At 66.4% G+C, this 115343-nt stretch carries 104 protein-coding genes and 1 tRNA gene (1 of these 105 running past the window's edge); 53 read left to right on the top strand and 52 right to left on the bottom strand.

What is annotated here, in order from left to right; all coding sequences use genetic code 11:
• The 4 genes from ACFWU5_RS15370 to ACFWU5_RS15355 all read left to right on the top strand — a co-directional run.
• A protein-coding gene (locus ACFWU5_RS15370; protein WP_379267604.1) for a type II toxin-antitoxin system VapB family antitoxin crosses the window boundary here: on the top strand, positions 1-65 show its 3' portion. The gene continues 163 nt to the left of window position 1, outside the view; only the last 65 of its 228 coding nucleotides appear in the window; the start codon falls outside the window, past its left edge; its stop codon occupies positions 63-65.
• Entirely contained in the window at positions 62-493 is a 432-nt protein-coding gene (locus ACFWU5_RS15365; RefSeq protein ID WP_379267603.1) for a PIN domain-containing protein, read from the top strand. The genes ACFWU5_RS15370 and ACFWU5_RS15365 overlap by 4 nt, the downstream gene beginning before the upstream one ends.
• 220 nt (positions 494-713) lie before the next feature.
• Positions 714-2621, top strand: a complete 1908-nt coding sequence (locus ACFWU5_RS15360) for a galactan 5-O-arabinofuranosyltransferase (protein ID WP_379267602.1) — start codon at positions 714-716, stop codon at positions 2619-2621.
• A complete protein-coding gene (locus ACFWU5_RS15355; RefSeq protein WP_379267601.1) occupies positions 2621-3184 on the top strand; it encodes a ferredoxin in 564 nt (187 codons plus the stop codon). Before ACFWU5_RS15360 ends, ACFWU5_RS15355 begins: the two co-directional genes overlap by 1 nt.
• 6 nt (positions 3185-3190) lie before the next feature.
• On the opposite strand, the gene ACFWU5_RS15350 is transcribed toward ACFWU5_RS15355, so the two are convergent.
• Positions 3191-3388: an AbrB/MazE/SpoVT family DNA-binding domain-containing protein gene (locus ACFWU5_RS15350; protein ID WP_379267600.1), complete on the bottom strand. Its 198-nt coding sequence runs from the start codon at positions 3386-3388 to the stop codon at positions 3191-3193.
• 98 nt (positions 3389-3486) lie between these two features.
• On the opposite strand from ACFWU5_RS15350, the gene ACFWU5_RS15345 reads away from it, so the two are divergent.
• The 4 genes from ACFWU5_RS15345 (at position 3487) to ACFWU5_RS15330 (ending at position 9662) form a co-directional block, all read left to right on the top strand.
• Positions 3487-4761: an ATP-binding protein gene (locus tag ACFWU5_RS15345; protein ID WP_379267599.1), complete on the top strand. Its 1275-nt coding sequence runs from the start codon at positions 3487-3489 to the stop codon at positions 4759-4761.
• 294 nt (positions 4762-5055) lie between these two features.
• Positions 5056-5511 (top strand): hypothetical protein, encoded by a 456-nt coding sequence (locus ACFWU5_RS15340; protein WP_379267598.1) that lies wholly within the window; start codon positions 5056-5058, stop codon positions 5509-5511.
• Positions 5512-5726: 215 nt separating this feature from the next.
• A complete protein-coding gene (locus ACFWU5_RS15335) occupies positions 5727-6239 on the top strand; it encodes a hypothetical protein (protein WP_379267597.1) in 513 nt (170 codons plus the stop codon).
• Positions 6240-6290: 51 nt separating this feature from the next.
• The gene (locus tag ACFWU5_RS15330) at positions 6291-9662 is read left to right on the top strand and encodes an arabinosyltransferase domain-containing protein (RefSeq protein WP_379267596.1); all 3372 of its coding nucleotides are present in this window, start codon (positions 6291-6293) and stop codon (positions 9660-9662) included.
• Positions 9663-10061: 399 nt separating this feature from the next.
• Here ACFWU5_RS15330 and ACFWU5_RS15325 read toward each other — a convergent pair whose 3' ends face one another.
• Complete coding sequence (locus ACFWU5_RS15325; RefSeq protein WP_379267595.1) at positions 10062-13394, bottom strand: arabinosyltransferase domain-containing protein; 3333 nt, start codon at positions 13392-13394, stop codon at positions 10062-10064.
• Positions 13395-13472: 78 nt separating this feature from the next.
• Here ACFWU5_RS15325 and ACFWU5_RS15320 point away from each other — a divergent pair, with 78 nt between their 5' ends.
• The gene (locus ACFWU5_RS15320) at positions 13473-13970 is read left to right on the top strand and encodes a peptidylprolyl isomerase (protein ID WP_379246212.1); all 498 of its coding nucleotides are present in this window, start codon (positions 13473-13475) and stop codon (positions 13968-13970) included.
• 117 nt (positions 13971-14087) lie between these two features.
• Here the strand turns inward: ACFWU5_RS15320 and ACFWU5_RS15315 are convergent, their stop codons facing one another.
• The 21 genes from ACFWU5_RS15315 to ACFWU5_RS15215 all read right to left on the bottom strand — a co-directional run bounded on the left by ACFWU5_RS15315 (position 14088) and on the right by ACFWU5_RS15215 (position 42642).
• Positions 14088-14669 (bottom strand): Uma2 family endonuclease, encoded by a 582-nt coding sequence (locus ACFWU5_RS15315; RefSeq protein ID WP_379246210.1) that lies wholly within the window; start codon positions 14667-14669, stop codon positions 14088-14090.
• A gap of 94 nt (positions 14670-14763) precedes the next feature.
• Complete coding sequence (locus tag ACFWU5_RS15310) at positions 14764-16308, bottom strand: acyl-CoA carboxylase subunit beta (RefSeq protein ID WP_379267594.1); 1545 nt, start codon at positions 16306-16308, stop codon at positions 14764-14766.
• Between the two features lie 4 nt (positions 16309-16312).
• Positions 16313-21514: a polyketide synthase Pks13 gene (gene pks13, locus ACFWU5_RS15305; RefSeq protein WP_379267593.1), complete on the bottom strand. Its 5202-nt coding sequence runs from the start codon at positions 21512-21514 to the stop codon at positions 16313-16315.
• 97 nt (positions 21515-21611) lie between these two features.
• On the bottom strand, positions 21612-23522 hold the full coding sequence (gene fadD32 / locus ACFWU5_RS15300) for a long-chain-fatty-acid--AMP ligase FadD32 (RefSeq protein WP_379267592.1): 1911 nt from the start codon (positions 23520-23522) through the stop codon (positions 21612-21614).
• A gap of 186 nt (positions 23523-23708) precedes the next feature.
• A complete protein-coding gene (locus ACFWU5_RS15295) occupies positions 23709-24728 on the bottom strand; it encodes an LLM class F420-dependent oxidoreductase (protein ID WP_379246202.1) in 1020 nt (339 codons plus the stop codon).
• A gap of 140 nt (positions 24729-24868) precedes the next feature.
• Positions 24869-25855 (bottom strand): cutinase family protein, encoded by a 987-nt coding sequence (locus ACFWU5_RS15290; RefSeq protein WP_379246360.1) that lies wholly within the window; start codon positions 25853-25855, stop codon positions 24869-24871.
• Positions 25849-26352 carry a DUF732 domain-containing protein gene (locus tag ACFWU5_RS15285; protein WP_379267591.1) on the bottom strand — a complete coding sequence of 168 codons (504 nt, stop codon included), beginning with the start codon at positions 26350-26352 and terminating at the stop codon, positions 25849-25851. Before ACFWU5_RS15285 ends, ACFWU5_RS15290 begins: the two co-directional genes overlap by 7 nt.
• Positions 26353-26466: 114 nt before the next feature.
• On the bottom strand, positions 26467-28269 hold the full coding sequence (locus tag ACFWU5_RS15280; RefSeq protein ID WP_379246198.1) for an alpha/beta hydrolase-fold protein: 1803 nt from the start codon (positions 28267-28269) through the stop codon (positions 26467-26469).
• 175 nt (positions 28270-28444) lie between these two features.
• Positions 28445-29449: an alpha/beta hydrolase gene (locus tag ACFWU5_RS15275; RefSeq protein ID WP_379246196.1), complete on the bottom strand. Its 1005-nt coding sequence runs from the start codon at positions 29447-29449 to the stop codon at positions 28445-28447.
• Between the two features lie 192 nt (positions 29450-29641).
• The gene (locus ACFWU5_RS15270; RefSeq protein WP_379267590.1) at positions 29642-30703 is read right to left on the bottom strand and encodes an alpha/beta hydrolase; all 1062 of its coding nucleotides are present in this window, start codon (positions 30701-30703) and stop codon (positions 29642-29644) included.
• A 304-nt stretch (positions 30704-31007) separates the two neighbouring features.
• Positions 31008-32078: an alpha/beta hydrolase gene (locus ACFWU5_RS15265; RefSeq protein ID WP_379246192.1), complete on the bottom strand. Its 1071-nt coding sequence runs from the start codon at positions 32076-32078 to the stop codon at positions 31008-31010.
• 189 nt (positions 32079-32267) lie between these two features.
• Positions 32268-34163, bottom strand: a complete 1896-nt coding sequence (zomB, locus tag ACFWU5_RS15260) for a flagellar motor control protein ZomB (RefSeq protein WP_379267622.1) — start codon at positions 34161-34163, stop codon at positions 32268-32270.
• Positions 34164-34167: 4 nt separating this feature from the next.
• Positions 34168-35100, bottom strand: coding sequence for a decaprenyl-phosphate phosphoribosyltransferase (locus ACFWU5_RS15255; protein WP_379267589.1), 933 nt, complete (start codon positions 35098-35100; stop codon positions 34168-34170).
• A gap of 26 nt (positions 35101-35126) precedes the next feature.
• Positions 35127-35684 (bottom strand): phosphatase PAP2 family protein, encoded by a 558-nt coding sequence (locus ACFWU5_RS15250; RefSeq protein WP_379246356.1) that lies wholly within the window; start codon positions 35682-35684, stop codon positions 35127-35129.
• A gap of 26 nt (positions 35685-35710) precedes the next feature.
• Positions 35711-37636 carry a glycosyltransferase gene (locus ACFWU5_RS15245; RefSeq protein WP_379267588.1) on the bottom strand — a complete coding sequence of 642 codons (1926 nt, stop codon included), beginning with the start codon at positions 37634-37636 and terminating at the stop codon, positions 35711-35713.
• Positions 37633-38871 carry a UDP-galactopyranose mutase gene (gene glf, locus ACFWU5_RS15240; RefSeq protein WP_379267587.1) on the bottom strand — a complete coding sequence of 413 codons (1239 nt, stop codon included), beginning with the start codon at positions 38869-38871 and terminating at the stop codon, positions 37633-37635. Before glf ends, ACFWU5_RS15245 begins: the two co-directional genes overlap by 4 nt.
• A gap of 146 nt (positions 38872-39017) precedes the next feature.
• Positions 39018-39650, bottom strand: a complete 633-nt coding sequence (locus ACFWU5_RS15235; protein WP_379267586.1) for a hypothetical protein — start codon at positions 39648-39650, stop codon at positions 39018-39020.
• 78 nt (positions 39651-39728) lie between these two features.
• On the bottom strand, positions 39729-40274 hold the full coding sequence (locus tag ACFWU5_RS15230; RefSeq protein ID WP_379246179.1) for a hypothetical protein: 546 nt from the start codon (positions 40272-40274) through the stop codon (positions 39729-39731).
• A gap of 45 nt (positions 40275-40319) precedes the next feature.
• On the bottom strand, positions 40320-40715 hold the full coding sequence (locus ACFWU5_RS15225; protein ID WP_379246177.1) for a hypothetical protein: 396 nt from the start codon (positions 40713-40715) through the stop codon (positions 40320-40322).
• A gap of 171 nt (positions 40716-40886) precedes the next feature.
• Positions 40887-41645, bottom strand: coding sequence for a MerR family transcriptional regulator (locus ACFWU5_RS15220; protein ID WP_379267585.1), 759 nt, complete (start codon positions 41643-41645; stop codon positions 40887-40889).
• A gap of 55 nt (positions 41646-41700) precedes the next feature.
• A complete protein-coding gene (locus ACFWU5_RS15215) occupies positions 41701-42642 on the bottom strand; it encodes an EamA family transporter (protein ID WP_379267584.1) in 942 nt (313 codons plus the stop codon).
• A 101-nt stretch (positions 42643-42743) separates the two neighbouring features.
• Here ACFWU5_RS15215 and ACFWU5_RS15210 point away from each other — a divergent pair, with 101 nt between their 5' ends.
• Positions 42744-43244: a MarR family winged helix-turn-helix transcriptional regulator gene (locus ACFWU5_RS15210; RefSeq protein WP_379267583.1), complete on the top strand. Its 501-nt coding sequence runs from the start codon at positions 42744-42746 to the stop codon at positions 43242-43244.
• Positions 43245-43329: 85 nt separating this feature from the next.
• Here ACFWU5_RS15210 and ACFWU5_RS15205 read toward each other — a convergent pair whose 3' ends face one another.
• Positions 43330-44730 (bottom strand): SpoIID/LytB domain-containing protein, encoded by a 1401-nt coding sequence (locus ACFWU5_RS15205; RefSeq protein ID WP_379267582.1) that lies wholly within the window; start codon positions 44728-44730, stop codon positions 43330-43332.
• 344 nt (positions 44731-45074) lie between these two features.
• Between ACFWU5_RS15205 and ACFWU5_RS15200 the strand changes: the two genes are divergently transcribed.
• Positions 45075-47456, top strand: coding sequence for an N-acetylmuramoyl-L-alanine amidase (locus tag ACFWU5_RS15200; protein WP_379267581.1), 2382 nt, complete (start codon positions 45075-45077; stop codon positions 47454-47456).
• A gap of 61 nt (positions 47457-47517) precedes the next feature.
• Here the strand turns inward: ACFWU5_RS15200 and ACFWU5_RS15195 are convergent, their stop codons facing one another.
• Positions 47518-48339, bottom strand: a complete 822-nt coding sequence (locus tag ACFWU5_RS15195; protein WP_379267580.1) for an HAD family hydrolase — start codon at positions 48337-48339, stop codon at positions 47518-47520.
• Between the two features lie 85 nt (positions 48340-48424).
• Between ACFWU5_RS15195 and ACFWU5_RS15190 the strand changes: the two genes are divergently transcribed.
• The 8 genes from ACFWU5_RS15190 (at position 48425) to ACFWU5_RS15155 (ending at position 59777) form a co-directional block, all read left to right on the top strand.
• Positions 48425-49402, top strand: a complete 978-nt coding sequence (locus tag ACFWU5_RS15190) for an ABC transporter permease (protein WP_379267579.1) — start codon at positions 48425-48427, stop codon at positions 49400-49402.
• Positions 49399-50367 (top strand): ABC transporter permease, encoded by a 969-nt coding sequence (locus ACFWU5_RS15185; protein ID WP_379267578.1) that lies wholly within the window; start codon positions 49399-49401, stop codon positions 50365-50367. The genes ACFWU5_RS15190 and ACFWU5_RS15185 overlap by 4 nt, the downstream gene beginning before the upstream one ends.
• Positions 50364-52208, top strand: a complete 1845-nt coding sequence (locus ACFWU5_RS15180; RefSeq protein WP_379267577.1) for an ABC transporter ATP-binding protein — start codon at positions 50364-50366, stop codon at positions 52206-52208. The genes ACFWU5_RS15185 and ACFWU5_RS15180 overlap by 4 nt, the downstream gene beginning before the upstream one ends.
• A gap of 30 nt (positions 52209-52238) precedes the next feature.
• On the top strand, positions 52239-53927 hold the full coding sequence (locus ACFWU5_RS15175) for an ABC transporter family substrate-binding protein (protein ID WP_379267576.1): 1689 nt from the start codon (positions 52239-52241) through the stop codon (positions 53925-53927).
• Positions 53928-53959: 32 nt separating this feature from the next.
• Positions 53960-55636 (top strand): ABC transporter family substrate-binding protein, encoded by a 1677-nt coding sequence (locus ACFWU5_RS15170; RefSeq protein WP_379246155.1) that lies wholly within the window; start codon positions 53960-53962, stop codon positions 55634-55636.
• 19 nt (positions 55637-55655) lie between these two features.
• Positions 55656-56297 (top strand): hypothetical protein, encoded by a 642-nt coding sequence (locus tag ACFWU5_RS15165; RefSeq protein WP_379267575.1) that lies wholly within the window; start codon positions 55656-55658, stop codon positions 56295-56297.
• A 266-nt stretch (positions 56298-56563) separates the two neighbouring features.
• On the top strand, positions 56564-57484 hold the full coding sequence (locus ACFWU5_RS15160) for a hypothetical protein (RefSeq protein ID WP_379267574.1): 921 nt from the start codon (positions 56564-56566) through the stop codon (positions 57482-57484).
• Positions 57485-57545: 61 nt separating this feature from the next.
• The gene (locus tag ACFWU5_RS15155) at positions 57546-59777 is read left to right on the top strand and encodes a heavy metal translocating P-type ATPase (RefSeq protein ID WP_379267573.1); all 2232 of its coding nucleotides are present in this window, start codon (positions 57546-57548) and stop codon (positions 59775-59777) included.
• Between the two features lie 54 nt (positions 59778-59831).
• On the opposite strand, the gene ACFWU5_RS15150 is transcribed toward ACFWU5_RS15155, so the two are convergent.
• Positions 59832-60428 carry a hypothetical protein gene (locus ACFWU5_RS15150; protein ID WP_379246147.1) on the bottom strand — a complete coding sequence of 199 codons (597 nt, stop codon included), beginning with the start codon at positions 60426-60428 and terminating at the stop codon, positions 59832-59834.
• Between the two features lie 120 nt (positions 60429-60548).
• Positions 60549-60620 (bottom strand) — tRNA-Gly (locus ACFWU5_RS15145).
• 206 nt (positions 60621-60826) lie between these two features.
• Between ACFWU5_RS15145 and ACFWU5_RS15140 the strand changes: the two genes are divergently transcribed.
• Together ACFWU5_RS15140 and ACFWU5_RS15135 are read left to right on the top strand one after the other, a co-directional pair.
• Positions 60827-61216, top strand: coding sequence for a hypothetical protein (locus tag ACFWU5_RS15140; RefSeq protein ID WP_379267572.1), 390 nt, complete (start codon positions 60827-60829; stop codon positions 61214-61216).
• A gap of 102 nt (positions 61217-61318) precedes the next feature.
• Positions 61319-61738, top strand: coding sequence for a hypothetical protein (locus tag ACFWU5_RS15135; RefSeq protein ID WP_379267571.1), 420 nt, complete (start codon positions 61319-61321; stop codon positions 61736-61738).
• A gap of 65 nt (positions 61739-61803) precedes the next feature.
• Here the strand turns inward: ACFWU5_RS15135 and ACFWU5_RS15130 are convergent, their stop codons facing one another.
• Positions 61804-62670, bottom strand: coding sequence for an SDR family oxidoreductase (locus ACFWU5_RS15130; protein WP_379267570.1), 867 nt, complete (start codon positions 62668-62670; stop codon positions 61804-61806).
• An 85-nt stretch (positions 62671-62755) separates the two neighbouring features.
• Here ACFWU5_RS15130 and ACFWU5_RS15125 point away from each other — a divergent pair, with 85 nt between their 5' ends.
• The gene (locus tag ACFWU5_RS15125) at positions 62756-63547 is read left to right on the top strand and encodes a helix-turn-helix domain-containing protein (protein WP_379267569.1); all 792 of its coding nucleotides are present in this window, start codon (positions 62756-62758) and stop codon (positions 63545-63547) included.
• 44 nt (positions 63548-63591) lie between these two features.
• Here the strand turns inward: ACFWU5_RS15125 and ACFWU5_RS15120 are convergent, their stop codons facing one another.
• The gene (locus ACFWU5_RS15120) at positions 63592-64353 is read right to left on the bottom strand and encodes a lysophospholipid acyltransferase family protein (RefSeq protein ID WP_379267568.1); all 762 of its coding nucleotides are present in this window, start codon (positions 64351-64353) and stop codon (positions 63592-63594) included.
• A 195-nt stretch (positions 64354-64548) separates the two neighbouring features.
• Here ACFWU5_RS15120 and ACFWU5_RS15115 point away from each other — a divergent pair, with 195 nt between their 5' ends.
• From ACFWU5_RS15115 to ACFWU5_RS15100, 4 genes are all read left to right on the top strand, one after another.
• Positions 64549-65415, top strand: coding sequence for a hypothetical protein (locus ACFWU5_RS15115; protein WP_379267567.1), 867 nt, complete (start codon positions 64549-64551; stop codon positions 65413-65415).
• A 104-nt stretch (positions 65416-65519) separates the two neighbouring features.
• Positions 65520-67055: a Rieske 2Fe-2S domain-containing protein gene (locus tag ACFWU5_RS15110; RefSeq protein ID WP_379267566.1), complete on the top strand. Its 1536-nt coding sequence runs from the start codon at positions 65520-65522 to the stop codon at positions 67053-67055.
• 19 nt (positions 67056-67074) lie between these two features.
• Positions 67075-67407 carry a DUF6247 family protein gene (locus ACFWU5_RS15105; RefSeq protein ID WP_379267565.1) on the top strand — a complete coding sequence of 111 codons (333 nt, stop codon included), beginning with the start codon at positions 67075-67077 and terminating at the stop codon, positions 67405-67407.
• A 48-nt stretch (positions 67408-67455) separates the two neighbouring features.
• A complete protein-coding gene (locus ACFWU5_RS15100) occupies positions 67456-67662 on the top strand; it encodes a hypothetical protein (protein WP_379267564.1) in 207 nt (68 codons plus the stop codon).
• Here ACFWU5_RS15100 and ACFWU5_RS15095 read toward each other — a convergent pair.
• Positions 67636-68043, bottom strand: coding sequence for a DUF4345 domain-containing protein (locus tag ACFWU5_RS15095; protein ID WP_379267563.1), 408 nt, complete (start codon positions 68041-68043; stop codon positions 67636-67638). The two genes, ACFWU5_RS15100 and ACFWU5_RS15095, sit on opposite strands and share 27 nt — an antisense overlap.
• Positions 68044-68133: 90 nt before the next feature.
• Here ACFWU5_RS15095 and ACFWU5_RS15090 point away from each other — a divergent pair, with 90 nt between their 5' ends.
• A complete protein-coding gene (locus tag ACFWU5_RS15090; protein WP_379246130.1) occupies positions 68134-68736 on the top strand; it encodes a TetR/AcrR family transcriptional regulator in 603 nt (200 codons plus the stop codon).
• A gap of 153 nt (positions 68737-68889) precedes the next feature.
• Here ACFWU5_RS15090 and ACFWU5_RS15085 read toward each other — a convergent pair whose 3' ends face one another.
• From ACFWU5_RS15085 to serS, 9 genes are all read right to left on the bottom strand, one after another.
• The gene (locus tag ACFWU5_RS15085; RefSeq protein WP_379267562.1) at positions 68890-69933 is read right to left on the bottom strand and encodes a Gfo/Idh/MocA family oxidoreductase; all 1044 of its coding nucleotides are present in this window, start codon (positions 69931-69933) and stop codon (positions 68890-68892) included.
• 108 nt (positions 69934-70041) lie between these two features.
• Positions 70042-70947 (bottom strand): DMT family transporter, encoded by a 906-nt coding sequence (locus tag ACFWU5_RS15080; RefSeq protein ID WP_379267561.1) that lies wholly within the window; start codon positions 70945-70947, stop codon positions 70042-70044.
• 172 nt (positions 70948-71119) lie between these two features.
• Positions 71120-73045: a hypothetical protein gene (locus tag ACFWU5_RS15075; protein WP_379267560.1), complete on the bottom strand. Its 1926-nt coding sequence runs from the start codon at positions 73043-73045 to the stop codon at positions 71120-71122.
• Entirely contained in the window at positions 73042-74922 is a 1881-nt protein-coding gene (locus ACFWU5_RS15070) for a serine/threonine-protein kinase (RefSeq protein ID WP_379267559.1), read from the bottom strand. Before ACFWU5_RS15070 ends, ACFWU5_RS15075 begins: the two co-directional genes overlap by 4 nt.
• A gap of 7 nt (positions 74923-74929) precedes the next feature.
• Positions 74930-76111 carry a hypothetical protein gene (locus ACFWU5_RS15065; RefSeq protein WP_379267558.1) on the bottom strand — a complete coding sequence of 394 codons (1182 nt, stop codon included), beginning with the start codon at positions 76109-76111 and terminating at the stop codon, positions 74930-74932.
• 86 nt (positions 76112-76197) lie between these two features.
• The gene (locus tag ACFWU5_RS15060) at positions 76198-78093 is read right to left on the bottom strand and encodes a serine/threonine-protein kinase (RefSeq protein WP_379267557.1); all 1896 of its coding nucleotides are present in this window, start codon (positions 78091-78093) and stop codon (positions 76198-76200) included.
• Between the two features lie 79 nt (positions 78094-78172).
• A complete protein-coding gene (locus tag ACFWU5_RS15055) occupies positions 78173-79447 on the bottom strand; it encodes an MFS transporter (RefSeq protein WP_379267556.1) in 1275 nt (424 codons plus the stop codon).
• Positions 79448-79535: 88 nt separating this feature from the next.
• Positions 79536-81365, bottom strand: coding sequence for a putative bifunctional diguanylate cyclase/phosphodiesterase (locus ACFWU5_RS15050; RefSeq protein ID WP_379267555.1), 1830 nt, complete (start codon positions 81363-81365; stop codon positions 79536-79538).
• A gap of 79 nt (positions 81366-81444) precedes the next feature.
• Entirely contained in the window at positions 81445-82701 is a 1257-nt protein-coding gene (serS, locus tag ACFWU5_RS15045) for a serine--tRNA ligase (protein ID WP_379246111.1), read from the bottom strand.
• 80 nt (positions 82702-82781) lie between these two features.
• Between serS and ACFWU5_RS15040 the strand changes: the two genes are divergently transcribed.
• The 6 genes from ACFWU5_RS15040 to ACFWU5_RS15015 all read left to right on the top strand — a co-directional run bounded on the left by ACFWU5_RS15040 (position 82782) and on the right by ACFWU5_RS15015 (position 88354).
• Entirely contained in the window at positions 82782-84464 is a 1683-nt protein-coding gene (locus ACFWU5_RS15040; RefSeq protein ID WP_379267554.1) for an aldehyde dehydrogenase family protein, read from the top strand.
• Positions 84465-84500: 36 nt separating this feature from the next.
• Positions 84501-85574, top strand: coding sequence for a septum formation family protein (locus tag ACFWU5_RS15035; protein WP_379267553.1), 1074 nt, complete (start codon positions 84501-84503; stop codon positions 85572-85574).
• Positions 85575-85588: 14 nt separating this feature from the next.
• A complete protein-coding gene (locus tag ACFWU5_RS15030; RefSeq protein WP_379246349.1) occupies positions 85589-85927 on the top strand; it encodes a metallopeptidase family protein in 339 nt (112 codons plus the stop codon).
• A gap of 109 nt (positions 85928-86036) precedes the next feature.
• Positions 86037-86348, top strand: a complete 312-nt coding sequence (locus ACFWU5_RS15025; protein ID WP_379246105.1) for a PE family protein — start codon at positions 86037-86039, stop codon at positions 86346-86348.
• A gap of 45 nt (positions 86349-86393) precedes the next feature.
• Positions 86394-87521: a PPE family protein gene (locus ACFWU5_RS15020; RefSeq protein ID WP_379267552.1), complete on the top strand. Its 1128-nt coding sequence runs from the start codon at positions 86394-86396 to the stop codon at positions 87519-87521.
• Positions 87518-88354, top strand: coding sequence for an ESX secretion-associated protein EspG (locus ACFWU5_RS15015; protein ID WP_379267551.1), 837 nt, complete (start codon positions 87518-87520; stop codon positions 88352-88354). The genes ACFWU5_RS15020 and ACFWU5_RS15015 overlap by 4 nt, the downstream gene beginning before the upstream one ends.
• Here the strand turns inward: ACFWU5_RS15015 and ACFWU5_RS15010 are convergent.
• From ACFWU5_RS15010 to ACFWU5_RS15000, 3 genes are all read right to left on the bottom strand, one after another.
• A complete protein-coding gene (locus ACFWU5_RS15010; RefSeq protein ID WP_379246099.1) occupies positions 88351-89019 on the bottom strand; it encodes a histidine phosphatase family protein in 669 nt (222 codons plus the stop codon). The genes ACFWU5_RS15015 and ACFWU5_RS15010 overlap by 4 nt on opposite strands.
• Positions 89016-89930, bottom strand: coding sequence for a prephenate dehydratase (gene pheA / locus ACFWU5_RS15005; protein WP_379267550.1), 915 nt, complete (start codon positions 89928-89930; stop codon positions 89016-89018). The genes ACFWU5_RS15010 and pheA overlap by 4 nt, the downstream gene beginning before the upstream one ends.
• Positions 89931-90192: 262 nt before the next feature.
• The gene (locus ACFWU5_RS15000) at positions 90193-90615 is read right to left on the bottom strand and encodes a hypothetical protein (protein WP_379267549.1); all 423 of its coding nucleotides are present in this window, start codon (positions 90613-90615) and stop codon (positions 90193-90195) included.
• Positions 90616-90715: 100 nt separating this feature from the next.
• Here ACFWU5_RS15000 and ACFWU5_RS14995 point away from each other — a divergent pair, with 100 nt between their 5' ends.
• The 5 genes from ACFWU5_RS14995 to ACFWU5_RS14975 all read left to right on the top strand — a co-directional run bounded on the left by ACFWU5_RS14995 (position 90716) and on the right by ACFWU5_RS14975 (position 95315).
• Positions 90716-91477, top strand: coding sequence for a DUF2470 domain-containing protein (locus ACFWU5_RS14995; protein ID WP_379267548.1), 762 nt, complete (start codon positions 90716-90718; stop codon positions 91475-91477).
• Positions 91478-91761: 284 nt separating this feature from the next.
• Positions 91762-92538 carry a CPBP family intramembrane glutamic endopeptidase gene (locus ACFWU5_RS14990; RefSeq protein WP_379267547.1) on the top strand — a complete coding sequence of 259 codons (777 nt, stop codon included), beginning with the start codon at positions 91762-91764 and terminating at the stop codon, positions 92536-92538.
• Positions 92539-92743: 205 nt separating this feature from the next.
• Complete coding sequence (locus tag ACFWU5_RS14985) at positions 92744-94144, top strand: LCP family protein (protein WP_379267621.1); 1401 nt, start codon at positions 92744-92746, stop codon at positions 94142-94144.
• A 9-nt stretch (positions 94145-94153) separates the two neighbouring features.
• Positions 94154-94684, top strand: a complete 531-nt coding sequence (locus tag ACFWU5_RS14980; protein WP_379267546.1) for a ferritin — start codon at positions 94154-94156, stop codon at positions 94682-94684.
• An 82-nt stretch (positions 94685-94766) separates the two neighbouring features.
• Positions 94767-95315: a ferritin gene (locus ACFWU5_RS14975; protein WP_378637846.1), complete on the top strand. Its 549-nt coding sequence runs from the start codon at positions 94767-94769 to the stop codon at positions 95313-95315.
• Between the two features lie 240 nt (positions 95316-95555).
• On the opposite strand, the gene ACFWU5_RS14970 is transcribed toward ACFWU5_RS14975, so the two are convergent.
• The 4 genes from ACFWU5_RS14970 to ACFWU5_RS14955 all read right to left on the bottom strand — a co-directional run bounded on the left by ACFWU5_RS14970 (position 95556) and on the right by ACFWU5_RS14955 (position 98794).
• Positions 95556-96476: a DUF5926 family protein gene (locus ACFWU5_RS14970; RefSeq protein WP_379245149.1), complete on the bottom strand. Its 921-nt coding sequence runs from the start codon at positions 96474-96476 to the stop codon at positions 95556-95558.
• Between the two features lie 136 nt (positions 96477-96612).
• On the bottom strand, positions 96613-97380 hold the full coding sequence (locus ACFWU5_RS14965) for a glycerophosphodiester phosphodiesterase (RefSeq protein WP_379245151.1): 768 nt from the start codon (positions 97378-97380) through the stop codon (positions 96613-96615).
• Positions 97377-98414 carry a DUF4328 domain-containing protein gene (locus ACFWU5_RS14960; protein ID WP_379267545.1) on the bottom strand — a complete coding sequence of 346 codons (1038 nt, stop codon included), beginning with the start codon at positions 98412-98414 and terminating at the stop codon, positions 97377-97379. Before ACFWU5_RS14960 ends, ACFWU5_RS14965 begins: the two co-directional genes overlap by 4 nt.
• A 20-nt stretch (positions 98415-98434) precedes the next feature.
• Complete coding sequence (locus ACFWU5_RS14955; protein ID WP_379245154.1) at positions 98435-98794, bottom strand: rhodanese-like domain-containing protein; 360 nt, start codon at positions 98792-98794, stop codon at positions 98435-98437.
• 335 nt (positions 98795-99129) lie between these two features.
• On the opposite strand from ACFWU5_RS14955, the gene ACFWU5_RS14950 reads away from it, so the two are divergent.
• The 4 genes from ACFWU5_RS14950 (at position 99130) to ACFWU5_RS14935 (ending at position 102378) form a co-directional block, all read left to right on the top strand.
• Positions 99130-99741 carry a hypothetical protein gene (locus ACFWU5_RS14950; protein WP_379267544.1) on the top strand — a complete coding sequence of 204 codons (612 nt, stop codon included), beginning with the start codon at positions 99130-99132 and terminating at the stop codon, positions 99739-99741.
• Positions 99742-99904: 163 nt separating this feature from the next.
• Positions 99905-100525: a superoxide dismutase gene (locus ACFWU5_RS14945; RefSeq protein ID WP_379245156.1), complete on the top strand. Its 621-nt coding sequence runs from the start codon at positions 99905-99907 to the stop codon at positions 100523-100525.
• A gap of 269 nt (positions 100526-100794) precedes the next feature.
• The gene (locus ACFWU5_RS14940; RefSeq protein WP_379245158.1) at positions 100795-101322 is read left to right on the top strand and encodes a peptidase; all 528 of its coding nucleotides are present in this window, start codon (positions 100795-100797) and stop codon (positions 101320-101322) included.
• 354 nt (positions 101323-101676) lie between these two features.
• Positions 101677-102378, top strand: a complete 702-nt coding sequence (locus ACFWU5_RS14935; RefSeq protein ID WP_379245160.1) for a TMEM165/GDT1 family protein — start codon at positions 101677-101679, stop codon at positions 102376-102378.
• A 4-nt stretch (positions 102379-102382) separates the two neighbouring features.
• Here the strand turns inward: ACFWU5_RS14935 and ACFWU5_RS14930 are convergent, their stop codons facing one another.
• Positions 102383-103015 carry a TetR/AcrR family transcriptional regulator gene (locus ACFWU5_RS14930; protein WP_379245162.1) on the bottom strand — a complete coding sequence of 211 codons (633 nt, stop codon included), beginning with the start codon at positions 103013-103015 and terminating at the stop codon, positions 102383-102385.
• Between the two features lie 48 nt (positions 103016-103063).
• Positions 103064-103942, bottom strand: a complete 879-nt coding sequence (locus tag ACFWU5_RS14925; RefSeq protein WP_379245164.1) for an SDR family NAD(P)-dependent oxidoreductase — start codon at positions 103940-103942, stop codon at positions 103064-103066.
• Positions 103943-104091: 149 nt separating this feature from the next.
• On the opposite strand from ACFWU5_RS14925, the gene ACFWU5_RS14920 reads away from it, so the two are divergent.
• Positions 104092-104859, top strand: a complete 768-nt coding sequence (locus tag ACFWU5_RS14920) for an SDR family NAD(P)-dependent oxidoreductase (RefSeq protein WP_379267543.1) — start codon at positions 104092-104094, stop codon at positions 104857-104859.
• On the opposite strand, the gene ACFWU5_RS14915 is transcribed toward ACFWU5_RS14920, so the two are convergent.
• A complete protein-coding gene (locus ACFWU5_RS14915; protein WP_379267542.1) occupies positions 104856-105050 on the bottom strand; it encodes a hypothetical protein in 195 nt (64 codons plus the stop codon). The two genes, ACFWU5_RS14920 and ACFWU5_RS14915, sit on opposite strands and share 4 nt — an antisense overlap.
• A gap of 47 nt (positions 105051-105097) precedes the next feature.
• On the opposite strand from ACFWU5_RS14915, the gene ACFWU5_RS14910 reads away from it, so the two are divergent.
• Positions 105098-105565, top strand: coding sequence for a hypothetical protein (locus tag ACFWU5_RS14910; RefSeq protein WP_379267541.1), 468 nt, complete (start codon positions 105098-105100; stop codon positions 105563-105565).
• Entirely contained in the window at positions 105562-105921 is a 360-nt protein-coding gene (locus ACFWU5_RS14905) for a hypothetical protein (RefSeq protein WP_379267540.1), read from the top strand. Before ACFWU5_RS14910 ends, ACFWU5_RS14905 begins: the two co-directional genes overlap by 4 nt.
• Positions 105922-105926: 5 nt before the next feature.
• On the opposite strand, the gene ACFWU5_RS14900 is transcribed toward ACFWU5_RS14905, so the two are convergent.
• The 3 genes from ACFWU5_RS14900 to ACFWU5_RS14890 form a co-directional block, all read right to left on the bottom strand.
• Entirely contained in the window at positions 105927-106376 is a 450-nt protein-coding gene (locus ACFWU5_RS14900; protein WP_379267539.1) for a GNAT family N-acetyltransferase, read from the bottom strand.
• A gap of 103 nt (positions 106377-106479) precedes the next feature.
• Positions 106480-108378, bottom strand: a complete 1899-nt coding sequence (gene htpG / locus ACFWU5_RS14895) for a molecular chaperone HtpG (protein WP_379267620.1) — start codon at positions 108376-108378, stop codon at positions 106480-106482.
• Between the two features lie 76 nt (positions 108379-108454).
• On the bottom strand, positions 108455-110041 hold the full coding sequence (locus ACFWU5_RS14890) for a TM0106 family RecB-like putative nuclease (RefSeq protein ID WP_379267619.1): 1587 nt from the start codon (positions 110039-110041) through the stop codon (positions 108455-108457).
• A 242-nt stretch (positions 110042-110283) separates the two neighbouring features.
• Between ACFWU5_RS14890 and ACFWU5_RS14885 the strand changes: the two genes are divergently transcribed.
• From ACFWU5_RS14885 to rraA, 8 genes are all read left to right on the top strand, one after another.
• Positions 110284-110958: a DUF6474 family protein gene (locus ACFWU5_RS14885; protein ID WP_379245174.1), complete on the top strand. Its 675-nt coding sequence runs from the start codon at positions 110284-110286 to the stop codon at positions 110956-110958.
• Between the two features lie 4 nt (positions 110959-110962).
• Positions 110963-111541, top strand: a complete 579-nt coding sequence (locus ACFWU5_RS14880; protein ID WP_379267538.1) for a hypothetical protein — start codon at positions 110963-110965, stop codon at positions 111539-111541.
• Positions 111542-111581: 40 nt separating this feature from the next.
• Positions 111582-112232, top strand: a complete 651-nt coding sequence (locus ACFWU5_RS14875; RefSeq protein WP_379267537.1) for a YcnI family protein — start codon at positions 111582-111584, stop codon at positions 112230-112232.
• Between the two features lie 92 nt (positions 112233-112324).
• A complete protein-coding gene (locus tag ACFWU5_RS14870) occupies positions 112325-112819 on the top strand; it encodes a copper resistance CopC family protein (RefSeq protein WP_379267536.1) in 495 nt (164 codons plus the stop codon).
• Between the two features lie 4 nt (positions 112820-112823).
• Complete coding sequence (locus ACFWU5_RS14865; RefSeq protein ID WP_379267535.1) at positions 112824-113756, top strand: copper resistance D family protein; 933 nt, start codon at positions 112824-112826, stop codon at positions 113754-113756.
• A gap of 65 nt (positions 113757-113821) precedes the next feature.
• The gene (locus tag ACFWU5_RS14860; protein ID WP_379245182.1) at positions 113822-114280 is read left to right on the top strand and encodes an SRPBCC family protein; all 459 of its coding nucleotides are present in this window, start codon (positions 113822-113824) and stop codon (positions 114278-114280) included.
• A 1-nt stretch (position 114281) separates the two neighbouring features.
• Positions 114282-114662 carry a DUF5313 family protein gene (locus tag ACFWU5_RS14855; protein ID WP_379267534.1) on the top strand — a complete coding sequence of 127 codons (381 nt, stop codon included), beginning with the start codon at positions 114282-114284 and terminating at the stop codon, positions 114660-114662.
• Positions 114663-114708: 46 nt separating this feature from the next.
• Complete coding sequence (gene rraA / locus ACFWU5_RS14850; protein ID WP_379245186.1) at positions 114709-115197, top strand: ribonuclease E activity regulator RraA; 489 nt, start codon at positions 114709-114711, stop codon at positions 115195-115197.
• Positions 115198-115343: the final 146 nt, after the last annotated feature.

Here is a 115343-nt window from a genome sequence, read left to right as displayed (position 1 = left end):
ACATGGACATCGAGGGCGCGGAGGCCGCACACCGCGCCGCGAAGCAGCAGGGGTCCCGCCCTTGACCGGCTACCTGGTCGACTCCTCAGCTTTGTGGCGCATGGCGCGCGACCGGGCGGTCGCGGAGAAATGGCTACAAACTATTGCCGACGGCGAGCTGCGTTCCTGCTATCCACAGCGCGCCGAGTTCCTGTCTTCGTCGCGCAACCTAGCGGACTTCGACGAGCTCGCGATGCGGTTCGATGAGCTCTACCGCGAGATCTCGGTACCGAAGTCGGCAGGCTCGTGGATCAGAACCTTCCAGCGTCGCGCGGCGCGAGGCGGCTGCATCAACGCGTTCTCGGCGGTCGACCTGCAGATCTGCGCGACGGCCGGTCACCACAACCTCGTCATCGTCCACGACGACAACGACTTCGCGACCGCGACGAGGTTCGCCGCGGAACTACGGGAAGTCAATGTCCACGACGGGCCGCCGGAATGGGCGTCTGAATGACCGACGCTGACCGTGGTACCGCCGACCCAGGCGATCGACGTCACTTATCGTTCGCCGCGACGGTAGAAGCTGAGCGCGATTTCGCCTCGACGTCGCAAGAGGTTCTTCGCCGTGAGCTTGGGGTAGACGGTCGGCGCGTCGGCGACACCGACGGGGTGAGCGGGCTCCACTAGGCTGGCCCGGACCGTGGAGCACAGTGGAACCGGAGGATTGCGCGCCGATGACGACCGATGATGGGGTACGGGCGGGGCGCCGGGTTCTGGTGGGGGTTGGGGAAGGGGTTGCTGCGGCTTTCGTGGCGTTGGTGGTTGCCTCGGTGGGGCTGTTCGCGTTTTCGGCGGTGCAGTGGCCTGCGTTCAACTCCTCCAATGTGACTCGGGCTCTGACCACGGTCGGGCAGGTTGTTTCGGTTGCGCTACTGGTGGTTTCGGTCGTTTTGATTCGGGCACGGAAGTGGCCTTGGGGCGCGAAACTGCTTTCCTGGGTGGGGATTTCGAGTTTTGTCACCGTCACGCTCGGGATGCCCCTGGCAGCGACGAAGTTGTATCTGTTCGGTGTTTCGGTGGATCAGGAATTTCGGACCGAATATCTGACGCGGCTCACCGACAGTGCCGCCCTGCGCGATATGACCTATGTGGATCTGCCGCCGTTCTACCCGGCCGGGTGGTTCTGGATCGGCGGGCGGGTGGGCAATGTGCTCGGGATGGACGGCTGGGAAGTGTTCAAGCCGTACGCGATCGGGTTGCTCGCTGTCGCCGCCGCGGTGGCATTGGTGTTGTGGATGCAGTTGGTTCGCGCGGACATGGCGGTGGGGGCTGCTGCCGCGGTCACTGCGATGACGTTGGCTTATGCCTCGCCGGAGGCATATGGCGCGGTGTTGATCGTGTTCATTCCGCCGGTGTTGGTGTTGGCGTGGGGTGCGTTGCATCGGCGGTCCGGGGGGTGGGGTGCGGTTCTCGGGACCGGGGTGTTCCTCGGGGTTGCGGCTTGTTTTTACACGCTGTACCTGGCGATCGCGGCGTTCACCGTGGTGATCATGGCGGTCGTGGCGGCTGGGCTCGCTGTTCAGGCGCAGCGAGTCGACGGGCGTCGGGCGTGGCGGGCGGGTGTTACTCCGCTGGTGAAGCTGGTGGTGATCGGTGGCATCGCCATCGTGCTCGCTCTCGTCGTGTGGACCCCGTACCTGCTGAAGATGCTGTCCGGCGCAAAGATGCCGTCCGGCAACGCATTCCATTACCTGCCCGAGTCGGGGGCCCAGCTGGCATTCCCCATGCTGGAGTTCTCCCTGCGCGGCGCCCTGTGCATAATCGGCGTGCTGTGGTTGGTAGTCCGAGCCGGATCTTCAAGGCGCGCACAAGCATTGGGCATCGGCGTCATCTCGATCTACCTGTGGACCCTGCTCTCGATGGCCGCGACCGCGGCAGGCACCACCCTGCTGTCCTTCCGACTCGAACCCGTCCTGCTCGCATTGCTCGCTGCCGCAGGCGTTTTCGGCTTCGTCGAAGGCGCAACCGCGATCTACCAAGCCCTGAACGAACCCGCCCCGATGCGCACCGCAGCCGCGGCGATAGCCATCCTGGGCGCGCTGGCCTTCGCCCAAACCATCCCCACCGTGCTCACCCACGAAATCGACACCGCCTACACCGACACCGACGGCAACGGCGAACGAGCCGACCAACGCCAACCCTCCGCGGTAACCCACTACCGAGAAATCGACGCGGCCCTCCAATCCCAAACCGGCCGTCCCCGAGACGAATCCGTAGTCCTCACCGCCGACACCAGCTTCCTGGCCTTCTACCCCTACTGGGGCTTCCAAGCCCTCACCTCCCACTACGCGAACCCCCTCTCCGACTTCAAGGCCCGAGCCGAAACCATCGCCGCCTGGAGCAAACTCCCCAACTCCCCCGCCCTGGTCGAAGCCCTCACCAAGTCCCCCTGGCGATCCCCCGACGCCTTCCTCTTCCGCACCGAAGGCGACAACTACACCCTGCGCCTAGCCGAAGACGTCTACCCCAACGACCCCAACGTCAAGCGCTACACAGTCACCTTCCCCAAATCCCTGTTCACCGACCCCACCTTCACCCCCACCCCAATAGGCCCTTTCACCCTGATCACAGTCCGCCGCTGATGTACTGGGATCCGATACCGGTGATCGCCGCCTCCGAAGGCGCGACGTACGACAACACCCGAGACTTCCTGATGGAAGCTCCCGCGTCGTTCCTGCTCGGCAAGTGGGCAAACAGGGACTGGCGCAATGTCCCCGGCCCGTTCTACGGCGCAGGCACCGACAACTGCCTGACCGGGCGATTCACCGCACCCGCGCACATCGTGTACGACGACGACTACTACGAAGTGATCTATCGCCAGCCCGGCAATCCACGCGAAACCTACGTCCTTCTCGAAGCCATGAGGCAAGACCCCTACTCCTGTTACGCGGCCGACGGCGACAAACACTGGACCTTGCCCCTGATCCGCGACTGGTGGGCGGACCGCGGCCGCCTCGCCGAGTGGATCAACCAGGCCATCGCGTCACAGCCGACAGGCGAACACGAAGAGGACTTTCGAGGACTGCACGCCTACGACACCTACCTGACCAACGGCCTCGAAACCTATCTCGTCGAATACGCCTTCTGGCTCGACAACGGCCGCCCCGCCACCCCTGACGAAGCCCGACCGAGCTTGAACCACTGAGCCGCCTCAGGAACGCGGCGCCTCGTGCGACGGCAAGTTCATGCTCCCGGCTGATTCCAACGCCTCAACCGTTCGCGCCAGCAACACAACGCCCTCCTCAACGCGGAAGTGCACGTCGTCGCCTGGGCGTATTCCGAGTGCGTTGCGAACGGCAACGGGAATGGTGACCCGTCCGTTCGAGGTCAGTCGAGCAAACGCTTCCATGCCATCTCCTCACTTGCGTGTCCGTCCATGTGTGCACAGAGTTCCGTCCAGTCGTGCATGAGACTCCGTCCAAGTGTGCAGCAACCTACCGTCTAAGCGTGCATACTTGGCCTATGGCGGCCAACTTCGACTCCTCGCTCGTTCACCGAAAACTGCAGGTCACGGTGGACGAAGCGTTGACGGACACGCGTGTGGTCACTATCAACGGAGCCCGGCAATCCGGCAAGAGCACTTTGACGCGGATCATCACCTCCGACCGGCCGGATTCGCGATCGATGACGCTCGATGATCCGGTCATTCTGCGGGCGGCCATCGACGATCCGATCAGCTTCGTCGAGCACGACGGACTGCTCGCCATCGACGAAGTCCAGCGAGCGCCGGGACTGTTCCTACCGATCAAGGCGAACGTGGATCTGGATCCACGGCCAGGCAGGTTCCTGCTGACCGGATCCGCGCAGGTCCTCGCACTGAAGTCGCTGCCCGACGCGCTCCCCGGCAGGATGGAAACGCTGGAGTTGTGGCCGTTCTCCCAGGGCGAGATCGACGACGCGCCAGACCGGTTCATCGACGCGATATTCACCCACGGTCACTCCCTGTCCATCGATTCCGACCTGCGACGACGCGACTACTTGGAGCGGGCATCGATCGGCGGATTCCCCGAGGCCGTCCGCCGAACCAGTCGGCGCCGCGAGGCGTTCTTCGAGAGCTACCTGACAACGCTTATCACCCGCGATATCCAGGATCTGGCCGCCATCGAACGACCGACGCAGCTTCGGAAACTCCTCCAACTGCTCGCAGCACGCAGCGCGAATCTCGTGGTCTCCAGCACGTTGGCCAGAGATCTCGAGCTGCACCGAACCACCGTGAGCCGCTATTTGGCCCTGCTGGAAACCGTATTTCTCACCAAGACGATTCCGGCATGGTCCGGCGGACCCACTTATCGGGCGATCGGTACCCCCAAACTCGCGTTCGTGGATTCCGGGATCCTGTGTCATCTGCTCGGACAATCTCCGGCACGACTCGCCGAGCCCGGCGGTGCCGCGGGGACCGTGCTCGAGAATTTCGTCCTGATGGAACTGGCGCGGCAGTTGAGCTGGAACGAGGAGCGGGTTTCGCTGTGGCATTACCGCAACAAGGACCACGTCGAGGTCGACGCGGTCCTGGAAGCCGCCGATGGCCGGATCGTCGGGGTCGAGGTGAAATCTGGTGCGACACTGCATAAGCCGGACTTCAATGGTTTGCGCCATCTTCGCGATCGCGTCGGCGACCGGTTCGTGGCGGGAGTGATCCTCTACACCGGCCAGCACTCGCTGTCGTTCGGCGACCGCCTTCGTGCCTTGCCGATGGAGTCGCTGTGGCGGGCAACTCCGTGATCTGTGCACGCACTCCGGGTTGCCGTCACACCGAGTCGGTCGCCCCGCAGGTGGTGCGGATCGTTGCCGGAAGCGGGTGTTCATCCCACTGGACGGCACTACACTGACGGGTGCGGCACGGTCGTCGCCGGTGGGGCTCGTAGGCCCCTCGGCGGATGGCGTAGGAAACCTGATCCTGCACGTCACGGGTCCCGGCGACCCGCTATCGGAGGAGGACTCATGTCCGATCCGTTGCACACGAGGGTGTGTCTTACCGGTCTCGATTGTTCTTGCCCGAGCATCAGTTTTTTCGTGGTGCCCGAACCGCTGGTGCGCGGGGGGCAGATGATGCATTTGCTCGAGCAGGCGCCGGTCGCGGGGCGGATTCCCGCGCCGGATATCGGCTTGATCGATCTGATCGAAGCCGCGACGTTGCCGTTGGATACGCGGGGGTTGGCTCGCGCGCAGCGGGTGGCGTTCTCGGGGCCGGTGCATGATCCGCCCGCGGCGCGGGAGGTGTTGCACGACCATCTCATCGACGAGCCGTGGGGTCTTGACGTCGACGATCCCGAGGAAATGACGCGGTTGGCGATGCTGCCCGAACGGCGGATCGGGGTGCGGCGGATCGACGATTTCCAGGCGCATTCGATTCGACAGGCGATGGAGGCGGTGTACCGGTATTTCGCGATCGATCAGCGCATTCCGCTGGTGTATCACGGGTTCGCCGATCCGCGCGAGGGCTGGTTCGCTTTGCGTGCGTCAGCGGCCTGACCAGGTACCCACTGGGTGACCTCGCTAACCGTGTGTCGATGGACACCCGATAGCCACTGGTGTGCGGATGCCCGATAGACCACAATATGTGCGGTCAGGGTCTACAAACCGCGCGGTCGGTGTCGCGCGGCGGGTACGCTGCGAAATGTTGGAAGTTCGGCCGACCGAAATCAGTTTTTGGTAGCGCTGATCGGTACGGATGCAGAGGTATAGCTATGACGCTCAGCAGACCGGAGCGGATCGATCTTTTACTCACACGCCAGCAACGCCTCGGCCGTGAACCGCAAGCTCGCGAACAGCTGGAATCGCTGGGCGCGATCGAGCGGGTAGTCATCGACACCACCATCGCGATGCTGTCGCCGGGACAGAAGTTCGCGCTGCTGTGGTCGTTGCAGGTCGGCGAGCAGCTGGTCGCCGGCGTGCAGATCAAAGAGCGGGACGGAACGGTCACCAACCTGATGCCGCCCGCCGAGGTGCTCGAGTACCTCACCGATCACAAGCGCATGTCCTACAGCGCCGACACCGGTGCATGGCTGTCGGCGGAGATCTTCATCGCCGGACCCACCCGGTACAAGACCAACTACTCCACCGGCAACATCGCGGACTGGATGCCCGAAGTCACCGCCGACGACCTGACCGCGGAGTTCATCGCCTTCCCGCGGCCCGACGCCGAAATCCCCGACTGGGCCCGCTCGCAGCTGGAATGGGCGGCTCGCAAAACCGGCTAGTCGCGGGCGGCGCCCACCCACGCACAGGTTCGATGGATAGCATCAACTCCCGTGCCGGACCGATCTGAACGCGCGTTGCCCCGATACCGCCTGATCGCCCTCGTCTGCGGGCTGCTCGGGTTCGTGCTCGCCCTGCTCACACCGCTGTTACCGGTGCGCCAGGACCGCGCGAGCCTGGACTGGCCGCAAGCCGGCGCCACCAGCGTCGAAGCGCCGCTGGTGTCGTATGTGCCGCAGCGGCTGGACGCGCAGCTGCCGTGCACGATGTTGAGCGGCCTGCCCGGCGCGGAGACCACCACCCTGCTCACGACCATCCCGGTCGCTTCCGGCAAGGTCGATCGCGGGTTGAGCGTCACCGTGCGCGACGGCGTGGTGGGCGTGCAGGCGCGCGATGTGCCGATGCTGTCGGCGCCGATCGCGGAGATCGGCGGGTGCGAGCGGATCAGCATCGTGTCGACCATCGAAGCCACGACCGTCGAGTTCGTCGGGGCGGCGCGCAAGGACGGCACCCCCTTCCGTAACACCGTCACCGTCGACAAGCGCCCGCAGATCGTGGGCGTGTACACCGACCTGCCCGCGACGGCACTGACCGGCGCCCGGCTGCACGCCGACATCGACTCCCGCTTCACCTCCACCCCGACCACGCTGAAACTGGCGGCGATGATCGGGGCCGGGGTCTTCACGCTGCTCGCCCTGATCGCGCTGCATCTGCTCGACACCTCCGATGGCCGGCGCGCTCGCCGCTTCCTGCCCCGGCACTGGTGGCGGATCACCCCGACCGACGTGGTGGTGGTCGGGACGCTGCTGGTCTGGCATGTGATCGGCGCCAACACTTCTGACGACGGCTACATCCTGAACATGGCGCGCGCGTCGGGACCGTCGGGGTACATGGCCAACTACTACCGCTGGTTCGGGGTGCCCGAGGCGCCGTTCGGCTGGTCGTACGAGGTGCTGGCCTGGATGACGAAGATCTCCGACGCCAGCCCGTGGATGCGACTGCCCGCGCTGGCCGCGGGGTTGGTGTGCTGGGCGGTGATCAGTCGAGAAGTGTTGCCGCGCCTGGGGGCTCGTGTGCGACGCGACAAGGTGGCGTTGTGGACGGCCGGGCTGGTGTTCCTCGCGTTCTGGCTGCCCTATGACAACGGGCTTCGTCCCGAACCGTTGATCGCGGCGGGGGCGCTGCTGACGTGGTGCCTCATCGAACGCGCCATCGCCACGGCGCGGCTGTTGCCTGCCGCCTTGGCGATCCTGGTTGCCGCGTTCTCGCTGGCAGCGGGGCCGACCGGTCTGATCTGTATCGCGGCGATGATCGCGGGCACGCGGCCGGTCATGCAGATCATCATCAAACGGGCACAGGGTCTGCGTCCGCGCCGGATCGCGGCGGACAGTGAAGTCGACCCCGCGGACGACCGACCGATAACCGAAGTCGACGCCGCGAAGCCGGGGCGGGCAGCTAGCTCGGATAGCACGGCGGTGAGCGCACCACGATTGTCGTTGCGCACCAAGATATTCCGCTACGCCGTCCTACTGGCCCCCGGCCTCGCATCAGGCACCCTCGTCCTCATCATCGTGTTCGCCGACCAGACGCTGTCCACCGTCATGGAGGCAACCCGAGTCCGCACCCTGGTCGGCCCGAACGTCGCCTGGTTCGACGAACGCACCCGCTGGGACTCCCTGTTCATGCTGTCCCCCGACGGCTCCCTGGCCCGCCGTTTCGGCGTGCTGGTGATGCTGCTGTGCCTGCTCGTGTGCATCCTGCAGGTGTTGCGCAAGGGTCGCATCCCCGGCACCGCGCGCGGCCCGTCGGTGCGGATCCTGGGCATCGTGTTCGCGGCGCTGTTCCTGATGATGTGGACGCCGACCAAGTGGACCCACCACTTCGGCGTCTACGCGGGCCTGGCCGGTTCGCTGGCGGCGTTGGCCGCGGTTGCGGTGGGCACCAACGGAATCAAGGCCCCGCGCAATCGCGCGTTGTTCGCGGCGGCGGTGTTGTTTTTGCTCGCGATGACGTTCACCGGCTCCAACGGCTGGTGGTACGTGTCCAGTTTCGGTGTCCCGTTCTGGGACAAGGCGCCGATGCTGGCGGGTAAGGGTGTCTCGACACTGTTCCTCGGACTCAGCATCCTGGCCCTGCTGGTCGCGCTGTATTTCCACCTGCGTGCCCCATACCGAACCCCTTCGGACACAGGTCGTTTCGATCGTTTCGCGACCATGCCGCTGACCATCGCGGCCGCGCTGCTCGTGCTGTTCGAAGTGGCGTCCATGGCCAAGGGTGCGATCACCCAGTACCCGGCCTACTCCATCGCGAAGTCGAATATCAGTTCGCTGCAAGGCAATACGTGCGCGATGGCGAATAGCGTTCTGGTGGAAGCGAATACACCCGATTCGCTACTCGCGCCCTATGACGGCTCCCCCGCCGACGGATTGAACGCCGAGTCGACAGGCTTCTCCCCCAACGGAGTAGCCGCCGACCTCACCGCCGACGCCGACGAAACCGTGGTCGGCGGCGCCAACTCCGTGGACAACGATTCCGCCAACAAGACCACCAAGACCACCGGCGCGGGCACGGGCGGCGGCACCAGCGCCCAACCCGGCATCAACGGCAGCACCGTCGCGCTCCCCTTCGGCCTCGACCCCGCCCGCACGCCGGTACTCGGCTCGTTCCAGGACGGCGTGCAGCAGCAGGCGAAGCTGACCTCACAGTGGTACCGCTACGACCTCGTCGACAGCATGCGCCACGATCCCGCCTACCAGGCCCTGGTGATCACCGCGGCCGGACGGATCCGGTACGTGGACACCGACGGCGTCGTGCACTACGGCCAGGACCTGCGCCTGGAATACGGCACCCGCGCCGCCGACGGCTCCGTGCAGGTGACCGGTTCGGTCGCGCCGATGGATATCGGGCCCGCGCCGTCGTGGCGCAACCTGCGCGTGCCGCTGGACCAGCTGCCCGACGGGGTGAACGCGGTGCGCCTGGTCGCCGCCGACAACGACATCACCGGCAAGCAGTGGCTGGCCGTCACGCCCCCGCGCCTGCCGCGCCTGGTCACCCTCGACTCGGTCGTGGGTCGCACCGACCCCGTGCTGCTGGACTGGCACGTGGGCCTGGCCTTCCCCTGCCAGCGCCCGTTCGAGCACCACGACGGCGTCGCGGAGGCCCCGCAATGGCGGATCCTGCCCGACAGGGTCGGTTCGGACGCGTCCAATGCCTGGCAGGACGATATCGGCGGCGGACCGCTCGGGTGGACAAACCTGCTGTTGAAGGCCGAGACTGTCCCGACATATCTCGATCACGATCTCGGCCGTGATTGGGGCTCGCTGGAACGGTTCACGCCCTTTCAGCCCGCCCCGCCCGCCGAAATCTCCGTCGAGGTGGTGAACCAGTCGGGTCGCGCGAAGGAACCGGCGATTCGGGCACAGTAGGCCTGACGGTTACCAGTGGGTAGGACTGTGGCAGCGCAAGGGCAGTGGCACGCACTTGTGTGTGACGCTTACCAAACGCTCAGTCCCCGTTAGGGTTTCGCTTACGTGAAACACCTGTAAATGACAGCGTAAAGGACCTGCACCTGCACGTTTGAGCACGTACGCTGGTGGGTATGACAGGAGCCTTCGATGACATGGATCTACGAGATCTCGTCGACTTGCTCAGCGACGACGAGAAGCAAGAACTACGACCGGCCATAATGCGGGTACTGGGAAGACTGCCTTCACAAGAGGTATTACGACGCGATCTCAACCGTCGCATGCTCAACGTCTGACTCCTGGTCCCCATACAACCAAAAGGCGCGAACCACATAACGTGGTCCGCGCCTTTTACTGTGCTCAGAAGACTCGCAGTGGCCCCGGTGTCCACAGCCCGGACCGCGCCTCACGACCGGTCTCCAGCTTCGCCGGCGTCGCCTTCGCGTACTGGTCGTAGCGTTCCAGGGAACCCCAGTCACGGGCCCAGTCGTGGTTCAGATAGGTCGGGATCGTCACCCGAGCCGCCAGCATCTGCGTCATGCCCAGCGGTCCACCGAATTCCTGCGCCTGCCAGGTGTCGGTCGACGAGATCGCCAGCGGACGGTCGGGCAGGATCCGGTAGTTCGGCACCTCGGCCACGCCGTTCTTGTGCGAGAACGGACGCTGGCAGGGGAACTGCAGGCCGACCGCCCAGTCGAGCAGAACCGGCTGGTCACGACCGATGAACGTGTCCAGGGTCTGCAGCTTGGGCACGCGCGGCGGGGTGAACGCCAACCACTGGTCGCCGATCAGGATCGGGTCGTTGACCAGCACGCGCACCGCGTTCGCCTCGGGCGCGAGCTCCGCCAGCGGCACGCGCAGGTTGCGCCACGACGGCGCCGGGCCGATATCGCGCGGCTGGTAGGCGCCGAGCACGGCGACGCTGCCATCGGGGTTGCGGGTGCCGTATTCGACGAACAGCGCCTGACCGTAGTTGTCGTCGCCGGTGTCGTCCTTGGACGCGATGCGGCCGGCCGCGCTGATCACCACCAGCGGCGAGTCCGCCGAGCGTTCCGGCAGCCCGTACCACGCCGACTCCAGGTGGGCGGGTTGCTGCATGCCCTCCTGGTAGGAGCCCAGAATCGGGGTCACGGCGGGATCGAGGCCGAACGGCAGCGCCACGGTCGAACCGTTGATGCCGCGCGCGCCCTGTCCGCCGCCGGTGCCCGCGCTCTCGCCCTCCGCGAAGGCCGCGCCGACCGACTGGTTGCTGGTATTACCGGTGCCCGGCTTCACCTCGACCGCGTCGGCGGACAGGTCGCCCGGCACACCGTTGGGGGTGAAACCGACCGCGCCGATGCCCGCGAGCGGGTCGTTGGGGTCGGTGAACGGGCGGGCCGGGTCGACGATCGGCTCGAGCCTGCCCGCGTTGGGGTCGGCTTCGACCAGCACGTCGTTGGCCAGGCCGCACGAGTTGTTGCTCAACGCGTCGATATTGCCGCGGCCCAGCGAGTAACCGGGGTACTGCTGGGTGGCGCCCTTCACCAGCGACGCCACTTCGAACAGCACCATCAACCCGACCACCACGGTCAGCGGGATCGCCGCGAACTTGCGAATTCGCTTGCCGCGCTTGCTCTTCGCCGAAGGTTGCGGTTTCACATAGTCTTCGCGCAGCGCGTACCAGCCCACCAGCGCCAACGCGACGCCGAACAGGATCAGCATCACCGTGTTGGAGTTGATGCCGCTCACCGAAATGGTCTTGTCGAACCACGGCACGCCGTAACTGGACACGTACCAGTACCCGTTGATGCCCGAGAACGACAGCGCCAGCACGAACAGCAACCCGGCCAGGAAGATCGCCCGGTTCTTGCGTGACCGCAACGCACTCTGCGACACCGCCACCGCCGTCACCGCCGCCAGGCCACCCGCGATGCCCGCGTAGGCGCCGAAGTGGTGGGTCCACTTGGTGGGGTTGAACATCATGAAGAAGATCGTGCCGAAGACGATCCCCATCAAACGCCAGGTCGGACCCGACGCGATACCCGGCACCTGACGGCGGCGCAGCAGCACCAGCAACGTGGTGAACAGGCACAGCAGCATCACCAGGAACGCGAAACGCCTGGCCAGCGAACCGTCGACGGTCTCCACGAACATGTAGTAGTAGCGCAGGTAGTCCTCGTACCAGGCCAGGTTCGGGCCGGTGGCCTGACGCACCCGGTTGGCTTCCTGGATACCGGCGAAAGTCTGGTCGCCATAGACCACCACCAGCACGAGCAGACCGGCCGAAGCGATCGGGGCCAGCAGCGCGACCGTGCCGAATTCGCGATGACGGCGCACGATGATCCGCACCAGCGGACGGATACCGGCCAGCAGCGCGGCCACACACATCAAACCGGTGGGCGCGGCGGCGAGAGTGAACGCTGCGATCAGCACCGCGATACCCGCGGGCAGCAGGCGACCGGTCGCGATCGCGCGTTCGATCGACACCCACGTCAGCAGCGCGCCCAGCGCCACGATCGGCTCCGAACGCAGGCCGTTGTCGAACGGCAGCCAGAACGCCAGGAACACCAACCCGCCGGTCCACAGCGCCACCTGGCTGCGTTTCACGGCGTTGCCAAGGCGCGGCACCACCTCGCGGCTGATCACCATCCAGCACAGGATCGCGCAGATCAGCGCCGGGACGCGCACCCACGGGCTGGCCGTGGAGATCTCGGCGAACACCTGGATCACGTAGTAGTACCAGCCGAACGGGGCCTCCGGGACGCCGTACCAGCGGAAGTAGTTGGCCGTATAGCCCGCGTCGGGGGCCACGCGGACCATCGACAGGATGTAGCCGTCGTCGGAGGTGTTGGCGCCGACGAAATGCCAGATCAACAGGGTGCCGATCACCGCGGCGTCGGCCCACGTCGGCTTCAACCAGTTGCGGGGCAGGAAGCGGCGGTGGCCGCGGCCGTCACTGCCGTCGAGACGGCCCAGCGCCGCCAGCGCCAGCAACGTGCACAACACGGCCGCGATGATGGCGACCAGTTTGATCGGCGACGGGCTCGACGAGAAGCGGGTATCGATCGTCGACGTCAGCGAAAGACCCTGCGGGACGTCACCTTTGAGATCGGTGAACACGCCCACGATCTGCGGCCGCAGATCACCGGGCAGCTGACCCTGCACCGGAACCTGCACGGTCTCCACCGCACCCGGCTGACCCACGATCGGCCGCTCGATCATCTTCGTCAGCCCAGCGAACTCCGCGGTCGTGCGCGACTGATCGGAACTGATCCGAATCGCCGAACACCCGCCCATCTCCGACCGCGGCGCCGACGCGACCACCGCATTGCGGTCCACCACATCCACCGACGTCTCCGAGACACGCACGAACAGCGCCTCCAACGCCGCCCGATCACCCTGCGCAGGCGCGGTGGCCAACAACATCCCGCCCTGCTCGGGCAACGACGCCACCGAACTACACGGAATCGACACATTCACATCAATAGGCACCTGCGACATCAACGGCGCCTGCACATTGCCCAGGTTCCCGTTCTGCGGCCAGTTCAACTGCGCGGTGGTCTGACTCACCGGCAAAAACGGCGTAGCCACCGCGAACAGCGCCCCGAGTATCCCGGCGACGATCGCGATCCATCGCGCGACCCGGAAGTCCCTCGCGGACGCCACCGGTCCAGCGGGCGGCTTGGTAAGAACAGCAGTTGCGGCGTCTGGCACGGTTCGACATGGTATCTGTCTCCCGGTACTTACGAGGGGTCGCACGCCTTACGGGGAGACTTCCCTAGACTCGACTCCATGACCAAGGTGAATCTCGAAACCAATTACGGACCGATCGTGCTCGAGTTGGACGACCAGGCCGCGCCGAACACGGTCGCCAACTTCGTGAACTACGTGAACTCGGGCCACTACGCCGGCACCGTGTTCCACCGCGTCATCCCCGGTTTCATGGTGCAGGGCGGCGGCTTCGAACCCGGCCTGAAGCAGAAGCCGACTCAGGCGCCCATTCAGAACGAGGCCACCAACGGCCTGAAGAACGACAAGTACACCGTCGCGATGGCCCGCACCAACGACCCCCACTCGGCCACCGCCCAGTTCTTCATCAACATCTCCGACAACGCCTTCCTCAACCACTCCGCCCCCCAGGGTCAGGGTTGGGGTTACGCGGTGTTCGGCAAGGTCGTCGACGGCACCGAGGTCGTCGACAAGATCGCCGCCGTCAACACCGGCAGCGCGGGACCGCACCAGGATGTTCCCGTCGACGACGTCATCATCGAATCCGCCTCCGTCGCCTGATTTTCGACATCACTCGGGCCGTCACCACAATCATAGGTGACGGCCCGAGCCCGTCCACCGATTAGACTTGGTCCAGCGGGATTCCGGCCCGCCCCGATGATTCCCGGGAGGAGCGCGTCAGGACACCCAGGCTTTCAACGGTTCGGTATCGAGGGTGATTCCTACCGGATCAGGGATCGGGACTTCGGCGCCGAAGGGCTGGATCAGGATTCGTTCGTATTCGCCATCGACCGGGTTGCTACGCACTACGACGCAACCCTTTTCGCGGTCGATCAGGAGGTAGATCGGGATGCCGGTTCGGGCGTAGGCGCGGGGCTTTTCGCAACGATCCCGGCGGTCGGTGTCTTGGTCGTGAGAGGTCACCTCGACCACCATCAAGACGGGGGTGGGGTCGGCCCACTCCGACTGGCCCGCGAATACTCCGGTCGGCGCCAAAGTGCCGTCCGGGCGTGCTCGGCCCGTGCGGTAGGAGTCGATCTTCAGGCCGCGTTCCGGAAAGAGCCAAAGTTCGGGCCGAAGGACGAGCAAGATCCGCATCAACCACTCGAGCACGCAGTCATGGTCCCCGTCCGGCACGGCTTTGGCCCCCAGCTTCCCCTCGACGTACTCCAGTCGAACACCATCCGAGACGCGACCGGCAACGCGAGCAAGTTCTTCGAACTCCCCGGTCGTCATGAGCGGCTCAGGCGCTGCGGTCATGCCACAACGATACCCAGCGGCGATACGATCCGCGAAGAATGCGCGAACGGGCCGCCTCGGAAGGTTTCCGGGGCGGCCCGTTCGGGGGTTTGGTTTACAGCGGCAGGACGTGGTGTTTGCGGGGGTTGCGTTGGATTTTCTTGTCTTGCAGCAGTTTTAGGGCTCGGCGGAGTTCGAGGCGGGTGGTTGCCGGTTCGATGATGGCGTCGATGAAGCCGCGTTCGGCTGCTACCCAGGGGGTGGCTACGTTTTCGTTGTAGAAGTTGATCAGGTTTTGGCGGATGGCGGCGCGTTGGTCTTCGGGGGCTGCCGCGATTTGGGCTGCGCCTAGCAGGCTTACTGCGCCTTCTGCGCCCATGACGGCGATGCGGGCGGTGGGCCAGGCGAGGTTGATGTCGGCGCCCAGTTGCTTGGAGCCCATGACCGCGTAGCCGCCGCCGTAGGACTTGCGGACCACCAGGGTGATCTTGGGGACCGAGGCTTCCACGTAGGAGAACAGGAAGCGGCCGCCGCGCTTGATCACGCCTACCTTTTCCTGTTCGACGCCGGGGAGGAAGCCGGGGGTGTCGACCACGAAGATCAGCGGGATCTCGAAGGCGTCGCACAGGCGCACGAAATGGGAGGCCTTGTCGGACGCGCGGGCGTCCAGGGCGCCTGCCGCGGCCATCGGCTGGTTGGCGACCACGCCGACGGTGCGACCGTCGATGCGGGCGAAACCGGTGATGATGTTGGGGCCGGTGTCGACGCTGATCTCCTTGAACTCACCGTCGTCGAAGATGCGCAGCAGGATGTCGTACATGTCGTAGCCGGCATTGTCGGAATCGGGCATGAACGAGTTCAGTTCACGGTCGGAGTCGGTGATCTCCGGCTCCAGACCGGGGTTGACCACCGGCGGCAGTTCCTGGCAGCTGCTGGGCATGTAGCCCAGGTACTCGCGCACCCACTTGAACGCCGCCTCCTCGTCCTTGGCGACGTGGTGGATGTTGCCGTACTCGGCCTGCGTGCGCGCACCGCCGAGTTCCTCGAGGCTCACGTCCTCGCCGGTGACCTCTTTGATGATCTTCGGGCCGGTCACGAACATGTGCGCGGACTCGGTGGCCACCACGACATCGGTGCAGATCGGCTCGTACACCGCGCCACCGGCACAGTTGCCCAGGATCACCGACACCAGCGGGACCATGCCCGACAGCGGTTCGAGATTGGTCGCCATCCACGCATACCAGGCCAGCGAACTGATCGCCTCCTGCACGCGCGCGCCACCGGAATCGTTGATGCCGACCAGCGGAATGCCGACCTTCGACGCGTACTGCATCAAACCGCACAGCTTGCGACCGAACGCCTCGCCGACCGACCCGCCGTACACGGTCTGATCGTGCGAGAACACCGCCACCGGGCGGCCCTCGACCTTGCCGTGCCCGACCACCACACCGTCGCCGTAGAGCGCGTTCGCGTCGCCGGGCTTGCGCACCAGCGCGCCGATCTCCACGAACGTGCCGGGGTCCAGCAGCTGGTTGATCCGGTCGCGGGCACTGGGAATGCCCTTGTGCGCCCGCTTGGCGATGCCCTTGGCACCGGCGGGTTCTTTGGCGAGCTCGAGCCGCTCGTGTAGATCGGCAAGCTTTTCGGCGGTCGTGCTCACTTACTCATTCTCCCTTGGCGGAAATCGCGGCCAGCTTGGCAGCGAGGTCGGCACCGATCTGGCCGATCCGCGGTTCATCGACAATCTGCAGGTGGTCGCCCGGAATATTGACCACTTCGAGGTTCGGAATGTACTCGTCCCAGCCGCCGTTGGGCTTGCGGTCGGCGAAGCGGGGCTCGAGTTCGATCGCGCCGTCGTGGTAGCGGTCGGCCAGGTACAGCACGACGTCACCGTCGTACTGGCGAGGCTCGGCGACGGTCAGCGCACGGTTCTCGAGCCATGAGGTGCGCTGGTGTTCGAGCACACCGCCGGGGATCTTGGCACCGGACAGCTTGATCAGATCGCTGATCATGGAGAACTGCTCGTCGTCCGACGCGGCGGCCAGCTCCTCGATCTGCTCCCGGTCGAGCTCGGCGGGCACGTTGTAGGTCTTCTTGGCGAAGGCCTGGTACCGCTCGAGGCGACGCACGCGCTCCTCGGGGCTGTTGTCCTCGTCCTCGACAGTGCGCGCGAGGTCGATCAGGCCGACGTAACGCACGTCGGCGCCTTCCTCGCGCAGCAGCTGACCCACCTGCAAGGCCAGCACCGCACCCAGCGACCAGCCGTACAGCACGTACGGGCCTTCGCCCTGGATCTTGCGCAGCTCCGGCAGGTACTCGCGGGCCCGCTCCTCGATGGAGCCGTCGACCCGCTCGAACCCGTACATCGGGGTGTCGGCGGGCAGACGCTTGAGCAGCGGCTCGTAGACGAGCGTGTTGCCACCGGCGGGGTGGAACACGAAAACCGGTGTGGCCGAAGAACCTTCGACGCGGGCACGCAGCGGGCGGATGAAACCGTCCACGTCGGCGCCGCTGTCCTGCAGGTTGCGCACGATCTCGGCGAGTTGCTCGATGGTCTCGCAATCGAGCACGTCGTCGACGGTGACCTCAGCCTTGACCCGCTCGGTCAGGCGCGCTGCCATCTTCTCGGCGACGTCCTCCTCGAGGATGGGCAGCGTGTTGTAGACGCCGCCGGGCGATGCGCCGGTGACCAGAGCCCAGGTGGCGTAGGCCAGACGTTCGGCAGCGTCGCGCGGGGGAACGTTGTCCTCGTCACCGGCCGCGGCATCGGCGAAGTAGTCGATGTCGGCGACGGCCGATTCCGGCTCGGCAGCAACAGGATCCGCGACAACGGCAGCGCTTTCGGTCACGGCAGCAGTCGAAACCGTTTCGCCCGCACCAGCTTCCGGCGCAACCTGTGCCCCGGCCTGCTTCGCCACCGTCAACGGATCCTCGCCCGCGGCAATCGCGGCCCGAGCAGCCTCGACGAAGTTGGCGTCAACACCCAACTCGACATCTTCACCCGCGGCCTTGGCCGCAGCCTGCTTCTCCGCCATCGCCGCGACCTCGTCGCGATGCTCGATCGCGTACCGCAGCACCTTCGACACCTCGTTGAGGCTGGCGTCGCGCACCGCGGAGATCTGCAGCTGCGGGATGTCGAATTCGTATTCGACGCGGTTCTTGATGCGCATGGCCATCAGCGAATCCAGGCCGAGTTCCATCAGCGGGATCTCCATCGGGAGGTCCTCGACGGCGTAGCCCATGGATTCGGCGACGATGACGCACAGTCGCTGTTCGATGGTTTCGCTGCCGTCGGCATCCCACCGGTCACCGGTGGCGATGGCGATCTCGGCGGCCGACTGCTCGGCGGCCGGAACGGCAAGCGCGACAACGGGTTCGGGCAGTGCGGCACCGGAGGTGACGACCGCGTCGAACAGCAGGGTGAACCCGGTCGCGGACTTGGCGTGCACCTGCACCGACGCACCACCGAGGTGCGGGGTCAGCGTGGTGGTCAGCGTGCCGGAAGCAGGCAGTGCGGCGTGCGGATGCGAAACCGAGACCGCGACATCGGAAAGTACCTGGGACGCAGCGGCTTTCACCAGAGCGGGCAGGTCGCTGACCGAGGAAGCCTGGACCTCCCAGGCGTGCCGACCATCCGGCATCGCGACGTGCGCACCGGGCACCCGAGCGCTGCCGCCACCCGACGACATCGACACCTTGGGCCAGTACTCCTTGCGCACGAACGCAGTTCGCGGCACGTCGGCGTAATCACCTTCGGGCAGTAGCGAACTCAGGTTCACCGCGTGCCCGTGCACGTACAGTTGCGCGAGCGCGCTGATCACACCGGCGGACTCGTCTTCCTTGCGCTTCAGCGTCGGGATGAGCTGTGCGTCGTGCACGCCCGCCGCGAAGGTGGTGCCCAGAACCTGCATCAGCGCAACGGAATTGGGGGCCAGCTCCAGGAACGTGGTGTGTCCGGTGTCGACGGCGGCCTTGACCGCGTTGGTGAAGTAGACGCTGCCGCGCATGTTCTTCACCCAGTAGGGCTCGTTGTGGATCGGGTCCGAACCGGGCTTAAAGAACAGACCCTCGTGGACCGTGGAGTACAGGCCGGTCGTCAGTGAGGTCGGCTCGATGCCTGCCAGTTCGGCCGCGAGTTCGCCCAGCAGCGGGTCCATCTGCGAGGTGTGGCCGGCACCGCGGGTCTGCAGGATCCGGGCGAACTTGCCCATCGCCTCGACCTCGGCGACGATCTGCTCGACCTGCTCACGGGGGCCGCCGATCACGGTATTGGTCGGCGCGGCGTACACCGCGCACTCCACATCGGGGTACTTGGGCAGCAGCTGCGCCACGTCGTGGGCGCTGAGTTCGACCAGTGCCATGTTGCGCACTTCGTCGTCGGTGAGCATCTGCTCGCCCTCGCCCATCAGGCGCGAGCGGGCGCAGATCACGCGCACCGCGTCTTCGATCGACAGGCCACCGGCGATGTACGAACCGGCCACCTCGCCCATCGAATGACCAACCACGCCAGCGGGTTCCGCGCCGTGCGCGCGCAGCACCGCGGCCAGACCGAGCTGGATGGTGAAGATGCCGACCTGGCAGGTGCCCACGTCGTAATCCTGGGCATCGTCGAGGATCATCTCGCGAATGGAGTAACCGGCCTCGTCCTGGACCAGCTCGTCGACCTCGTCGACGGTGGTGCGGAAGATCGAGTTCTCGGTGTACAGCTGCTTGGCCATCTTGCGATGCTGCGAGCCGAAACCGGAGAACACCCAGATCGCGCCGTTGGACGCGGGCGAATCGGCGGTGAACACGCCCGCACCGGGCTTGCCCTCGGCGATGGCGCGCAGACCGGCCACGGCCTCGTCGCGGGTCTTGGCGATCACCACACCGCGCGAACGCTGGTGGCTGCGCTTGGCCAGCGAACGGGCGACATCGGTGAGCGGGACATCCTTGCCCGCGCCTTCCAGCCAGTCGGCCAGGTCGGCGGCGGCGCGCTTGCGACGCGAGGGCAGGTAGGCGGACACGGCCAGGATGACCGGCAGCGGCTCCTCCCGTTCGCCGTCCCACTCGACCGCGACAGTGGGCCGCACGATCTCGGCGGCGGCCTCGGTGATCGCGGTGGCCTCGGCGACCACATCGGTGGAGGCCTCGGTGCCCTCGATCTCCTCGACCGCCAGCTCCACGGCGGCGATCTGCTCGGGGGTCACGTCCTGGACCACGGGCGCGGACGGCACGTATTCCTGCAGGACGACGTGCGCGTTGGTGCCACCGAAACCGAAACCGGAGATGCCGACGGTCGCGACGCCGCTGTAGCGGGGGAACTCGGTGGCTTCGTCGACGACCTTGAGGTTGGCCTGCTCGAACGGGATGTACGGGCTGGGGCCCGCGTAGTTGATGTTCGGCGGAATCACGTTGTGCTGGAACGACATCAGCACCTTCGCGAGACTGGGCACACCGGCGCCGGACTCGAGGTGACCGAAGTTGGTCTTGACCGAACCGAGCAGGGCGGGCTTGTCCGCGTCGCGACCGCGACCGATCACGCGGGCCAGTGCCTCGGCTTCGATCGGATCGCCGATCGGGGTGCCGGTGCCGTGGGCTTCGATGTAGTCGACCGTGGACGGGACGATGCCGGCGTCACGGTAGGCGCGACGCAGCACGTCGGCCTGCGCGTCCGGGTTCGGGGCGAGCAGACCGTTGGACCGGCCGTCGCTGTTGACCGCGGTGCCCTTGATGACGCCGTAGATGTGGTCGCCGTCGCGCTCGGCATCGGCAAGGCGCTTGAGGACGACGAGACCGCCGCCCTCGGAACGGACCATGCCGTCGGCGTCCTTCGAGAAGGCCTTGATGCGTCCGTCTTCGGACGTGCCCGGTGCGAAACCCAGCGTCGTCATCGGCATCAGCAGCGCGTTCACGCCACCGGCCAGCGCGACGTCGGCGTCACCGTCGCGCAGCGCGCGCACCGCCTGATGCACCGCGACCAGCGTCGACGAGCACGCGGTGTCCACGGTGACCGACGGGCCACGGAAGTCGTAGAAGTACGAAACGCGGTTGGCGATGATGCCGTTGGAGCTGCCCATGATCGCGTAGGCCTCAGCCGTCACGGGCACGTTGGGATCGCTGTTGCCGAGCGCGAGCGAAGCGATGAACTGGAAATCGCTGCTCGACGAACCGATGTACATGCCGACCGAGGCGCCCTTGAGGTCGCTCGCCGGAATTCGCGCGTGTTCCAGCGCTTCCCAGGTGAGCTCCATCATCAGCCGCTGCTGCGGATCGATGCGCTCGGCTTCGAGCGGCGACGTCGCAAAGAAATCGGCATCGAAGCCCTTGAGGACGTCCTGGTCGAGGTAGCCACCACGGGTCTTGCCCGCAGCGACAGCGGCGGCGACGGCAGGGTCACTGAGGAACTCTTCCCACCGCCCCTCGGGCAGCTCACGAATCGCGTCACCGCGCCCGATGATGAACTCCCAGGTCGACTCAGGAGTCGTCCCCGCACCCGGCAGGCGCGTAGACAGACCGACCACCGCGATGTCATGCGCCTCGGAAGGCGCGAACGCGGCGGTGTAATCCGAGTCGTCCACAGCGGCAGGCTCGGGCTCACCGTTGATGATCACCTCGGCCAGCGAGGCGATCGTCGGATGCTGGTACACCACCGTCGGCGTCAGAATCACGCCGGTGAGGTCCTCGATGTCACCGCCTAGGGCGAGGGCGTCGCGCGAGGCCAGCCCGAACTCCTCCATCGGTCGGTCGACGGTGATCGCGTCGACAGACTGTCCGGTCGCGTCGGCAACCCAGCGGCGTAACCATTCACGCAGCTCAGCTACCGACAGTTCCGCCGGGGCGGTCGACTCGGAAGGAAATTCGGGGGTGCCCTCGTTGTTAGCCATCAATTCCTCAAGCTACCTGTCTGCCTACAGGGCGCGCCGTGGAATGGCACCCGGCATGCGTCACACGCCGAGTGCCATCACCGAACCGGTGGGCCGATTACTCTTCCGGTGCATCGGGGAAAGCCTGCTGGGTGTAACCACCGCGCAGAGTTCCCTCGAGGTAGGCGGCCTTGCAGGCGCGCCGGGCGATCTTGCCGCTGGAGGTACGCGGGATGGAACCCGCGGGCACCAGCAGGATGTCACGAGCGGTCACGCCGTGACGTTGCGACACCGCCGCGCGCACCGCGTCCGCGATGGGCCCAGGATCGGCCTTACCGGCACCGGGACCACGTTCGGCCACCACCACCAGCTGCTCGGACGCGTCGTCGACGTCGAACTTCAGGCCGGAGTGGCTGTCGGCGGCGAAGACCTCGCTGGGCAGCTGGTTGGCGGGCACCGCGAAGGCCGCGACGAAACCGGGGCGCAGCGACTTGGACGCCTCCTGTGCGGAGAACTCCAGATCCTGCGGGTAGTGGTTGCGACCGTCGACGATCACCAGGTCCTTGACGCGACCGGTGATGAACAACTCACCTTCGAAGTACACACCGAAGTCGCCGGTGCGCATCCAGTCGGCATCGGGCTCGGTGCCCGCGGTGTGCCCGCCGTCGACCGGCTCGGTGACCCGGTTGCGGAACGCCTTGGTCGACTCGTCGGGGCGTCCCCAGTAGCCGATGCCCATGTTCTTGCCGTGCAGCCAGATCTCGCCGACCTGCCCGTCGGGCAGTTCGCGACCCTGCGCGGTGTCGGCGGTCTCGGGGTCGATGATCGCGGCCCACTGCGACAGCCCCACGTAACCACACGAGACCTGCGCGATGGCCGACTCGTGCGACTGGTCAACGCGCACCATGCGGCCCGCGTTGAGCTCGTGACGATCCACGTAGACGTACTTGGCCTCGTCCTCGGCCTTGGTCGCCGAGACGAACAGCGTCGCCTCCGCCATGCCGTAGCAGGGCTTGATCGCGGTCTTGGGCAGCCCGAACGGCGCGAACGCCTCGTTGAACTTCTTCATCGAGGACACGGTCACCGGCTCGGACCCGTTGATCAGGCCGATCACGTTCGACAGGTCGAGCGATTCGCCCGCCTTGGGCACACCACGCGCGGCAGCGTGCTCGAACGCGAAGTTCGGTGCCGCCGCGAACGTGCCGGCACCGTCGGAAACGGCGGCCAGCTCGTTGATCCACCGCGACGGGCGACGCACGAACGCGCTGGGCGACATGATGGTGATGAACTTGCCGCCCACCGCGGGCAGGATCACTGTCAACAGGCCCATGTCGTGGAACAGCGGCAGCCAGGTCACGCCGCGCGAGTTCTCGTTCATGTTCAGCGAGTTGATCATCTGCAGCAGGTTGGTGCCCACCGCGCGATGTGTGATCTCCACACCGGCGGGTACCCGGGTGGAGCCCGAGGTGTACTGCAGGTAGGCGATGTCGTCGACCGCGGTGTCGGGACGCACCCACGAGTCACCCAGGGTGTCGGGGATGGCGTCCACGGCGATGATGCGCGGGCGCTGGGCCGCGGGCAGCGAGCGGAAGAACTGGCGAACACCGGCGGCCGAGGAGGTCGCGGTGAGGATCGCCGACGGCTCGCAGTCGCCGAGAACGGCGTGCAGGCGGTCGGTGTGGCCCGGCTCGTCGGGATCGAACAGCGGCACCGCGATGGTGCCGGCGTAGATCGCGGCGAAGAAGGAGATCACGTAGTCGAGCCCCTGCGGCGCGAGGATCGCGACCCGGTCGCCCGGGTTGGTCACCTGCTGCAGCCGAGCGGCCACCGCGCGCAGCCGCACACCGAATTCCTGCCAGGTCAGCTCGTGTACCTCACCGTCGCGTTCCCGCGAGTAGTCGATGTAGCGGTACGCGAGCGTATTGGCGTCGTTACGGGTGTGCTTCTCGACGTGATCGACCAGGGTGCGACCCTCGGGAATGATGATGTTCCCGGTCTCGTCCAGGTAGTCGTCGAAAGTCTGTTCCATTCCTTCTTCTCCTTGCGAGGACACGCGATGACAAGCTCTGCGGCCTCGACTCGCTATATCGCCACCGGATATCGGACTCACCTGAGCGTGCGTCGACAACCTGCGGATTTTCACAAGCGGTCTGCGCGGTGACCGCTATCGGCTAAATGTTCTCAAACCAGAGTCATGTTACAGAGAACCCCCCGCTCAGTCCTCCCGCAGCAGCGGAATGACAGGCGCGAATGCGTCCATCTGGGTGGGGAAGATGCCCACATACGACATCGAAGTGAGTTGCCGCACACGTTTGACCTGTTCGGCGATTTCCTCGAACGTGCCGATCGCGATGTACGGCGACTCCAGGATCTGTTCCACGGTCAGTTCGACGTCGACCTCGAGGTCGGGATGCAGGCCGCGTTCGATCGCGCGCAACGCCATCTCCGCGGTCTTCTCCCGGTCGTCGGTGATGACGATGGCGGTGATGGCCCAGTTCAGCTCGATATCGGCGAACCGGTCACCCGCCGCGGCGCGCACCCATTCGACCTTCTCGATCGTCTTCTCGAGCGTGATGCCCGACAGCAGACCCTTGCCGTTCTTGGTGGTCTGCGGCACGACCGAGACGATATCGGCGTGCTTGGCCGCCAGCGCCAGCATCTTCGGACCGCCGCCACCGGTACACAGCGGCGGACGCGGACCCTGCCGTGGACGAGGAGTGCCCTTGACGCCACGCACCTGGTAGTGCTTGCCCTCGAAGGTGCACTCCTGGCCACGCAGCAGCGTGTCCAGGATGGTCAGCGACTCGTCCAGCTTCTCCAGCCGCAGGCCGGGACGCTCGAACGGGATGCCCGCGTTGTCGAACTCTTCCTTGATCCAGCCCGCTCCGACGCCGACCTCGAGCCGACCCTTGGACAGCACATCCAGGGTGGCCAGCTCTTTGGCGAGCACCACGGGGTGGCGCATGCCGTTGGCCAGCACCGACGTGCCCAGACGGATCTTGCTGGTGGCCTGGGTGAGTGCGCCCAGCGCGGCGATCGGGCCGATCTGATCGCCGAGGTGGTCGGGCACGACGAACGTGTCGTAACCCATCTCCTCGGCTTCCTGCGCCGTCTGCACGAACTTGCGTGCGCCGCCCTCCTGTTTGTTGCCTTCGCCTGCTGCGGCGAAGCGGAACGGACGCAGCGGCGTACCCAGCGCGGTCAACTCACCGACGGGTGCGGCAGCTTCGGTCATGAACTCTTCGCTCCTGGCTGGTGTGGACTCGGGCGCAATTCCCAGCGCACTTTACAGCGTGCGAGCGATCCGGCGTGCGGATGTCACAGCGGGGCGTGATCGGTGGCAACCACGCCCCCACTGTGACTGTGACAACTCCGTCAGGAATGTGGCGGATGTGGTGCGTTCTCGATCAGGCCCGCGGCCCAGTTCACGGTCCACTGGGTGGCCGTGGTGCCGTTGGCGTCCACGGTGTTGGAGGCGTACAGCGCGTGCACCGGATTGCCCGCCGAGCGGATCAGCGCGGCGAGACTGCCCAGTGCGTTGAGCGGGTTCAGTGCCTCGCGTGGCGCGTCGCAGATCATGTCGCCGGGCGCGCAGATCGAGAACACCTTCGGTGCCAGCGTGCCGAAGCCGCCGGGGCGCGGGCCGGTCATGCTTATGCCGGGCACGTTCACGCCGCGCAGCGCCACCTCGGCGCCGTCGCCCGCGGGCGGGGGGTCACCGATCTCGGTGGGCAGGCCGGGGCCGGTGGCGGTGCGGCGGCCGTCGGCGATCACCGTCACGCCCAACACATTGGCCTCGGGGATCGGACCGTTGCCCGCGCCGATCTGGGCGGCCACGTCACCGGCGATCACCGCGCCCTGCGAGAAGCCCGCGATGACGTAGGTGGTCAGCGGGCATTCCTTGTGCCGCTGGGCCAGGATGTCGGTGGCGCGCGCGGTGCCCTCGGTGCGGCTGTTGTTGTACGAGGCCTGACCGTCGGGCGGCAGCGCGATCGGGTTCGAGAACTGGGCCACGTACGGCACCGTGTACACCTCGAGCCGGTTGTCGGGGAACTGCGCGCGCAGCGGCCCGGTCACGCCCAGCATCAACGAGATCGGGTTGGCCTGCGGGTTGTACGGGTCGTCGGTGCTCGACGACTCCCACGTGCCCGGAATCGACAGCAACATCACATCGGGACAGTCCGCGGACTGCGAGGTGGGCGGCGGCGGACCGGGCGGTGTGGGCCCCGGCTCGCGCAACCGACCCGCCAGCAGGTACCACAGCAGCACGATGACGATGATCGCGAGCACCAGCAGGGCCACCACGGTCAGGCAACCCGCGGGCCAGAACTTGCGACGTGTCGGTCGGGCGTTCACTAGCAGTAGGTCGAGTTCGCGGCGGCGATGTAGATCTGCGCCGCCTTGTTGACGTCCATCTTCGCCGGATCGAAGGCCGGGTCGGTGCCCGCCATCGCGGCGACGAAGGTGGCCACATCGGAATCACTGGCCCCGGTGCCCTTGACCGAGCAGATGTACGACGCGGTGGTGAGCGCGGTCGTCTGATCGCCCGGCGTGATGCCGTTCTTGGCCAGCTCGTCGAGGAACGCCTTGTCCTTGCCTGCCGCGGGCGCCACGGCGGTGGTCTGCGGGATGGGCGTGGGCTCCTCGGTCTGCGCGCTGGTGGACGCGGCGGTGCTCGACGGGGCCTCGGCGGGCGGCTCGATGACCACCGGCGGCGTCGTGGTCGACTTCTGCACGGCGCTGCTCGAGAGGGTGGGCGTCTGCGACGCGGTCGAGTCGTTGCCGCCACAGGCGGACAACATGGCCACGGCAGCCAGGGCCGCGACCGATCCGGCTACCTTGCCAGTGATCCGATGCATGAAGATGTCTTTCCTCGAAAGTTGCTGCGGGGAAGCGGTCGCAGACCAGGCTAGCGCGACGAACCGCGTCATCGGGTAGCGCGCGATGATGCTCAGACAGTTCTCAGCCCGAGCTCACACGCCGTGAACTTCGGATTTGCCGTCTCGCACCACGATGAACCCGGTCTGAAAGTTCTGCTGGATTCCGCCGGGGACCACGAACTCGTCGCTGACGGGATAGCCGAGCCTGCCGTTCTCGAAACCCTGCGCGCCCCACGCGTCGGCCATGGCGCCGTTGCGCACCGACCAGGCGCCCGACAGCGGACTCCAATAGATGTTGCCGCCCTCGAACCTGCTGAACCGGCCCAGATCCTTCAGCGGCGCTTCCTCGGCCACCGGGAAACCCAGCGGGCTGTTCTCGAACCCGAGCTGGCTGTACTTGTCCAGCACGAAACCCTGCACGCGATGGGCGCCGGTGGCCGGGCTGTAGAACATCGGACCGTGTTCGAAGGCCTGCACCGAGCCGTCACGGCTAGGTGTGCGGGCTTCGGCGGCCACCGGGTAACCGGCGGGACCACCCTCGAAACCCTGCTTGCCCCAGGCCTCGAGGAACGCGCCGCGCATCACCTGGGCGCCGGTCTGCGGGGTCCAGTAGATCGAACCGCCTTCGAACGTCTGCATCCGGCCACGGCCGTCGGGCAGGGCGCGGTCCTCGCCGTTGGGTAGGCCCAATGGCGATGTCGCGCCGCCGATTCCGGCGTAGGTGCCGCCGATCCGACCGGCCACGGCATGGGTGCCCGTCGCGGCGGAATGGAAGACCCGACCGTTCGGGAAGTCCTGCGCGATTCCGGTGCCGGCGGGGTACTCGGCGGTCACGCAGTTGCCCAGCCAGTTGGCCGCCTGCGCGAGTCCGGCGATCGCGCCACCCAGCGTGCAGGTCGCGCCGCCCGGGTCGGTGCCCAGTGCCGCGGCGGCCTGATTCCAGGACTGACGCATTTCGAAATCCCAGTACGGCCACGTATGCGTGCCCGCGGGACGGTAATTCGCCTGCACCGGAATCTCGAGTTTCTCCAGCTTGGCCACGAAATTCTGAGTCGACAACCGCGACAGGATCTCCAGACCCGTGCCCGCCCAGTTCTCGCTGACCAGCGGCACTTCGCCGAGTTGATCATGGCTGCCCGCCAGACCGCTGCCGCTGGACACGTACATGCTCACGCCTTTGAGCTTGTCGGCCAGCAGGTACGGGTCGTGCGCCTCCCACTCGGGGCTGCCGGGGGGACCCCACATCGCGCCCGCGTCGAAACCGCCCGCGTCCTTGTTGGCGAACGTGATCGCCTGCGGCATGCCCAGTGTCGTGGTGGTGAGCAGACCCGAATACGAGGCCACATATTTCATCAGCCCCGGGTTGCGGCCCGCGAGGTTCATCGCGGCCGTGCCGCCCATCGAAAGCCCTTGCACCCCACGCACATCCGTGGTTCGCCAATCACGTTCCAGGATCGGCGGGAGTTCCTTGGTGAGGAAGGTTTCCCACTTGTAGGTGAAGCCGTTGTCGGGCGACAGCCAGTCCGAATACCAACTCGACTGACCACCCACCGGCAGCACCACATTGATGTTCTTGTCGGCGTAGAAACCCTCGGCGTCGGCGTCTTTGGTCCAGCCGTTCTCGTCGTCCTGCGCGCGCAGACCGTCGAGCATCAGCATCATCGGAAACTTCGCGTCGGGCCGGGCATTCCAGTCGCGCGCCAGCAGCATCTGCACCTGGATCGGGGTGTTCATCGCGGCCGAATGCACCCACAGCGCCACCCGTCGATCCGACAGCCACTCCACCCGTTGCACCGCGGACACCGCCGCGTGCGCGGGCGTGGGAACGGTGACGGCAGGTCCGAGCAACGCCGCCGCCATGGCCGCAATTCCGAGGAACCGAACACGATGTTTCATCACACGCGCCTTCCTTATCCCGGAAAGATCCCGGAAAACCGGACACAGCCTCACCGTCGGTTGTACCGCAGGAAATAGGGATAACTGGGGAAGACACGCTTACTTATGACGCAGCAAAAAGACCGGCCCACCCTGGGGGTGAGCCGGTCTTCGAGTTGTTGCTGAGCGGAAACTACTAGGCGCCCAGTGCATTCAGGATGTGCGGACGCGCCTTCCACAGCTCGTCTTCCCAGTACTTCCACGAGTGGGTACCGGAGGCGCCGATGTCGTACACGGCGTTGATGCCGAGGCTGTTGAGACGACGCTGGAACGCCAGCGTGCTCACGAACGAGATGGCCTCGATGCCCATCGCGGTGCTGGTGTTGAACGCACCGCCCAGACCGGCCGGACGATCGTGGGTTCCGGGAAGGCCGTTGGCCGAGGAGATGAACAGCGGCAGGCCGCGCAGCTCGGGCGCGAACACCATCGGGTCCATCCGCAGCCACGCCGAGCTCCACGGAGTGGCCATGGCGTCGACGTTGAAACGACCCGCGTCCAGCATCATCACGCGGATGGCCTCACGCATACCGGGAGCGCTCCAGTTCAGCGGACCCGACAGCGAGGACGCGTGCTTGAACTGGTCGCGGTTCAGGGCGGCCAGACGCAGCGCGGCCGGACCCGACATCGACAGGCCGAGCACCGCGTTGTTCTTGCGGGACACGCCGTAGCCCTCGAGGAAGGCCGGAAGCTCTTCGGTGAGGAAGGTTTCCCACTTGTAGGTGGTCTTCTGGCCGTTGGTGTTGCTGGCCGCGGTCCAGTCGGCGTACCAGCTGGACTGGCCACCGACTGGCATCACCAGGGTGACGTTGTCATTGCTGAACTGCTGCATCGCGTTGGTCTCGAAGGACCAGGCGTTGCGGTCGTCCCTGGCGCGCAGGCCGTCGAGCAGGTAGAGCGCGGCGTTGCCACCGTTGCGTGCCCACTGGACCTGGACCTTCACGGGGCCCATCTTCGAGGGCACCATCAGTTCTTCGTAGCCACCGGCCGGTGCGCGCAGCACGGGTGCCGACACCGACGGTGCGGCGAGCGCGGTCGGGGCCGCTCCCGCGGCGATCGGCAGCACGAGGGCTGCAGCGCCGACAGCTAGAATTCGATTACGCCAACCACGAGATGCCGGCGCGACGGCCTTGCCGAAACGCATGTGAATTCCGCTCTCTTTCTGCTGTTATGGCGTGCCTGATCCGTCAACCGTCGTTCGACGCGGCCCCGACAGCCCGGTCGAACAGACGGATGAAACAACGATCTGGTCACACTTATGCTCGCTGGAGGATATTCGACACACCAATTAACTGCAAGGGCAACAGAACTGGGCTTGTTATATGCCCCGAAACGGCTAGCCGATGTTGTTGGACAAATCCGGGATCATCCGCAGGGCCTCGTCGGTCCAGTTGTTCCAGGCGTGGATGCCGAAGGCCGGGTAGGAGTAGTGCACGTTGCGGGCGCCCAGCGTGGCCATTCTGACTTCGAACGAGCGAGTGTTGGCCAGGGCGAGGGCTTCCAGGGCCATGCCGTTGACGGTGCCCATGTGCGGGCCGTCGGAGTTGGTCGGCAGGCCTGAGGCGGCCGCGATCCACAGGCGGGTGTTGTTGCCTACCAAGTTGGGGGCGAACACGAACGGGTCCATCCGCAGCCACTGTGGGCCCCACGGCGGTGCCATGGAGTCCACGTTGTAGCCGCCCGCGTCGAGCATCGCGATGCGGATGGCCTCGCGCATGGCGGGGGCGGAGATGTTCAGGTAGCCCGAATACGCACCGGCGAAGGAGAATTGGTCGGGGTGGTAGGCGGCCAGGGTGAGCGCGGCCGAGCCGCCCATCGACAGGCCGAACACGCCGTTGCGGTGGCGGCTGAAGCCCTCGCGGCCCGCCAGTGCGTTGGGTAGGTCGTTGGTGAGGAACGATTCCCACTGGTACCGGTAGCTCTTGCCGGGGCCACCCGACAGGGCGTTGCTCGCGCCCGAACCCGAGTTGGGGGCGCCCTGGCCGGGAATGCCGAAGAATTCGCTGGGCGCGTTCCAGTCGGCGTAGAAGCTGGACATGCCGCCCACGGGCATCACCACGTTGATATTGGCCGCGGCCAGCGCGTTGGGGATATCGGTTTCGATCTCCCAGCCGTTGAGGTGCTCGGGCGCGCGCATGCCGTCGAGAACGTAGACGACTCGCTCGCGATTGCCGTCGGCGGCGCGCAGGATGCGCGACTTGATCGGGCCCATCCCCGAATCGACCCAGAAGTCATAGGCATTGCCGTTGAATCCGGCAGTGGCGGGGGTGATCCCCCCGGTGACGGCGGTCGCGATCGGAACCAGCAGGGCCATGGATACGCCCGCGGCCAAGCGCCGAGCCCAGGAACCAGAGGCTGCGGTCTTGCTCGACCCACGCGTGCGGCGCAGTGTTCGCATTCGACTAGACCTTTCTCGCGGACCGAACGCGCAAACCCCGAGCTACGCAATCGGAACCCTCAACGGACGTCGATCAGAACCAATCCAGGGCAAAACGGACGATTCAACCTCGACGCATGCTCACTGTGTATCAATCGGTGACGAATGCTCTACATGTTGCTGGAAAGTGACCCGAAGCACAACTCTCGGTTATCCACCGCCCATGATTCGTCACCGACCATGCTTCGGATCGTGACGGAAATGCAGAAAACCGCCCGGTGCTGACGAGGCACCGAGCGGTTTTCAGGGGTCTAGCGGGGTTTACTTAACCGATGTTCGCCGAGAGGTCCGGGATCATGCGGTAGACCTCGGCCTCCCAGTTGCGCCAGTTGTGCACGCCGGTGATCGGGAAATCGAAGTGGGCGTTGCCGCCGCCGAGGGTGGCCATGCGGACCTGGAACGCGCGGCTGTTCGCCATCGCGAGCAGTTCCAGCGGCACGCCCTGGATGATTTCCATCGGGTTGGACACATCGCCGGCGCCGGGGATACCGGCCGCGGCGGAGACCCACACGCGGGTGCCGTTGGCGACCAGACGCGGCGCGAACACGAACGGATCCATGTGGAACCACTGCTGGCCCCACGGCGGTGCCATCGCGTCGATGTTGAAGCCGCCCGCGGACAGCATCGCCACGCGCATGGCTTCACGCATACCGGGTGCGGAGATGTTCAGGTAGCCGGAGAACGAGCCCGCGAAGCTGAACTGGTCGGGGTGGTACGCGGCCAGAGTCAGGGCGGCGGAGCCACCCATCGACAGGCCGAACACGCCGTTGTTGTTGGGGTTGAAACCCAGTCGAGCCGACAGCGCGTTGCGCAGGTGGCTGGTGAGGAAGGTTTCCCACTTGTAGGTGTTCTTCTTGCCTGCCACCTGGGCGGGCGCGATCGACGAGCCGGTCATCGCGGAGCCGGTCGCGGCAGAGCCGGTCGAGCTACCGCCCGAACCGGCGTCGATGCCGAAGAAGCTGCTCGGCGCGTTCCAGTCGGCGTAGAAGCTGGACTGGCCGCCGACGGGCATCACGACGTTGATGTTGGCGTCGGTCAGCGCGCGGGCGACGTTGGTGTCTTTTTCCCACCCGTTGAGGTCGTCCTGCGCACGCTGGCCGTCCAGCGCGTAGACCACGCGATTGGTGTTGCCATCCGCCGCGCGGAAGATCCGCGACTTGATCGGGCCCATCTCCGAATCGACCCAGAAGTCGAAAGCACTGGGATCGAAGGCCGCCGTCGCGGTACCGGTGGGACCAGCCACCATGGCACCGACCGGGAGCACTACTGCCAGGGAGAGAAGCACCGATCGTTTGAGCCAGCCGGCTCCCCGGGCTCTGAGACGTCCGCCACGCATTCTGTTATGGGCCTTTCCTCATGCGGTTCGCGCGGAACCGCTGTTGCAATGACCGCCGACTGTTTACCGGCACACCAGTGCGCCGACGGGCCGTTCCTCTCAGAGACCATATCGCTACATCGATAGCCTGGCGTTACCGAAAAGTGATTTAGCGGTGTACGCCACTATAAAATCCCAGGCGGAAGGGTTTCAGCGAGGCGGTTGCGGGAACGGGTCGACCAGGCCGCAGCGCTGGATTTCGTACTTGGGGACCCGGTCGATGCGGTATTTCGCGAAGGTCATGGCGTTGCGGAGGTTGTGTTTGAACCGGTCGAACGTCATCGGGTCGCGGGTGGACACCATCAGCGCCTGGGTGGCCGGGCACGACATCGCGGTGCGGGCCTGGGTGACCCAGTCCTCGTCCATGTACCAGGGCAGCCACGGGTGGATGCCGACCATGCCCGAGTCGGCCACCACCCAGTCCGGGTACAGCGCCTTGTCGTGGCCGATGCGGCCGTCGGCCAGGCGATCCGAGTGCGCGGCCAGCGGGTAGGCCAGGCCCATCGGGTCGATCACGCGCACGCTCAGCGGCACGTTCATGCTGGTCATGCCCAGATTCAGGAAGTAGACCGTGTGGCCGGAACCGCCCTCGGGGATCGGTTCCGGCGGCGGGTCGAGGTACCAGAACGTGAACGAGGGCGAGTTCAGCAGCAGCCCGCCCTTGGGGTTGGCGGCGATGTCGTTGACCATGGCGCGCATGCGCGGGTAGTCGAGGTAGTCCTCGGCCAGGATCGGGTGGTCCTTGCCGGTGTTGAGCACGTAGTAGATGCGTTCGTCGACGATGCCCGACGAGCGGATCTTGGTTCCGGCGGTGATCGCGGTGGTGCTCGCCGCGTACAGCGACCAGCCCGCGGTGCCCAGCAGCGCGACCAGCAGCACCAGCACCGACCAGTCGGACCTGCGGAAATGCAGCGGGATCGGGACCACGGCCACCGGCAGCAGCAGCAGGAACAGCTGGGTGAGCAGCATGCGCCCGTGCATGAAGTCACCGCCCACGCGCACCGCGTAGACAGTGAGCAGCAGACCCGCGCCGAGCACCATCACGACAACCGCACTGGGCGAACGCAGCCACGCGCGGATTCCGGCCACCGACAACGTCGGCAACGCGAACCCACGCGAGATCCCCGCGATCACCCCGGCGATCAACAGCACGACCAGCGGAATCCACAGGTAGTACGGGCCGACCAGGTCCCACAGATACGTGAAACCCTGACTCCACTTGGCCCCGCCCGCGTCCTTGGCGACCGCGGTGTTCGGGTAGGGCAGGCCGTAGTAGCCCATCCGCCAGATCTGGTAGCAGATCGGCACGACCCCGGCCACGAACACGATCAGCGCGCGCAGCACGATCGGTCCGAACCGGAACGCGGGCATCGGCGCGAGGAAGATCATTCCCAGCGCGAGCACGCCGATCAGCGTGGCCTCGGGGCGAACCAGCGGCGCGAGACCGGCCAGGAAGACCAGCCCCAACAGCGACGGCACGCGAACCACGGCGGCCTGACTCCAGCGGATCATCATCCACCACAGCAGCCCGACCCAGCAGATCACCAGGCCGCTCTCCAGCCCGGAGGTGGCGTAGTCGCGCGCGGGCGGCAGCGCGATGTACACCAGCACGCCCGCCGGAATCAGCAGCTGACCGGCGGTTCCGCCCCACAGCCGGGCGGTGCCCAGCATCGCGAACGCCACCGCGAGCACCGACACCACCAGCGACACCCCGAGCACCACGTACTCGAGGCGGGCCTGGGTGAGCCAGGAGAAGAACCAGATCAGGTAGGTCCAGGCGGTGCTGGTGTTGGCTTCGACCCGCTCGTCCATGTTGAACACGGGGCCGTTGCCCGCGAGCAGGTTGCGGACCGTGCGCAGCACGATCAGGCCGTCATCGGCGATCCAGCGACGCTGCCACGCACCGAAGGTGAACAGCGCGGCGGTGAGCACGACCCCACCGACGAAGGTGGCGCGGGACAGCACCGAGGTACGTAGGTCCCTACGCGCGGATTCTTCGTCGCGTAGAGGCTCGTATTCGGTGGAATCCTGCTCCGCTACCAACATCTCGTCAGGTGAGATAGACAGCGACACCTACCGCTCCGATCCAGGCAATAGCGAGGAACTGCAGGATGCGGTCCCCCAACGCGATCTCTTCGGGTTCACCGGCCTCGCCACCATCGACGTCGACCGCGTAACGCAGGATTGCGATGGTAAACGGGATCATCGAGATCGAGTACCACTGGGTGTCTCGAGCGGAGTCCTGCTGGAAGGCCCACAGGCCGTAGAAGACCACGACGGCGGTGGCTGCCAGCGTCCAGATGAAGCGCAGGTAGGTCGGGGTGTAGTACTCGAGCGACTTGCGGATCTTGGCGCCGGTGTCGAGTGCGTACTGCAGTTCGGCGTAGCGCTTGCCCGCCGCCATGAACAGCGAACCGAACGCCATGATCAGCAGGAACCACTGCGACAGCGCGATATCGGCGGCCGCGCCACCGGCGACCGCGCGCAGCAGGAAGCCCGACGACACGATGCAGATGTCGAGCACGGCCTGGTGCTTGAGGCCGAGGCAGTAGGCGAGCTGGATGACGATGTAGACCACCATCACCACGGCAAGGTGCCACGATGCCAACAACGATCCGGCGATCGAACCGATCAGCAGCACCGCCGACAACGCGTAAGCCAGCTTGACAGGAAGCACGCCCGCCGCGATCGGCCGGAAGCGCTTGGTGGGGTGCGCGCGGTCGGCTTCGACGTCGAGGGCGTCGTTGACCAGGTAGATGCCCGACGCGGCCATGCAGAACACGATGAACGCGATCGCGACGTTGAGCAGGATGCCCGCGTCACCGACCGCTTCGGGGCCAACAGCCAGCGGTGCGGCGAGCACCAGGACGTTCTTGACCCACTGACGTGGGCGCATGGCCTTGATGACACCGCCGAGCAGCGTCTTCGGCGGGCCCTTCACGGCACCCTCGTCGAGGACGGCGGCGGACGGTTCTTCGCTCATCTCAGCCAGGGTTCTTTCAGTTGCAGTCACTGTCGGAGTCTCTTTTCAGCGGCTAGCACCGCAGCTGCCGACGCGGCACCCAGTGCGGAACCGGCGATCACGTCGGAAGGGTAATGCACCCCGAGCACAACCCGGGACAGCAGCATCGGCGGGACGATCACCGCAGGCAAGGGTAGCCCGGTGAGGCGACCCAGCAGTACGGCAGCCGCGGTGGTGGAGGTGGCGTGCGAGGACGGGAAGCTCAGCTTGCTCGGCGTTGACACGTTGACCTGCACCGACGGGTCGTTGGGGCGCGGGCGTCGGACGATGCGCTTGATCACGATCGACGCGGCGTGCGCACCGACGGCGCCCACGGCCACCCCGGCCCACTGGCGGCGGCGCGGCTTGTCGACCAGCCAGCCGGCGGCGGCGATGCCGACCCAGCCCAGCGCGTGTTCGCCGAAGTGCGACATGCCGCGGGCGGCGGAGATCACGGCCGGGTTGGTGCCGATGGTGCCCTGCACGGCGTTGAGGATCGCGACCTCGACCGGGACCTCGACGTAGTCGCCGCAGCAGCCTTCACCGCAGCAACCGTCTTCGGCCATCTCGATCTCGGGAACTTCTGACTGGGTCACTTGGCGGTTCCGTTCAGGCCGAAGGTCTTCTCCCACGCCGCCGTGCTGGTGAGCTCGGCGTGCGCGGCCCGGTAGCGCTGCTGCATTTCCGGGAAGCGGGCGGTGAGTTCCTTGCGCAGGCGCAGTGCTTCCTTGAGCAGGTCGCGGGCCTGGCGCGGGTCGCGCTTGCGGTAGACCACGCCACGGCCGTCGGCGGTGGTCACGGTGACACCGTCGACCTGCGAGAGCAGATACCAGCGCGCGTCGAGAGTCGGCACGTTGAGCTGCGGGGTCTCATAGGTGGCCGGGTCGGCCTTGCGGAAGTTGTGCACCACACCCTTGGCCAGGCGGGCGACCTTCGCGAGGGGGTTGCCCGGTTCGCCGACCGCGCCGACGCCGTGGCGGTTGGCCAGCGGCAGTTCGGTGGACGAGGGTACGACGACCGCGTCCGGGAACTGTTTGCGCATGGCGTGGATCTTGCCCAGCGCAGTGGGGAGCAGGTCGAACAGGCCTTCGGGGCCGGCCAGGAAGTCGCGGATCGCCTCGTTCTGAATGGCGACCGTCGAATATTCCAGGCAGAGAAGGTGTTTCAGCGTTGCCTTGACCGTGTTCACGATCATCGGCTTGCCGTCGCCGGGCAGGTACATCGAGGCCACGACCAGGCGGTTGCGCAGGTGGAAGTAGGCCTGCCAGTCGATGGCGTCGTCCTTGTCGGACCAGGCCATGTGCCACACGGCCGCGCCCGGCAGGGTCACCGTCGGGTAGCCGGCTTCGCGGGCGCGCAGGCCGTATTCGGCGTCGTCCCACTTCAGGAACAGCGGCAGCGGCTGACCGATCTCCTCGGCGACCTGACGCGGGATCAGGCAGGTCCACCAGCCGTTGAAGTCGACGTCGATGCGCCGGTGCAGCAGCTTGGAGTTGTCGCGATCCTTGAGCGGGTTCTTGGAGAAGTCGTGGTCGTATTCGACGTTGGGCGCGGCGCCCCACATGAAGATGCCGCGGTCGATGACCTCGCCCATCACGTGGAGGTGCGAACGTTCCTGCAGGTTGAGCATCTGCCCACCGGTCAGCACCGGCGACTTCGCGAACCGCGAGAAGGCCAGGGCGCGCAGGATCGAGTCGGGCTCGATCTCGATGTCGTCGTCCATGTAGGCGATGAATTCGGCGTCGGTGGACTTCAGCGCCTCGTACATGACCCGGCTGTAGCCGCCGGAACCACCGAGGTTGGGCTGGTCGTGGATGGCCAGGCGATCGCCGAGAACGCTTGCGGCTTCGGCGAATCCGGGCTCGTCGACGACCTTGCGGGTGCCCTGGTCGGGGATGATCACCGCGGCGATCTTCTCCAGGACGAGGGGGTCGGAGCCAAGGGCGCCAAGGGTTTTCACCGCGTCGGTGGGGCGGTTGAACGTGGGCATGCCGACCGCGATGGTCCCGGTGCCGGGAGCTTCCTGCGGTGCGTAGTACCCGCCGGACAGCAGCGTGACGGCGGTGTCGGTGGTGATGTCGAACCAGATCCAGCCGCCGTCTTCGAACGGGCCCAGATCGGTTTCGAACTCCACGACGACCGAGTCCGCGCCCTGTGCGACAGCGAATTCCTTGCCCTGCACGTGAATTCGCGAACCGTCGGCCTTGGAGCGGTAGACGTCTGCGCGGCCGTGTCCGGCCAGTTCCAGGCGCAGGACGACCGACTTCAGCACGCTCCACCGACGCCAGTAGCTGGCGGGCAGCGCGTTGAAGTAGGTGCAGAACGACACCTCCGACTCGGCGCCGATCGACAGCGCGGTGCGGCTGGTGGCGTGTGCGCGGCGGGCGTTGGTGGTGGATTCCTCCAGGTAAAGGGTCCGCACGTCCAGGGGCTCGCCCGGGCGCGGCAGGATGACGCGCTGCAGCAGCGAGATGGCGCGGGTTTCGGTGGTCACGTCTTCGAGCATGGCTTTGGTCATGCCTCGTCCACCAGCGGCGCGCCGGATTCCAGGTGCGGACGCAGCACGTTCTCGAACATGGTCAGCGCCGAACCGATCGCCATGTGCATGTCCAGGTACTGGTAGGTGCCCAGACGGCCGCCGAACAGCACCTTCTTGGTGGCGGTTTCCTTCTTGGCGCGCTCGCGGTATGCGAGAAGCTTGGCGCGGTCGTCGGGGGTGTTGATCGGGTAGTACGGCTCGTCGCCGGTCTGCGCCGAGCGGGAGAACTCGCGCATGATGACCGTTTTGTCGGTCGGGTAGTCGCGCTCGGGGTGGAAGTGGCGCGGCTCGATGATGCGGGTGAAGGGGACGTCGGCGTCGTTGTAGTTCATGACGCTGGTGCCCTGGTAGTCACCCTGTTCCAGCACCTCGGTCTCGAAATCGATGGTGCGCCAGCCCAATTCGCCTTCGGCGTAGTCGAAGTAGTGGTCGAGCGGGCCGGTGTAGACCACGGGTGCGTCCGGGTTGGCGGCGACGATCTCGTCGCGCACGTCGAACCAGTCGGTGTTCACCCGCACGTCGATGAGGTCGGAGGCGGCCATGTTCTCGAGCCACTTCGTGTAGCCCTCCTTGGGCAGGCCCTCGAAGGTGTCGTTGAAGTAGCGGTTGTCGAAGTTGTAGCGCACCGGCAGGCGCGTGATGTTGCCCGCGGGCAGTTCGCGCGGGTCGGTCTGCCACTGCTTGGCGGTGTAGTCGCGCACGAACGCCTCGTACAGGGGACGGCCGATCAGCGAGATCGCCTTCTCCTCGAGGTTCTGCGCGTCACCGGTCTCGACCTCGGCGGCCTGCTCGGCGATCAGCGCCTTGGCCTCTTCCGGGGTGAAGTACCGGCCGAAGAACTGCGAGATCAGACCCAGCCCCATCGGGAACTGGTACGCCTGCCCCTTGTGCATCGCGAACACGCGGTGCTGGTACCCGGTGAACTCGGTGAACTGGGTGACGTAATCCCAGACCTTCTTGTTCGACGTGTGGAACAGGTGCGCGCCGTACTTGTGGATCTCGATCCCGGTCTGCGGCTCGGGCTCGGAGTAGGCGTTGCCACCCAGGTGGTAGCGGCGGTCCAGCACCAACACCCGCTTGCCCAGCACATTCGCTGCACGCTCGGCGACGGTCAGCCCGAAGAAACCGGAGCCGACCACGATCAGGTCGTACTGGTTTGCCGGGGCAATGGAATCTGCGTTGACGGATTTACCCGAAGACGATGCGGCGGTCACGGGTGCCCAGCGTATCGGAAGACCGCAAATTGTCCCGGCGGAGTCTGCGACCAGTCTTTGACCTGGGGCTATGCCGTCGGTTCGGCAAGCGGGGTTGTCGGGCGGGCTCGCACCGCTGCCTTCGACGCGAAGAACGGCGCCGGACCTCAGTACTGCGGGTAGGGGTGGTGGCCGGCCCGGCCTGCCCGTATCCAGCGGCCGGTGGATGGGGCGGCTGCCAGGAGCAGGATCAGTAGGGGCGTCGCGCCCACCACGGCCACCCCGAGTAACGCGAAGCCCACCTCCCGGCCTTCGGCATCCATCGGAGTGAGCGCCGCTGAGCCCCCGATGGCGAGCAGGGCGATCGACGACAGAAGTATGAGTAGTACCCGACCGGCGGTCTTGCGTCGGAACAGCAGGATGGAGCCGAGTAGCAACAGCAGGGCGGGCGTCGCGCCGACCATGAGAGCGACCGTCGCCTCCTCGCGACCCGCTTCGTCCGTCGCGCTCGTAGCTTCGGTGCTCAGCAGGAAAGCCAAGCCGAGGCCGAGGCCACCCAGCGAGACCAGCGACAGCAGCAGTGCGATCACCGCGGCGGTGATCGCGGTGCCACCGCCGGGGCGAGGCTGTCCGTAGCCGTATGGGTACGGGGCGTAAGCCGGTGCGCCGTAACCATTTTGGGCGTACGGCTGCTGCCCGTAACCCGGTTGGCCGGCGTACGGGTCCTGCCCGTACCCCGGTTGCGCGTACCCCTGTCCCGCGTACGGGTCGTGGCCCTGTTGGCCGTACGGATACCCCATGGTGTCCCCCTCCTTGCGTGTCGCCGCTGCCTCGTGCCCCGGTTCCGCACCGTCGGCGGCGATGCTGACCTGCTGAAACTATACGTTCGGTCCGACAACACTTTCCAGGCGAGCGCGGGTGTAGGCCGCGGTCCACGGTAGGACCGCGGGCAGCAGTACGAGCGCGCCGAGCACGGTGGCCGAAAGTGCCGCTGCCCAACTGTGATTCACGATCGCTGTCACCGCACCGGGTACCCCACCGAGGCCGATCGGAATCGAACGGATCACCGATTCCTGCGCGAACCAGTGGATTCCGTACCCGGAGTTGTAGTTCACCAGTGTCGCCAACAGGCCGAGCAGGCCCAGACCTATCTGAGCGGAAGCGGCGACGATGATCATCCAGCGGCCGGTGTCGTCGCGACGGGCCAAAAGCACGCCCCCGTAAGCGAATACGAAGGTCGCGACCAGTGCGCCGAGGGTGGCGAACAGGGTCAGCGAATCGTCGAGTTCGCCGGGGTCGCTCACGAACGACCGCACCAGCACCACCGCGCCGACCAGATTCGCCACCGCGGCGAGCCCGGCCAGGCACGCGGCGACGATCGCCGTCACCTCACCACTGTCGGATTTCGTCTCCAGCACGACCATGCTCCGACCGTATCCCGTGCCGCCGCCCGGCGTGGTGCGGCCGCGCTACCGGGTGATGATCCACCGTCGCGTCGGCTCGCTCAGGCCGAGCAGCGCGATCACCACGTTGAGCACGAACCAGAAATCCAGCGGCCCGAACCGCCACCCGTGACTGGCCGCGTTGAGCCCGATCACCAGCAGCGTCGCCCCCGCCATCACCCCCGCCATGGTGAGCAACACCCGCCGACCGACCATCCGCCGCCGCAACAGCAACACCGCCCCCAGCAGATAAACCACCCCCAGCCCACCCACGATCCCGGCCCCCACGTAGTCGAGGTCGATCTCCCGCCCGACCACCCGCAACACCGCGGTCGTCGCCCCGACCGCGATCCCCGCGACACCGACCAGCACCCCGAGCCACCCCGCGATCCGCGCTGTCACCCCCCGCGAAGGCCGCTGCACCTGTTCCACCACTGTCCCCGCTATGTGTCGACGTCGCCGTCAGTTATACGGCGCGATGCCCGTTCGAGCACGCGGTAGGCCGATCGGACGCCCCTGTCACACATTCGTGCGGGTTTCGGCACCCGACGAAACCGCCTCCGGACAGTGATCGTCCGGACGCGGTGGTCACCTCTACGTCGGATTGGCCGCGGCATAAGCGCGGACGGCTTCCAAGATGTACTCGGCAGTCCCCTCGCCGTGCACGTCATAGTTCTTTCGGAAGCGCGGGTCCGCGACGTACATTTCGCCGAGGTTGACCAAGTATTCATTGGTCACCGGCTTGCCCTGCGTGCCGCCGCTGAGCCAGGCGCGGTGGCGGTCGACGATTGCCTGAACTTCGGCGCTGTCGACGGGAAGTTGTGCGGCAGCGGCACTTCCGAAGTCGGCGGCTATGTCGAGTTGGGTCTGCTTGAACGACTGCTTCTCCGCCTCGGTCAACGAACGCCACCAGCGATCGCCGCTGGCGTAGGCGTCCTTGCCCCAACGCTGAGTGACTTCGTCTTTGTACTGTGTGTGGTCGAAACCGTCGAAAACCTCTGCGGCCATGAGGGGTTCACCTCTTTCTGTCTTGTGCAAAGTGGTCGACACCGATTCGATCTGCCGCGCTACCCGATCCTGTTGTTGCCGAAGCAGTTCCAGGTGAGTGCGCAACGCACCGGCGGTGTCCTGTTCCCCGGCGAGGACCTCGGCGATCACGGGGAGCCCGAGGCCGAGTTCGCGCAGCAGCAGGATGCGCTGCAGTCGAACCAGAGCGGTCTGGTCGTAATAGCGGTAGCCGTTGGCGCCGATGCGGGTCGGCTCCAGCAGTCCGAGTTGCCCGTAGTGGCGCAACGTGCGACTGGTGGTTCCCGCGGCTTTCGCGAGGTCCTGAATGGACCATTCACCGACCATGACCTGCTCCTTTCTCGTCGATACCTCCACTGTGCAGGTTGACGCTACGTCAAAGTCAAGCGCCGGCGGCCACCCGTTCGCGACCGGGCCGGACGACGGAGCGCGTGCCGGGGTCACGCGACACCGACTTCGCCGGGATCTGCGCCAGCACCGTGCCCGACAGCGCGACAGCCAGCCCGAAGATCTGCAGCACCGTCAACGCCTGCCCCAAGGCGATCCACCCGATCACCGCAGCCGAGATCGGGCTGAGCAACCCGAGGAACGACACCGAAGTCGCTGGTACACGCGAGATTCCGCGGAACCACAGCCAGTAGGTCAGCGCGGTGCCGATCATGCCGAGGTAGAGGTAGCCGCCGATCGCGCGCCCGTCGAGTGCGGGCGGTGCACCTTCGAGCAGCAGGGCCAGCGGGGCGATGAACAGCCCGCCCGCGGTGAGCTGCCAGCCGGTCATGGCCAGCGGACCCACTCCTTCCGGCCGACCCCACTTCTTGGTGAGCACGTTCCCGGCCGCCATCGACGCGGCACCGACCAGCCCCGCGACCACGCCGACCAAGTCCAACTCCGCATTGCCGCGCAGCACGACCAGCGACACCCCGACCACGCCGATCAGCCCCGCGACCACCTTCCGCCGCGTCGGCGCTTCGGCCAGCAGCACCGCCGCGAAGCCGAGCGCGAACATCGGCACGACCGCGCCGAGCACCCCGGCGACACCACCGGGCAGCCGGTACGCCGCCAGGAACAGCAGCGGGAAGAACGCGCCGATATTGAGCACACCGAGCACCGCGGCCCGCCCCAGCCACTTGCCGTGCGGCAGCACCCCGGTCACCGCGAGCAGTACGAGACCGACGGGCAGCGCGCGCATGAGCGCGGTGAACAGCGGCCGGTCAGGGGGCAGAAATTCGGTGGTGACGGCGTAGGTGGAGCCCCACACGATCGGGGTGACGGCGGTGAGCGCGAGGGTGCCCGCGAGGCCGGTCGTGCGGGTTACGGTCGTCATGATCACTCCTCATTGATAATCTCAACATTGAAATATCTACTCGCGAAGGTATCTCCGCGTCAAGTAGATGAACGTTAAGAGTTTCAATCGAGAGGGAACTGATGCGCGACGCCGTCGACCTGATCACCGAGCACTGGCACCAAGCGCGACCCGACGTCGACGTGTCGCCGATGGCGATCATCGGCCGGATCAACCGGATCTCCCGCATCCTCGAACAGGAACTGAAAGCCTTCTTCGCAGGTCACGGCCTCGAACGCTGGGAGTTCGACGTGCTGGCCACCCTGCGCCGCTCCGGCGGCGACACCGGCCTCACCGCGGGCGCGCTCAACCGCGCCGCCATGATCACCTCCGGCGCCATCACCAACCGCATCGACCGCCTGGCCGCGAAAGACCTGGTCCGCCGCGTCCCCTCCCCCGACGACCGCCGCTCGATCTTCGTCCAACTCACCGACGAGGGCCGCGAACTGGTCGACCGACTGCTCCCCCTGCACGTGGCCAACGAGCAGCGCCTGCTGTCCACACTGGGCGCGCGGGATCGCGAACAACTCGCCGACCTGCTGCGCACGCTGGCCGTCGCACTGGACGACACCACGCTCGATTGAGCCGAAGGACCGGCGTAATCGCCCAATTCGCGTCGTTTTAATCAGTTTTCTGATTTTTCGACGGCGTTTTGGGTGATTACGCCAGTCACTCCCCGTCGTGGGGTCCGGGCACGGTGCCGTGGATCGGCTCGCCGAGGACGTCGGCTTCCGAGGGGATCTGCACAGCTTGCGGATCGCCGGGCGAAACCACCAGGGGCACAGGGGCCGGTGGCGTTTTCAGTCTCGGCCTGCCCGAAGCCGTGGACGGCAGCTGGTCGCCGGCGTCGGGGACGAGTTGGAGCAGGGTGGAGAAGTCGACGACTTGGGCGCCCAGCGTCTGCGTGGCGACGATGACGCCGTTGGTGTACATCCGGTAGGTGCCTGCCCGTTGCGGGAGCAGCATTTCCGGGCCGATCGGCTCGCCCACCGCACTGTTGGGGCCACCGATGCGGCGGTATTCGGTATCGATCACCGACTCGCCTGCCAGCGCTTCGATGGTCAGATCGGGCTGGGGCTCGGGAAGCCTTGGGGCAGGGGCGGTTTCGACGAGTTCGTCGGGAGCGGGGCCGACTTCGAAGGTTTCGATGTCGGCGGGCCTGCCGCCGTCGGGGGCCGCGGAGTATTCCGAGCGCAGGATCTGCCCGTCGCGCAGCAGGACGGTGCCGGTGGTGGCGGCGACGGCGTCGGTGGTGCGCGAATCCTCTTTCACCGTCCCGGGATACGCCTGGCAGTCGGTGGTGTCGCAGGTCTGCGCGTAGGCGTAGCGGCTCTCGGCCAGCGCGTAGGAACGGGCCGCGATCGCTTGTGCGCGTAGGGCTTCGAAGGCACCCTGGTCGGCCCAGTTGGCTTGCATTTCCGCGGGGAGCACGCCCGCGAGGTAGTCGTCGAGGTCGACGCGGTTGACGGTGCGGTAGGACTCGCCGTCCAGCGCCACCCCGAGCGCGCCTCGGTAGCCGGTGCCGCCGCACAGGGTCAGGTGTTCGTCGGCCGGTCGGCCCGCGCCCGCACCGAGCGGGTAGACGAACGGATCGTCAGTTACGTCCTGCCACAACACTTCTCCGTCGCAACCCTGGGTGACGACGACGTTCGCGCCGCCGTCGGGGAGCGGGGTGAGGTGGGCCGCTTCGCCGGGTCCGATGGTGCGGCCCGCGACGTGTGCGCCCGCGGCGGCGAAGGTGTCGAGGGTGGCGTCGTCTTGCGCTTGGAGTCGAACGCCGATCGTGGTGGGGCCGATTTGCCCGAGATCCGCTCCGGGGTAGTAATGCCCGAGAATGTCCTCCGCCGACCAGCCCGCTTGCGCGTTCTCGAAGGCGCCGACCTGGCTCATGCCGCGGCCGTGTCCCGCGCCGACGGTGGGCGTGATCTGACCCGGCAGGATCTGCCACAGTCCGATCGCCCCGGTCAGCGCCAGGACAGTGCCGCTGACCAGCACCGGAAGTGGCACGGTCTTGACGATCGGCACGGTCCGGCGACGAGTGTTGCGGGTGATCTCGGTCTTGGCTCTCATCATGCGCTCCCACGGGTTTCGCGGTTCTACCGGCGGAACTCGCGTCGGCATGTCGTCGTCGCCGGGCGGGATCCGAGGGCTACATTCGAGCAATCACATAAGTCTCGAGTAAAGGTTGAGATGTGTGACGTATGTTAACTAGTGTGATGTGTGAGGTTAGAGGAAGCAAGCATCACATGCACTGAACGCCTGACTCGAATTCGTTCGCGGCCCGCCTCGACCTGGACTGCCAGAGGCTGCGACGAGGCAGTACCCGCGGAAGCGGAAGGTCGAGGCCCACGGAGCCGCGAACACGCGGCACCAGCCGCCGGAAAACGCCTGCTCGACCCTGATAGGAGTCGCACGTGCGATACCGAAAGCCGAAACGTTCCCTAGTGCTCCCGGTGGTCACGATCCTCGCTGTCGGCGCTCCGATCGGCGCGTTCGCCCTCAGCGATTCCACCGACTACCGCAGCGCGAACGATTCCCAGCTCGCGGCCGTGCCGACGCAGTTGGCCGAGGTCGCGCTCACCTCCGTCCCCGACATCACCATCCCGCTGCGCGACCTGACAGGACTGGACCTACCGGACCTACACCTGTCCGACCTGCGCATGTTGCAGCTGCCGAGCTCGATCCCGATCCCGCCGGGATTGCCGGTGCCCCCGGGCGTGGCGCTGCCCACGGAGATCCCGCTGCCGCAACTACCGACGAAACCGCAGCCGACCCCGCAGCCCGCACCGGGCGCGGCGGCTCCCGGCGCACCCGCGGCACCCAACGCTGCCGCCCCGCCCGCACGTCCGCCGGTTCCGAGCACTGCGGTCCCGACGGCTCCCGCTCCCGCACCGGCACCGGCACCGGCCGCACCCCAAGCTCAAGCCCCTGCTCCGGGCGCCCCCGCGCCAGCAGCCCCGGCCCCGGCCGCTCCGGCCCCCGCCGCGCCTGTCCCCGCAGCACCTGCCCCCGCAGCGCCAGCGCCGAGTGCACCTGCCCCCGGACAGGCCGCGGGAGCTCCGGGTGTCCAAGCAGCTCCACCGGCGGCTCCCGTTCAGGCCGCACCGATCCCCGCCCCGTCACCCGCCGCAGCACCAATCTCCCAATCACGCTCAGCGGGAGCACAATTCATCTCCATCCCCGAAAACCTGGAACCCGGCACCACCCCCGACACCCCCGCCCTCTCCCCGGGCGCAGTCGGCTCCGACGTCATCGACCAGGTCGGCGCGCAGGTCAAAGAGCTCACCCAGGAAACCCCGTTCAGCATGGTCGCCGTCACCGCACGCGACCTGGCCAACACCACCACGAAACTGCGTGCGCGCCAGAAGGACGGCGTCTGGGGTCCGTGGTACGACGCCGATCCGGTCGACACCAGGGCCACCGATCACACCCCCGCCGACGCACCGACGGGCACCGAACCGATCTACGTCGGCGAGACCACCGCGGTGCAGATGTTGGTGACCCGCAAGCCCACTTCCGGCCCCGATCACGACCCGGCGCATCTCACCGACGCCGCGCTCAAGGCCGTGCTGATCAACCCGGGCCGGGCCGCGATCGATGCGGCGCTCAACGATGTCGCCGCGGCGCTGCCCGGTGGCGGTCCGAAGGTCATCACCCGTGCGCAGTGGGGTGCCGACGAGTCGATCCGCTGCCAGGAACCGACCTACGACGACGGTGTGGGCGGTGTGACCGTGCATCACACGGCCGGTCGCAACGACTACAGCCGCGCGGAATCGGCGGGCATCGTGCGGGCGATCTACGCGTATCACGCGGAAACGTTGGGCTGGTGCGACATCGGCTACAACGCGATGGTCGACCAGTACGGCCAGATCTTCGAGGGTCGCTACGGTGGCCTGGATCGGGCGGTGCAGGGTGCGCACGCCGGTGGTTTCAACGAGAACACCGTGGGCGTGGCGCTGATGGGCAATTACGAGACCGAGCAGCCGAGCAACGAGTCGGTCACCGCGATGGGCAAGTTCATCGGCTGGCGGTCCAAGTTGGCCGGGATCGACCCGCAGGGCGAGACCACGATGTATTCCGAGGGCACCGAGTTCACGTTCTACGGGCAGGACGAGGCGGTCGATCTGCCGGTGGTGTTCGCGCACCGCGATGTCGGCAATACCGACTGCCCCGGCGATGCCGGTTACGCGATGATGGATCGAATCCGGGCGATCGCGGCGGGCAATTCCAGCACGTACACCTCGCCCGCGACGGCCTACCGTCCGCAAAGTCAGCAGGCCCGTGCACCCCAGGGCAATATGGCCGAGCTGGGCGCCATGGTCGACAAGTTCCTCGGACTGTCCGGCGATAACGCCATCGCCAAGCACTGGGTGGCGAAGGGCGGGGTCGACGGACCGTTGGGCGCGCCGCAGTCGGATCTGATGTCGGCGGCGCAGGGCCGGCAGTACGCGAAGTTCGCCAACGGGTTCGTGTATGCGGGCGAGAACGGCGAGGTCTTCGAGGTGGTGGGTGCGATTCTGGATCGGTACCTGAGCTTGGGTGCGGATGCGGGCGTGCTCGGAGTGCCCACTGCCGGTTCGTATTCGGTGCCCAACGGGCTTCGCACGGATTTCCAGCACGGGTCGTTGGTGCTCAACGAGCTGACGGGGATCGTCACGACGTTCTGGAAAACGTACGACGAGACCTACAAGCAGGAAATGAACGAGCCGAAGCTCACCGCGCCTACGTTGGAAGTGCCTGCTGCGGAACCGATTCCAGCGCAGCAGCCCGCCCCTGAACCCGCCCCGGCCGGTTGACCCCGGCCACGGCGAAGAACGGCCGGTGCACCCTCTTCAGAGGGGCACCGGCCGTTTTACGTCAGCTCCACCAACGTTCCAGAACCATCGCGACACCGTCCTCGGTGTTGCTTCCCGTCACTTCGTCGGCCGCGGCGCGGGCCTCGGGATGCGCGTTGCCCATCGCCACTCCCAGCCCGGCCATGGTCAACATCGGCACGTCGTTGGGCATGTCCCCGAACGCCACGATCGACGAATTCTCCACGCCGATGCGAGCGGCGACCTCGGCCAAACCGGACGCCTTGGTCACCCTCGGAACAGCCAGTTCGATCAGACCGCTCTCGGTGGAGTAGGTGATCTCGGCCCGGTCGCCGATCAGCGGCGCCAGTACCGCGCGCATCTCGGAACTGCGCGCCGAGCTGAGTCGGATGAGCATTTTGATGGCGGGCGAGTCGATGACTTCCGCGTGCGAAACCACGGTGTCGTCGGGGTTGAGCCAGGCGTGTTCGTAGGTGGGCGAGCTGACGAACTGCTGGGTGACGGCGTCGTGCGCGCTGGCACCGACCCGCTCGGTGGCCAGCCCGCAGCCGGGTAACGCGTGTTCGGCCAGGTCGGCGAGCCAGCTCAGGGTTTCCACGTCGAGGGTGTGGCTGGCCAGGACCCGGTCGGTGGCGCTGTCGTAGATCACCGCGCCGTTCCCGCAGACCGCCAGCGGCGCGTACCCGAGTTCGCTGACCACCGGTTCGATCCAGCGTGGTGGTCGGCCGGTGGCGAGCACGAAGGTGGCGCCGTCGGCCACCAGGGCCTCGACGGCGGCCTTGGTGCGCGGAGACACCTTGTCGGAGTCGTCGATCAGCGTGCCGTCGACGTCGCTGGCCACCAGCCGTGGTTTCGGGTGCGTCATCCAACTATCCTGCCGCACGTCACCACACACCGACGCCTGACTGTCCCTATGATCAGGGCCTGATTACCCGATCCAGAGGGGACTGATGACCGGCTTCCTGTTGCGACGCACAGTCAATTACGTTGTGCTGCTGCTGCTGGCATCTTTTTTGACGTTCAGCCTCGCCTCGCTCACGTTCAACCCGCTCGAGAGCCTCGAGCAGCGCAATCCGCGCCCGCCGCAGTCGGTGATCGACGCCAAGGCCGACCAGTTGCATCTGAACGAGCCGATCCCGCAGCGCTATCTCACCTGGCTGGGCGGTGTCGCGCACGGCGACTTCGGGACCACCCTTGCTGGGCAGCCGGTGAGCGAGGAGCTGGGCCGACGGGTGGCGGTGAGTCTGCGGCTGCTGATTCTCGGTTCGATCATCGGCACCGTGCTCGGCGTGCTGATCGGTGCGGCGGGCGCGATCCGGCAGTACAAGTTCAGTGACTATTTCTCGACGGTGCTGTCGCTGCTGATCATCTCGACGCCGATCTTCCTGCTCGCGACACTGTTGAAATACGGTGCGCTGCAGATCAATACGATGACCGGTTCGCAGATCTTCCTCTACACCGGCGAGACCTCGGCCACCCAGATCACCGGCTTCTGGAACCAAATGGTCGACCGCGCACAACATTTGGTGTTGCCGACCCTGGCGCTGGCGCTGGGCGGCATGGCCGGTTACAGCCGCTACCAACGCAACGCCATGCTCGACGTACTGCAGAGCGACTTCATCCGAACCGCGAGAGCCAAAGGCCTGTCCCGTAATCGGGCGCTGTACAAACACGGCTTGCGCACCGCACTGATCCCGATGGCGACCCTGTTCGCCTACAGCCTGGGCGGCCTGATCACCGGCGCGACCTTCGTGGAGAAGATCTTCGGCTGGCACGGTGTGGGCGAGTGGCTGATCGATGCGATCAACGCCCAGGACCTCTACGTGGTGGTCACGGTGACCGCGTTCGCCGGCCTGGTCGTGTTGGTGTCGGGGCTGCTGTCCGATGTCGTGCTGGCCCTGCTCGACCCGAGGGTGCGTGTGTCGTGACCGAAACCGAACTCATCGTCGTCGGCGCGCCCGAGGTGGCGGCCGCCGGCCGCCGCAGGCTGGTGTGGCGTCGCTTTCTGCGCAACAAGCCCGCCGTGGTCGGCGCGGTGATCCTGGTGCTGCTGCTGGTGGCCAGTTTCGCGCTGCCGCCGCTGCTGCCGTGGGACTACCAGCAGATGGACTACAAGGCGCTGCTGAAACCGCCGAGTCTCGAGCATCCGTTCGGCACCACGCAGATCGGCCAGGACGTGCTCGCGCAGACGATGCGCGGGCTGCAGAAGTCGCTGATCATCGGTTTCTGCGTGGCGTTCTTCTCCAGCATCATCGCCGCGACAGCGGGCGCGGTGGCCGGGCTGCTCGGCGGGTGGACCGACCGCGCGATCATGTGGCTGGTCGACCTATTGCTGGTGGTGCCCGCGTTCATGATCATCGCGCTGTTCGCGCCGCGCACCAAGGGTTCGGGTTCGATCGTGATCCTGATCGTGCTGCTGAGCGTGTTCGGTTGGATGATCGCCGCGCGCATCATCCGCGGCCTCACGTTGAGCCTGCGTGATCGCGAATTCGTCCGTGCCGCACGGTATATGGGCGCGCCGACCCGCACGGTGATCATCAGTCACATCGTGCCCAACATCGCCTCGATCCTGATCATCGACACCACCCTGGCCGTCGGCGCGGCCATCAGCGCCGAAACCGGTTTGAGCTTCCTGGGTTTCGGTGTGCAGCCGCCGGATGTGTCGCTGGGTTCGCTGATCGCGGCGGGCACCAAATCCGCACTGACCTACCCGTGGTTGTTCCTGTTCGCCGGTGGCCTGCTGATCACGATCGTGTTGTGCGCCAACCTCGTTGGTGACGGTCTGCGTGATGCCTTCGACCCCGGCGCCCGTGGTGCGCGCAAGGATCGCAAGAAGGTCGTCGAGCGCAAGGACGAGGCGCAGGTGGAGTTGAAGAAAGCCGAGAAGCGATGACCGTGTCGACCGCGCCCCTGCTCGAGGTCACCGACCTGCGGGTGTCGTTCCCCGGCGAAGAAGGCCGGGTGGAGGCCGTGCGCGGGGTGAACTACACCGTCGCCGACGGCGAGGTGCTGGCCATCGTCGGCGAATCCGGATCGGGCAAGTCGGTGTCCTCGCTCGCGGTGATCGGCCTGCTGCCCGACCAGGCGCGCGTGCAAGGCTCGGTGCGCCTGCGCGGGCGTGAACTGCTGGGCCTGGGCGACAAGCAGATGTCGAAGCTGCGCGGTTCGTCGATCAGCATGGTCTTCCAGGACCCGCTGTCCGCACTGACCCCGGTCTATCGCGTCGGCGATCAAGTCGCGGAAGCCCTTCTGGCACACGGGAAGATGAGCCGCAAGGAAGCGGGCGAACGGGCGATCGAGCTGCTGGAACTCGTCGGCATCGCCGATGCGCGGGCCCGATCGCGGGCGTTCCCGCACGAGTTCTCCGGCGGGATGCGCCAGCGGGTGGTGATCGCCATGGCCATCGCCAACGACCCCGCCCTGATCATCTGCGACGAGCCCACCACCGCCCTCGACGTAACCGTGCAGGCCCAGATCCTGGCGCTGCTGCGCAAGGCCCGTGACATCACCGGTGCGGGCGTGGTCATGATCACCCACGACATGGGCATCGCGGCCACTGTCGCCGATCGGGTCGCGGTGATGTACGCGGGCAAGATCGTCGAAACAGCCTCTGTCGCAGAGCTTTTCGCCGCTCCCCGGATGCCGTACACGGTCGGCCTGCTCGGCTCCATTCCCCGCATGGACGGCCCGCCACGCACCCCGCTGATCCCCATCCTCGGCGCCCCACCGGCCATGCACGCGCTGCCGCCCGGCTGCTCGTTCGCGCCGCGCTGCCCGGTCGCGATCGCCGACTGCACCGCCGCGGAACCGCCGCTGGAAAAGGTGAGCCCCGGCCATTCCGTGGCCTGCATCCGCACCGCCGAGGTCGGCACCGAGCAGCTGTTCGCGGCCTACCGCAAGGAGATCCCGGCCCCAGCGCACCCCGACCGGACCGACGAGAACGTAGTCCTTCGCGTCACCGACCTGGTCAAAACCTTCCCACTGACCTCGGGTGTGCTGTTGCGTCGCCGCACCGGCGAGGTCCGCGCGGTCGACGGCATCAGCTTCTCCGTGCGCGCGGGCCGCACGCTGGCGCTGGTCGGCGAATCCGGGTCGGGCAAGTCGACCACCCTGTCGCAGATCATGGACCTGGTCGCGCCGCAGTCGGGCAGCATCGAAGTGCTCGGCAACGACGTGGCCACCCTCACCAAGCCGCGCATCCGCGAGATCCGCCGCAAGATGCAGATCGTCTTCCAGGACCCCAGCGCATCACTGGACCCACGCCTACCGATCTTCGACGTGCTCGCCGAACCACTGCGCATCGACGGACGATCCCGCGACGAGGTCAACCGACGAGTACCAGAGTTGTTGCGGCAGGTCGGATTACAACCCGAACACGCCGACCGCTACCCCTCGGATTTCTCCGGCGGACAGAAACAACGCATCAGCATCGCCCGCGCACTCGCACTGGATCCGCAACTGCTGGTCCTCGACGAACCCGTGTCGTCGCTGGACGTCTCGATCCAGGCCGGCGTACTCAACCTGCTGCGCGACCTACAGGCTTCGCACGGCCTGTCCTACCTGTTCGTCTCCCACGACCTGTCGGTGGTGCGCAATCTCGCCCACGACATCGCGGTGATGTTGCAGGGCAAGATCGTCGAATCCGGCCCGGCGGAACAGATTTTCGCCGATCCTCAGCACGAATACACCCGCTCGCTGATCGCCGCCGTCCCGGAACCGGTGGTCAGCGGCTGAACGTCGGTCCGGCCGAAAACAGGAGGCACCATGAGAACCCGTCGAGTACGAGCAGGTACGCGATTGCGTTGTGCCGCAGTGATGTTGACCGCCGGGTTGTTCGTGGCAGGCTGTGGCGGCGGTGATGAGCAGGTCGCCGGACTCAGCGATGCGATCGGTGCCACCAGCGACATCAACCCCACCCCGACCGACGCGCTGCGCGAAGGCGGCAACCTGCGCCTGGCGACCACCGACTATCCCGCCAACTGGAACGTGCTGTCCAACGACGGCAACAACGGGGAGATCGGCGAAATCGTGCGCACGATGCTGCCGCGTTCCTACAAGATCGACGCGGCGGGAGAGCTCAGCGTCGACACCGACTACTTCACCGATATCACCCTGACCAGCACCGATCCCATGCGGGTGACCTACACGATCAACCCGAAGGCGGTCTGGTCGGACGGTTCGCCGATCACCTGGGAAGACCTCGCCGCGCAAGCGCACGCGCTGAGCGGCCGCGACAAGAGCTACCTGATCGCCATCACCAACGGCTTCGAATTCGTCGACAAGGTCGAACGCGGCACCGACGACCGGCAGGCGGTGCTGTCGTTCAGCAAGCCCTACGCCGACTGGCGCGGTCAGTTCTCCGGCAACTCCACCCTCTACCCGAAGTCGGTGACCGGCACGCCCGAGGCGTTCAACGCCAGCCTCGCCGACGCGATCAGCCTCACCGCCGGGCCGTTCATCGTCAGCGCGACCGATCGGGGTCAAGGACGAATCACGTTGGGGCGCAATCCGAAATGGTGGGGTGCGAAGCCGGTTCTGGACACCATCACCTACAGCGTGCTCGACCGCACGTCGTGGGTGGCCGCACTGCAGAACAACGAGATCGACCTGGTCCGTCTGTCGACCATCGACGACGTCAAGACCGTGCGCGGCACCGACGGACTGGTCGTGCGCCGGGCGCCGGGTAATCGCTGGCGCCACATCACTTTCAACGGCGCACCCGGTTCAATTCTCGAGGATCCCGCTTTGCGCGTGGCTGTTTCGAAGGCGATCGATCGTCAGGGTATCGCGAACGCCATCCAGAACGGCCTGGTCGAGAACCCGCAACCCTTGAACAATCACGTCTTCGTGCAGGGTCAAAAGGGTTACCAGGACAACAGTCTCGGCTTCGACCCCACCGCCGCCGCGAAGGAACTCGACGCACTCGGCTGGAAGCTCACCGGCGACGTCCGCGAAAAGGACGGCCGCAAACTCGTCATCCGCGACGTCATGTACAACGACCCCATCTGGGTCCAGGTCGCCCAGATCATCCAACAGAACCTGGCAGCCATCGGCGTGAGCCTGACCATCGACACCAAGCCCGCCGCAGGCCTGTTCACCGATGTCATCCAACCCGGCGACTTCGACGCCGCCCAATACGCCTACCAGGGCGACCCCTTCCCCCTCAGCAGCATCCGCCAGATCTACTACTACGACCCCACCGACCTCCAATCCAACTACGGCCGCATCGGCTCCCCCGAACTCAACGCCCTCATCGAACGCACGCTCTCCGAACTGAACCCCGAGAATTCCATCGACCTGGCCAACCAGGTGGATCGGAAGGTATTCGAGGAGGGACATTCGCTGCCTTTGACGCAGGACGCGGGCAATTTCGGTGCGCGCACGACACTGGCCAACATCGGCTCGCCCGGTTTGGCAACGTATGACTACACCAAGATCGGCTTCGTGAAGTAACCCACGCAGCGAACTGAAGAAAGGAGCGGTCCATGCGGATACGTTCATTGACCACCCGTTTGGCAATTCCGCTGGCTCTTGTCAGCTTGGTCGCGGCCGGGTGCAGTGCCGACGACAGCAGCCCTGGAGAAGGCCATGCCGCACTCGGCACCACCAACGACATCAACCCGAAGGATGTCAGCGAACTGCGCGACGGGGGCAATCTGCGGTTGGCTCTCACTTCGCTGCCGGAAAACTGGAATGGCCTGCACTCCGACGGTAACGACGGCGATACCGGTTCACTGCTGCGACCGGTGATGCCGCGCGCATTCAAAACCAATGCCGCAGCGGAACTGACGGTCAACAACGACTACTTCACCGATGTCGCCCTGACCAGTACCGAACCGCAGCAGGTGACGTACACGATCAATCCCAAGGCGGTCTGGTCGGATGGAACGCCGCTGACATGGGAGGATATTCAGTCCCAGGCCAACGCGCTCAGTGGCAGGGACAAGGCCTTCCTGATCGCCGGCAACAGCGGCTTCGACCGGGTCGAAAAGGTCGAACGCGGTGTCGATGACAAGCAAGCGATCATCACCTTCAAGGCGCACTACGCCGATTGGCGCGGCCAGTTCGCGGGCAACTCGGTTCTTTTCCCCAAATCCGCCACGGCGACGCCGGAGGCATTCAACAACGGTCAGGTCGATGCTCTCGGCGCGTCCTCCGGGCCTTTCATCGTCCAGTCTGTCGACCGCGGGCAGGGCCGGGTCGTGCTCGGCCGCAATCCGAAGTGGTGGGGTGCTACGCCGAAGCTGGACACTATGACGTTCAGCGTGCTCGACAGCTCGGCGTTCGTTCCGGCGTTGCTGAACAACGAGATCGACGCGGTCGGTGTGGCCAGCCGAGACGAGCTGAAATCGGCTCAGAGCACGCCTGGCGTCGCAATTCGCCGGGCACCCGGTAACAGCTGGGGTCACTTCACCTTCAACGGCGCGCCCGGCTCACTACTCGCCGATCAGGGTGTGCGCGTAGCGATTTCGAAGGCGATCGATCGACAGGGCATCGTCAACGCGATGCAGACGGGGCTGGTCCAGGACCCCCAGCCGCTGAACAATCACGTCTATCTGCGCGGCCAGGACGGCTACCAGGACAACAGCCTCGGTTTCGATCCGACGGCCGCGGCGAACGAGCTCGATGCCCTCGGCTGGAAGCTCAACGGCGACGTTCGCGAAAAGGACGGGCGCAAGCTGGAGATCCGCGACGTCATGTACAACGACCCGAGCAACATCCAGATCGCCCAGATCATCCAGCAGAATCTCGCGCAGATCGGCGTCAAGCTGAACATCGAGACCAAGCCGGGCGCCGGACTGTTCTCCGATGTCCTCCAGCCGGGCAATTTCGATGTAGGCCAGTGGTTCTGGGGCGGCGACCCGTTCCCGCTCAGCAGTCTCACCCAGATCTACGGCTACAACCCGGACGATATCCAGGGCAACTACGGTCGCATCGGGTCACCCGAGATCAACGATCTCATCGAGCAGGCCGTCTCCGAACTGGATCCGGCGAAGGCCAAGGAGCTGGCCAACCAGATCGACCGGAAGATCTTCGAAGAGGGCCATTCGCTGCCGCTGTTCCAGTCTCCGGGCAACGTCGCCGTGCGTGACAATCTCGCCAACTTCGGCGCGACCGGCCTGGCCTCCTACGACTACACCAAGATCGGCTTCGTGAAGTGAGCCGGGAAGCCTTCCTGAAGTGACCATCACCCCGGCGCGCGCACTCACCTACCCGCTGCTCGTCACCAGCGGCACCCTCGCGGTCATCGCCGCGTGGGTGCCGTTCGCCGACATCGATCAGTTGAGTGCGCTCGTCGTGGTCGCTCTCGCCGTACTCGCCTACACCGCTTATCAGTTGGGTCTGGCGTTCGGTCTGTTCCAGACCGGATTGGTCGCGACCGGCACCGTTCGCGGGAAACGAGTTCGGCAGCAGTATCGGCTGGTCAGTCGTTCGTGGCTGGAGATCAGCAGCGGCGATCGGGTGGTGTGGCAACCGGTTTTCTATGATCCGGAGTTATCCACATTCATCCCCACGAATCTGGAGCTGACCGGCCGTTCCATCCTCGACGGCAGCACCCGCTTCTATCCGTCGGGGCGTGTCCGCACCACCGAACCCGCGGGCAAACTCATCGACAACCCCTCCCGTCCCACCACCCCACCCGGGTATGGCATCGCCCGCCGCCTGATCCTCGACGTCCAGCCGGCGATCGGCGCACCCCTGGTCGGCCTGCTCTGGGTCTACGTCATGCACGGCGGCCTCGGCGCTTTCGTCGCGTCCACCACGGTCGCCGCCGCTACGTTCACCTGGCTGTCCGCCATCCGCGGCTCCGACCCCAGCTGAGACCCGTTCGGACAGTTGATCACCAGGCTCTGAGGGATTTTTCTTCTCGGCCGATGTTTGCGTGAAAGCCTGGTGATCGACCGTCCAGGTCTGGCATCAGGCCCACAAGCCCGGTTCGCATCTGTTGCGAGCCGGGCTTTCGCTTGTCCACGTATGGAAGGCGCACCTCAACAGGCGCTTGCAGCTTGCTACCCTAGGGGGGTATGGTAACCGCATAGCCCGCCCGCGGCCGGCTTCCACCTCGCAGACTGAAACGGAGCAGCCCGATGAACGCAACAGGTAAGTTCGCCGGATTCACCCTCGGCCTCGTGGCGGTGTTCGGGATCGCCGCAGGTGTCGGGGCCCTGGTCGGGCCGGAACCTTCCGAGCCGGCCGAGCACGACGAGCACTCGGCCACGCCCGAGCTTCCCGGTGGTCTGCTGGCCAGCGATCAGGGCTACACCCTCGCCTTGGACAAGCCGAACACCACCACCGCACCGCAGTCGCCGACAAGTTTTCGCATCCTCGACGCGAACGGCGCACCGGTCATGAAGTACGTGAACAGCCACGACAAGGACCTGCACCTGATCGTGGTCCGGCGTGACATGGTCGGCTTCCAGCATGTGCACCCCGTCCTCGATCCGGCCGGGACCTGGACCGTTCCGCTGAACCTCAGCCGGGCCGGCGACTACCGGGTCTACGCCGACTTCACCCCCGAGGGCGGGTCGAACCTGACGCTGGGCGCGGACCTGCGGGTGGCAGGCAACTACGACGTGCAGGCGCTCCCGGCTCCGTCCGCCACCGCGCAGGTCGACGAGTACACGGTCACGCTGAACGGCACGGTCGCGCCGGGCACCGCATCGAAGGTGACACTCTCGGTCAGCCGCAACGGCACCCCCGTCACCGACCTGCAGCCCTACCTCGGTGCCTACGGTCACCTGGTGGCTCTGCGCGCCGCCGACCTCGCCTACCTGCACGTTCACCCCGAAGGCACACCCGGAATCACCCCCGCCGGGCCCGGCATCGACTTCGTGGTGAACGCCCCGAGCGCGGGCGACTACCGCCTGTTCCTCGACTTCCAACACCAAGGCGTAGTCCGCACCGCCGAGTTCACGGTGAAGGTCGCCACCCCGAACGCGACCGGTGCGAGCGACCCGGTCCCGACCAGCGCACCCGCAGACCACGGCACCCCCGACCACGGCCACTGACGCGCCCTGGACCGCCCGCAACCCCTCAGCAAGAATCAACACCAGGAACGAAGGAGCACCCATGACCACCGTGACACACCCACCGGGCACCGGCCAGGTAGAACTGGTGATCGGTGGCATGACCTGCGCTTCCTGCGCCAACCGGATCGAGAAGAAGCTCAACAAGCTCGACGGAGTCACCGCCACCGTCAACTACGCCACCGAGAAGGCGCGCGTCGACTTCACCGGCGAGATCTCCCCCGATGACCTGATCGCCACTGTCGAGCAGGCCGGTTACACCGCAGCACTGCCCGCCCCGAAGAAGCCCGAGGCCGCCGAGCCCGACCCGACGGCCTCGCTGCGCACCCGCCTGCTGGTCTCGCTCGTACTCACCATCCCGGTGATCGCGATGGCGATGATCCCCGCGCTGCAGTTCACCAACTGGCAGTGGCTGTCGCTGACCCTGGCCGCACCGGTCGTGATCTGGGGCGCGCTGCCCTTCCACAAGGCCGCGTGGACCAACCTGAAACACGGCACCGCCACCATGGACACGCTGGTGTCGATGGGCACCATGGCCGCGTTCGGCTGGTCGCTGTACGCCCTGTTCTGGGGCACGGCGGGGATGAAGCACCCGTTCGAATTCACCATCGCGCGGATGGACGGCACGGGCAGCATCTACCTCGAAGCGGCGGCGGGCGTGACCACGTTCATCCTGGCCGGACGGTATTTCGAGGCGCGGTCCAAGCGGCAGGCGGGCGCGGCGTTGCGGGCGTTGCTCGAGCTCGGCGCGAAGGATGTCGCGGTTGTTCGCGACGGTGTCGAGACGCGGATTCCGGTGGAGCAGTTGGCTGTTGGTGACGAGTTCGTCGTACGGCCGGGCGAGAAGATCGCCACCGACGGTGTGGTCTCCGAGGGGACTTCGGCGGTCGACGCGTCCATGTTGACCGGTGAATCCGTGCCGGTGGAGGTCGGTGTCTCCGATTCGGTCACCGGCGCAACGGTGAACGTCGGTGGCCGAATCATCGTGCGCGCCACCAGGATCGGTGCCGACACCCAACTCGCCCAGATGGCACAGCTGGTCGAAGACGCACAAACCGGCAAGGCGCAGGCCCAACGCCTGGCCGACAAGATCTCCGGCATCTTCGTCCCGATCGTGATCGCCCTGGCCGTGGCCACGCTCGGATTCTGGCTCGGCACAGGCGGTTCCGTCGCGGCGGCGTTCACCGCGGGCGTGGCGGTGTTGATCATCGCCTGCCCCTGCGCCCTCGGCTTGGCCACCCCGACCGCGCTGATGGTCGGCACTGGTCGCGGGGCGCAGCTCGGCATCTTGATCAAGGGCCCCGAGGTGCTGGAGTCCACCCGCAAGGTCGACACCATCGTGCTGGACAAGACCGGCACCGTCACCACCGGCAAAATGACGCTGCTCGAGGTGGTCCCAGCTGCCGGTGAACAGCGCGATCAGGTGCTGGAATTGGCTGGTGCGCTGGAGGATTCGTCGGAACACCCGATCGCGCAGGCCATCGCCAAGGGCGCACGCGACGAGTTCGGCACGCTGCTGCCCGTGGAAGGCTTCGCCAATATCGAAGGTCTCGGCGTGCAGGGCGTGGTCGACGGGCACGCGGTGATCGTGGGCCGGGCACGACTGCTGGCCGACTGGTCGCAGCCGCTGGACGACAAGCTGGAAACCGTTATGGCCGAAGCGGAATCAGCGGGTAGGACAGCAGTGGCTATCGGCTGGGACGGCAAGGCACGCGGCGTGCTCGTCGTCGCCGACGCGGTGAAACCGACTTCGGCGCAGGCGATCTCGCAGTTCCGCGAGCTAGGACTGACACCGATCCTGCTCACCGGCGACAATGCCCGCGCGGCCCGCACCATCGGCGACGAAATCGGCATCGACGAGGTCATCGCCGAGGTGCTCCCGCAGGACAAGGTCGACACGGTCAAGCGGCTGCAGGCCGAAGGCAAGGTCGTGGCCATGGTCGGTGACGGTGTCAACGACGCGGCCGCCCTCGCCCAAGCCGACCTCGGCCTGTCCATGGGCACCGGCACCGACGTCGCCATCGAAGCCAGCGACCTCACCCTCGTCCGCGGCGATCTGCGCGCCGCCGCCGACGCGATCCGCCTGTCCCGCCGCACCCTGGCCACCATCAAGGGCAACCTGTTCTGGGCCTTCGCCTACAACGTGGCCGCCATCCCGTTGGCCATGGCGGGCTTGCTCAACCCGATGCTGGCCGGCGCAGCGATGGCGTTCAGTTCGGTCTTCGTGGTGACCAACAGCCTGCGCCTGCGCGGGTTCAAATCCACCGCGCAGTAACTCACACGCGAAGGGCGGGACGGCAAACGATTTGCCGCCCCGCCCTTTTCGCGCTCAGAAGATGTGCTGGTCATCCGCGGAGATGGCGAAACCGTGCCCGCCCGCCACACAGCGCACGCCCTGCGTGGACGAGCTGCAGGTGTAGCCGTGCACGGTCAGGGATTCGCCGTAGTTCAGCACCGTGCCGCCGGATTTGCCGCCCGGCGGGAAGCCGATGAAGATGCCCTGGCTGGTGCACAGGAACTCCGACTTGCCCTGGTAGAGGTGCGCGGCGACCTTGCGGTCGGGGGCGTCGGTGCAGTTCGGCAGTTTCGGCGTGATGAACTTGGTTTTGCTCAGCTGGCAGCCCACACCGTGGGGCGCCATGGTCAACACGCCACATTTGATGTTCCCGGTGGGCGACTGGAAGTAATAGCTGCCGTCGATCTGAAATTTGCTCGCATCGACGGGCGTGAAGCCGCCATTGGCCGGAGCCCCGCTCGCGGGCGCGCCGTCCTCGGGTGCGTCCGAGGACTCGACCGGCGCCTCGGTGGACTCGCCCGGCTGAGCAACGGTGGTGACTGTGCCCGCCCCCTGGTCGATGGCCCCGTTGCAGGCGGTGAGCACCCCGGTCAGCACCACGAACGCGGCTGCTACGACTACTGATTTCACGATTGCTCCGTCTCTGTACTTCCGACACTCGACAAGCAATCGCGCGGTGACACAGATTCGTTTACAACGATAAGAAACAAAAAAATGGGCGAGGTCCCTGAGGACCTCACCCATGTGTTGAGCGGATGACGAGATTCGAACTCGCGACCCTCACCTTGGCAAGGTGATGCGCTACCACTGCGCCACATCCGCGTGCATTTCCGAAGCCTGTCCGGGTTACCGGGGGACTTCGTGGTGCGAGTAGGAACTCTAGCGGGTGTCGCCCGAACTACGAAATCCGGGCTCACTCGACAGCGGCGGGACCCGGCCGGCGGCAGCGGCGACGGACCCTGTTAAGCACGCGACAAGAGGTCGAAAGGCGTTGCGCGGGAGGCTGTTCCCACCAACAGGAGGAACACATGAAGGTTCACGCACTGCTCATCGCGCCCGTGGCGGCCATCACACTGACATTCGCCGGCGCCGCCCCGGCTCAGGCCGACGGCTTCATCGGCACCGACAACTTCAGCGCCGAGTACACCGCCACCGACTACCCGAATTCCTGCCTGATCGTGCAGAACCACATCGGCAGCCAGCTCACGGTCCGGCTGGACTATCCGACCGGGTACAGCCATTGGACGATCGAACCGGAGGCAGTGGTGTGGCTGGACGGGTACGACGGCCCGGTGACCTCACCGAGCGGGAACTGGCAGCTTCACGTGTACCCGCCCGTGCTCCACTCCTGGGTCTTCGACCCGTACCGCACCCGCGGTGGTAGCTGCAACGGGTCGTGGATCTACACCGCGAACTGAGCGGTGCCCGTTCTGCGGCGGGCATCGGCGATCGGGCCACTCGCTCACGGAAGTCCTTGCGGGGGCAGGTTTTTCACAGGGTGAATCTATGGGAGGAACAGGATGAAGATTGCAGGATTCATTGCGGCGGGGGTGGCTATGGCCGCGGTTGTGGTGGGGGCAGCGCCCGCACAGGCTGACTTCACCGACCCGGTGGAGTTCACCGACAGCGGGGAGAACGTCGAGGACGAGGGCTTCGGGGAGTACGCGGTCAACCGCACCGAACCGGGGTCGTGTCTGGTGGTGCAGAACCACACCGGCGGGCGGGTGACGCTGCGGTTGAACTACCCGACCAGCAGTGGGAAGTGGACGTTCAAACACGATCAGGTCGGCGTGCTGACACGCAACGGCAAGCTGGTGACCTCACCTTCCGGAAATTGGAGCGTGCGAACGAACCCGCCGATCGTCTACAAGTGGGTCTACGACGGCAAGATGAACAGCCGTCGGGGATGCAACGGGTCGTGGGTTCTGACGATGAACTGACCGCGCGAGGGCCCGGAGCCGCACACTCCGGGTCCTCGCCGCGGGTCCCCAGCGCTGCGGGATCGCTAGCTCACGGCCACGACCGACTCGAACGCTGACCGATGGTCCGCCGCCCACTCCGCGTAGCTGCGCGGTGGGCGGCCCAGGACCGTGGCGATGTCGTCGGTGAGCAGTTCGTTGTGGCCGCCTCGGATGAAGGACTGACCGATCAGGGAGCCTTCCACGAAGGCGGGCGGCAGGCCCGCGGCGACCATGAAGGTGCGGGCGTCGGCTTCGGTGATGTCGGTGACCGTGATCGGGCGGTCGAGGATCGCGGCGAGGTCGGCGGCCTGGTCGCGGGTGGTTTGCAGGGTGGGGCCGGTCAGGGTGTAGGTCTGGGCGTGGTGGTCTGGGGTGCGCAGGGCCGCGATGGCGACTGCGGAGACATCGCGCGGGTCTACTACTGCTTGTCTGCCGTCGCCGGTGAGGTTCGGGACGGGGTGGCCTGCGTGCAGCGGTTCGATCCAGCTGAAAGTGTTGGTGGCAAAGGTGTTGGGGCGCAGGATCGTCCACTCCAGGCCGGAGTCGCGCACGGCCTGCTCCCCCGGAGCGTGCCAGGAACCCGGGGCGCCCAGGCGTGGGTCGCCCGTGCCGACGGCGGACAGTTTCACGACCCGTCGAACTCCGGCTGACTTTGCGGCAGCGATCAATTGGGCATCGGTGTCGGTGCCGTCGGGGCCGGGGATGCCGACCAGGAACGCGGCCTCGATGCCGGCCATGGCGGGTGCGAAGGTGGTCGGGTCGCGGTAGTCCACGCGGACCACCTCTACGCCGGCGGGGAACTCGGTCTGCTGTGGGTCTCGGGTTGCCGCTCGGACGGCGATTCCGTCGGCTACCAGCTGTGCGACGATGCCGCTTCCGATGGTGCCTGTCGCACCGGTGATCAGGATCATGACACCAGCATGGCCGCCCTACCGCCTGCGAATATAGGAGAAATCGGCACGGACATCCGGGCCCGCGACGCCTACTATCGCAGGGGTGCGATACCTGACTTCGACGGAGCTCGAGACCCCCGTTCCCACACCGGAGTCGTTGCGTCCGTGGCTCACCGAGCTCACCAGTACGCCGGTGCTCGACGTGGGTGATCAACCCTTCGCGCACACGCCCGAGGCGACCACGACGGTAGTTCTTCGCACCGAAAAGTCCGGCAGGCGTGCGGCTTACGTCATCGGGGCGCAAACGAAAGCGGCGTACTCACAGGCACAGGGGCCTGCCGGGTGTGTGCGACTGCGGCTGGAACCCGGTGTGACACGCCAACTTCTCGGCGTGAGCGCGAGCGAACTCACCGATCGCGCGGTGTCACTGGCCGAATTGCCCGGCCCGCTCGGCACTTTCGCCACCGACCTCACCAACATTCCCGCCGACGAAGCCATCGCCTACTTGGAACACACACTCCCCCACCACGTTTCCGAGACCGACACCGAACGAGCCCACCGAATCGTGCTGCGCGAGGCGATCTCGTCCCTCACCACCGACACCGCACCCTCCATCCCCGACCTGGCCACCCGCCTGGCCGTCAGCGAACGCCAGCTCCGCAACATCTTCCAGACCGGAACAGGCATGTCCCCCAAGCACTTCGCCCGCATCACCCGCCTGCGCCAAGTCCTGGCCTACGCAGGCAACACCCCCTGGTCCCACCTGGCCGCCCACACCGGCTACTACGACCAATCCCACCTGACAGCCGACTTCCGCACCCTCATGGGCGTCCCACCCGCCGCCTACCTCCGCGGCAAACTCCCCGCACCAACCCGCTGCCAGCTACCACGCTGACAGCCTGGGGGTCGCACTGAGCAACCCCAGCGCGACGAGCCGTGTCAGGCGTCAGGCTCCTGCGCCTTCTCGGCCTTGCGTGCATGACGTTCCGCCGATTCGGCGTCGTCGAGGGCCGTGGCCTCTTCCAGGGAAGGTGCGCTGCCGCCGAGGCGCTTCGGGACCCAGTAGGCGCCCGGTTCGTGGGTGTAGTCCTTTTGCAGGTCGGCGAGCATTTCCTGCATGGTCGTGCGCAGTTGGGCGGTGAGGTCGGCGGCGGGTTCGTAGGGGTGGATGGGGGCGCCTACGGCGATGGAGATGGGGGTGTTGGTGCGGCCCAGGCGTTTCGGGAAGCCTTTGGTCCAGACTCGTTGGGCGCCCCAGATGGTGATCGGGATGATCGGGACGTCGGCTTCGATGGCCATGCGGGCCGCACCGGACTTGAATTCCTTGATTTCGAAGCTGCGGCTGATCGTGGCCTCGGGGTACACGCCGACGACTTCGCCGTCGCGCAGGTACTTCACCGCGGACTTGTACGAATCGGCGCCCGCGGTGCGGTCGACGGGGATGTGCTTGAGGGTGCGCATGATCGGGCCGGAGATGTTGTTGTCGAACACCTCCTGCTTGGCCATGAACCTGATGTAGCGACCAGGGGTGCGCGCGGGCAGGCCCGCGTAGGTGAAGTCCATGTAGCCGGTGTGGTTGATCGCCACCACGGCACCACCGGTGGCGGGGATGTTCTCCGCCCCCTTGACGGTGAACTTCAGACCTTCGAGGAAGAAGACGGTTCGGGCCAGGCCGATGATCGACCGGTAGACGGGTTCCACAATTGCGACAGCCTAGCCGCACAGCTTCGGTTCCGGCAGGGTGCCGTAAATGGGCGGTGTCACCGTAGAATCGCGGCGGTCGCCTCGCGGACCGAATCCGCTTCGCGCACACCGGTACCCCCGGCGAGTCCGCTCGCCCGACAGTCATCGCCCGCGGTTTCGCACGCGGGTGCAACGGCCTAGGAATGAGGAACAGTGGAACGCGCCCAGCTCGCCCTGACCCGCCCGTACGCGCTGGTCGCGGGACTGACTGTCGCCGCGGCCCTGGTCACCGGGTGCGATTCGGTTTCGGGCATTCCGGGCGATCCGGTCGAGGCGTCCACCAGCACTACCGCGACGACCAGCTCGACCGCGACTCAGGCCGTCGCACCGCCCCCCGCAACCCCGTCGTTACCCGCCGACGCACCGCAGGTCGGCGCCGTCGCGGGCAATCCCGACGCGGTGACCGCCGTGCGCCGCTGGGCAGCCGATCTACAGACCGGCACGATCGAAGAACTCCAGGAAAAGTGCTGGACGATCCCGCCTGCCACCGTCGCGGAAATGTACGCCGCTCCACAGACGGTGCTGAAGGCACTCACTGGACCCGGCACGGCCACCGCCGACGCCGTGACCTGGCGAAACAGCACAACCACCGTCACCGTCGATCGCGAATCCATCGCCTCGGGCTATGCCTGCGGACGAGTCTTCGCAGCCGGTGTCGAGCCCGCTTACGACGACGCCGACGCCCGCCACACCGTGCGCCGCTACCTCGCCCGCGCCACCGGCAAACCCCTCGACGCGGCCGACATCGAAGCAGACCATCCACTGACCTGCAAGGCCGCTCCCGCCAGTTGGGATCCCGACGGCACCGGCAACCCCGTAGCACCCCCCTTGACAGGCAACTCGGGCAAAGTAGGCAATGTCACCTCCTTCGCCGGCGACGAGTTACGATCCGAGCAGATTCGTGGCGACTACCTGGCAGTTCACGTCCCCGTGACCACCTCGCCGGGCGGCACGCGGGCCCGCACTTTCACGGTGACAACGACAGCTGAGGGCTATTGCATCGGTGACGTAACGATTTAGCCGCTACCCTGGTTGGCTGGTACGCCGCAAGCAGATCAGGGGGCACTGAGGCGGTCACTCGCCACTGATCCGGCGAATCAGATCCTGGTAGGAGGAAACAGCTCGTGCAGATCACCAGCGTCGGACATGCCGGCTTCCATATCCGAACCGAGGCCGGGACGATCCTGTGCGATCCGTGGGTGAACCCCGCGTACTTCGCGTCGTGGTTCCCGTTCCCGGACAACTCCCAGCTGGACTGGGAGACCCTCGGCGACGTCGACTACCTCTACGTCTCGCACCTGCACCGCGATCACTTCGACGCCGCGCACCTGGCGAAGTACGTGAACAAGGACGCCACGGTCCTGCTGCCCGACTACCCGGTGCTGGATCTGCGCCGTGAGCTCGAGGCGCTGGGCTTCACGAAGTTCTTCGAGTCCGAGGACTCGGTCAAGCACACGATCACCAATTCCCAGGGTTCGTTCGACTTCATGATCGTGGCGTTGCGCGCGCCCGCCGACGGTCCGATCGGCGACTCCGGGATTCTCATCTCCGACGGTGAGACCACCTGTTTCAACATGAACGACGCGCGCCCGGTCGACATGGACGTCATCCACGACGCGTTCGGCGACATCGACATCCACCTGCTGCAGTACTCGGGCGCGATCTGGTACCCGGCGGTGTACGACATTCCCGCGCGGACCAAGGCCAATTTCGGCAAGCAGAAGCGTCAGCGCGGGATGGATCGCGCGCGGTCCTACATCGAGCAGGTCGGGGCGACCTGGGTGGTTCCGTCGGCCGGTCCGCCGGTGTTCCTCGATGCCGAGCTGCGCTACCTCAACGACGATCGCGGCGACGAAGGCAACATCTTCCCTGATCAGATGGTGTTCCTCGATCAGATGCAGATCCACGGCAACGAGGGCGGGATCTTGATGATCCCCGGCTCGGTCGCCGATGTGCGTGGCAAGGAACTCGACCTCGCGCACCCGTTCGACCCTGCGCAGATCTACGGCGACAAGGCCGCCTACATCGAGGAAATGGCGCAGCGTTTCGCGCCCGTGCTGGCCGCGGAGAAGGCGTCGTGGGAGACCGGCGAGGGTTCGCTGCTCGAGCCGCTGCGTGAACTGTTCGAGCCGATCATGAAGCAGAGCGCGCTGATCAGCGACGGCATCGGCTACCCCGTCGGCCTGGTCATCGGCGACGAAACCATCGTCCTGGACTTCCCGCACCGCACCGTGCGCGCACCGCTGGAAAGCGAAGGCCGCTACCGCTACGGCTTCCGCATCGCCCCCGAACTGGTCCGCACCGTCCTGCGCGACAACGAACCCGACTGGGTCAACACGATCTTCCTGTCCACCCGCTTCCAGGCGTGGCGCATCGGCGGCTACAACGAATTCCTCTACACCTTCTTCAAATGCCTCACCGACGAACGCATCGCCTACGCCGACGGCTGGTTCTCCGAGGCCCACGACGACTCCGCCGTCACCGAACTGGACGGCTGGGAAGTCCAACGCCGCTGCCCCCACCTCAAAGCCGATCTTTCCAAATTCGGTGTGGTGGAAGGCAATAACCTCACGTGCAACCTGCACGGGTGGCAGTGGGATCTGGAATCGGGACGCTGCAAGACATCGAAGGGCCACGAGCTGCGCTCCCGCAAGCTCTGAACGGACTATCGTGTCAGGCATGGCCGCACCCGCCGCTGTCCCCCATCCTGATCCGGTCCCGCCGGCGGCGGACCCGGCGCAGATCCGCGCGTGCCTCACACCCACGCTCATCGCCGTCTTCGACGCCGAATGGGAGTTGGTGCTCGACGAAGCGAAGCGCACCAAGGAGCTCGACGGGATCCGCAACCTGCTGAACCATTGGCGCCATATCGCCTACGACGAGATGGTCGAACCCGGCACCTACTTCCGCCTGCAGGCAACGGCCGAACAGATTCAGCAGACCGGCATGAACTCACAAGCAGCAACGATCGAGGAGATGCGCGCCCTGATCCGGCAAAGACTGGAGGGCTAGGCGTACCTCCTCGTCCCCGACCCGATCACGCTGGATCAGGTCGCCGCGTTGCCTGTTCCCGCGCTGCTGCCCTACGCCGAAGCGCTGAGTCTGCTGGAAATCAAGCCGTGGGCCGGTGAACCCCAGAATCGCGCGAACCCCGACGGCGCCGTCCGTCGCCTGCTGTTCGGGATGCATGGCGCGGGACAGCTCGTCTACCTCATCGCCGAGGATCGGCAGGAGGTCCATCTACTCCGCGTGCTGTGGTTGGACTGACCGTTGTTCGTTCCGCACCGCCTCGGCCCAGTAGTAGTTGAGCGCCGGGACGATCAGTTCGACCGGGATCATCACGATGTAGAACACGTGCGGTAAGCCCACGGCGGCGATGGACAGGAAGCGGGCCAGGCCGCCGACGAAGAAGATCGCGCCGAGCAGGTTGATCGGAACAGCCTTGGTTTCAACATCTTTCGCGCACCAGATGTAGGCCAGGCCGTACGCTGCGAAGAGCACCGAGTAGAAGCGCAGATCGGAATCGATCGTGGCGTTCACTTCGCCGCCGCCGATGATGGTCGCGGTACCCCAGAACAGGTGCGATAGTGCGATCAAGGTGCTGCCCGCACCGAAAATGACCAGCCAGATCTGCAATGCTTTCCGCATCATGCCACCCCTTATTAAACTGCAGTCTAATAGCTGCTCTCAGGGTAGGCCTGACTGATCCCGCCGGTCAAGAGGCTTACGATCGGCACCGTGCCGCCACGTCGTCGACTGTCTCCGGAAGAACGCCGGAACGAACTGATGGATGTCGGGGTGCGGTTGTTCCAGGAGACCGCGTTCGACACGGTGACGCTCGACGATGTCGCGGTGAGCGCCGGTGTGTCGCGGGCGCTGATGTATCACTACTTCCCGACCAAGGGCGATTTCTTCGGCGCCATCTGGAAGCGCGCGCACGATGAACTGCTCGAAACCGCGCGAATGGACGGCGAGCGGCCGGTGCGCGAACTGGTCGAGCACTCGCTGCGAGCCCACCTGGACTTCTACGCTCGACACGCGGCGCTGGTGTACATCGCCAACCGCAGCGCGATCTCCACCGATCCCGCCGTGCGCGGGCCTGTTTCGGCGGATCTCGCCGCCATCTGCGAGCGGATTCTCGCCGCCTGCGGGGCAACCGGGCGAACCCGGGATCTGGCCGGTGCCGCACTGGCGGGATGGATCGCATTCGTGCGGGAGGTTTCCATCGAGTGGTTGTTGCACCAGCGGATTACTGGTGATGACGTGTTGCAGTTGTGCATGGAAGCACTCGACGGGGCGGTCGGGGCGCACCTGGATCTGTCCGCGCTGCCGATCGCCTGACCTCGCCGCGACCATGACACGCCACGCCCGGCGGCCGTCGATTCGGAAAATTATGGTGGTTCATACCTCCGGCCCATCGACCATAATTAATTGACCCATTAATTATGGTTCGGATGCAGGCCGCTCGATGACTACACAATCGTCGCGGGTGCCTTACCGGGAAGCGGAGCCCGCCACGCGACGAGCCTCCTCGAGGATTCGCAAGGTTTCTACGGCGTCGAGGGGGTTGACGGGGACCGGTGTGCCGTCGAGGAGGGTGGCTGCCATGCCCGCGTAGAAGGCTGGGTAGTTGCCGGGGAGGGTGGGGATGGGGCGGAGGTTTTCGCCTGCGCCGAAGGTGCCCCACTTGTCGGGTGTGACTGTGCCCCAGGGTTTTCCGTCGTCCGGGCGGCGGCCTGCTCGTAGGGCGTCTTCCTGGGGGTCGAGGCCGGAGATGGTGTAGGCGTTGGTGGAGCCGAGTGCTCGTAGGCGTGGACCTAGTTGGGGCGCAACGGCACTCATCCACAGGTGGGATCGGGTGCCGTTGGTGTGGGTGAGGGCTAGGAAGGCGTCGTCGTCGGCTTTGACTTCGGGGCGGCGGCGGTCGAGTTCGGCGTAGATCTCGGTGACGGGGCCGAACAGGGTCAGGGCTTGGTCTACTAGGTGGCTGCCCAGGTCGAACAGGATTCCTGCGCCGTCTTCGGCTTCGCCTACTTCGCGCCAACTGCCTTTAGGGGTCGGGCGCCAGCGTTCGAAGCGGGATTCGAAGCGGCGGATCTCGCCTAGTTCGCCTCGGTCCATCAAGTCGCGCAGGGTGAGAAAGTCGTTGTCCCAGCGGCGATTTTGGAACACGCTCAAGGGCAGGTTTGCTTGTTCGGCCGCGGCTACCACTTCCTCGGCGTCGGCTGCGGTTACCGCGAACGGCTTGTCGACCACTACCGGTAACCCGGCGGCCAGCGCCCGCAATGCCAACGGGGCGTGCGAGCGGTTGGGGGTGGCGATCACGGCGAGGTCGATGCCTGCTGGGTCAGCGAAAAGCTCATCGGCGGTGGACACGACCCGCACGCCGGGGTGTTCGGCCCTGGCCTGCGCGGCCCGTTCCTCGGACGAGGTGACCACCGCGGCCACCCGCATTCGCGGATCCGCCGCGATCAACGGTGCGTGGAACACCGACCCGGCCAGTCCGTATCCGATTACCGCAACTCCGAGCTGGTCCATCGCTGCTCCTTCGTGGGGGTCAATCCACCGTAGCGCGCAGTCGCTCTGCGGTTCGACAGTATGGTCCGCCGCCGATGGCGCAGTCCTATGCGACGAACTCCGCGCAATCTAGCGACGGGCAGAACTGGCCACCACCACAGCGCACAATACGATCAAACAGCTCAAGACTGCTGTCGCCGAAAGCTTTCCTTCCGCAGCGTCGAGCAGCGCGGCAGCGACCAGTTGGCCGGCCACCGAGGTGAGCCCGAGCAGCAGCACGCCGATCATGCCGACTGTGACGGCGGCCAGAGCGATGAAAGCTACGCCGATCAGGCCGCCGGTGTAGAGCCAGGGGTTGGTGGGGAATTCCGCGGGGAGGCCGGTGGTGGAGAGGGTGTAGAGGTCGAGCAGGAGCAGGGCGGTCAGGCCGACTACGAAGTTGATCAGGGTGGCGGTGAAGGGGCCGCCGACGGTGGCGACTCGACCGTTGACCGCTTGCTGCCAGGCCAGGAAGATGCCGGCGAGGGCCGGGAGGACGATCAGCAGGGCGGGGATGTCGGGGACGCCGGTGGTGACCGTGGTCGGGGTGGAACTGCCGGCGGCGGAAAGCAGGACGCCGGTGATGCCGAGGGCGGCGGCACCGAGACGCCACGGGGTGATCGGGGTTCGGCCGTTCGGGGCGAGGCCGAGGCGGTCGACAACGAGGCTGCTGAGAAGTTGGCCCGCGACCACCGCAACGGTGAAGGCGGTGACGCCGATCGCGGCGATGGTGAGGCCTTGAGCTGCGACGAAGAACGCGCCGCACAGTCCGCCGAGTAGTTGCCACGCAGGCAAGGAGCCCTGTGACACCGCAACCCGCACCTCGGTAATCCTGGCTCGCAACGCTGAGCTGCAAGCGAAGGCGATCAGCAGCGCGATGAGCCCCGCACCGAAACTGACAGTCGCCGCCGCAACCCCATCACCCAACCGCGCCCCCAACGCCCCATTGATCCGCCCCTGCACCGCGACACCAGCCCCGATACAGAACCCGAACACCAACCCGAGCTTTTTCCGCCTCCCCGCGTATTCAGCGGGTCGTCCGGAACCTCGATCGTTGGCAGTCGGGCTCACGCTATCCGTCTCGGCAGTCTGAGGTGGTTGGGGAGTTACCCATGTTCTCGCTGTGATGAGCTAGTTGGTTCTCATTCCTACCCTGCGCAGCGGATCATCAGATCTTGGGCAGTTGGCGGACCACCTGAACCAGCAGCGATTCGGCGATCTGACAATTTGCCGCCCTGTCTACGTCGGGTCCGGAGACCGACAGTTTCACCGTTTCGTATCGCTTTTCGTCCAGCGCCCGGTGCCGGTACGTCCGCGAGCACCCATCTGTCGCCCCCACCATCGGATTCGCGCCGCGCAGTGTTATGCCGTCGACGACCACCGAACCTTCCGGTTCGGCAGCTTCTCGCGAGAAGACGAATTCTCGCGAGAAGTCGACTATCAACACCCTACTGCCGTACCAACGACACTGATGCACGGATTCGTGAGTGGTCGGCCGCGGGGTGAGGCGGCTGAACGCCGCGGACAGGGCAGCGCGGTCGACGAGCCCACACGGGTCGACCGCTGCCAGCGAGATGGCGGCGTCGGCCGAGCGCGGAGCGGTACGCAATGTCCGAGCGAGATCGGCGATGACCCGGTCGGCGATCGCGCACCCGTGCTGCTCGGCGAAAGACTTGTCGAGCTCGAAGAGGATTCCGGATCGCCCGTCGTCATCGGTGCTCGCGATCGCACGGCCACAGTATTGCGCGCCTTCGAGCACAGTGACACCGTCGACGACCTTGCGGTTGGGTGGGACATCGCGAAGATCGACCCCGAGCTCCAACCGCATCCCGTCCCCGTTGACCAACTGCTCCTGATCGGCGTAGCAACCCCACTGTTTTTCGACGTCGAAACGCCACGATGCGATCGGCGTCGGCCCGGTCTTCAGTGCGACGCTGTCACCCAGCGCAGACCTGAGCCAGGCGCAGGAATCGATCTGTCGCAACTCGGCCAGCGAAATTCCCACGGGTGGCGCAACTTTCGAGCCGTCGCCCTCTTGCACCAGCCAGTACAAACCCGAAGTGACGACCAGCATCAACACCGCGGCCGAGACCACGAGCGCTCGACGAGCTCGCGACGACGATGCATCGATCCGAGACTTCGTCCACGCATACCGGTCACGCGCGAAGTCCGCCGACGCTCGCACCATCGAGTCGAACCGAGAGCCGTCGGGCTCGGTGTCCTCGGTGTGGATTTGTGCCTGGGCGGCATCGAGCAGCCCGGCGACTGTGCCGGCCGTGCTGTCGATCTCCTCGATGACCGCACTCGGCCACTCCGGCCGTTGCGCACCGACGTACGCGATGATCTGCGCGGGTGAGGGTCGTGATCGAGGATCCTTGCGCAGGCAGGCGGCGATCAGTTCGCGCAACTGTTCGGGGACCGCGGCGAGGTCTGGCTCCCGTTGCGCGATGTTGAACAGCGTGTAGGGCACCGATGGGGCGGTGAACGGTGCGACCGCGCCCGCGGCAAAGGCGAGTACCGAACCGAGTGCGAATACATCTGCGGCAGAAGTCAGTTCGGAACGAACGGACTGTTCCGGTGACAGATAGTCGGGCGGTGCGGAGCCGCTGTCACCCAGGACATCGACGCCGACCAGTTCGATGCCGTCGCGCGTCAACGACACGGTGTCGGGACGCACCCGTTGATGAACGAGCCCGGCCGCGTGCACCCCTTGCAGAGCCTGGGCAACGAAGAAGGCCAGAGCTCGCACAGCCTCGACCGGAAGCGGACCGAACTCTGCGACGGCTCGATCCAAACGCATGCCGATTGTGAATGTGCGCGCCAACCAAGGCATTTCATCGTCTGCGTCGACGTCGAGCACTGCGGCGTTACCCGGACCACCGACTCGCATCGCCGACACCGCGCCGTGCCGAAACCGGATCCGCAGGTCGTCTTGCTCGAGCAATCCAGGCAACACCTGCTCGACCACCCGCAACGAGCCATCGGGTGCGGCGGCCAGCAGGACGCGGAAGTTCGGCTGCGGATCGAGTAGGCCGAGCACTCGGAATCGGCCGAGCTGAGTCGGATCGGCAGGTGAGGGCGGGGTAATCGTCATGGTTTCGCGAATTTCGCCAGAATGGGTTCCAGCGCTGCTCGGACCCGCTCGCAACCGTCGGTGACGACTTTGCGGTCGACGTTGATTTGGTAGGGGTCGAATTCGGCGAAGATCATTTCGGCCTCATCGTCGCGGGTGGGTTTGATCGTGAGTTCGTACGCACACTTGGCGCCGCGGTCGTCGACCATGCCGAGCCAGCCGTCGAGATCGACCGGCTTGTAGTTGCTCGACGGGGAAGGCGGCTTGTTGTCGACGCGTTCGCGCTCTTTGAACGTCAGCGTGAATCTGCCGTGGTTGCCGGTGACCCAGCAACTCTTGCTACCGGCCGGGTACTTTTTCGCCGGGTCGCCGACGGTACGGAGGTTCACCGAGCGATCCATCACCTCGCAGGCGTTCACCAGGTGAATCGAGCCCGCAGCGACCTTCCGCAGCGGAGGGTTGACCGCCAAGCGGCGGATCACCAACGCCAGCGCGCGCTCAGCCAGCGGACAGCTGTCGGTAAGGCCCTGCGCTTGCATATTCACAGGCATTTGCAGGCCTGACTGCGTCTCCACGAAACGATCGCACAGCGGACCCTCGGCGCGTTCACCCTGCACCGGCAGCCACGCGATGGTGTTGCCTCTCGGCCGTGCGTTGTCCGACGCGAAGGTCTTGCCGATCGACAGATCCAGCGCCAACTTCTTTCCGTTGGGATCGATCATCCCCACTGAGCAGTCAGTCGTCCCAGTTCCCTTCTGTGCCGACCGATACGTACCGAGCTCACCGAGGACGTCGGGACCCAACAGCGCGCAGACGTCGATGAGCATGGACTCCCGGTCGCTCAGCGCCAATGGCGGATCCACCATCGCGACCGCGTTACCCGGCATACCGACCCCGACCAGCGCCGATCCGACGAGCACAGCGACGGAAACCAACGCCACGGCGACCAACGACCGGATGCCGTATCTACGCCGACCGGGCTGCGGCGGCGACGGCGGCGGCGCTACGACGGCGGTGCCCGCTGCCCACGCGGCCGCGTCGCGCTCGTACTCGGCGACCCGTCGACGAATCCGCACCGGCCACACCGGCTCCATTTCCAGCCGCTGCGCCGCGGCGAGCAGCTCCGTCGGCGTGGGTCGCCGTGCTGGGTCCTTGTCCAGACAAGCGTCGACGATGTCGCGGAACGGTTGCGGCACCGCGCTGGTATCCGGTTCGACGTAGAGCACGTTGTAGAGCGTCTGCGGCGTGGAACCGGCGGCGAACGGACTCACGCCGGTGGCGGCCATCGCCAGAACGGCCCCTGCCGAGAACACATCGCTGGCAGCGGTCAGCGGACGGCATTCGGCTTGCTCGGGCGACATATATGCCGGGGACCCGATCACCGCGCCGGTGGCGGTCAAACTGACGTCGCCTTCGACGGCACGCGCGATGCCGAAGTCGATGAGTCGCGGTCCCTCGTTGGTGAGCAACACATTGCTCGGTTTGAGGTCGCGGTGCACCAGACCGGTGCGGTGGATCTCGAGCAGTGCCATCGCCAGCCCGATAGTCAACAGTTTCAGGCCGCTGGGACTCAACCGTCCGAAGTCGGCGACCACCTCGTACAGCGATGGACCGGCGATGTACTCCGAAGCCAGCCAAGGCTTTTCGGCGCTGATGTCGTGCCCGACGACACCGGCGGTATAGGCACCGGTGACCCGACCCGAAGCGACGACTTCCCGTTCGAACCTGGCCCGGAACTCGGCACTGGTGGTCAGATTCTCGTGAATCTGCTTCACCGCGACGAGCCTGCCGTCGGGTGCCCGACCGAGCAGCACCCTGCCCATGCCGCCGCTGCCGATTACCGCGAGGATTCGGTACCGGCCGAGCATGTCGGGATCTCGTCGATCACGTGGTTGCATCGCCGTATCACCTGTCCTCTGCGAGCAGCGCGTACTGCGCGGCCGCGCGTTGCCGAATGTCGAGTTCGAGGTAGCCGTTCAGAATCACCAAATCCATGCCACGGTGAACAAGGCATCTGAAACGGCTAGGGACGACGATGGTCTTGTCGGGTTGCTTGCGCTCCCAGCACGCGACGTCGGGAAGGGAGGCGACGCCTGCCATCGCGACGTAATCGTCGTCGAACGTTCCCGGCAGTCGCGCTGCCTCCGATTTTGCGGCCTCCGCGCTGGCGTGCCGGCGCAGGAACTGGTTGTTCGCCACCGCCATCTGCGACACCGAGGCTGCGCGCAGGTCCGCAAGAAATTCGGACGGGCGCCCCGCCAACAGCGAGAAGGCACGCGGGCCATACACGGCGAAGGTACTGCCGCCCGTATCGCCGTTCAGTTCGGCTCCGGCGGTCTGGACGACTCGAGTGAGCAATCGGTCCGGGTCGGCACGCAGATTCGGCAAGTCGGACTCGGAAGTCGGGGTGAATCCTTCGAGGTCGGCGAGCTGAGCACGGTAGGTCTTGGTCAGCACTTCGGCCAAAAGCTCGGCCCGCGGTTCGAGAACCTTGGCGAAGACACGGATCACCAGGTTCTTCCACGTCAACCAGCTGCCCACCGTCGGCACCGATGGTCGCCAATGTGCCAGTGCGCCTGGATATTCCGGCACGATGATCGGGGCGTTGTCCGCACCCTGTTCGAAGTCCGCGCGGGCCATCTCCGCCGCCGCCGTTCGCGCGATGTCCTCGCTCGGAAAGGCCAGTATCGAGATCGCGAGTGACTTCTCGTCCTTTTCTGCCGACTGCCCGTTGTAGGCATTCACACCGAACGCCCCGAGGATGTCGTACTTGCCCGCCGCAGCACTCTGGGCAGCGGCGAGAATGTTCATACTGGGCACCAGCCCGCGGTGATCGCCCAGGACACCACCGCCACGCGTCCTGTTGAGGTCGGGGTCGATGCTGCTGGCGAAGCTGATCCGCTCGCCCAATCGCAGTGACTCCACCAGGATGCCGCGTGCGTGGCTCGGCCCGATGTCATAGTCCGCCGACGGCCGGACGGTCGCGTAGCTGCCGTGATCCGGCTGGATCTGCGCGCTATCGCACCCGACGAGCAACCCCACCAGAAGTAGTGCCGGCCCCGCCGCACGGGACAGCCTGAACCACACGATCTCTCCCCCTAAGACCAGTCTTCAAACATTGTGCTGGTCATGTCAAACCCGTTGCGAAAGTTAGCATCTCGGGATCGGGACCGCTACCGCTGCGGAAGTCTGGCGATCAACGCCCCGAGGATTGTCTCGCTGACCACGCATCGATCCGGCCTCATCTCGCTGTCTCGCACCTCGACACTGACCGTCTCATGCGAATTCGACCCCACAGGACGGAAGCGGTACCTACTGAGGCAGCCGGATTCGGTAGGGGAGCCGATAACTGGGCTATCGCTGCTGTAAACCGTTGCGCCACCACCGACATCGACGTGACGGAATGCGGCGATCGAGGCATCCGCATCCGTGGGTTGGGCAAGGACGAGCTGAATCCGCTGGGATCCAACCCACTGACAGACGTGCGCTGACGACACCCCCGGTGCTTGCGAACCTGCCGCCGTGACCTCGTCGTCTGTGACGAGCGCGCAGGGATCGACCGAGGACAACGATCGGGCCGCGTCAGGTTGCGTGACCAGCGATGACACGGACGCGATGAGACGTTCGACGACGTGCTCGGCGAGGGCGCATTCGACGGCTGTTCCCGCGTCGACGCTGATCCCCCATGACGCCTGCCCGCCCCCGGCGACGGCGAAGGCGCACTCGCGGCCACGTCTGAGCAGGTCGAGCTGACCGACAGTGCGCCCGGTCGAGGCGAATCCTGCCAGGGTGACGCCCATTTCGATGCTGATGCGGTCGGCACCCGAGTCGACATCGCAGCCCCAGGACGTCGTCGGCGTCCAGTCCCACGACGCGGTTTCGCGGCGCGCTCCCATCTCGATGGCCCCCGGCAGTGTCGGGCCGACGGCCTGGCGTGCCCATGCGCATGTATCGACTCCGCGCAATTGGGCCAGGGTAGGCATAGTTGCCGCTGGGTCGGTGGTGGTTGCGATGGCAGGCTCGTTGCCGCGCAACAACATTGCCGTCGCGGTCGCGGCGATGATCACGGTGATTGCGGCCAGTGCCGATCCGATGAATAGCCCACGGCGACGTTTCGGGGGTGGGTTCGGCGGCGGGGGCGAATTCCGTGGGGTGGGGTCGAGGATGATCTGGGTGCGTTCGGGGTCGTTCGTCAACGCTTGTAGCGCTGCGGATTGTTCTTTGATGTCGTGGTGGATCGGCTCCGGCCAGGGACGCTGCATGGCGAGAACGCCTATGTAGTCCAGGATTTGGGACGCGGTCGGGCGGTGGCGGGGGTCTTTGCGTAGGCAGCCTGCCAGGAGTTCGCGCAGCTGTTCGGGGACCGGGGTGAGGTCGGGTTCGGTGTGGACGATGTTGAACAGGGCGACGGGGGCCGAGCTCGCGGCGAACGGGCTCTTGCCGGTCGCCGCCATGTAGAGCAGTGAGCCGAGGGAGAAGATGTCGCTGGCCGCGGTGACCGGTTCGGCGGCGGCTTGTTCGGGCGACATGTAGGCCGGGGAGCCAAGGACGCTGCCCGCTTCGGTGAGGATCTCATTCGATTCGACGGCTTGAGCGATGCCGAAGTCGATCACTCGCGGGCCATCGGAGGCCAGAATGATGTTGGCAGGCTTGAGGTCTCGATGGATCAGGCCCGTCGTGTGAATCGAGTGCAGCGCCGAGGCCAGTCCGGAGGCCAGGATTCGCAGGCTCGCGACCGGGAGCACGCCGTACTTCTGCACCGCGCTGTCCAGCGGCATACCGGCTATGAATACCGAAGCCAGCCAAGGGATTTCGCCGGACGTGTCGAAATCGACCACGGCGGCGGTGAAGGCACCCGAGACGCGGGTCGAGATGGCTACCTCGCGATGGAAGCGGGCACGGTAGTCGCCGTCGTCGAGCAGGCGCGCGTGGATCTGTTTGATCGCTACGAAACGACCGTCGGGGCCGTGGCCGAGCAGTACTCGGCCCATTCCGCCCGCACCCAGTACACCGAGAATTCGGTAGTGCGACACCATATTCGGGTCATCTACCGACAGCGCCTTGATCACTTCTCACTCCCCCGATAACGCTCGCCACGGCAGGAGTACAGCTCACCTGTCGTTCGTCCAGAACCTAACACCAGACCCGCTAGTCCGAGTGTCGCGGCGGCATCCAGGTGGGGGTCAGGAGGGCGGAGGCTAGGAGGACTGTGCCGAGTAGGGCGATGGTGGTGGACATCGAAAGGTGTTGAGTGGCAATGGCTACGAACGCGAATACCGCCAGGGCGACGATTTCGGAGAGTAGGCCGGAGATCGAGGTGACGGTGGCTCGGGCCGGGCCTTCGATGGCGGCTTGGAGGCGGGCGCCTGCTACTACTTCGGCGTTGAAATCTATGCCGTAGGCGATGCCTATGCCGATGAATCCGATCCAGATCCATGCCGGACCTGCGGTTGCGCCTACGGTCAATGATCCTGCGATGAACAGGATTCCGGCTAGGAACAGGGCTGCCGCGATTGTGCGGGAGGAGAGGGATTCTGTGTGGCCCGCCAGTAGTGAACCGATCAGGGAGCCTGCGACGGTGACGCCGACGAGTAGGGCCGAGGTGCTGGTGGAGGCGCCGCCGGAGACTGCCAGGAGGCCGAAGTATTCGTCGAAGGCGGTGACGCCGTAGAGGAGGGCGCCGAGGAGGACGCCTCTGCGGACTCGGCGGACGTGGAGTGCTTCGGAGACACCGGTTTTGAGCATGGAGAGGTAGCGGGACTGGGGTGAGATCGATTTGACGTGGGGGCCGACCGGTTCGGGGGCGGGGTCGTCGTCCAGGTCGTCGACGGCGGTGGCGGAAATGGCGACCGGCGCGCTCGGTAGGGCCAGGGCGGTGAGGGTGTGTAGGACGCCGACGCCCACACTGACCCAGCCGACCAGGGCGTATCCACCGAGGGCGAAAAGTGGTGCGGCAGAGAGGATTGCGATCAGTACGGTGAATTCCTGCGCACCACGCGCCCACCCCATGATCGACGCGTAGGCCGACGGTTTGTCGCGGGCGACAAGATCGTCGTAGATCAGCGCTTCGAAAGTGCCCGATTCCAGCGACCCGGCGACGCCCCAGATCATGAATCCCACCGCGAAGCCGAGAAACGACGGTGCCACCATCCAGATCGCGAAGCACGAAGCCTGCAACACACAACTGAGGATGAGCAGCCCACGACGCGACACCGTGTCGGCCCACGCCCCCGAAGGCACCTCGAGCACGAACGCGGTCACCGACCAGATCGCCAGCAACAACGAAATCTGCGCCGTACTCAGCCCATGGTCGGCGAACAGCACGCCGTACAGCGCGTAAATCGGCAACAGGTCACGCGTGCCCTTGAACAGCACCGCACGCACAGCGAGATCGCGAACCGGCTCACGCCTCAACCAGTCCACCGCCCCCCGAAACCGAGAAGATCAACAGCCGTAGATGAGCATTCGCATGAGCTCTATCGTTCGCGCCGAAACCTGGCAGGTCAAGCGATTAAACGAGGGGGATCCAGCCGTTGGCGGCCAGGGAATCGTCCTCGTCGGTGGGGGGGAGGGCTCGGCCTTCGTTGAGGTCGTTGATGAGGTCGGCTACGGGGTGGGAGTCGCTGTAGTGGTAGCCCTGGGCGAGAGCGAAGCCCAGTTCGGTGAGGACTGCGGCTTGGTATTCGGTTTCTACGCCTTCGGCGATGACCTGCAGGTCGAGGGATTTGCTGAGGGCGGCGATGACGCCGAGCAGGGGTGGGGCGGGGGAATCGGAGCGGATGGCGGCGACGAAGGACTGGTCGACCTTGAGGATGTCGCTGGGGATGGTGGCCAGGCGGCTCAGGGAGGAGTAGCCGGTGCCGAAGTCGTCGATGGCGATGCGCACGCCGCGGTCGCGCAAGGTGTGCAAGTTGGTGATGGCGGTCTGGGATTCGGCGGCCAGTTCGGACTCGGTGACCTCGAGGACGAGTTGGTCGGCGGGCCAGCCGGTGTCGGACAGGATGGTGGCGACGCGTTCGGCGTATTCGGTTTCGGCCAGTTCCAGGCCGGACACGTTGACGTTGAGCGTGAGGTTCAGCGAGGCGAAGCTTTCCTGCAGGCGGGCGGCGTCGGCGCAGGCGCGGCGCAGGACCAGTTCGTCCAGGTCGGAGATGAGGTCGTATTCCTCGGCGACGCGGATCAGGCCCTCGGTGGTGACCTCGGGTTGCGCGCTGGACGACCAGCGCAGCAGCGCTTCGACACCGACCGCCTGGCCGCCGTCCTCGGTGAGGCTGACGATCGGCTGGTAGTGCACGTCCAACGCCCCGGTGTCGATGGCCTCGCGCAGTTCCACCGCAAGGGGCAGCTGACGCGAGGATTCCAGGACGGTGCGGTTGCGGCCCGCCTGCTTGGCCCGGTACAGGCCCACGTCGGCGCGGCTGATCAGCAGCGAACCGGATTCGCCGGGCTGCCAGGAGGTGACACCGGCCGAACATCCCATGGTCACCGCGGCGCGTAATTGCTCGGTGAGCAGGATCGCGGCCTGTTCGGTGGTGCCGGGCAACAGCAGCGCGAACACGTCGCCGCCGAAGCGGGCCAGCACTTGGCCGGGGGCCAGCAGGTCCAGCCAGGTGTCGGCGACGCGTTGCAGCACGGCGTCGCCTGCGCGGTGGCCGAGGTGGTCGTTGATCTTCTGGAAGCGGTCGAGGTCGACCAGGACAAGGGCCATGCCCTGCCCGCCGCGACTGGCCGCGTCGATGGCGGGGTTGAGCTGTTTCTCGAAACCGCGACGGTTGAGCAGGCCGGTGAGCACGTCGATATCGGCTTCGGCGGCCATCCTGGTGAGCACGCCGACGCACACGCCCGCGCCGAAGGTGACACCGGCGGGGATCAGCCCGGACCACCACGGCAACCCGCGCGCGGGCAACACCAGCAGACACAGCACCATCGCGAAACCGATGTGCGCGGCGGCCTGCGACCAGGCGAAGAACAGCGCGGCGTCGCAGGCGACGAACACGAAGAACGAGGCAAGGGTGATGCCGCCGACCAGGTTCGGGAAGTCGAAGACCGCGATCGCGACGAGAACGGTCGCGGTGGCCAGGTAGGCGTGGTGGAGGGCGTGCGGCATCCGCGGACCCCACAGCAGCAGCGTGAGACCCAACAGCACGGAGATGGCCGCCGCGACACCGACGACGGTGCGATTGCCGTCGTCACCCGGTGCCACCGCAGTGATCATCAGGCCGAGGACACCGCCGAGAACGTAGAACGCCCCCGTTGTCCTGGCCATAACCTTCGCCGTCGCCAACGCCGATGCCGCCCGCACCCGGGTTCGGGTATCGCCGCGCGCCCCGATTCCTCGCACGAGCACCAGCCTAGATGTTGATGGGTCACGGTGTTTGCCACATCCCACAAATGGGTTGCCAGCAAACTATGAGCGCATCTTACGGCTTCAACACGTCGGTGCCCACGAACGGGACCAGCGCCTGCGGCACGCGCACCGAACCGTCGGCCTGCTGGTGGTTCTCCAGGATCGCCACGATCCAGCGAGTGGTGGCCAGGGTGCCGTTCAACGTGGCCGCGATCTGCGTTTTCCCGTTCTCGTCGCGGTACCTGGTCGACAACCTGCGCGCCTGGAACGTGGTGCAGTTCGAGGTGGAGGTGAGCTCGCGGTAGGTCTGCTGGGTGGGCACCCAGGCCTCGCAGTCGAACTTGCGCGCGGCCGAGCTGCCCAGATCACCGGCGGCCACGTCGATCACCCGGTAGGGCACGTCGATGGCGGCCAGCATCTCGCGCTCCCACGCCAACAGCCGCAGATGCTCGGCATCGGCCTGCTCAGGCGTGGTGTAGACGAACATCTCGACCTTGTCGAACTGGTGCACGCGGATGATGCCGCGGGTGTCCTTGCCGTAGCTACCGGCCTCGCTGCGGAAGCACGACGACCACCCCGCGTACCGCTTCGGGCCCTGGCTCAGGTCGAGGATCTCCTCGGAGTGGTAACCGGCCAGCGGCACCTCCGAGGTGCCCACGAGATACAGATCCTCGGCGGGCAGGTGGTAGACCTCGGCCGCGTGCTGGCCGAGGAATCCGGTGCCCGCCATGATCTCCGGGCGGACGAGCACCGGCGGGATCATCATGGTGAAGCCGTTGGCCACGGCCTTCTGCGCGGCCAGCTGCAGCAGCGCCATCTGCAGCAACGCGCCGTAACCGGTGAGGAAGTAGAACCGCGAGCCCGACACCTTCGCGCCGCGCTCCATGTCGATCAGGTGCAGCGATTCGCCCAGTTCGAGATGATCTTTGGGTTCGAAGTCGAAAACCGGTGGGGTGCCGACGGTTTCGAGCACGACGTAATCGTCCTCGCCACCGGCGGGCGCGCCTTCCTGCACGACGTTGGAGATCGCGCGCTGGGCGGCGTCCAGGTCGGCGTCGGCGGCGTTCTGGGCGGCCTCGGCCTCTTTGACCTTCGCGGACATGTCGGTGGCGGCGGCCAACAGCGCGGGGCGTTCTTCCTTGCTCGCCTTGCCGATCACCTTGCCCATGGCCTTGTGTTCGGCGCGCAGGTTGTCGGCGGTGGCCACCGCGGCCCGGCGCGCGGCATCGGCTTCGAGCAGGGCGTCGACGAGCGCGGGGTCCTCACCGCGGGCCCGCTGCGAGGCACGGACGGCTTCCGGGTTCTCGCGCAGGAATCGGAGGTCGATCATGAAAAACAGCCTAGTTGTTTACGCAACTCTTAATCGCCGCGGCCTATCCCAATCGGCCCGCGCACGGGCATAGTTGCGGTGTGAGTACCTCTTTCGACACCGCCGTCATCGACACCGCGCTCGCCGACCTCACCGAGGGGGAGCGGACCTGGGCCGCGACGGGTCTGCGACGCCGCCGCGAACTCCTCGACGAACTGCACGCGCTCACCGCCCGCGACGCCGAGGCCTGGGTGGCCGCGGCGCGCACGATCAAGAAGCTCGACATCGACAGCCCGCTGCTGGGCGAGGAGTGGATGTCGGGTCCGATGACGATGCTGGCGGGCGCGCAGGCGTTGAGCGAGTCGATGGCCGCGCTGGAGAAGGGCGTCAGCCCGATCGACGGTGTCGCGCTCACCAGCGCGCCGGGCGGTCGGGTGGCCGTGCCCGCGCTGCCGCACGGCATCTTCGACAAGCTGCTGCTGAGCGGTTTCAGCGCGGACGTGTGGTTGAAGCCGGGTGTCGACGCCGGGACCGCGCGTCGCAAGGCCGGATTGGCGCAGCTCGAGCCGACGAAGACCGGTGGGGTCGGGGCGGTGCTCGGCGCGGGCAACATCATGTCGATCGCGCCGCTGGACACGCTGTACGAGCTGTACGCCAACAACCGGGTCGTTGCACTGAAACTCAACCCGATCACCGACCCGCTGCTGCCGGTGTTCCAGGCGATCTTCGCGCCGTTCATCGAGCTCGGCGTGGTGCGGATCCTCACCGGCGGCGCGCCCGAGGGCGGGTACCTGGTGAATCACCCGCAGGTCGCGCACGTGCACATGACCGGCGGCGCGCCCACGCACGACGCGATCGTGTGGGGGCCGGGGTCGGACAAGACCGGCGCGCCGGTGCTGGACAAGCCGATCACCAGCGAACTCGGCGGGGTCGCGCCGTGCATCGTGGTGCCCGGTGACTGGTCGGCGGCGGATCTGAAGTTCCAGGCCGAGCATGTGGCCACGCAGCGGCTGCACAACGGCGGCTACAACTGCGTGGCGGCGCAGACCGTGGTGCTCAGTGCGGATTGGGCGCTCAAGGAGCAGTTCCTGGTCGAACTGCGGGCCGCGATCGATAACGCGCCGGCGCGCACCGCCTACTACCCGGGCAGCGACGGTCGCGTGTCGGGCGCGCTCGCGTCGTACCCCGACGCCGCTCGCGCCAACGGGCGGTTGCTGGTCGAGAACCTGCCCGCCGGTGACACTCCCCTGCTGCGCACCGAGTACTTCTCCCCCGTGCTCGGCGTGGTCGAACTGCCCGGCCTCGGTGGTGAATTCCTCAGCAACGCCGTCGATTTCGCCAACGACGAACTGATGGGAACGCTGGGCGCCAACATCATCGCCGACCCCGCGACCATCACCGAACTCGGCACGACACTCGACACCGCGATCGAGAAACTGCGCTACGGCACCGTCGCGCTGAACGCCTGGACGGGCCTGGCGTTCCTCACCCCGCGCGCGAGCTGGGGCGCGTACCCCGGTCACACCATCGACGACATCCAGAGCGGCATCGGCGTTGTCCACAACGCGTTCCTGCTCGACGACGTCGAACGGACCGTGGTCCGCGGCCCCTTCCGACCCGCGCCCCGCGCGATTCTCGGCGGAGAATTCACCCTGAGCCCGAAGCCGCCGTGGTTCGTATCCAACAAGACCGGTAGCTCCACCGGCCGCAAGCTCACCGACTTCTACGGCGACGGGAAACTGCGTCGCCTGCCCGGCATCTTCTTCTCCGCACTGCGCGGCTGACCCGGTAGTTCGCGCGGACAAATACACTCGTCGACGATGTCGAAGAAGCAGAGCAATCCAGCACAGGGACCCGCCGCGCCCGGCCGCGGCGGTGCCCTGCACGTGTCCGCGTCGAAACTGCGCTGGGGGCTGCTGATCGCCGCCCTCGGCGCGATTCTGGCCGCCACGGTCACCATGGCCGTGACGGGCTTCGACACCGACAAGGTGGAAGCGCACCAACCCGGCGCCGAACCGGTCGTGCGGGACAAAGAGTTCAGCAGCGCTCAGCAGGGCGACTGTCTGACCTGGTCCAAGCCCGATCGCAGCGACCTGGTGAAGGTGAACTGCGGTGACAAGCATCTGTTCGAAGTGGCCGGTGTCATCGATCTGAGCGCCTATCCCGGGCGCGAGTTCGCCACCGGCACCCGGCACCCCGACTCGCTGCGGATGACCGAGCTGCGCGACGAACACTGCGTGACCGCGGTCCAGAAGTATCTGGGCGGGCGGTTCGACCCGCGCGGCAAGTACATGGTGAACGTGATGTCGCCCAGTCCCGCCGGTTGGGGCAACGGCGACCGGACGTTGCGGTGCGGGGTGCAGGTGGGCGGAACCGCCAGCAGCCCGGCCACCACCGGCAGCATCGCCGACCCCGCCACCGGCCAGTCCAAGGTCCACGCGGTGGGCACCTGCTTGGGCATCAACCAGAACCTGCCCACCGATCCGATCGACTGCGCGCAGCCGCACTCGGTGGAGATCGTCGGCACGGTCGACCTGGGCAATCACTTCACCGGCGGGCCGCCGTCGGAGGCCGATCAGGACAAGTACGTCGAGGCCGAATGCAACCGGTTGTCCAGCGAATACCTGGGCAGTCCGGACGCGATTCGCAACAAGACACTGACCATGTTCTTCGACGTGCTCGAGCCCACGAGTTGGCTCGCGGACAGCGATCAACTGGACTGCTGGCTCGGAAAAGGTGCCGACCGTGAGGGTTTCGCGCCCATCGTCGGGTCCGCGCGCGGGGAGATCTTGATCGACGGACAGGCTCCGGTGCCGCCGCCGAACTCCGGACGGTCCACTCCGGCGCCGCTGCCGGGTGCCGCGCCGCTGCCGCCGCAACCACAGCCGAGGTGACGTTGTCCGAACGGATGCCGGCGGCGCGTTTCGAGGAACTGGTCAGCGATGCGCTCGACCAGATCCCGGCGCAGTTGTCCAGTGCCATTGACAATGTTGTGGTGCTGGTAGAACCCCGAAACGACGAGGAACCGTCACTGCTGGGGCTGTACCACGGCATCGCGCTGACCGAGCGCGACAGCTACTACGCCGGATCGTTGCCCGATACCATCACGATCTACCGGGAGGCTATTCTCGACGTCTGTAGCTCGGACGACGAAGTGGTCGAAGAGGTCGCGATCACCGTGATCCATGAAATAGCACACCATTTCGGGATTGACGACGACCGGTTGCATGAGCTGGGATGGGGTTAGCGAAATTGGGTGGGGAATTCATGGAACCGATCGACCCGCTCTCGCGTCCAAGTACTCGTAGGGGGAATTCTCGTGGTTCCCGATAGCCGCCACCAGAAGGAGTCGGGTCATGGTTGGACACGTTCTCGTAGCACCTGAAATCGTCCTCGCAGCATCCGCCGAGCTCGATCTGCTCGCCGAACGCATCGCGATCGCCGCCGGCCTCGCCGGGCCGACGACGCATGTGTTGCCCTCGGGCGCCGAAGAGGTGTCGCTGCTGGCGGCATCGCACTTCAACAAGGCCGCGGCCACGCACGACAGCTCGGTAGCCCAGGCCATCCTCGAGCTGCACCACGCGGCCGCGACGCTGCGCTCGCAGCTGGCCACGCACATCGGGGAAGACGCGGTTCGCGCGGCGACGATCAACGCCGTCCAGATCTGACGCTGCGAACCCGTCGATGATCATTTACTCAGGGGAGAAAAAAGCATGACCGCAGGTATCACCGGGGTGTTCTGGCTGCCTCGCATGGCAGAAGTCAACTCCACCACTCTCAACGCGGGCGCGCACGCGGTCCCGATCAGCGCCGCCGCCACCTCGTGGGGCACGCTGGCCGCCGTGTGGGGCGACGCCGCCTTCACCATCACCCGCGTGATCGCCGAGGTCGGTGTCGGCCTGCAGGGCGTCAACGGCATGGCCGTGTTGGCCCGCCTCGCGCCGTTCGCGGGCTGGGCCAGCCAGCAGGGCATCATGGCCGCGACCATGGGCACCAAGTGCGCGGCCAACGCCACCGCCTACACCGTCGCCTCGATCGCGATGCCGAGCCTGCCCGAGATCCTCGCGACCAACACCGCGGTGGCCGCCTCGGCCAACCCGCCCGGTGTGGTCTCCGGTGCCTTCGAGGCCGCCGAGGTCGTGCGCCACGCGATGGACATCCGCGCCGCGCTGGTGATGGAGACCTACGAGGCCGCCACCACCGCCACGGTCGTCACGCCCGGTGAGTTCTCGATGCCGCCCGCGATCGCCAGTGGCGCGGGCTCCGCGCAGGGTGGCGACTTCGGTGGCGGCGACCCGGTGCAGACCGCGATGGCCGCAGCACAGGCCCTGGTGTCCAACCCGGGCGTGGTCAGCGCGGCCACCCAGGCCGCCAACACCGCCGGTGGCGTGCTCACCAGCGGTGTCAGCACCGTGGGCAACATCGGCGCCTCGGCGATCTCGGCGGCCACGGCCACCGTGCCCGCCGGCACCGCCGCTGCCCCCGCCATGATGGGTGGGCTCGGTGGCGCCGGTGCCGCGATCGGTGGCGCGGCTACCGCGTCGGCCGGTCTGGGCAGTGTCAACGCCGGTTCGCTGAAGCTGCCCGAGGGCTGGGGCGCACCCGCCGCCAACGCGACGGCAAGTGCTCCGGTGTCCGAAGCGGTGGTCAACCGTGCCGATTCCGCACCCGTGCGCAACACCGGCACCGGTGCGGGCAACCCGCTGATGGGTCGCGGCCAGAAGGGCGAGGAAGACGAGGAGCACGACGGCATCGACTACGTGCGCTCCGACGAATTCACCGACGGTCGCTACGCGGCCGAAGGCGTGATCGGCGCCGACCTCGCCGGAACGGCCAAGTGACCGTTCTGGGCTCGGGCAGCGGAGGTTCGCTGCTCGGCGCCGTCGTGCTCTCGCTCGACGACATGCAGTACCTGCTGGAAACACTGCAGTTCGACGAGATGCCCGTGGTGCTCGACGCCATGGGCCGCTATGACAACGTCACCGCGCACGACGCCGCCATGAACGCGGCACAAGACGCCCTGACCGAACGCGAGCTGCTGTTCGGTCAGGTGGTGGCACCGGAGCTGGCCGAACGGCTGCGGGTGCTCTACCGGCCGCAGTGGATCATCGCGATGCGGTGGGTGGTGGCCGGTCAGGTGAACCGATTCTGTCTGGCGCAGGGCGACGACCGCGCGGTCGTGGCCCTGCGCGGGCCGCAGTCGTACGTCATCGACGACGCGGGGCTGGATCTGCCCGGTGCGGTGCTGCAGGCACTGGGCCCGGTGGAAGCGCTCGAGCTGTACGGAATGAACGCTCCCACCGAGGATTTGGCGCCGATCTTCGGCGACACCGGTGACGCGGCCGCTACCGCGCAGCGCCTGAGCAAGGTGGGCAATCCGGCCACCGACGCGCAGACGTTGGCCTCGGCGCTGGTGGAGATCAACTCCTACGCCGAGATCGTCGGGGTGGCCTACGGTGACGGCACCCGCGACATCCAGGACAACCACATCGCCGTATTCAACACGCGCGCAGGCAGATTCATCATCACCGCCAGCGTCGCCGACGACGGGGTGAAGTGGTCGTCCATCGCCAGCGGGACCAACGCTCGCCTGCGCACGGCGGTGGCGGATCTGATCGAGTCGCTGCCGGTGCGCACCGAATTCCCTTCGGCGACAGCTGATTCCCGGTCTTAACCCATCGGGTCGTCGGCTGAGGGTTCTGCCTGGATGGTGAACGGTGGGGTGAACTTGCCCCACCGTAGGCATTCCCAGCCGCCGTCATCGGTGGGCAGCAGTTCGATGGTTTCGGTGTTGTCGAGGTGGTTGTTCGTGGTGAACGGCGGGGCCACCCCGGCCAGCCACTTGCCCAGTAGACGCATGCTCGCGCCGTGGTTGACGATCACCACGTCACCGTCGGCGTCGTCGGTGAGGAATTCCTCGCGTAGGCCGTCGAGTACGGGTAGGAAGCGGGCCAGCACGTCGTGGCCCGTTTCGCCGCCGGGGGCGCTCACGTCCAGGAAGCCGTGGTGCCAGCCGCGGTAGATCTCCTGGAACAGCTCGTGCGCCTCCCGGTCGGAGCGGCCGTCGAGGTCGCCGACCTGCACTTCGAACAGGCCATCCAGCACTAAAGCCGGTGTGCCCGTTGCTTCTTCGATGTGACTTGCGGTTTGGCGGGCACGTAAGGCGTCCGAAGAGACCAGCACCTGCGGTGCGCGTTCGAGGCTGGCGCCGAACGCTTTCGCCTGTGCCACACCACGTTCGGTGAGCGGCAGGCCCGGCACCTTCGTGTCCAGGATCTTCGCCACATTGCCCTCGGTCTCGCCGTGGCGCACCAGAATCAGTTTCGCGCGGGAAGTCATAGGTCCGCGACCCCCTTTCGCAATTGCGTCAACCATTCAGCCGCCGGCTCGTCCGACGGCGGCGGGGTGCCCACCGCCGCGGTCGCGGGCCAGGAGCCCAGGTATCGGACCTGTGTCGTACGATGCAGAGCCTTCAGAGTTTCGGCCACGGCCGGATCGTCGAGGTGGCCGACACAGTCGAGATAGAAGCGGTAGGTGCCCATGCCGGTGCGGGTGGGGCGGGATTCGATGCGGGTGAGATCGACGCCGCGCGTGGCGAATTCGGCGAACGCTCGCATGAGGGATCCGGGTTCGTTGGGGAGCTCGAGGACCACGGAGGTGCGGTCGGCGCCGGTGGGTTGCGGGGCCACGCCCGGTTGGGTGACCAGGACGAAGCGGGTGATGGCTTGGTCGTGGTCGGCTACGCCGTCGGCCAAGGTGACCAGGCCGAGGCGTTCGCCTGCCAGCGCGGTCGAGATGGCGGCATCGGCGGTGCCCGCGGCGACGTCTTCAGCGGCTGCGGCGTTGGAGGCCGAGGTGAAGGGGCGGGCTTCTGGCATGTTGCGGGCTACCCACTCGCGGACCTGGGCTGCGGCGACCGGGTAGGCGGCGAGGGTGCGGACGTCGGCGAGGGTGGTGCCGGGGCGGGCCAGGATGGTGAAGGTGACCTCTAGTTCGGTCTCGGCGATGATCTGTAGGCGGGGGCCGATGGCCAGGGAGTCGAGGGTGGCGGGGATCGAGCCTTCTACTGAGGATTCGATCGGGACTACTGCGGCTTCGACTTCGCCGGTGCGGATCAGGTCGAGGGCGGCGCCTTGGGTGGGCGCGGGAACTCGTTCGACGGGGGCGTCGAAGGCTCCGGAGGTCTCGAACTTCGCGAGGGCCATTTCGGTGAAGGTTCCGGATGGTCCGAAATACGCTATACGCGGCACATAGGCAACTTTAGCGACTTGTCCTGGGTAAGACTGGTCCTGGGCTGTGCGCCTTGCTGTGTTTGTTGGAGCGCTGGCGCGCTCGAGCGGGCCCCAGGGGGCCCTGATCTTCCCTCCCTACGGGCACTCCTTCGTCGCACCCTCCGGTCAGTCCAGATCAGGGCGGGGCCCTTTGGTAGAGACTTCCTGGTGACTACCCGAACCGAAAAGGTGGGGGTGTTCTTGGAGCTGGCGCGCTCGAGCGGGGCCCTCCCGTAGTGGGTTAGTTGTCCAGGACGCTCAGGGCTTCGGTTATTGCCTGTTCGTTGGGGGTTTCTATTGCCAGTAGGACTGTGCGGGTTGCTTCTATGGCGGCGGGTTTCAGGGAACGCAGGAAGGCCAGGTCTGGGGTTTTCAGGGCGGTGGGGATGTCTTCGCCGCAGAGGGCGGCTACGGTGCCTGCTACTACGGCCAGGGCTCGGGGGCCGCTGGTGGTGTGGGCGGTGAAGCCTTGGGGGGCGTGGGCGGCGCCTGCTAGGTAGGCGGCTAGGTCTGGGTCGGGGATGTCGGCGTCGACCGGGTGGGGGGAAGTGCCTGGGGGGCGAATCAAATCCGCTACCAGGCTGCGGCGGGCGGGGGGTGAGAGGTTGAGCAGGACGGGTTCGGCGGGGGTGGGGTGGGCTTCGCCGTGGTCGTCGTGCGTCATTTGTTCACCGTATCGGCTGGGGTGTCGGGGTGTCCTCTTGCGTGGCGGGCGTTTGTAACTTAGCTTAGGTTTACCTAATTCAACGTTGCCGGAGGTTGTCATGTCGAGCCCCACCACACTCCTCGCGCCGACCATCGCCGAGCGAGTGCGCAGTGCGTGCGCTCATGCCGAGACGGCGGTGCTCGCGCTGCCGGGTATCGATCCGGTTCCTACCTCGCTGCATCATCTGCGTCGGTGTGGGGACGCGGTGATCGCGGTGCCCGAGTCCTGTCTCGCGGCGGCGCTGGCGGCTACGGCCAATGAGACCTCGGCGGTGCTCGAGCTCACCGATCATGCGCCGCTGCCCTTGCGTGAGCCGGTTCGGGCGCTGGTGTGGTTGCGGGGGTGGGTGCGGCAGGTGCCCGCGCAGGCTCAGCGGGCGCTCGCGGTCGAGATCGCCAAGGAGTACCCGCATCCCGGGCTGCTCGATGTCGGGCACGGGGTGACTTTGTTGCGGATCGTGGTGAATTCGGCGGTGCTCGCTGATACGACGGGGGCCGAATCCGTCGACCATGCCGACTTGCGGGCCGCCACGGCTGATCCGTTCTGTGAGATGGAAAGTGCTTGGCTGCAACATATGTCGGAGGATCATGCGGATGTGGTGGCGTTGTTGGCTCGGCATCTGCCGACTCGGCTGCGTGGCGGGATCGTGCATCCGCTGGCTATCGACCGGTACGGTCTCACGCTTCGTGTCGAGAGTATTGATGGCGATCATGATGTGCGCCTGCCTTTTCCGGCGCCGGTCGAAGATATCGAGTCGTTGAGTCGTGCGGTTCGTGTGCTGGCGGGGTGTCCGTTCTTGAACGGCATTCGGCGTATTTGAGCTGTGTTTTTGGAGCGCTGGCGCGCTCGAGCGGGCCCCTGGGGGCCCTGATCTTCCCTCCCTCCGGGTACTCCTTCGTCGCACCCTCCGGTCAGTCCAGATCAGGGCGGGGCCCTTTGGTAGGGACTTCCTGGTGACTTCCCGAACCGAAAAGGCGCTGTGTCTTTGGGTCTGGCCTTGTCGGTGGTTACCCGGCTCAAAAGGTGGGGTGGTGTTGGGGTGGTGTCGGGGGCTGGTGCGGTGGCTACGCATCCCTCGGTGGTTCGGTGCTTACACTGCGCGGCATGCGCGTGGATCCTTCGGATGGTCAGTTGGGCGAGCGGGACCGGTTCGGGTTGCGGGTGGAGATCGCGGTCGTTCTGCTGGTGACCTTTGGGTTGAGTGGGATCAGTGCTGGTCTGTCGCTGCTGGATTCGGCGTTGTCGCCGGGTGGGATCGGTGGGCGGACCGTGGCGTTGAACGCCTCTCGGTCGAATAATTCGTTTCTGGATCTGCTGTTTCAGCTCGTGGGGGTGACGCGGCTGTTGGCGTGGGCGGCGCTGGGGCTTTATCTGTTGTGGCGCAGCGGGATCGGGCCGCGGTTGATCGGGCTGGCTCGGATTCGGCGTGGGGATGTGGTGGCGGGGTTGGTGCTGGCCGCGGTGATCGGGGTGCCGGGGTTGGGGCTTTATTTGATCGCCCATGCGATGGGGGTCAGTGTGACCATCGTGCCTAGTTCGTTGGCGGAGCAGTGGTGGCGGTTGCCGGTGTTGGTGTTGTCGGCGTGTGCGAATTCGGTCGCCGAGGAAGTGCTGGTGGTGGGGTATCTGATCACGCGGCTGCGCAAGTTGGGGTGGTCGGAGAATTCTTCGCTGGCGGCTTCGGCGCTGCTGCGGGGCAGTTATCACCTGTATCAGGGGCTGGGCGGGGGGCTCGGAAACGTCGTGATGGGGGTGATCTTCGGCCGATATTGGCAGCGTACGAACCGGTTGTGGCCGCTGATTCTGGCCCACGCGACGATCGACGCGGTCGCCTACCTCGGTTACAACGTGCTGCGGGGGCGAGTGGGCTGGCTGCCCTGAGCCCTAACGCGCTGAGCTAGCAATGCGGACTGAGCCGTCAACGCCGTGAGCGGGGCGTCCGCACATCGCGCGGGCAGCGTGTCGCGGCGAGTTTCACCACATCGGCGCGTTTCGCGCTAACACGCACCCTCTCACGGGGTATCCAGTAGTGACCGAGCGCGCAGAACCGCTGCGCGTCCCCCACGATCAGTAGAGTTTGACGGTGATGAACGGCGACGAACCCCGCGAGGACCCCCGTACACGCCGGGTGCCGCCGCCTATGGGCCGCCCCGGTGGTCCTCCCATGCCTCCGCAGGGCCGCGGTCCAGACCCCCGTTACGGCCGTCCGCCCGGCCACGATCGCCGTCCGGATCCCCAGGACGGGCCCACGGTCCGCTACAACCCGGCGCCTCGGCGCGGCGCGTCGCACGTGGAACCCACGCAGGTGATGCACCGCGGCAACTCCGGTGACCAGCCGCTGGCCTATTCGCAGACCCCGCCCGAGAAGTTCCCGCCGCGTCGTCCGCCGCCGAACCAGCCGCCGCCGCGCCGGGAACCGCCCCGTCGCGAGCAGGGCGGGCACGCGCCGACGCAGCGACCGGTCCACCATCACGACGGCGTCCCGCCTCGACGCAACCGTCCGCCCGTCGCCCCGGGCAGGCAGGCGCAACCGCCGCGACGCAGGCGCAAACGTCATCCGTTCCGGTGGTTCACGGTGATCATCGGGCTGCTGGTCGTGGGTATGATCGCCGCGGTCGTGCACCTGGACAACTCGCTGACCCGCATCGCCGCGCTGACGAACTACAGCGACCGCGTGCGCGACACCCCTGGCACCAACTGGTTGTTGGTCGGCTCCGACGGCCGCGGCGACCTCTCCGAAGAGCACCAGCAGGAACTGGCGACCGGCGGCGATACCGGCCCCGAGCGCACCGACACGATCATGCTGGTGCACATCCCGTCGTCGGGTCCGACCACGATGGTCAGCCTCCCGCGCGATTCCTACGTGAGCATTCCCGGCCACGGCAAGGACAAGCTCAACGCCTCGTTCGCGCTGGGTGGACCGGAACTGCTGGTCCAGACGGTGGAAGTGGCCACGGGTGTGCGAATCGACCATTACGCGCAGATCGGTTTCGGCGGTTTCGCCGGCGTCGTCGACGCACTGGGTGGGCTCGAGATGTGCCTGGACCAGCCGATCGTGGACCCGCTGGCCGGGCTCGATCTGCCCGCGGGCTGCCAGGAACTGAACGGCCCGCAGGCGCTGGGTTTCGTGCGTACCCGCGCGACGCCCAATGCCGACGTGGACCGGATGAACCATCAGCGCATGTTCATGGCGGCGCTGTTGAAGAAGGCGACCAGCATCGGCACGCTGGCGAACCCGTTCGCGTTGTGGCCCATGGCCACCGGGGTCGCCGGGTCGCTGAAGGTCGACAACGGTGACCACATCTGGAACCTGGCCGCACTGGGCTGGGCGATGCGCGGCGAGACCGTCACCACCAGCGTGCCGATCGGCGGATTCGACGACACCGACGTGGGCAATGTGCTGCTGTGGGACAAGGCGAAGGCGACCGGGTTCTTCGAGGCGTTGGCCACCGATCAGCAGATCCCGGAGGAGCTGCTCACGCGGTAACGTCGAGGTATGGCCGAGAACTCGACATTCGACGAACTGCTTCGTGACCAGGTCAGGAACGGTCTGACCGCGGCACATCAGTATCTGGCCGCCGCGGTGTACTTCGACGCGCAGGACCTACCGGAGCTGGCCGCGCAGACCTACGCGCGCTCCACGGCCAACCACGGGCACGCGATGCGCATGGTGCAGTACCTGCTCGATCGCGATGTGCCGTTCACGATCGGCGGGCTGGACGAGGTGCGCCCGGATTTCGATTCCCCGCGCGCGGCGATCGCGTTCCTGCTCGATCGGGAGCGCGTGACCACCGCGCAACTGAGCGGTTTGGTCGCGGCCGCGCGTGTCGCCAATGATTTTCTCGGCGAGCAATTCATGCAGTGGTTCCTCGGCGAACAGGTCGACGATGTCGCGGGGATGACCACGCTGCTGACCGTGCTCGACCGGCAGGACAACCTGTTCGACGTCGAGGAATTCATTCGACGCGAATTGCGCGGCAAGGCCCCCGTGGACACCACCGCACCCCGAATGGCCGGTGCTAGTTAGGAATTGCTTACTTAGGCAATACTGCCCTCAATAAGGTTGCACTTGGATGACAACGCGGTGTGACCAGCATTAATGTGGCCGCATGTCGATTCATCCGGAAGCCCCGCGAAGCAAGTTCCACACTCTGCTCCAAGACCAGATCCGGCATGAGTTCAACGCCGAACATCAGTACATCGCCATTGCGGTGTGGTTCGACAACAACGACCTGCCGCAGCTGGCCAAGCGTTTCTACGCGCAGTCGGTGGAAGAACGAAATCACGCGATGATGATCGTGCAGTATTTCGTGGACCGCGACATCAGCGTCGAGATCTCGGGCATCGACGCGGCGAAGTCGAAGTTCGAATCCGCGCGCGAGCCGATCGAGTTGGCACTGGCCCAGGAGAAGACGGTCACCGATCAGATCGTCCAGCTGGCCAGCACCGCTCGTGAAGAGGGCGATTACCTCGGCGAACAGTTCATGCAGTGGTTCCTGAAGGAACAGGTCGAAGAGGTCGCGCACATGACCACGCTGCTCAATATCGCCGATCGCGCCGGGTCGAACCTGTTCGACCTGGAGGCGTTCATGTGGCGTGAGCTCAGCACCCCGAAGGACGCGTCCGGCGCGCCGTCGGTGGCCGGCGGCAGCGTCTAGCTACCAACGCGAAAAGGATTCGGCTCGCACGCGGCGAGCCGAATCCTTTCTGCATATCACCAGCCGGAGCCGGAACCGCCCGAACCCGTGTTGGCGAAAAGGGTGCCGATCACGATCTGGGCCAGTCCTGCGATAGATCCGAGAAATTCCACGATGCCTCTTTCGTTCGATCACCGAGTGTCCGGCTCGATCGTGAATCTAGCCGTCACACCCCTGTGAAAGAGGCATGTTTCATTAAGTTCAGCGCAGGGTGACCTGACGCGAACGCAGACCATCGCGCGAACGACGCTCTTCGGTGGTCATCGGCTCGTCCGACGCCAGTGCCTCGGCCAGGCGGGCACCGAACTCGCGCGCGGGGGCCTCCCACTCGGCCGGGTGGCGCTCGGGATCCAGATCGAACACCGGCACCAGCAGGCCGTGCGTGCGGAACGAACCCGCGAAACGCGAACCCTCGCCCATGTGCAGGCCACCGGTGGCGTGCACGCGAGCCAGCGCCAGCATCAGCGCGTCCTCGTCCTCGGGACGCACCCAGCGCACATGCGCCTTCTCGCCCGCGTCGACCCACCAGGCCGCGCCGACGGAATCGGGGCCCAGGTTCAGGCGCGCCGACGGCATGATGGCCTGCTTGGCCTGCTCGATCGTGGCCGCCACCTGCGGATCGGGGGTGACGCCCTCGGGCACCCACCAGTCGAAGTCCTGGTGCACGGTCAGTTCCAGGTCGGCGCCGGGATCGATGACGTCGGCCAGGCGCGGACCACCCTCGATCGACTCGGCGGACTCCAGCGACTCACCGGGCTCGGCGGACTGGGTCCACAGGATCGCGGCGGCGATATCGGCCGACGGGTCCTGCCCACGGAACTGCATCTGGGTGCCGACGAAACCGACGGGCTCGTCACCGGCACGCACCAGCGCGGAGACCGCACCGGGCAGCACGGTGGCCAGGGTGACCTCACGCTGCGCGGCCACACCTGGCGCGAGCTTCAAGGTCGCGGTCGCCGACGGCACGAACTCCCGCAGCGCCACCAGATCACATTCGGCGGCAAGCCCTTCGAACGGCCGGGTGACAGCCGTTGATGCCTGCTCCTGCGCCGCACGCCGCTGCGCGAGACGCTGAGCCCGATTACTGTCGGGCTTCGGACTGTTCCGCTTGCTTTTACCCACGGGGGGAGTTTATGGGCGTGCGGCATGTTCGCTGACCGCGACCCCTGTGGAGTTGCGAAATGGTGTCGACAGGACGTCGCGCCCAGTCCGTCGGACCGCGGGTGTGCGCGCCGTCGCACTGCGGGCGTGCAGGCCGTCAGACCTGTGCCAGTAGTGCTTTCGTTCGACCCGGATGGTTGGTCGCGACCCAGCTGACGCCCAGGTCTGCGCACAGGGTCACGTCTTCGGGATCGTCGACGGTCCAGCAGTAGGTTGCCCGGCCCGCCGCGGCAGCTTTATCGACCAGTTCCGGGTGCTCGCGCAAGGTTTTCACCGATGGTCCTACTGCAGTAGCGCCGACCGTGGTGGCCGCGCCGCCGCCGAGGAATCGCGAGGACTCCCCCAGCAGCACCGTCGGCAGAAGCGGTGCGGCGCGGCGGATTCGCCACACGGCGGTTGCCGCGAACGACATCACGACCGCGCGCGAATGGTCCGCCGAGGCCGGCGTGGCGATGCCGAAACGCTGCAGTTCGGCGAGCACCTTGTTCTCCACCAGCGCGCCGTAGCGCACGGGATGCTTGGTCTCGATGAACAGCTTGGTGGGGCGGGTGCGCCAGTCCAGGACCAGGCCGATCAGGTCGCTGAGGGCGAGCACGCTCTGCGGTTCGTCCTCGGTGCCGAAGTTGGTGTCGCGCAGCTCGTCCAGGGTCAGTTCGCTGACCAGGCCGGTGGCGTCGGAGGTGCGGTCGATGGTGCGGTCGTGCACGCAGACCAGGTGCCCGTCGCGGGTGAGCCGGACGTCGCATTCGACGCCGTCGGCCCCCTCCTGCAACGCCAACTCGTACGCGGCGAGGGTGTGCTCCGGCTTCGCCGCGGACGCACCACGATGCGCCACCACGAATGGCGGGCGATTGCTCTGGCTCACTTGGCCCCGACCTCCTCTTGCGAATTCTGCTCCATGCGACCGGAATTCGCGCGTTCGACCTCATCGATCGGCTCTGGGATCGCGCCCGGCTCGACCGGTGCGATCACCACCTCGGCGGGATCGGCGGCCATCACCCAGCGGTGTGCCGACCTGACCTGTCCGCGCAGGTCACGGCCTTCCAGCGTGCGCACGGTCCACAGCGTGAGCACCGCGAAACCGGCCGCGCACAGGTTGGTGAAGCCGCTGAACGACACGCCATCGGCTTCGGCCTGCAGGGTCCCTGCGTCGCGCCACAGCGTCGCCGCGATCAACAGCAGACCGCTGAAAGCCCAAGCGGCCCACCAGATTCGCACGGCTTTGAGCTTGCGCGGTTCGGGCTTAGCGCCGATCAGTTCGGTGAGGAACACACCCGGCCAGACCAGGTTCACGCCCGGCACCAGGCAGCCCGCGATCAGCGACCACCGCCTGCGCGGATCACGCCTGCCGTGCGCGGCGAAGACGGCCTTGCGCGCTTCGATCAGCCAGGCCACCAGCGACACCGCGGTCACCAGTGCGCAGATCGGCGCGAGCAGGCCGAAGATCCACACGGTCGCGTCGGAGAACCACAGCAGCCAGCTGGGGATCAGGCGGGTGCGGTTCTGCAACAGGATCAGGTAGCGACCGTATTCGGCGCAGGCGGCGAGCAGGAACGCGAGGGCGGTCCACACCAGCAGGCGGTCGCGGTGGGCGGCCAGGCCGCGCAGCGGGCGCTGCGGGGCGGGCGCGGGCATCGCGGGCGGGTCGAGCAGGCCCCAGCGTGGGGTCTGGGTGTAGCGCGGGGTCGGGTCCAGGGGGGCCTGGGTGGTGCCCGCGGCCTTGCGGGTGCGGTGGTCGGGTCTGCGCGCGACCCAGCGGTAGTTGCGCTGGGTGGGCGGCGCGTCGACCTTGCCCGGCGACAACAGCACGCCACGGCAGCGCGGGCACCAGTGCATCGGCGCGCCCTGCACGGCCCAGCGCGCACCACAGCGCGCACATGGTTGCACCACCGAACTCACCCGCGCACCCCGCTTCCGGACTAGTAGATCTTGGCTTGATGTTCGCCGTCGGCGACGACCGGGCGGCCGGTCTGCTGCCAGGCCACCATTCCCCCCGCGACGTTGACAGCTTCGTACCCGATATGGGCGAGGTAGCGAACGACCTCGATGGAACGACCGCCCTGCCTGCACACGACGTAGAGCTCGGCGTCGATATCGAGCTCGTCGAGGCGGGCGGGCACATCCACCATCGGGATGTGGATCGCGCCGGGGGCGTGCCCGAGGTTCCATTCGTCGGGTTCGCGCACGTCGAGCAGTTGCGCGCCCGGCGCCGGGTCCGCGCGGTCGAACGCGGTGGGTACCGCACCCACCGGCACCGTGGGGACATCGGAGCTCGTCACGCCTCGATCCTGCCATGCCGCGCGCGTGCTCGGGCGAGCCTGTGCTGCGACGATCGAATCGTCGAGGTCCAGCAATCGGTCAGCACACTTTCGCCGGCGGGCGGGCGTCAACCGCGCTGACGGGCCCGCGGGCTTGTTCGGGAACGACCGATCCGAGACTCCCCTCCATGTCATCCCGGAGCGGTCGTTCGCCGCTGACGTCGGGATTCGCAAGTTCGAACTGTCCCGACATCTACTTGGACGCAAGCGGGGCCCATTCGGTTCCATAAAAACGAGATCAATAGAGAAAATCTTAAATCCTGGGATCTGGGCGGTCGGATCGGTAGCCTGAGCGCATGAACGTGAGCAGGGGGCTACTCGACAGTTTCGACATCAACGGCTTGAATACCGCTTTGTCCGAATCCACGTGTCTAGGGGTAGATGTGGATGCCGCGGCAGGACGGCTGCAGCTCGCACTCGAGGTGCTGACGTTACCCACGGATGGACCCGCGCCGATCGACACGAAAGTGCTGCTGACCTTCACCGGAGTCACCCGGGTCGCCGCCTCGCTGCGCATCCAGCGCTGGGACGACGTGGACCCGCGCGTGCTCCCACTGACGCTGGATCAGCTCGACGAAGCCATCGAGAGCTTCGGCGGCGGCGGGCTGCACGGGTGGGAGTTCATCGACCTCGACGACAGCGGCTGGACGCTGTGGAGCGAACTGCTCAGCTTCGACACCGTGCTGGATCAGCGGATCGCGGCGCATGTCATCGAGTTCTCGCAGGAAGAGGGGATCGACCCGCGCGAACTGGATGTGCGGGTGTGGTTCGACAAGATCGTGATCACCGACCCGGCCGGGATGGAAATTCCGATGGCGGAGTTCATCGACGGTGGTCGTCGCTGGTGGGACGCGCACGCTTCGGGTGATGCCCGGACGTCGAAGGCCGATATCGCACCGCCGCTGTAATTTTGGCGCGCTCGGGCGGGGCGCGTCGCTTCGGGAAAGACATCTCAGGCCGTCGGGGAATCGGGGGCACTGGTCGCGGGTTGCACGGTGCGGGTGTACGAATGATGGTTGGTGTTGTCGTCCGAACTGGGCGCACACAGCCCGACATACGGAAAGGGACATCGTGGCCGTCTACACGCTGCCGGAACTCGATTACGACTTCGGCGCACTGGAGCCTTACATCTCCGGTGAGATCAACGAGATCCACTACACCAAGCACCACGCGGCCTACGTCGCAGGCGCCAACAAGGCCCTCGAGCAGCTCGAGGAAGCCCGTGAGTCCGGCGATCTGGCCAGCATCCTGCTGCTCGAGAAGAACCTGGCCTTCCACCTCGGTGGCCACTACAACCACTCCGTCTGGTGGAAGAACCTGTCCCCCAACGGCGGCGACGCACCGGAAGGCGACCTGGCCGCGGCCATCGCCGACCAGTTCGGCTCGTTCGACAAGTTCCGCGCGCAGTTCACCGCTGCCGCCAACGGCCTGCAGGGCTCCGGCTGGGCCGTGCTCGGGTACGACACCCTGGGCCAGAAGCTGCTGACCTTCCAGCTGTACGACCAGCAGGCCAACGTGCCCACCGGCATCATCCCGCTGCTGCAGGTCGACATGTGGGAGCACGCCTTCTACCTGCAGTACAAGAACGTCAAGGCCGATTACGTGACCGCGTTCTGGAACGTCGTCAACTGGGCTGACGTGCAGGACCGCTTCTCCCGCGCCGTGACGCAGGGCAAGGGCCTGATCTTCTGATCCGCCTCTCCGGGTATTTTGCCGGTCGTAGGTAGCGCCGCAGGTTCGTAACCGGACCGGCGGTCGGGTGCCCCAGGCTTCTGGGCGTGCCCGACGAGTTACCCATGTCCTCGCGAAATCAGGCGTTGCGCGAAAGACCTCCCAGGAAACTGGGGGGTCTTTTTGCGTAGATTGCCCGTTCTGGCACTCGTTGGTACTTGTGTGCCAGATGGGTATAGGGCTTTCCTGTGTATACGGGCACAGTCGCCCCCGTTAGTCGGGAGGCCATCATGAACACGCAGGGTCCGATCGGGATCACGCCGTTTCAGGCGCGGGGTCAGTTGCGGGGGTTCGTGGTTTCGGGGCGGTGGCCCGATACCACCAAGGAGTGGGCGCAGGTGTTGGTGTTGGCGGTGCGGGTGGCGTCGATGCCAGGGTTGCTGGTGACCAGCACGGTGTTCGGGGTGCGCGAGGAGCTGCCCGACGATCCCGAACCGGGCACGGTCGGGCTGGTGATGGCGGAGGGGCCGGTACTGGGGGCGGAGGCGATCGAACCAGGTCGGTTCGCCGCGCATGTGCCGCCGGCGTTGCTGATGCTGCATCCGCCGTCGGAGACTCGGCCGTCGCTGCCCGAATGCGCGGGGGCGGCGTCGGGTTGTGTGCTGTTGCCCGGTGTGCCGCATCTGGGTTTGGAGCATCGTGCGGCGTGGGCCGAGGCCGAACTCGACGGCACGATTACGTCGTTGGTGAGTCGGGTGGGGATGGATTTGATCAGCGATCCCGACACGGCCGTGCTCGCAATGCTGCTCGCGGCCTGAAACTTTCACGGTTCGCCGGCTCAGCGAACGGCCGGCAAAGGGCTTGCGTGATGTCCGAATCAGGGAAACCTAACTATCGCCGCCGCGTACCCAAACTTCTTGTGTCCATTGAGATTTGGCTTACTCGAGGTTGGCATACGCGGAGCAACCGGACTACAGTGGTCAACAGCGAAGGGGAGTAGCCCGCAATCGCACAGTCGACATACTGATCGCCGCCTCAGGCGCGGTCCGGCTGCGCGAACCGGTCACCACCGGTGGGCGAGACCTTCGGCCACACAACCGATCCGTTGACCGGTGTGGCTGAAGGCACCCGTCTCAGCCGCAGGCCGGAGTATTTCCCTGGGAGCTGAATCCATGATCGCCACCATCGCGCTGAGTTTCGGCGTCATTTTCCTCGCCGAACTGGGCGACAAATCGCAACTCATGGCCCTGACCTTCTCGCTGCGCTACCGCTGGTGGGTGGTGTTGGCGGGCATCAGCGTCGCCAGTGTTGCCGTGAACCTCATCGCCGCGGGCGTCGGCCATTTCCTCGGCACCGCACTTCCCGCGAACGTCATCGCCGTGATCACCGCACTCACCCTGCTCGTGGTCGGCCTGTGGACCTTGCGCGACGCGTTGACCAGCACCGATGACGTCGACGACGCGCCGCTCGCGCCCAGTGCGCGCAATGCCCTGCTCGTGGTCATCTCCGCGTTCACCCTCGCCGAACTCGGCGACCGCACCATGTTCGCCGCCGCCGCCCTGGCCTCGCACAACAGCTGGTTGGCGGTGTGGATCGGCTCGGTGTTGGGCATGGTCGCCGCGGGCGGGCTCGCGATCGCGGTCGGCAAGCTGGCGGGCAAGCATTTGCCCGAGCGTGGGATCGCTATCGCTTCGGGTCTGCTGTTTCTGTTCTTCGCGGCGAAGACTGTGCTCGACGCGTTCGTGCCCGGGCTGGGTGGTTGGGGTTCGGCGGGGCTGGCTCTGATCGCGCCCGCGATGGCGGGGGTCGTGGTGTGGCGTCGGGGTGGCAAGCCTGCCGCGCACGACCGGGAGCTCGCCCAGATCGCGAGCTGAGAGATCAGGCGAAAGCGTTGCCGTAGAGCGTGCCCGAGCGCGCGGCCAACGCGATCAATTGGTCCTTGATGCCGCGCAGACTTTCCGGGTCGTCGGCGGCGATCCGGCCGGTGACGATGGCGCCGATCGCGGCGGCCAGGGTCGCGCACGCGAACTGCTGTTCCTCGGTCTCCGCGCCGAGCATCGCCGCGACCACCGCCACGAAACGGTGTTGCAAGGCCATTCGCGCTTCGATCGCCGACGGGCCCACCGCGTAGACCTCCACCAGGAACAGGCGCGCGGAGGCGGGGTCGTCGATCATGTGGTCGAAGTAGGCGGTGAGGATGCGGTCCATTCTGGTCAGCGCGTCGGTGTCGGCACACTCAGCGATCACGGCCTGCAGCTTCTCGGCCAGTGACTGGGACACCCGGTCGAAGGCCGCGTTGAAACAGTCCTCTTTCGACCGGAACAGCTCGTAAAAAGTTTCCCGTGAAACCCCGGCTCGCTTGAGCACGGCCGCGACCGGGGTGCCGACGTAACCGCCCACGGTCATCGCCTCGCCCAGCGCGATCAGAATGCGTTCACGCTGGGAAGCCACCACTTCTTCGCGCGACAGGTGGTGCCGTCCACGGGGAAGCTGGCGCAGTGATTCGCTCACGATGGTGACTCCGTAACTCTTGCGGCTGACGCCACGGGGGGTTCACGGTCAGGACTGACGTTCCATTTTGCGGGGTCGGGCGGGTTGTTCGGTGGTGAACGGGACGTCTTCGACGCGGGCGATCTCGACGGCGCGGGCCAGGCGGTCGCCCTGCACTCGTTGCACGACCAGTTGGGCCAGCAACCGGAACGGTCGGACCAACGCTACCCACCACGGCGAGACAACGGTCTTGCGTCGTCGCGCGATCGCCCGTTCCATCGCTTCGACCGCGGGTCCGATCGGCGAGTTCCCGGTCAGCGAGGTCTCCCCCAGCACCGTGCGCGCGGCCGCGGTACCGAAACCGCGCACGGTCATCTCGGTGTCGATCCCGGCGAAATAGGTGACACCCACCTTCGCGCCGGTGGACCGCAATTCCGTGCGCAAGGTGGCGCCCAGCGACGCGACCGCCGCCGCCGACGCGCTGTACGCACCGCCGAGCGGCAGCTGGACCGAGGTGGAAATCGACGACATCATCAGCACATACCCGCGCGGGTGCGAAAGATGCGCGCCGGCCGCGGACACCACATAGGCCACGCCGAGCACATTGACCGCCAGGGTTTCCTCCAGCACCGAGATGTCCCCGCCGATCATCGCCATCTGCTTGGCGATGCCGGCATTGGCCACCAGCACATCGAGCCCACCCAGCTCCGCCACCAGCGCCTCGACCACCCGGTCGACCTGCGCCCGATCGGCCACATCGCAATACCGCCACGGCACCCCACCGCATTCCGCGGCAACCTCGGCGAGCAGTTCCGGTTCCAGCCCGAGCAGCGCGACGTGCGCCCCGCTCGCGGCCAACCGCCGAGCCAGCGCGGCCCCGATCCCGCGTGCGGCCCCGGTGATCAGGACCTTACGTCCGGCCACGGTTCGACCGGCGAACGATCTCATGACGGCACGCTACCACCGGTAAACACCGGTGTTCACGGTGATTTGAACCCCACCCGGAATGGGTGTTCCAGACCACACCCCGCACGCGCTAAGGTGCCCTTATTGGCAAGCGGCGCAATAAGCCGCCTCACCTACAGATTGGACCGTTCGTGGAGATTTCGGGTTCCGCAGCCATTGTCACCGGGGGCGCTTCCGGCCTCGGTGCCGCTACCGCCAAGCGTCTCGCTGATGCGGGTGCGACCGTGTTCGGGCTGGATGTTCCGGCGTCCATCGAGCGTGCGGGCGACAACGTCCCCGCCGGTGTCACCCTGATCGCGGCCGACGTGACCAGTGGCGACGAGGTTGCCGCCGCGATCGCCCAGGTCACCGAGGGCCCCGCGCCGCTGCGCATCGTGGTCAACTGTGCCGGTGTCGGCTGGGCCGGACGCATCCTGTCCAAGAACGGCCCGCACGACCTCGAGCTGTTCCGCACCGTCATCACCGTGAACCTGCTGGGCACGTTCAACGTGATGCGCCTGGCCGCCGACGCCATCGCCAAGACCGAACCGGTCGACGAGTACGGCTCGCGCGGCGTGGTCATCAACACCGCCTCGGTCGCGGCCTTCGAAGGCCAGATCGGCCAGATCGCCTACTCCGCGTCCAAGGGCGGCGTCCACGGCATGACCGTCCCCGCCGCCCGCGACCTCGCCCAGTTCGGCATCCGCGTCAACACGATCGCCCCCGGCATCATCGACACCCCCATGCTCGCCGGCGTCACCCCCGAATACCGCGCAGGCCTGGAAGCCGGCGTCCCCTTCCCCTCCCGCCTGGGCCGCCCCGACGAATACGCCCAGCTGGTGGAATACATCGCCGCCCACGACTACCTCAACGGCGAAACCATCCGCATGGACGGCGCCCTACGCATGGCCCCGCGCTAGAGATCGTCTTCTCGAACGGCGCCTTGCTCACCGAGCATGGCGCCGTTCGCCTTTCGCCGACGCACTCGCACGGCTGCCAGATGGATCGCCTCACGAATGATCTCAACCTCGTCGGCGCGCGAATCAGCAGCCGCCTTGATGGCGGCAAGATCCGCCTCCTCGACAAACACAACCTTGCCCACCAATGGCATGCACACATCCTATCCGAATTCAGAACTAGTTCTGATATTGTTGCCGCATGAGTGTGACGGCGAAATGGTCCGACTTCCTACGCGACCCGAATCGGGTCGTCGAAGAGATGGAGGCGAACGGGGAGGTCATCCTCGTTCGTCGGTCGGCACCCTCCGTGCGCCTGTCCAGCGCTGATGCCTCTGCCGCGAGCAACGACACCTTGTCGGCGATCATGCAGTTGCTCGCCGTCACGCTCGATGACGAGATGCTCGACCGCATGGTCGACCGGCTCGCGCTGGTCTTCCCGTGGATCGAATTGCTGCCTGAAGCCTCTCGCGTCGAGTTCATGGGCGAGTTTCTCAGCTTGGCTCGTGGTGGGCTGGCCGTCGGTCGCGTCGACCGGCTCGCCACCATGCTCGAAGCCTGGAAGGAAACGGCACGCGCCTACGCCGATCCGCAAATCAGCGTGGATGGGTCAGATCTGCATTACCTGGAAACCCCCGAGCCCGTCCCGGCACCGGAGGCGCACAGGTGAGCAAGAAGTCGGATGTACCTCGACCACTGAAGCGCACCGAATACGAGATCGTGTTCATCTCCAGTGAAGCGCAGAAGGGCTGGATCGACTGTCTGGCAGTCGCGCGGAACGCGACGGTCGACGCCTGGGAGCGACTCACGACGAATCCGCAGGAGATCTCGGCGCGACTGTACCCGCTCAAAGGTGAACTTCGGTACGGCTCGTACGCGGGCACCACCTACGAGCGATTTCAGTACAAGATCACTGATGGTGGCCGCCTGTGGTATTTCGTCGAGCCTGCACCCAAAGGGAGCCGGACGGCTGGGCGGGTTCTGCTCGAGCGTTGCATGACCGCTCACCCGAAGGAGACCGATTAGCGAGGTCAGACCGGGCGGGTGAAGGTTATGAGGGATCTGCCTGGGCCGTTGTAGTTGGGGATGGGGCCGGTGACGGTGAAGCCCAGGCTGCGGTGGAAGTCTATCGAGGTGTAGTTGGTGGGGGAGGTTATGGCGGTGACTGTGGTGCGGTTGTCGGAGCGGGCGAGGGTGAAGAAGGCTTCGTAGAGGGTGCGGCCCAGGCCGGATTTTCGGGTTTCGGGGCGGACGGCTACGAAGTGGATGTAGGCGGTGCGGGGGTCCGAGGGGGAGCCGAAACCTATGAGGAAGCCGGTGAGTTCGTCGTTGTCGGTGGCGATCAGGCTGGTTCGGTGGAAGTGGTCGAGGAACATTCGGGGGAGGTTGTGGACGGCTGCTCGGCCCCACCAGTTGTCGACGACGGCGATGATTCGGTCGTAGTCGTCGGGTCTTGCTCGACGGATGTTGTGCCCCACCATTACTCAATGGTGGACCTGCTCAGGCCTGTCAGCACCAGAATTGCTGGTGAACAAAACTGCCCGCTGCCGGAAGTGGGCAGCGGGCAGTTTCCAAGAACCAGGCTCAGACCGTGCGGGTGAGCCTTTCGGTGAGCAACTGAGCGAACCGCGCCGGGTCCTTGAGTTCGCCGCCCTCGGCGAGAACCGCTGTGCCGTAGAGCAGTTCGGCGGTTTCGGCGAGTTCGGGGACCTTGCCTGCTTCGGCGTCGGACTTGCGGGCGTCGTAGGCGTCGCGCAGGCCGGTGACCAGGGGGTGGGTGGGGTTGAGTTCCAGGATTCGCTTGGACTCGGGCAGGGCCTGGCCCGACGCTCGGTACATGCGTTCGAGCATGGGGGTGAAGTCGTAGACGTCGCCGACCAGGCAGGCGGGGGAACTGGTGAGGCGGTTGGTGAGGCGGACCTCTTTGGCCACCTCACCCAGCGTGCTGCCCAGCCAGGTGAGCAGGTCGCCGAAGTCCTTGTCCTGCTGTTCGCGCAGGGCTTCGGTTTCCTTCTTCTCGTCCTCGGTTTCCAGGTCGACCTCGCCCTTGGCGATGGACTGGAACGGCTTGCCCTTGAACTCGGGAACCGAGCCGACCCACATCTCGTCGACGGGGTCGGTGAGGATCAGGACCTCGAGCCCCTTGGCCGTGAAGGCTTCCAGGTGCGGCGAATTCTCCACCTGCGCACGGCTTTCGCCGGTCATGTAGTAGATCGAGTCCTGGCCGTCCTTCATCCGCTCCACGTACTGCGCGAGCGTGGTGAGCTCGGATTCGGAGTGGGTGGACGCGAAAGACGAGACGGTGAGCAGGGTTTCGCGGTTGTCGGTGTCAGACAGCAAGCCCTCCTTGAGGACTCGACCGAACTGCGACCAGAACGTCTGGTACTTGGTCTGATCCTCGGCGGACTGCATGTCCTTGATCGTGGACAGCACCTTCTTGACCAGGCGCTTGCGGATCATCTGGATCTGCCGGTCCTGCTGCAGGATCTCGCGGGAGACGTTGAGCGAAAGGTCTTGGGCGTCAACGACTCCCTTGACGAACCGCAGGTACTCCGGCATGAGTTCTTCGCAGTTGTCCATGATGAACACCCGACGCACGTACAGCTGCACGCCGCGCTTGTGCTCGCGGGTGAACAGGTCGAACGGCGCGATCGACGGAATGAACAGCAGCGCTTGGTATTCGAAGGTGCCTTCGGCCTTCATCGGGATGATCTCGAGCGGCTCGTCCCAGGCGTGCGAGACGTGGTGGTAGAACTCCTTGTATTCCTCGTCGCTCACCTCGCTCCGGGGCCGCGTCCACAATGCCTTCTGCGAGTTGAGGATCTGGTCTTCGACCAGGATCTTCTCGACCTTGTCCTCGCCCTCGCCCTCGGTCACCGTGCGCTCGACCTGCATGCGGATCGGCCAGGCGATGAAGTCGGAGTACTTGCGTACGATCTCGCGCAGTTTCCATTCCTGCGTGTAATCGAACAGGTGGTCGTCTTCGTCGGCGGGCTTGAGTTCGAGGGTCACCGTGGTGCCCTGGGGGGCGTCGGGCACGGTGTCGATGGAGTAGGTGGAGCTGCCCGCGGCGGCTTCCCAGCGGGTGCCTTCGGTTTCGCCGGCCTTGCGGGTGGTGAGGACGACCTTGTCGGCGACCATGAACGTGGAGTAGAAACCGATGCCGAACTGGCCGATCAGTTCCTCGGCGGCGGCGTCGGACTTGGCCTCGGTGAGCTTGCGGCGCAGGTCGGCGGTGCCGGATTTGGCGAGTGTGCCGATCAGGTCGATCACTTCGGCGCGGGACATGCCGATGCCGTTGTCGCGCACGGTCAGGACGCGCTTGTCCTGGTCGACCTCCAGCTCGATGTGCAGGTCGTCTGTGTCGGCGCCCAGGTCTTTGTCCTGGTAGGCGGCAAGTTTGAGCTTGTCCAGCGCGTCGGAAGCGTTCGAGATCAGCTCGCGCAGGAAGGTGTCTTTGTTGGAGTAGACCGAGTGGATCATCAGCTCGAGGAGCTGGTGGGTTTCGGCCTGGAACTCGAGGGTTTCGACGTTCTGCTCAGTCACGCCGCCGATTTTATTACCGTCCGTAATCCGCCAGTGAAGGAACCTCGGCAACTGCGCGCTTCGACATCCATTCGCGCAGGACTTGAGTGGCGCGAACGTCGTCTTCGTTGTAGACGAACAGGCGGGTGCGCTGGGACATGTCGATGTCGTCGTCGTAGCCGACGGCCCGGCGGTACCAGCCCATCGACGCCTCGCCGCCCGCTTCCGGATCGCGCCAGCCGAAGCCCGCGACGGGCGCGATCTTCTTGAGGCCCTTGCCGTTCGGGCAGATGAACTGCTCGGTGACGGCCTGGAACATGTCGACCCATTCCTTCGAATCGACGAAGGCGCGCACTTCCTCGTGGGTGGGGATGCCGGGGCGGCCGGCGAAGCGGCGGGCCGATTCGTAGAGCCACTTGTCTTCGGCGGTGCGTGAATAGCAGTAGGCGGCAAAGGTTTTGCCCGCGGCGTGGGCTTCGGCGCGACGTTCCATCAGCCAGGTCCAGAACTCGCCGAACGAGCGGCCTTCGTCGGGAGTGGGCAGGGGGTCCCAGGTGACGAACGGGCGGTAGACGCCGTCGAGCAGGGTGCCCCACAGGTAGGCGCCGTCCTCCTGGTAACTCTCCAGGTCGACGTCGATTTCCACATCGGCGCGACGCACGCTGACCTGCTCGAACCGGCGCACCAGCGGGGCACCGTCGATCCAGGCGCGGGCGGTGACGACGGTTTCGGCGAAGGGGCCGTGCTGCCAGTCCTCGGGGTCCTCGCCTTCCCATGCGGCGAGTTCGTCGACGGTTTCGATGCCGTGCAGGCGCAAAACGTCCGCGCGCGAACCCGGCGCGACCAGGCTGACGTCACGCATCTGCGCCAAAGTCGCCTCGCAACTGGGCTCACCGTCGGCCCCACGTACCCACCACGGGCACTGCCTGCACTCGGGCACCTTGGACGGCTGGGTCGGCAGTTCGCCGCGCACCACCGCGATGCGGTCGGCGTACCGCTGGTCGTAATCGGCCAGCACCGTGGTCAGGTCGTGCACGAGGATGCGGTCGCCTGCCAGGCCGATCGCGCCGCCGATCAGGGCGGGGCTGGCCATGCCGTACCGCTGCAGCATCCGGTACAGGTGGGCAAGACGTTGCTGGTCACGGGGTTGCGGGCGCAGTTTCACCGTTTTGTCGCGGCGGGGCTGCCACTGGAACAGGTTCGAGGTCAGCGGGTGGAAATCGGCCGGGTCGGGCCTGCGCGGGTCGGTGACCTTGTGGTTGACCACGATGATCGGGATGTAGCCGCCGCGGTCGTTGTCGCGCAGCAGGAACTCGACACCGCCGCGTCGACCGGTGTCGGCTTCCTGGGGCAGCAGTCCGCCCCAGATGCGGGCGGCGCCGGATTCGATGGCGGCCATCGTCGCGGCGGCCTTGGCGGCGCCGCGCAGTTCCGGGTCGATCACCACCCAGTCGGCGGGGGCGGCGGCGACCAGTTCGTCGCGGATCTTGGTGCGATGGGCGGTGGCGGCGTCGCGACGCTGCTGCACGCCCGGATCCTCGCGAACCTGCGCGAGCACGCCGGGATGCTGCGCGTCCAGCCGCAGGCGGTGCCTGCACCCGATCAGCGAGCGCGCGTCCAGGAACGCGGTGCGCGAACCCCCGCTGTCGGGACCGCGATCGGGCGCAGCGGAAGGGCGGGCCGGGCTACGCTCCGGCTCGCCGTCGAAGTCGTCCTCGGCTGGTCGCACGCAAGCAGTATGGCCTCTCCCCCCGACACATTGCCCAATCGCTACCCTGAGCCCACTACGCTACGAAGAACGGCAGGCCGCTTGGAGGCGGTGCTGCCTCATGACATGGCGAGCATGACGGAGGGCCTGATCTCATGGGGTTGTTCAGCAAGCGTAAGCGGCGGCCCAGCCGTCGCGCTGAGGCGAAAGCGCTCAAGCACAAAGCGGCGGTGGAGGCGAAGCTGGGCGCCAAGAACGAGCGCAAAGCCGCCAAAGCGGGCGAGCGCGTGAACCGGCGCACCGCCAAGGCACAGGCGCGCACGGCCGACAAGGTGGCCAAGGCGCAGATCGCGACCCTGCAGGCCGAGGAGAAGGCCGCACAGAAGGCCGCGGCCAAGGCCGAGCGCGAACTGTTCAGCGCGGGCCAGATCCGCAAGTACATCGGGGTCGCGCGGGTGCTGATCCCGGTGCTGGCGCCGCTGGCCTACCGCGGGGCGACGCTGGTGCGCGGGCAGCTCGACGCGCGCAAGGCGCAGCAGCTGGGCATCGGGATGGACCAGCTGGGCGAGTTCAGCGGGCACGGTGCGCGGCTGCAGGCTCGCATCACCAATACCGAGGAAGCGCTGGACAAGATCGCGGCCGACAAGGGCGCCGACGGCGACACCAAGAAGTTCGTCGAAGCGGCCCGTTCGCGACTGGCCGATCTGAACGTCGCGGTGAAGACCGCCGAGCAGATGCCCGCCGCGCGACGCAAGGCTGTGCACGCGTCGATCTCGGCCGAGCTCACGGTGCTGGAGAACGACGTGCTCGCCCGCCTGGGCGTTCGCTGATCCTGTGATCACGCCGCAGCTGTCCTCCCGCTTGCGCGGTGGTGGCTGCGGCGTACTCGTGGGGGCGCTGGCTGTCGCCGCGCACGGGGTCGGTGATGGTGGGGTGCCGCGGTCCGCGGAAGTTGCTCTGCTGCTGCTGGTTTCCGCGATGGCGGGAGTGTTCGCGACGAAGTCCGGTGCGGCCGCGCATGATTCGGTGCCGAAGATTGGCCGACGATGGCGCGAGCTTGTTCCGGCTATGAGCGGGTACCCGGTGGTGCGAACGGCCGGTGCGTTGATCGCGGGACAGTGGGCTGGGCACTTCGCGTTGTCGGCGACGCTGGATCACCACGGCGGGTGGTTTCATCTGCCGAGCGTGCCGATGATCGCGGCGCACTTGGTTGCTGCATTCGCCTGTGCCGCACTGATTCTCGTTGCTGAGCGGCTGTATCTCGTTGCGTCCAGCGTTGTTCGGGCGGTGCTCGGTGCGCCTTCGCCTGTTATCGGGGCACGGGTTGCTCGATGGATTGCCACTGTCCGCGTTGTTCGCGTGGCACGTGCGAAGGGTGCGCGATGTCCGCGCGCACCGCCGTCATTCGCTTGATTCGCGATGACATGACTCTTCGGACGACAAGGCAAATCCATTGCACAACTTCATTACTCGTAGCACCGGCACCGTCGCACTCGCGGCGGGACTGGTCGTGGCCGCTTGCGGTTCGGCGGCCGCGCATGTGACCGTCGACGCGCCGGGCGCTGCCAAAGGCAAGTACACCGTGGCCACCTTCAAGGTGCCCACCGAATCCGACACCGCGTCTACCACTGGACTTCGCGTCACCGTGCCGAACCTGAAAAGTGTTCGGACCGAACCGATGCCGGGATGGACGTCGAAGGTCGAGCGCAATGACAAGGGCGAGTCGGTGGCCGTTGTCTGGACCGTCGAACCCGGGAACACAGGCGTCGGGCCGGGGCAGTTCCAGCGGTTCGTGCTCTCGATCGGGCCGCTGCCTGATCAGGAGACGGTGAATTTCCCTGCGCAGCAGACGTATAGCGATGGGAAGGTCGTTGCTTGGGATCAGCCGAGCACGGGTGGTGCCGAACCTGAGCACCCGGCGCCTGCACTCACACTGACCGCGAAGGGCGGTGCCGAAGGTAGCGATCATCAGGTAGCCGCAGCCGAAAGTCCTGCGGAGACAGACACTGTCGCGCGTTGGCTCGGTGGTATCGGTCTCGCGCTCGGCCTGTTCGCCGCGGCGCTGGGCCTCGGTCTGGTGTTCCGATCCAAGCGGTCGTCGTGATGCGCGGCGCAAGCGGTTCGCCCCAGCCCACGACACTCGGCCCCTCCGCACGACGTCGTACCCCCGCGCGCCTGCTCGTGACCTTGCTCGCCATGCTGTTCGCTTGCGCGTTCGCGGCGGCGGGTGCGGCCAGTGCGCATTCGGGTGCGGTGAGCAGCGTTCCCGAGGACAAGTCGACCGTCGATGTGGGCCCCGCGCGGGCCAGCATCACCTTCAATGAGGAACTGCAGCAAACCTTTCCGACCCTGACCGTGGTCGGCCCGGACGGCAGGCTGTGGTCGAAGGGCAACGCGCAGGTCGAAGGGCGAACTGTCAGTGTGGAAGTCGGTGAGTTGGGGCCGGTCGGTGAGTACACGATCGCGTTCCGGGTCACCTCCGCTGATGGTCACTCTGTCACCGGGACAAGGACTTTCACACTGAGTAAGGCGGGCACCGGTACGCCGGGTGCGCGCCCCGGTGCGGATGAGTCCGAGGGCGGCAGTGGCGGCGGTGTGCCCGTGTGGGTGTTCATCGTCGGCGGTGTGGTGCTGTTCGGTGCGGGTCTGGCGGTGGCCTTGCTCGGCGGCCGTTCCGGTCGCAAGAAGTAGTTCGATGACGACCGGTCGCCGGGTATCCGGCTCTACACGGGTCCTGGCACCGGTCGTCATTGCCGCACTCACGGGCGTGTTCTCGGCGTGGATTCTGCGTCATACCAACGGTTTTCCGTGGGTGGCGTTCGCGCGGGTCACCGCCGACGGCGCGGGCGCGGTGGTGCTCGGACTGGCCGCGCTACCCCGCCTCGACGACCGGCTCACCGTCGCCTGGCGCCCACTGGCCGTGCTGGCAGGCATCTGGTTCGCCGCGGAGTTCGCGCTGCTGTTGTGCGAGGCCGCCGAGATCGTCGGCGTGACCGTCGCAGAGCTCACCGCCTCGGAGTTCACCACCTTCCTCGGCCGACTCAGCGGCGGCCAGATCGGCATCGCGATCCTGTTCTGCACCGGCGCGATCGCCTGCTACGCGGCCATGGCCTTCCGCCGCCCCGACATAGCGTCGGCCGACCTCGTGCTGGTCTTCGCCGCCGTCGCCCTGTCGCTACGCCCGATCACCGGCCACATGTCCCAACAAACCCTGGGTTCGGTCCTAGCCGCCCTGCACGCACTGGCCGCCGCCTGCTGGCTCGGCCTCCTACTGGCCATGGCCCTGACCCTGCGCACCCGCGGCGCCTGGGCCACCACCCTCCCCCGCTTCTCCACCGCCGCCGCTCCCCTGGTCGCCATCGTCGCACTCACCGGCCTGATCAACGGCCTGGTGCGCGTCGGCGGCCTCACCCCCTTGCTGACCACCGGCTACGGAAGAATCCTGCTGGCAAAGCTCACCATCCTGTGCGGCCTGATCGCACTGGGCTGGTGGTGGCGCCGAACCTGGGTCCACAAAGCCACCACCCACCGCACCACCGCCCAAACCTCCCTACGCAACGCAACCCTCGAGGTCGTGGTCATGGCAGTCGCATTCGGCCTGGCAGCAACCCTGGCCGTCACCGCGTAGTCGCCTCGGTCACGTTCGGTGTCGAGCGCTATTTCAGACATCCGGCACCTATTACAGTGACGAGCATGACCGAAGTGAGGATTGTTGAGAACGGCAACGCCCCCGCCGAAGCAGCGTTCGCGTTCATCAACGACTACCGCAATCTGCCGAAATTCTGGTACGGCATCGAGTCCTTCACCCCGGTCACCGCGCAGACCGACGGTGTCGGCGCGAAGTTCGACGGGAAGATGAAGTTGGGCCCCGCGTCGCTGACCTCGCGTATCGAGGTCGTGGGCTGGGAGGAGGGCCGGTTGATCGCCACGAAGTCGATCAAGGGCATCGAGATCGTGTCGACCTTCAAGTTCATTCCCACCGGTGACGCGACGTGCACCGTCGACGCGCTGATCGACTTCAATGTCGGTGGCGGTATCGCCGGCAAGGTGTTGGGCAAGACCATCGAGCCGTTCGTGAAGATCGCCGTCAAGCACACCACCGATTCCCTCATTCGGGAGATCGAGAAGAACTACCGCGAACAGCAGTCCTGAGATGAGCGCGCGCAGCACCCCGAACCTCCCCGAACGCGTCGGCTACATCTGCGGCCGGACCCTGCCGCCGTCGATGCGCGACTGGGTGCTGCGCGACCTCACCGGCCCCGGCGCCACCCGCCGCTATCTGCTGCGCATCCTGGTGCCGTTGCTGCCGGTGATGGCCCTGTTCCTGCTGGTGCCCGGCCCGGCGTGGATGGGCCTGTCGATGGCGGCGTTGCTGTATCTGCCGCTGATCTACTTCACCATCGCGCTGACGTACGTGTTCCGCCGCAATCGCCTGCTGCGCCACGGGCTCGACCCCGAACTGGCCGACGCGGGCGCACGTGCCAAGGAACAGGTGCAGCGCACCGCGTACGAGCAGCGGCACGGCCGAGCCTGACAGCCTCGCACTGGCGAAACCGGACCGGCCTGACACAATCTCAGTCATGACCGAATCAGGCAATGTTGTGGCCACCGCCGATCTGGCCGACGAGATCGGCCCGCAGATCCGCAGCTGCGATACGCAGTTCATCCAGTTCGGCGGGCGCGCCGAGTTCGCGGGCCGGATCACCACGATCCGCTGCTTCCAAGACAACCTGCTGGTCAAGCAGACCCTGAGCACTCCGGGCAACGGCCGGGTCCTGGTGGTCGACGGCGGCGCCAGCGTCCACACCGCCCTGGTAGGCGACATCATCGCGGGCCGCGGCGTGGACAACGGCTGGGCCGGCGTGATCGTCAACGGCGCCGTCCGCGACTCCGCGATCCTGCGCACCCTCGACATCGGCGTGAAGGCCCTGGGCACTAACCCCCGCAAGAGCACCCAAACCGGCAGCGGCGAACAGGATGTGCCGGTCGAGTTCGGCGGCGTCACCTTCATCCCCGGCGAAATGCTCTACAGCGACTCCGACGGCGTAGTAGTCCGCGCGGAGGACTGAACTCCCCAATTCCGCCACGCCCATACAAAACCCACCCCCACCTGCGACCCATAGGGAGCAGCGGCCACGCAGTGGCCGTAGCGGCCCGGCCGCGAGTTAGCCGCCGTTGCGTCCGAGGCGCAGCCTCCAGCAACGGTGGCTAACTC

It is taken from the genome of Nocardia sp. NPDC058640 (assembly GCF_042716995.1).
Lineage (GTDB): Bacteria > Actinomycetota > Actinomycetes > Mycobacteriales > Mycobacteriaceae > Nocardia.
The sequence above is the reverse complement of the archived record's forward strand: the minus strand, read 5'-3'. Positions and strand labels throughout refer to the sequence as shown.

Bases quoted from the DNA above. Each gene is read 5' to 3' on its own strand.
- ACFWU5_RS15210 (WP_379267583.1), top strand. From the start codon at position 42,744: ATGCGCGACGCCGTCGACCTGATCACCGAGCACTGGCACCAAGCGCGA.
- ACFWU5_RS15070 (WP_379267559.1), bottom strand. From the start codon at position 74,922: ATGCAACCACGTGATCGACGAGATCCCGACATGCTCGGCCGGTACCGA.
- ACFWU5_RS15250 (WP_379246356.1), bottom strand. From the start codon at position 35,684: ATGGCCGAAGACGGTTGCTGCGGTGAAGGCTGCTGCGGCGACTACGTC.
- ACFWU5_RS14985 (WP_379267621.1), top strand. From the start codon at position 92,744: ATGAACGGCGACGAACCCCGCGAGGACCCCCGTACACGCCGGGTGCCG.
- ACFWU5_RS15020 (WP_379267552.1), top strand. From the start codon at position 86,394: ATGACCGCAGGTATCACCGGGGTGTTCTGGCTGCCTCGCATGGCAGAA.
- pks13 (WP_379267593.1), bottom strand. From the start codon at position 21,514: ATGGCTAACAACGAGGGCACCCCCGAATTTCCTTCCGAGTCGACCGCC.
- ACFWU5_RS15255 (WP_379267589.1), bottom strand. From the start codon at position 35,100: ATGAGCGAAGAACCGTCCGCCGCCGTCCTCGACGAGGGTGCCGTGAAG.
- ACFWU5_RS15360 (WP_379267602.1), top strand. From the start codon at position 714: ATGACGACCGATGATGGGGTACGGGCGGGGCGCCGGGTTCTGGTGGGG.
- ACFWU5_RS15170 (WP_379246155.1), top strand. From the start codon at position 53,960: ATGCGGATACGTTCATTGACCACCCGTTTGGCAATTCCGCTGGCTCTT.
- ACFWU5_RS15155 (WP_379267573.1), top strand. From the start codon at position 57,546: ATGACCACCGTGACACACCCACCGGGCACCGGCCAGGTAGAACTGGTG.
- ACFWU5_RS15030 (WP_379246349.1), top strand. From the start codon at position 85,589: ATGCCGGCGGCGCGTTTCGAGGAACTGGTCAGCGATGCGCTCGACCAG.
- ACFWU5_RS14925 (WP_379245164.1), bottom strand. From the start codon at position 103,942: ATGAGATCGTTCGCCGGTCGAACCGTGGCCGGACGTAAGGTCCTGATC.
- ACFWU5_RS15285 (WP_379267591.1), bottom strand. From the start codon at position 26,352: ATGCATCGGATCACTGGCAAGGTAGCCGGATCGGTCGCGGCCCTGGCT.
- ACFWU5_RS14975 (WP_378637846.1), top strand. From the start codon at position 94,767: ATGTCGATTCATCCGGAAGCCCCGCGAAGCAAGTTCCACACTCTGCTC.
- ACFWU5_RS15320 (WP_379246212.1), top strand. From the start codon at position 13,473: ATGACCAAGGTGAATCTCGAAACCAATTACGGACCGATCGTGCTCGAG.
- fadD32 (WP_379267592.1), bottom strand. From the start codon at position 23,522: ATGGAACAGACTTTCGACGACTACCTGGACGAGACCGGGAACATCATC.
- ACFWU5_RS14910 (WP_379267541.1), top strand. From the start codon at position 105,098: ATGAGTGTGACGGCGAAATGGTCCGACTTCCTACGCGACCCGAATCGG.
- ACFWU5_RS15135 (WP_379267571.1), top strand. From the start codon at position 61,319: ATGAAGATTGCAGGATTCATTGCGGCGGGGGTGGCTATGGCCGCGGTT.
- ACFWU5_RS15350 (WP_379267600.1), bottom strand. From the start codon at position 3,388: ATGGAAGCGTTTGCTCGACTGACCTCGAACGGACGGGTCACCATTCCC.
- ACFWU5_RS14900 (WP_379267539.1), bottom strand. From the start codon at position 106,376: ATGGTGGGGCACAACATCCGTCGAGCAAGACCCGACGACTACGACCGA.
- ACFWU5_RS15355 (WP_379267601.1), top strand. From the start codon at position 2,621: ATGTACTGGGATCCGATACCGGTGATCGCCGCCTCCGAAGGCGCGACG.
- ACFWU5_RS14855 (WP_379267534.1), top strand. From the start codon at position 114,282: ATGAGCGCGCGCAGCACCCCGAACCTCCCCGAACGCGTCGGCTACATC.
- rraA (WP_379245186.1), top strand. From the start codon at position 114,709: ATGACCGAATCAGGCAATGTTGTGGCCACCGCCGATCTGGCCGACGAG.
- ACFWU5_RS15175 (WP_379267576.1), top strand. From the start codon at position 52,239: ATGAGAACCCGTCGAGTACGAGCAGGTACGCGATTGCGTTGTGCCGCA.
- ACFWU5_RS14870 (WP_379267536.1), top strand. From the start codon at position 112,325: ATGCTGTTCGCTTGCGCGTTCGCGGCGGCGGGTGCGGCCAGTGCGCAT.
- ACFWU5_RS15265 (WP_379246192.1), bottom strand. From the start codon at position 32,078: ATGCGTGGCGGACGTCTCAGAGCCCGGGGAGCCGGCTGGCTCAAACGA.
- ACFWU5_RS15275 (WP_379246196.1), bottom strand. From the start codon at position 29,449: ATGCGTTTCGGCAAGGCCGTCGCGCCGGCATCTCGTGGTTGGCGTAAT.
- ACFWU5_RS15270 (WP_379267590.1), bottom strand. From the start codon at position 30,703: ATGCGAACACTGCGCCGCACGCGTGGGTCGAGCAAGACCGCAGCCTCT.
- ACFWU5_RS15010 (WP_379246099.1), bottom strand. From the start codon at position 89,019: ATGACTTCCCGCGCGAAACTGATTCTGGTGCGCCACGGCGAGACCGAG.
- ACFWU5_RS15075 (WP_379267560.1), bottom strand. From the start codon at position 73,045: ATGACGATTACCCCGCCCTCACCTGCCGATCCGACTCAGCTCGGCCGA.
- ACFWU5_RS15085 (WP_379267562.1), bottom strand. From the start codon at position 69,933: ATGGACCAGCTCGGAGTTGCGGTAATCGGATACGGACTGGCCGGGTCG.
- ACFWU5_RS15095 (WP_379267563.1), bottom strand. From the start codon at position 68,043: ATGCGGAAAGCATTGCAGATCTGGCTGGTCATTTTCGGTGCGGGCAGC.
- ACFWU5_RS15295 (WP_379246202.1), bottom strand. From the start codon at position 24,728: ATGACCGAAGCTGCCGCACCCGTCGGTGAGTTGACCGCGCTGGGTACG.
- serS (WP_379246111.1), bottom strand. From the start codon at position 82,701: ATGATCGACCTCCGATTCCTGCGCGAGAACCCGGAAGCCGTCCGTGCC.
- ACFWU5_RS15195 (WP_379267580.1), bottom strand. From the start codon at position 48,339: ATGACGCACCCGAAACCACGGCTGGTGGCCAGCGACGTCGACGGCACG.
- ACFWU5_RS15105 (WP_379267565.1), top strand. From the start codon at position 67,075: ATGGCCGCACCCGCCGCTGTCCCCCATCCTGATCCGGTCCCGCCGGCG.
- ACFWU5_RS15230 (WP_379246179.1), bottom strand. From the start codon at position 40,274: ATGGTCGTGCTGGAGACGAAATCCGACAGTGGTGAGGTGACGGCGATC.
- ACFWU5_RS14950 (WP_379267544.1), top strand. From the start codon at position 99,130: ATGAACGTGAGCAGGGGGCTACTCGACAGTTTCGACATCAACGGCTTG.
- ACFWU5_RS14915 (WP_379267542.1), bottom strand. From the start codon at position 105,050: ATGCCATTGGTGGGCAAGGTTGTGTTTGTCGAGGAGGCGGATCTTGCC.
- ACFWU5_RS14935 (WP_379245160.1), top strand. From the start codon at position 101,677: ATGATCGCCACCATCGCGCTGAGTTTCGGCGTCATTTTCCTCGCCGAA.
- ACFWU5_RS15220 (WP_379267585.1), bottom strand. From the start codon at position 41,645: ATGGTCGGTGAATGGTCCATTCAGGACCTCGCGAAAGCCGCGGGAACC.
- ACFWU5_RS14860 (WP_379245182.1), top strand. From the start codon at position 113,822: ATGACCGAAGTGAGGATTGTTGAGAACGGCAACGCCCCCGCCGAAGCA.
- ACFWU5_RS15315 (WP_379246210.1), bottom strand. From the start codon at position 14,669: ATGACCGCAGCGCCTGAGCCGCTCATGACGACCGGGGAGTTCGAAGAA.
- ACFWU5_RS14865 (WP_379267535.1), top strand. From the start codon at position 112,824: ATGACGACCGGTCGCCGGGTATCCGGCTCTACACGGGTCCTGGCACCG.
- ACFWU5_RS15335 (WP_379267597.1), top strand. From the start codon at position 5,727: ATGACGCTCAGCAGACCGGAGCGGATCGATCTTTTACTCACACGCCAG.
- ACFWU5_RS15000 (WP_379267549.1), bottom strand. From the start codon at position 90,615: ATGACGCACGACGACCACGGCGAAGCCCACCCCACCCCCGCCGAACCC.
- ACFWU5_RS15190 (WP_379267579.1), top strand. From the start codon at position 48,425: ATGACCGGCTTCCTGTTGCGACGCACAGTCAATTACGTTGTGCTGCTG.
- ACFWU5_RS14885 (WP_379245174.1), top strand. From the start codon at position 110,284: ATGGGGTTGTTCAGCAAGCGTAAGCGGCGGCCCAGCCGTCGCGCTGAG.
- ACFWU5_RS15215 (WP_379267584.1), bottom strand. From the start codon at position 42,642: ATGACGACCGTAACCCGCACGACCGGCCTCGCGGGCACCCTCGCGCTC.
- ACFWU5_RS15035 (WP_379267553.1), top strand. From the start codon at position 84,501: ATGTCGAAGAAGCAGAGCAATCCAGCACAGGGACCCGCCGCGCCCGGC.
- htpG (WP_379267620.1), bottom strand. From the start codon at position 108,378: ATGATCCACTCGGTCTACTCCAACAAAGACACCTTCCTGCGCGAGCTG.
- ACFWU5_RS15245 (WP_379267588.1), bottom strand. From the start codon at position 37,636: ATGACCAAAGCCATGCTCGAAGACGTGACCACCGAAACCCGCGCCATC.
- ACFWU5_RS14995 (WP_379267548.1), top strand. From the start codon at position 90,716: ATGTCGAGCCCCACCACACTCCTCGCGCCGACCATCGCCGAGCGAGTG.
- ACFWU5_RS15280 (WP_379246198.1), bottom strand. From the start codon at position 28,269: ATGAAACATCGTGTTCGGTTCCTCGGAATTGCGGCCATGGCGGCGGCG.
- ACFWU5_RS15205 (WP_379267582.1), bottom strand. From the start codon at position 44,730: ATGAGAGCCAAGACCGAGATCACCCGCAACACTCGTCGCCGGACCGTG.
- ACFWU5_RS14940 (WP_379245158.1), top strand. From the start codon at position 100,795: ATGAACACGCAGGGTCCGATCGGGATCACGCCGTTTCAGGCGCGGGGT.
- ACFWU5_RS15130 (WP_379267570.1), bottom strand. From the start codon at position 62,670: ATGATCCTGATCACCGGTGCGACAGGCACCATCGGAAGCGGCATCGTC.
- ACFWU5_RS14980 (WP_379267546.1), top strand. From the start codon at position 94,154: ATGGCCGAGAACTCGACATTCGACGAACTGCTTCGTGACCAGGTCAGG.
- ACFWU5_RS15235 (WP_379267586.1), bottom strand. From the start codon at position 39,650: ATGGGGTATCCGTACGGCCAACAGGGCCACGACCCGTACGCGGGACAG.
- ACFWU5_RS15025 (WP_379246105.1), top strand. From the start codon at position 86,037: ATGGTTGGACACGTTCTCGTAGCACCTGAAATCGTCCTCGCAGCATCC.
- ACFWU5_RS15140 (WP_379267572.1), top strand. From the start codon at position 60,827: ATGAAGGTTCACGCACTGCTCATCGCGCCCGTGGCGGCCATCACACTG.
- zomB (WP_379267622.1), bottom strand. From the start codon at position 34,163: ATGTTGGTAGCGGAGCAGGATTCCACCGAATACGAGCCTCTACGCGAC.
- ACFWU5_RS14990 (WP_379267547.1), top strand. From the start codon at position 91,762: ATGCGCGTGGATCCTTCGGATGGTCAGTTGGGCGAGCGGGACCGGTTC.
- ACFWU5_RS15180 (WP_379267577.1), top strand. From the start codon at position 50,364: ATGACCGTGTCGACCGCGCCCCTGCTCGAGGTCACCGACCTGCGGGTG.
- ACFWU5_RS15160 (WP_379267574.1), top strand. From the start codon at position 56,564: ATGAACGCAACAGGTAAGTTCGCCGGATTCACCCTCGGCCTCGTGGCG.